This is a genomic window from Streptomyces sp. WG5 (assembly GCF_049974565.1).
Lineage (GTDB): Bacteria > Actinomycetota > Actinomycetes > Streptomycetales > Streptomycetaceae > Streptomyces.
In genome coordinates this window covers 1-83,455 of the sequence record NZ_JBNGGC010000035.1, presented here as the reverse complement: position 1 = coordinate 83,455, position 83,455 = coordinate 1, and the positions used below count along the sequence as shown (strand labels likewise).

General features: G+C 70.4%; 72 protein-coding genes, 11 pseudogenes and 6 CRISPR repeat arrays. Of the genes and pseudogenes, 32 read left to right on the top strand and 51 right to left on the bottom strand.

Going from position 1 to position 83,455, the window contains the following annotated elements; all coding sequences use genetic code 11:
• Positions 1-88: 88 nt before the first annotated feature.
• Positions 89-934 carry a hypothetical protein gene (locus tag ACP4IX_RS29660; protein WP_426557600.1) on the bottom strand — a complete coding sequence of 282 codons (846 nt, stop codon included), beginning with the start codon at positions 932-934 and terminating at the stop codon, positions 89-91.
• 414 nt (positions 935-1,348) lie between these two features.
• Entirely contained in the window at positions 1,349-1,597 is a 249-nt protein-coding gene (locus ACP4IX_RS29655) for a hypothetical protein (RefSeq protein ID WP_426557598.1), read from the bottom strand.
• A 59-nt stretch (positions 1,598-1,656) separates the two neighbouring features.
• On the opposite strand from ACP4IX_RS29655, the gene ACP4IX_RS29650 reads away from it, so the two are divergent.
• The gene (locus tag ACP4IX_RS29650) at positions 1,657-1,818 is read left to right on the top strand and encodes a hypothetical protein (protein WP_426557596.1); all 162 of its coding nucleotides are present in this window, start codon (positions 1,657-1,659) and stop codon (positions 1,816-1,818) included.
• 160 nt (positions 1,819-1,978) lie between these two features.
• Entirely contained in the window at positions 1,979-2,287 is a 309-nt protein-coding gene (locus ACP4IX_RS29645) for a hypothetical protein (protein WP_426557594.1), read from the top strand.
• 191 nt (positions 2,288-2,478) lie between these two features.
• Here the strand turns inward: ACP4IX_RS29645 and ACP4IX_RS29640 are convergent, their stop codons facing one another.
• The 5 genes from ACP4IX_RS29640 to ACP4IX_RS29620 form a co-directional block, all read right to left on the bottom strand.
• Entirely contained in the window at positions 2,479-2,970 is a 492-nt protein-coding gene (locus ACP4IX_RS29640) for a hypothetical protein (RefSeq protein ID WP_426557592.1), read from the bottom strand.
• 213 nt (positions 2,971-3,183) lie between these two features.
• The gene (locus ACP4IX_RS29635; RefSeq protein ID WP_426557605.1) at positions 3,184-3,762 is read right to left on the bottom strand and encodes a hypothetical protein; all 579 of its coding nucleotides are present in this window, start codon (positions 3,760-3,762) and stop codon (positions 3,184-3,186) included.
• 85 nt (positions 3,763-3,847) lie between these two features.
• Positions 3,848-4,654, bottom strand: a complete 807-nt coding sequence (locus ACP4IX_RS29630) for a hypothetical protein (RefSeq protein WP_426557590.1) — start codon at positions 4,652-4,654, stop codon at positions 3,848-3,850.
• A gap of 780 nt (positions 4,655-5,434) precedes the next feature.
• Positions 5,435-6,145 (bottom strand): class I SAM-dependent methyltransferase, encoded by a 711-nt coding sequence (locus ACP4IX_RS29625; protein ID WP_426557588.1) that lies wholly within the window; start codon positions 6,143-6,145, stop codon positions 5,435-5,437.
• Positions 6,146-6,249: 104 nt separating this feature from the next.
• Complete coding sequence (locus ACP4IX_RS29620; RefSeq protein WP_426557603.1) at positions 6,250-6,714, bottom strand: hypothetical protein; 465 nt, start codon at positions 6,712-6,714, stop codon at positions 6,250-6,252.
• 186 nt (positions 6,715-6,900) lie between these two features.
• On the opposite strand from ACP4IX_RS29620, the gene ACP4IX_RS29615 reads away from it, so the two are divergent.
• From ACP4IX_RS29615 to ACP4IX_RS29590, 6 genes and pseudogenes are all read left to right on the top strand, one after another.
• A complete protein-coding gene (locus tag ACP4IX_RS29615) occupies positions 6,901-8,196 on the top strand; it encodes a helix-turn-helix domain-containing protein (RefSeq protein WP_426557586.1) in 1,296 nt (431 codons plus the stop codon).
• An 829-nt stretch (positions 8,197-9,025) separates the two neighbouring features.
• The gene (locus ACP4IX_RS29610; protein WP_398135660.1) at positions 9,026-9,505 is read left to right on the top strand and encodes a MarR family transcriptional regulator; all 480 of its coding nucleotides are present in this window, start codon (positions 9,026-9,028) and stop codon (positions 9,503-9,505) included.
• Positions 9,505-9,828 carry a replication initiation protein, RepL2 gene (locus ACP4IX_RS29605; protein WP_426557584.1) on the top strand — a complete coding sequence of 108 codons (324 nt, stop codon included), beginning with the start codon at positions 9,505-9,507 and terminating at the stop codon, positions 9,826-9,828. The genes ACP4IX_RS29610 and ACP4IX_RS29605 overlap by 1 nt, the downstream gene beginning before the upstream one ends.
• A 474-nt stretch (positions 9,829-10,302) precedes the next feature.
• Positions 10,303-10,467, top strand: a pseudogene (locus ACP4IX_RS29600) (helix-turn-helix domain-containing protein); the annotation flags it as partial.
• Positions 10,468-10,777: 310 nt separating this feature from the next.
• Entirely contained in the window at positions 10,778-11,032 is a 255-nt protein-coding gene (locus ACP4IX_RS29595; RefSeq protein ID WP_383424263.1) for a hypothetical protein, read from the top strand.
• Positions 11,029-11,403 (top strand): PIN domain-containing protein, encoded by a 375-nt coding sequence (locus ACP4IX_RS29590; protein ID WP_426557582.1) that lies wholly within the window; start codon positions 11,029-11,031, stop codon positions 11,401-11,403. The genes ACP4IX_RS29595 and ACP4IX_RS29590 overlap by 4 nt, the downstream gene beginning before the upstream one ends.
• A gap of 56 nt (positions 11,404-11,459) precedes the next feature.
• Here ACP4IX_RS29590 and ACP4IX_RS29585 read toward each other — a convergent pair whose 3' ends face one another.
• The 4 genes and pseudogenes from ACP4IX_RS29585 to ACP4IX_RS29570 all read right to left on the bottom strand — a co-directional run bounded on the left by ACP4IX_RS29585 (position 11,460) and on the right by ACP4IX_RS29570 (position 14,012).
• Complete coding sequence (locus ACP4IX_RS29585) at positions 11,460-11,582, bottom strand: hypothetical protein (protein WP_426557580.1); 123 nt, start codon at positions 11,580-11,582, stop codon at positions 11,460-11,462.
• A 468-nt stretch (positions 11,583-12,050) separates the two neighbouring features.
• Positions 12,051-12,685: pseudogene (locus tag ACP4IX_RS29580) on the bottom strand (transposase family protein); the annotation flags it as partial.
• Between the two features lie 7 nt (positions 12,686-12,692).
• Positions 12,693-13,157, bottom strand: a complete 465-nt coding sequence (locus ACP4IX_RS29575; RefSeq protein WP_426557578.1) for a hypothetical protein — start codon at positions 13,155-13,157, stop codon at positions 12,693-12,695.
• A gap of 114 nt (positions 13,158-13,271) precedes the next feature.
• Positions 13,272-14,012, bottom strand: coding sequence for a nitroreductase family protein (locus ACP4IX_RS29570; RefSeq protein ID WP_426557576.1), 741 nt, complete (start codon positions 14,010-14,012; stop codon positions 13,272-13,274).
• Between the two features lie 102 nt (positions 14,013-14,114).
• Here ACP4IX_RS29570 and ACP4IX_RS29565 point away from each other — a divergent pair, with 102 nt between their 5' ends.
• Positions 14,115-14,708, top strand: a complete 594-nt coding sequence (locus ACP4IX_RS29565) for a TetR/AcrR family transcriptional regulator (protein WP_426557574.1) — start codon at positions 14,115-14,117, stop codon at positions 14,706-14,708.
• Positions 14,709-14,786: 78 nt separating this feature from the next.
• Positions 14,787-15,912 (top strand): annotated as a pseudogene (locus ACP4IX_RS29560) (IS630 family transposase).
• Positions 15,913-15,993: 81 nt separating this feature from the next.
• Here the strand turns inward: ACP4IX_RS29560 and ACP4IX_RS29555 are convergent.
• Positions 15,994-16,227, bottom strand: a pseudogene (locus ACP4IX_RS29555) (phosphotransferase-like protein); the annotation flags it as partial.
• Positions 16,228-17,064: 837 nt separating this feature from the next.
• On the opposite strand from ACP4IX_RS29555, the gene ACP4IX_RS29550 reads away from it, so the two are divergent.
• Both ACP4IX_RS29550 and ACP4IX_RS29545 read left to right on the top strand, forming a co-directional pair.
• Positions 17,065-17,550: a MarR family transcriptional regulator gene (locus tag ACP4IX_RS29550; protein WP_426557572.1), complete on the top strand. Its 486-nt coding sequence runs from the start codon at positions 17,065-17,067 to the stop codon at positions 17,548-17,550.
• 2 nt (positions 17,551-17,552) lie between these two features.
• Positions 17,553-17,870 carry a hypothetical protein gene (locus tag ACP4IX_RS29545; protein ID WP_398135665.1) on the top strand — a complete coding sequence of 106 codons (318 nt, stop codon included), beginning with the start codon at positions 17,553-17,555 and terminating at the stop codon, positions 17,868-17,870.
• A gap of 413 nt (positions 17,871-18,283) precedes the next feature.
• Here ACP4IX_RS29545 and ACP4IX_RS29540 read toward each other — a convergent pair whose 3' ends face one another.
• Positions 18,284-18,739, bottom strand: a complete 456-nt coding sequence (locus ACP4IX_RS29540; protein ID WP_426557570.1) for a DUF6228 family protein — start codon at positions 18,737-18,739, stop codon at positions 18,284-18,286.
• A 677-nt stretch (positions 18,740-19,416) separates the two neighbouring features.
• Here ACP4IX_RS29540 and ACP4IX_RS29535 point away from each other — a divergent pair.
• The 3 genes from ACP4IX_RS29535 (at position 19,417) to ACP4IX_RS29525 (ending at position 22,570) form a co-directional block, all read left to right on the top strand.
• Positions 19,417-20,580 carry a ParA family protein gene (locus ACP4IX_RS29535; RefSeq protein WP_426557568.1) on the top strand — a complete coding sequence of 388 codons (1,164 nt, stop codon included), beginning with the start codon at positions 19,417-19,419 and terminating at the stop codon, positions 20,578-20,580.
• Entirely contained in the window at positions 20,577-21,716 is a 1,140-nt protein-coding gene (locus ACP4IX_RS29530; protein ID WP_426557566.1) for a ParB/RepB/Spo0J family partition protein, read from the top strand. The genes ACP4IX_RS29535 and ACP4IX_RS29530 overlap by 4 nt, the downstream gene beginning before the upstream one ends.
• Before the next feature lie 224 nt (positions 21,717-21,940).
• Positions 21,941-22,570, top strand: a complete 630-nt coding sequence (locus ACP4IX_RS29525) for a class I SAM-dependent methyltransferase (protein ID WP_383806947.1) — start codon at positions 21,941-21,943, stop codon at positions 22,568-22,570.
• 58 nt (positions 22,571-22,628) lie between these two features.
• Here ACP4IX_RS29525 and ACP4IX_RS29520 read toward each other — a convergent pair whose 3' ends face one another.
• The 3 genes from ACP4IX_RS29520 to ACP4IX_RS29510 all read right to left on the bottom strand — a co-directional run bounded on the left by ACP4IX_RS29520 (position 22,629) and on the right by ACP4IX_RS29510 (position 25,122).
• Positions 22,629-22,886 (bottom strand): hypothetical protein, encoded by a 258-nt coding sequence (locus ACP4IX_RS29520; protein ID WP_165953674.1) that lies wholly within the window; start codon positions 22,884-22,886, stop codon positions 22,629-22,631.
• 136 nt (positions 22,887-23,022) lie between these two features.
• Positions 23,023-24,273 carry a HEAT repeat domain-containing protein gene (locus ACP4IX_RS29515; RefSeq protein WP_426557562.1) on the bottom strand — a complete coding sequence of 417 codons (1,251 nt, stop codon included), beginning with the start codon at positions 24,271-24,273 and terminating at the stop codon, positions 23,023-23,025.
• A 363-nt stretch (positions 24,274-24,636) separates the two neighbouring features.
• Positions 24,637-25,122 carry a WapI family immunity protein gene (locus ACP4IX_RS29510; RefSeq protein WP_426557560.1) on the bottom strand — a complete coding sequence of 162 codons (486 nt, stop codon included), beginning with the start codon at positions 25,120-25,122 and terminating at the stop codon, positions 24,637-24,639.
• A 319-nt stretch (positions 25,123-25,441) separates the two neighbouring features.
• On the opposite strand from ACP4IX_RS29510, the gene ACP4IX_RS29505 reads away from it, so the two are divergent.
• Positions 25,442-26,065, top strand: a complete 624-nt coding sequence (locus ACP4IX_RS29505) for a hypothetical protein (protein ID WP_426557559.1) — start codon at positions 25,442-25,444, stop codon at positions 26,063-26,065.
• 222 nt (positions 26,066-26,287) lie between these two features.
• Here the strand turns inward: ACP4IX_RS29505 and ACP4IX_RS29500 are convergent.
• Positions 26,288-26,875, bottom strand: a pseudogene (locus tag ACP4IX_RS29500) (cation transporter); the annotation flags it as partial.
• A 550-nt stretch (positions 26,876-27,425) separates the two neighbouring features.
• On the opposite strand from ACP4IX_RS29500, the gene ACP4IX_RS29495 reads away from it, so the two are divergent.
• Positions 27,426-28,781: a hypothetical protein gene (locus ACP4IX_RS29495; RefSeq protein ID WP_426557557.1), complete on the top strand. Its 1,356-nt coding sequence runs from the start codon at positions 27,426-27,428 to the stop codon at positions 28,779-28,781.
• Positions 28,782-29,012: 231 nt separating this feature from the next.
• Positions 29,013-30,383: a CRISPR direct-repeat array (repeat unit 29 nt; unit sequence GGGACCATCCCCGCGGGTGCGGGGAGCAG).
• Between the two features lie 92 nt (positions 30,384-30,475).
• On the opposite strand, the gene cas2e is transcribed toward ACP4IX_RS29495, so the two are convergent.
• From cas2e to ACP4IX_RS29425, 14 genes and pseudogenes are all read right to left on the bottom strand, one after another.
• Positions 30,476-30,838: a type I-E CRISPR-associated endoribonuclease Cas2e gene (gene cas2e / locus ACP4IX_RS29490; protein ID WP_426557555.1), complete on the bottom strand. Its 363-nt coding sequence runs from the start codon at positions 30,836-30,838 to the stop codon at positions 30,476-30,478.
• Positions 30,835-31,810, bottom strand: a pseudogene (cas1e, locus tag ACP4IX_RS29485) (type I-E CRISPR-associated endonuclease Cas1e). The gene cas2e and the pseudogene cas1e overlap by 4 nt, the downstream one beginning before the upstream one ends.
• Positions 31,807-32,595, bottom strand: coding sequence for a type I-E CRISPR-associated protein Cas6/Cse3/CasE (cas6e, locus tag ACP4IX_RS29480; protein ID WP_426557553.1), 789 nt, complete (start codon positions 32,593-32,595; stop codon positions 31,807-31,809). Before cas6e ends, cas1e begins: the two are co-directional and overlap by 4 nt.
• Entirely contained in the window at positions 32,595-33,341 is a 747-nt protein-coding gene (gene cas5e / locus ACP4IX_RS29475) for a type I-E CRISPR-associated protein Cas5/CasD (protein ID WP_426557551.1), read from the bottom strand. Before cas5e ends, cas6e begins: the two co-directional genes overlap by 1 nt.
• Positions 33,338-34,534, bottom strand: a complete 1,197-nt coding sequence (cas7e, locus tag ACP4IX_RS29470) for a type I-E CRISPR-associated protein Cas7/Cse4/CasC (RefSeq protein WP_426557549.1) — start codon at positions 34,532-34,534, stop codon at positions 33,338-33,340. The genes cas5e and cas7e overlap by 4 nt, the downstream gene beginning before the upstream one ends.
• A complete protein-coding gene (casB, locus tag ACP4IX_RS29465) occupies positions 34,531-35,250 on the bottom strand; it encodes a type I-E CRISPR-associated protein Cse2/CasB (protein WP_426557547.1) in 720 nt (239 codons plus the stop codon). The genes cas7e and casB overlap by 4 nt, the downstream gene beginning before the upstream one ends.
• Entirely contained in the window at positions 35,247-37,028 is a 1,782-nt protein-coding gene (casA, locus tag ACP4IX_RS29460) for a type I-E CRISPR-associated protein Cse1/CasA (protein ID WP_426557545.1), read from the bottom strand. Before casA ends, casB begins: the two co-directional genes overlap by 4 nt.
• The gene (gene cas3, locus ACP4IX_RS29455) at positions 37,012-39,825 is read right to left on the bottom strand and encodes a CRISPR-associated helicase Cas3' (protein WP_426557543.1); all 2,814 of its coding nucleotides are present in this window, start codon (positions 39,823-39,825) and stop codon (positions 37,012-37,014) included. Before cas3 ends, casA begins: the two co-directional genes overlap by 17 nt.
• Before the next feature lie 330 nt (positions 39,826-40,155).
• Positions 40,156-41,527: a CRISPR direct-repeat array (repeat unit 29 nt; unit sequence CTGCTCCCCGCACCCGCGGGGATGGTCCC).
• Between the two features lie 69 nt (positions 41,528-41,596).
• On the bottom strand, positions 41,597-42,382 hold the full coding sequence (gene istB / locus ACP4IX_RS29450) for an IS21-like element helper ATPase IstB (RefSeq protein ID WP_426557541.1): 786 nt from the start codon (positions 42,380-42,382) through the stop codon (positions 41,597-41,599).
• A gap of 5 nt (positions 42,383-42,387) precedes the next feature.
• Positions 42,388-43,623: an IS21 family transposase gene (gene istA, locus ACP4IX_RS29445; RefSeq protein WP_426557602.1), complete on the bottom strand. Its 1,236-nt coding sequence runs from the start codon at positions 43,621-43,623 to the stop codon at positions 42,388-42,390.
• Between the two features lie 446 nt (positions 43,624-44,069).
• Positions 44,070-44,450, bottom strand: a complete 381-nt coding sequence (locus ACP4IX_RS29440) for a hypothetical protein (protein WP_426557539.1) — start codon at positions 44,448-44,450, stop codon at positions 44,070-44,072.
• A complete protein-coding gene (locus tag ACP4IX_RS29435) occupies positions 44,450-45,838 on the bottom strand; it encodes a hypothetical protein (protein WP_426557538.1) in 1,389 nt (462 codons plus the stop codon). The genes ACP4IX_RS29440 and ACP4IX_RS29435 overlap by 1 nt, the downstream gene beginning before the upstream one ends.
• Positions 45,835-46,284 (bottom strand): hypothetical protein, encoded by a 450-nt coding sequence (locus ACP4IX_RS29430; RefSeq protein WP_426557536.1) that lies wholly within the window; start codon positions 46,282-46,284, stop codon positions 45,835-45,837. The genes ACP4IX_RS29435 and ACP4IX_RS29430 overlap by 4 nt, the downstream gene beginning before the upstream one ends.
• 211 nt (positions 46,285-46,495) lie before the next feature.
• Positions 46,496-47,146, bottom strand: a pseudogene (locus tag ACP4IX_RS29425) (transposase family protein); the annotation flags it as partial.
• 102 nt (positions 47,147-47,248) lie between these two features.
• On the opposite strand from ACP4IX_RS29425, the gene ACP4IX_RS29420 reads away from it, so the two are divergent.
• Positions 47,249-47,671, top strand: coding sequence for a hypothetical protein (locus tag ACP4IX_RS29420; protein ID WP_426557534.1), 423 nt, complete (start codon positions 47,249-47,251; stop codon positions 47,669-47,671).
• Between the two features lie 140 nt (positions 47,672-47,811).
• Here the strand turns inward: ACP4IX_RS29420 and ACP4IX_RS29415 are convergent, their stop codons facing one another.
• Entirely contained in the window at positions 47,812-48,183 is a 372-nt protein-coding gene (locus ACP4IX_RS29415) for a hypothetical protein (RefSeq protein WP_426557532.1), read from the bottom strand.
• Between the two features lie 406 nt (positions 48,184-48,589).
• Between ACP4IX_RS29415 and ACP4IX_RS29410 the strand changes: the two genes are divergently transcribed.
• From ACP4IX_RS29410 to ACP4IX_RS29400, 3 genes are all read left to right on the top strand, one after another.
• On the top strand, positions 48,590-49,243 hold the full coding sequence (locus ACP4IX_RS29410) for a hypothetical protein (RefSeq protein WP_426557530.1): 654 nt from the start codon (positions 48,590-48,592) through the stop codon (positions 49,241-49,243).
• Positions 49,240-51,075, top strand: a complete 1,836-nt coding sequence (locus ACP4IX_RS29405; protein ID WP_426557528.1) for a hypothetical protein — start codon at positions 49,240-49,242, stop codon at positions 51,073-51,075. Before ACP4IX_RS29410 ends, ACP4IX_RS29405 begins: the two co-directional genes overlap by 4 nt.
• 275 nt (positions 51,076-51,350) lie before the next feature.
• Positions 51,351-51,745: a CRISPR direct-repeat array (repeat unit 29 nt; unit sequence CTGCTCCCCGCACCCGCGGGGATGGTCCC).
• 78 nt (positions 51,746-51,823) lie between these two features.
• Positions 51,824-52,219: direct repeats of the CRISPR family, unit length 29 nt; unit sequence CTGCTCCCCGCACCCGCGGGGATGGTCCC.
• A 111-nt stretch (positions 52,220-52,330) separates the two neighbouring features.
• Positions 52,331-52,846, top strand: a complete 516-nt coding sequence (locus tag ACP4IX_RS29400) for a YfbM family protein (protein WP_426557526.1) — start codon at positions 52,331-52,333, stop codon at positions 52,844-52,846.
• Positions 52,847-52,875: 29 nt separating this feature from the next.
• On the opposite strand, the pseudogene ACP4IX_RS29395 reads toward ACP4IX_RS29400, so the two are convergent.
• From ACP4IX_RS29395 to ACP4IX_RS29355, 9 genes and pseudogenes are all read right to left on the bottom strand, one after another.
• A pseudogene (locus ACP4IX_RS29395) lies at positions 52,876-53,681 on the bottom strand (IS5 family transposase); the annotation flags it as partial.
• Positions 53,682-53,866: 185 nt separating this feature from the next.
• Positions 53,867-55,036 carry a GNAT family N-acetyltransferase gene (locus ACP4IX_RS29390; RefSeq protein WP_426557524.1) on the bottom strand — a complete coding sequence of 390 codons (1,170 nt, stop codon included), beginning with the start codon at positions 55,034-55,036 and terminating at the stop codon, positions 53,867-53,869.
• A gap of 9 nt (positions 55,037-55,045) precedes the next feature.
• The gene (locus ACP4IX_RS29385) at positions 55,046-55,576 is read right to left on the bottom strand and encodes a MaoC family dehydratase (protein ID WP_426557522.1); all 531 of its coding nucleotides are present in this window, start codon (positions 55,574-55,576) and stop codon (positions 55,046-55,048) included.
• Positions 55,573-56,418, bottom strand: a complete 846-nt coding sequence (locus tag ACP4IX_RS29380) for an HpcH/HpaI aldolase/citrate lyase family protein (RefSeq protein WP_426557520.1) — start codon at positions 56,416-56,418, stop codon at positions 55,573-55,575. Before ACP4IX_RS29380 ends, ACP4IX_RS29385 begins: the two co-directional genes overlap by 4 nt.
• 7 nt (positions 56,419-56,425) lie before the next feature.
• Positions 56,426-56,656, bottom strand: a complete 231-nt coding sequence (locus ACP4IX_RS29375) for an acyl carrier protein (RefSeq protein WP_398126419.1) — start codon at positions 56,654-56,656, stop codon at positions 56,426-56,428.
• Positions 56,653-57,669 (bottom strand): beta-ketoacyl-ACP synthase III, encoded by a 1,017-nt coding sequence (locus ACP4IX_RS29370; protein ID WP_426557518.1) that lies wholly within the window; start codon positions 57,667-57,669, stop codon positions 56,653-56,655. Before ACP4IX_RS29370 ends, ACP4IX_RS29375 begins: the two co-directional genes overlap by 4 nt.
• Entirely contained in the window at positions 57,666-58,691 is a 1,026-nt protein-coding gene (gene dmpG, locus ACP4IX_RS29365; protein WP_426557516.1) for a 4-hydroxy-2-oxovalerate aldolase, read from the bottom strand. The genes ACP4IX_RS29370 and dmpG overlap by 4 nt, the downstream gene beginning before the upstream one ends.
• 13 nt (positions 58,692-58,704) lie before the next feature.
• A complete protein-coding gene (locus ACP4IX_RS29360; RefSeq protein ID WP_426557514.1) occupies positions 58,705-59,574 on the bottom strand; it encodes an acetaldehyde dehydrogenase (acetylating) in 870 nt (289 codons plus the stop codon).
• Positions 59,575-59,683: 109 nt separating this feature from the next.
• On the bottom strand, positions 59,684-60,481 hold the full coding sequence (locus ACP4IX_RS29355) for a 2-keto-4-pentenoate hydratase (protein ID WP_426557512.1): 798 nt from the start codon (positions 60,479-60,481) through the stop codon (positions 59,684-59,686).
• A 188-nt stretch (positions 60,482-60,669) separates the two neighbouring features.
• On the opposite strand from ACP4IX_RS29355, the gene ACP4IX_RS29350 reads away from it, so the two are divergent.
• Positions 60,670-62,043, top strand: coding sequence for a hypothetical protein (locus ACP4IX_RS29350; protein WP_426557510.1), 1,374 nt, complete (start codon positions 60,670-60,672; stop codon positions 62,041-62,043).
• Positions 62,044-62,045: 2 nt separating this feature from the next.
• Here the strand turns inward: ACP4IX_RS29350 and ACP4IX_RS29345 are convergent, their stop codons facing one another.
• On the bottom strand, positions 62,046-62,786 hold the full coding sequence (locus ACP4IX_RS29345) for an NUDIX hydrolase (protein ID WP_426557508.1): 741 nt from the start codon (positions 62,784-62,786) through the stop codon (positions 62,046-62,048).
• A 306-nt stretch (positions 62,787-63,092) separates the two neighbouring features.
• Positions 63,093-64,524: direct repeats of the CRISPR family, unit length 29 nt; unit sequence CTGCTCCCCGCACCCGCGGGGATGGTCCC.
• Positions 64,525-64,672: 148 nt separating this feature from the next.
• Between ACP4IX_RS29345 and ACP4IX_RS29340 the strand changes: the two genes are divergently transcribed.
• Positions 64,673-65,320, top strand: coding sequence for a GOLPH3/VPS74 family protein (locus tag ACP4IX_RS29340; RefSeq protein ID WP_426557506.1), 648 nt, complete (start codon positions 64,673-64,675; stop codon positions 65,318-65,320).
• Between the two features lie 225 nt (positions 65,321-65,545).
• Positions 65,546-65,695: pseudogene (locus tag ACP4IX_RS29335) on the top strand (IS5/IS1182 family transposase); the annotation flags it as partial.
• A 705-nt stretch (positions 65,696-66,400) separates the two neighbouring features.
• Here the strand turns inward: ACP4IX_RS29335 and ACP4IX_RS29330 are convergent.
• A complete protein-coding gene (locus ACP4IX_RS29330; RefSeq protein ID WP_426526573.1) occupies positions 66,401-67,279 on the bottom strand; it encodes a cyclase family protein in 879 nt (292 codons plus the stop codon).
• Positions 67,280-67,514: 235 nt separating this feature from the next.
• The gene (locus tag ACP4IX_RS29325; RefSeq protein WP_426526572.1) at positions 67,515-68,447 is read right to left on the bottom strand and encodes an aldo/keto reductase; all 933 of its coding nucleotides are present in this window, start codon (positions 68,445-68,447) and stop codon (positions 67,515-67,517) included.
• Positions 68,448-68,532: 85 nt separating this feature from the next.
• On the opposite strand from ACP4IX_RS29325, the gene ACP4IX_RS29320 reads away from it, so the two are divergent.
• Both ACP4IX_RS29320 and rsgA read left to right on the top strand, forming a co-directional pair.
• On the top strand, positions 68,533-69,174 hold the full coding sequence (locus ACP4IX_RS29320) for a TetR/AcrR family transcriptional regulator (protein WP_426526571.1): 642 nt from the start codon (positions 68,533-68,535) through the stop codon (positions 69,172-69,174).
• Positions 69,175-69,640: 466 nt separating this feature from the next.
• Positions 69,641-70,081: pseudogene (gene rsgA, locus ACP4IX_RS29315) on the top strand (GTPase RsgA); the annotation flags it as partial.
• A 112-nt stretch (positions 70,082-70,193) separates the two neighbouring features.
• Here the strand turns inward: rsgA and ACP4IX_RS29310 are convergent.
• Both ACP4IX_RS29310 and ACP4IX_RS29305 read right to left on the bottom strand, forming a co-directional pair.
• A complete protein-coding gene (locus ACP4IX_RS29310) occupies positions 70,194-70,733 on the bottom strand; it encodes an N-acetyltransferase family protein (protein ID WP_426557504.1) in 540 nt (179 codons plus the stop codon).
• Positions 70,730-71,634: pseudogene (locus tag ACP4IX_RS29305) on the bottom strand (hypothetical protein). Before ACP4IX_RS29305 ends, ACP4IX_RS29310 begins: the two are co-directional and overlap by 4 nt.
• Positions 71,635-72,258: 624 nt before the next feature.
• Here ACP4IX_RS29305 and ACP4IX_RS29300 point away from each other — a divergent pair.
• From ACP4IX_RS29300 to ACP4IX_RS29290, 3 genes are all read left to right on the top strand, one after another.
• The gene (locus ACP4IX_RS29300) at positions 72,259-72,828 is read left to right on the top strand and encodes a hypothetical protein (protein ID WP_426525535.1); all 570 of its coding nucleotides are present in this window, start codon (positions 72,259-72,261) and stop codon (positions 72,826-72,828) included.
• Complete coding sequence (locus ACP4IX_RS29295; protein WP_426525533.1) at positions 72,825-73,238, top strand: ATP-binding protein; 414 nt, start codon at positions 72,825-72,827, stop codon at positions 73,236-73,238. Before ACP4IX_RS29300 ends, ACP4IX_RS29295 begins: the two co-directional genes overlap by 4 nt.
• A 957-nt stretch (positions 73,239-74,195) precedes the next feature.
• Positions 74,196-75,329, top strand: a complete 1,134-nt coding sequence (locus ACP4IX_RS29290; RefSeq protein WP_426557502.1) for a hypothetical protein — start codon at positions 74,196-74,198, stop codon at positions 75,327-75,329.
• A 247-nt stretch (positions 75,330-75,576) separates the two neighbouring features.
• Positions 75,577-76,093: direct repeats of the CRISPR family, unit length 29 nt; unit sequence CTGCTCCCCGCGCCCGCGGGGATGGTCCC.
• A 340-nt stretch (positions 76,094-76,433) separates the two neighbouring features.
• Here the strand turns inward: ACP4IX_RS29290 and ACP4IX_RS29285 are convergent.
• Positions 76,434-76,790, bottom strand: a complete 357-nt coding sequence (locus tag ACP4IX_RS29285) for a toxin Doc (protein ID WP_426557500.1) — start codon at positions 76,788-76,790, stop codon at positions 76,434-76,436.
• Positions 76,791-76,822: 32 nt separating this feature from the next.
• Positions 76,823-76,969, bottom strand: coding sequence for a hypothetical protein (locus ACP4IX_RS29280; RefSeq protein WP_426557498.1), 147 nt, complete (start codon positions 76,967-76,969; stop codon positions 76,823-76,825).
• Positions 76,970-77,736: 767 nt separating this feature from the next.
• On the opposite strand from ACP4IX_RS29280, the gene ACP4IX_RS29275 reads away from it, so the two are divergent.
• Complete coding sequence (locus ACP4IX_RS29275) at positions 77,737-78,555, top strand: hypothetical protein (protein WP_426557496.1); 819 nt, start codon at positions 77,737-77,739, stop codon at positions 78,553-78,555.
• A gap of 98 nt (positions 78,556-78,653) precedes the next feature.
• On the opposite strand, the gene ACP4IX_RS29270 is transcribed toward ACP4IX_RS29275, so the two are convergent.
• Positions 78,654-79,238, bottom strand: a complete 585-nt coding sequence (locus ACP4IX_RS29270) for a Tat pathway signal protein (protein WP_426557494.1) — start codon at positions 79,236-79,238, stop codon at positions 78,654-78,656.
• 1,181 nt (positions 79,239-80,419) lie between these two features.
• On the opposite strand from ACP4IX_RS29270, the gene ACP4IX_RS29265 reads away from it, so the two are divergent.
• Positions 80,420-80,731, top strand: a complete 312-nt coding sequence (locus ACP4IX_RS29265) for a hypothetical protein (RefSeq protein ID WP_426557492.1) — start codon at positions 80,420-80,422, stop codon at positions 80,729-80,731.
• Between the two features lie 92 nt (positions 80,732-80,823).
• Here ACP4IX_RS29265 and ACP4IX_RS29260 read toward each other — a convergent pair whose 3' ends face one another.
• Both ACP4IX_RS29260 and ACP4IX_RS29255 read right to left on the bottom strand, forming a co-directional pair.
• Positions 80,824-81,009: a hypothetical protein gene (locus ACP4IX_RS29260; protein WP_426557491.1), complete on the bottom strand. Its 186-nt coding sequence runs from the start codon at positions 81,007-81,009 to the stop codon at positions 80,824-80,826.
• 328 nt (positions 81,010-81,337) lie between these two features.
• On the bottom strand, positions 81,338-81,889 hold the full coding sequence (locus ACP4IX_RS29255) for a hypothetical protein (protein WP_426557489.1): 552 nt from the start codon (positions 81,887-81,889) through the stop codon (positions 81,338-81,340).
• Positions 81,890-82,083: 194 nt separating this feature from the next.
• Here ACP4IX_RS29255 and ACP4IX_RS29250 point away from each other — a divergent pair, with 194 nt between their 5' ends.
• On the top strand, positions 82,084-83,175 hold the full coding sequence (locus ACP4IX_RS29250) for an integrase (RefSeq protein ID WP_426557487.1): 1,092 nt from the start codon (positions 82,084-82,086) through the stop codon (positions 83,173-83,175).
• Positions 83,176-83,455: the final 280 nt, after the last annotated feature.

The window sequence follows — 83,455 nt, the reverse complement described above, 5'->3', positions numbered from 1 at the left end:
CGCACGGTGACCACGAGCCCTTACTGGCCAAGGAATACGCCACTCTCGATTACACGAGGTTGCCAGTGTCACACCCCCTGATAGAGCGTCAGGGACGGGGGAGGAGTGCGTACGGGCGCAGGGGGACTCCGATCACCTGCAGGACGAGGTTGCGGTGTGCGGCGTGCAGCGTGCGCACGGCGGCCCGGGTCAGGCCGGGCTTCGGAGGCTGGTCGCCGGTGCGTTCGCGGCCGGGCTTCGTCGGGATCCACAGGTAGCCGGGGTCGCTGCCTTCCAGGGCCTTGGTGATGCCGGCGCGGACGTCGAGCCAGCGGCGCAGGATCTCCGCGGTGTGCTTGTCGAGGGGGTGGTCGATGTCGGCGACGGTCACGACGGGGACGGGGCGGCGCTCCAGGTCGACGTCGGTGACGTTGAGCTGGTGGAGCTGGGGCACCGTGCGGCCGGTGGCGGCGACGAGGGCGGCTACCGCGGCGGTGCGGATGGCGGTGGCGGTGTTGGCGCCGGTGGGGCGCCGTACGGCGAGGGTGCGCAGCAGCTTGTAGGCCTGCTCGGGCTCGAGGCGGTCGCCGTGGCCGGACTGCGGGTAGGCGCGTTGCAGACCGGACAGGCCGAGGTGGTCGACGAAGGTGTTGTACGTCTGGATGCGGGCGCGTTGGGAGTCGTGAGCTGCGGCGGTGTCCGGGCCGGTGAGGGTGTTGCGGCGGCGGGTCTCGCCGGCCTCTGCTGCGTCGAGCCAGGACTCCGCTCGCTCGGGCTGGACGAGTTCTTCGGCGGTGAGGGAGGTGGTCTTCTCCTCGTCGAGGACGTGTTCCAGGTACTCGGTGAGGAGGGTGCCGCGCAGGCGTACGGTCCGGTCGGCGTATCCGGCGTCTTGCTGGACCTTCACGAAGGCGCCGATCGCGGCGAGAGCGTCAACGGTGCGCGAGTTCGGCATACCGACAGGATACGGAATCGAGCCTTGCCATTTGAGATAACAGCAAGAAGCGTAGACGCTTCTTCCCCGGCCGACTGCAGGTCTCGTTTCGGTCCGTGTCGGACCAGAACGGTTCGAGAAGGCCCGGTACGGTCCTTGTGCGACCCCCGGGCAACCCGGAGGCGGGGCTCCTGACCCCGTGGAGATCGCCCCTGCTTCTTGCTGTTATCTTGGAGTGTTACGGGCAGGACAGGCGGAATATGGGTGCGCAGGTGCTGGCGGAGTGTGGTCCCGAGGGTGCGCCACCGGGCACGTACGACGTCTTCGCCGTCGATCCAGCGGGCCGCGGTAAGGCTGCGCCAGGCTGCTGCCGCGCGGCCCTGCCCGGGGCAGCAGCTCTGGACCCGCTCCACTCATGACATCCCGCTCGGCGTCCTACCGGAAGTCATCGAGGCCCGGCGTCGACTCGACCAGCTCGCCCGCCGTCACCGGCGAACCGGACGAGCCCTCGACATGGCGCGGAAGATCGTCGAGGACTGGTCCGCCACCGGGATGCCGATCGACCTCGGGAAGGAGTAGACCGATCGTCTCGACCGAGTCGAAGCCCTCGGCGTCAGCAAGAAGATCGCGACTGAGGACCGCAGCCACCTCGCGGCGTTCCCTGAGATCGTGGTGCTGACGCACCTGATCCTCGACCCGTCCAACGAGATCACCACGAGATCACCAAGACCAAGGAAGACACCTTGACCGTCCACTACCATGCGTGGACCGACATCGACAACGAGTCGTTCGTTCCGGGGCACCAGGAATGGCAGAAGGCGTTCAATAAGGCGCCGCAGTACATGGGCGGCTATTTCGCCGGCTTCCGAGTCGACATCAAGTGGCAAGAAACGATCTACCAGTAGGCCGGCCGTGAAGATCCTACGAAGGTGCGCGATCGGCGCGTCAGCCCCTCTGCTCTGCCTTGTCGGTCTCTTCGCTCTCGTGGGCTGCGGAGCCGGCGAGGTAGGCGAGCTCACCCATGCCCAGGTCACCGGTGTCTGGCAGGGTGCCGGTGGGGGCAGGGTGGAGTTCACAGCCGACGGGCGGTTCGAGATGTCGGGCATTCCCCGCAGCGCAGTCGAGTTCAGCTTCACCGACCCCCCAGCGGGTGACGGAGCCCTCTCCGGCGAGGGCGAGTGGGAACTCGACGGCGATGACGGCAAGAGCGGCGCCATCGAACTGGGCTTCGATGCCGGGGGGTCCTTCTCGGACGACAGCGAATCCGCGCTCCTCCAGGTCAAGGAGGCGGGAGACAGCCCGGTGCTGTACTTCGACACCAATCCCGACAAGGCGTACGGCTACGAGGTACGGCGCGTCACGTCAACCCGGTAGTACACCGCCGACGGCTGATCGGCGGTCGGCCGTGGCCCGCTGCGGTGCCTGGAGCGGCCCGGCCCCCTCACGACGAGGGGGCCGGGATCCGTCGTGGGGCGGAGACGGCGGTATGTGAAGCGATTCCCTGATGCGCCTCTACCACCAGCGGTGGGAACACGAATCGGCGTACTACGCACTCCGGCACACGATCATGGCCGGACGCGTCCTGCGCGCAGGATCTGCCTGAGCACCTCGACGCCGAAGGCCCCTCTGTCGCGGCGGCCGACGCGGAGGATGAGCGGCGCGAGGTCGAGGGCCGAGTCCACGTTCAGGGCCTCGCACAGCAGCCGCCTCGCGTGCTCGCGCACCGGGCCGACCCAGTCGGCGCAACGGATCACGACCAACGGCAGCAGACCGGGGTACCGGACCGACTGACGCACCGCCTCCTGGCGGATCCACCCGTCGCGGTGGCAGAGGGCGAGGGCAAGTTGGGACTCGCCGAGCTGAGTCAGGTCGGCGGGCAGTGGGGCGGAGTGCTCCCACCCCGGCAGGAACTGCGGGCGGTGCCAGGCCACCTCACGTACGCCTGCGTCCAGCGCCAGCCAGTCAGCGGGGTCGGCGACATCGAGCGTGCTTTGAAGTGGCGCGCCACCCGCGAGCCGCGTTGCTGCCGCTGTCCCGTCCTCGATGTTCTCAAGCATTCCCGCCCCTCCAGCAGTCGTACCAGGTGATCGTAGGAGGCGGGGTTCGCGCAGGGCGCGGGAAATATGGCCCGTGATCGTCGAGGGCCGCCGCTCGGCACCCTGCTCACCAGAAGCCGCACGGGAAGCGTCACGGGCACGACGAGCAGGCCGCCGCCGCGGTGAGCCCGATCACCTGGTCGTCACCGGCGGAGACCACACCGCAGGGGTTGCTCACGCACCCCGCAGTTCGGCGCGGGCCCGCTGCAGTTGCTCGACGGACACGGCGCCGGAGTCCGGCAGGCCCGCCTCCGCCCACGCGGCCTGTGCGCGGGGGACGGCGCCGGCGGCGTCGTCGAGGAGGATCTTCTTCGCCAGGTTCACGGCGATGGCGCCGTCGCCGAGATCCATGAGGTGGGCGAGCATGCGTACGCTCTTGGTCGCGGAGGCCTTCTCGTTGTACCGGAAGACCAGCACCCACCGGCCTCGCAGGCTGCGGGCCCGCTCGATGAGGTCGCGGCCGCGGTCGGTCTCCTGCTGCTCGGTGCGGATGTGCTCCGTGTCCCCGGCCGGGGAGCGCAGGGTGAGCAGTCCCCGGCGGCTGGACTCCTCGATCTCGACGTTCTCCAGGAACGCCACGAACCGCGAGGCGCTCTCCAGGCGGTCGATGTCCTGCGCCGCCTGCTGGGCGATCAGATGCAGATCGACGGTCAGGGCGTGTACGCGACGGCCCCAGGACGGTTCCTCACCGACCGGGCAGGGGCCGGCGGCCTGGGCGGCCGCGATGACAAGGCTGTAGTCCACGTCCCCCATCATGACGGCCGCCACCGACCGCGCGATCCCGGCCCGACGTCCTTCCGGTTGTGACGGCGGCGCCCCTGCACTCTCGCCCGGGCGCCTACGGGTTGTCGGCAGGGGCCTCTGCCTCACCGAGGTAGGTTTCCAGAGGCTGGAGTGCGGCCCAGAGCTGGTCGAAGTACGCCGCGAAGCAGGTCATGAACGTGGGATTCTCGATGCTGAGGCCGTTCAGCTTCTGACGCGGTCCTCCGGAGAACGCCAGGAAGACCACGCTGTCGTCGATCAGCGCCATGTTGAGGCCGTCAGCTGCTGCGGTCCACCGCAACACGTTGGCCTCATGGGTGAGGATGTGCTTGCTGTCCTCGTGGTGCTGGCGGGCCCAGGCGAGCATGTCGCTGTCCGGTGGCCCGTCGCGTTCAGGGACACCGATGATGCGCCGTACGCTGCGTTCGTCGTCGCTGTCTTCGCGAGCCCACTCCAAGACGGCCCTGAAATAGTCGGCGGAGGCCCGCGTCGTGTACTGGGTGGGCGGGTAGCGGCGCGTGTACGTGACCCGGATCTCTGAGCGGGCCTGCTGGATGCGCGCACAGGCCGCCTCGTAGAACTCCCGGTTGTTCCGGTACCAGTGCGCGGCCAGCATGGCCTCACCCATGACCTGCGGACCGCTGATGAGCGGGAGCTGTGCGCGGGAGGACAAGAAGCCCTTGGAGGCTTCCTCGATCTGCCTGCTCGCCTCCACCCACTGGTTCCGCAACCTGGACGGAGCCACGTCCAGCGCATGTGCGAAAGCCGCCGTGTGCTCCCAGGTCGGGAACCGGCGGCCGTTCGGCATCGCCGAGACGGTGCTGGGTCCACAGCAGCCCATTCTCCGCGAGATCGCTTCCACGGTCGGCTTCTTGACGGCCATGCGCCGAAGCTCGCGCAGCTCAGCCGCGCTCGACGGTCCACAGCCGAGGCGACAAGGGTGGACCCGGTGCACCGGGAGCTGTCCGCCGGCGCCGGGCCGGGGCGCCCTGCAACTGCCGGGTTCCGCCGTCGAAAGCGGCAGCCGCCTCAGAGACGACCGCGGCTGCCGTCGACCCCGCCGCTCACCGGCCCGTCCCGTCTGCTCCGGTCTCCCTGCTCAGCAGTACGGCAGGACGGACGGCGGTTTCCTCCCCGGCTCTCTGCCTGATGAGGCCCTCCTTGGCAATCGCACGAAGCCAGACCTCACAGCTGTCCTCATCGGCCTTCAGCACCCGCGCAGTCACCACTACGGGATTCACACCACCAGCACCGCCCTTTGCGACAACGCGGATCACCTCCTCCTCGCCAGAGCCGACCGGCCCGGCTTCGAGCGAAGCGCAACGGCCGGCGCCCCGTCCACTGCGCGGACGGCCGGTGCGATCACCGTCGCGTTTCAGAACGAAGTCCCGGCTCCGACCGCCACCGGCCGGCGGCGGTCAGCGACATGGCCGTCCACACGAATCGCTCGGCGGGGCGAGCGCTCAGGCGTGGCGCTCGCGTGCCCGCACCGGTGAGGTGCGGGAACCCGCGGCTGCGTGCCGCGGACGAGTGCGACCTCGAGGGCATCACCATCCTCGACTGCGTACGTGGGCCTGCGAACGCGCCGCCCGCCTCCCCGAGCCCGTAGTCGAACGCATTCAGAGGACGCGGTGAGCACCGGACCGGGCGGGCGACCGGGCCGTTACGCGGCGGGCCGGTCCGTGCGGAACGCGGTCACCAGCAGTGTGTCGGCGGCGCGCGGCCCAGTTCCGCCGGGCAGCCTTTCGGTGCTGATCCGGGTGAACCCCGCCTCGTCGAGGAGCTTGGTCCATACCTGCTCCTGGAGCACCCAGCGGCGCATGGTGGCCGCCTCCCCGTCCGGGGTCTTGGCGCCGATCCGGGTGTACTGCACGTCGGGATGAGCGGGCCGGCCGCCGAGGTGATGGGCGAGGGTGGAGAACGCCAGCCGGCCACCTGGGCGCAGCGCGGAGGCCGCCGCCGGCAGCAGCTCGCGCGGCTCGGTGAAGTCGACGGCGCCGAAGACGCTGTAGAGGACGTCGTAGTTGTCGGTCACGGCGTGCAGATGCCGGACCACATCGGAGTGAACCAGCCGCAGCCTCGACGCGAGATGGCCGTACAGGTCGCCGGCCATCGCGTGCTGCGAGGGCGAGGCGTCGACGGCGACGACGCGGGCGGGGCAGTGGTGGACGGCCAGATGCGCGGCGTGCCGGGCGGCGCCTGCGCCGAGGTCGCCGATACGGCGCCCGGTGATGTCGCCGAGGGCCTCGGCTCCGGGTCCGCCGTCCTGGCTCCAGCTCCAGAAGAAGCGGTCGGGCACGGTGCGGTCGGTGGCGTGACGGGTGCGGCCGTAGTGATGCCAGAGGTCTGCGGGGGTGATGGTCACCCGGCCCATCCTGGCGGGCGCCGACAGCCTGCGGGGCGCGTCGACGGAATCTCACCCAAGGCGTGCCCACAGGCCCCGGCCGCCCGGCCGGGGCCTGTGGGCGCCCCGCGAGGTCAGTGCGAGTCGTTGCCCGGGTGACAGGGGCCGCACTGGGCGGCGTCCGCCCACAGCGGCAGGTCGACCTCCCAGCCGTCGGCGGCGATCAGGTCCGCCGTCCGCAGCACCGAGCCGTCGTCCTTGAAGTCGATCTCGGGGACGTGGTGGAGGAAGTGACCGTCGTTGAAGCGCTCGCACAGCTCGACGTAGCCGACGGTGTCGAGGATGACGGTGTGGACGCCGATGTCGACGAGCGTGCTCGGTGCCAGCCCGAGTCCTTCGTTCCGGTGCCGCATCGCGGTCAGCAGGTAGGCGTAGCCCTGGCCGAGGACCCGGGCCGCCATGACGGAGTCGTAGGGGTAGTCCCGCATGAGGAGTCCGACCTGCTTGTCCCACAGGGCGGCCGGCACGACCTCGCGGGCGGAACGGGCCGTGCCGGTCGTCGGGCCGGTGGCCAGAGGGAGTGCGGCGAAGGTTGCCATCATGCCTCCGATGGACGGTGCCCCGCGGGTCGGGGCGACGCGACCAGCACACCGCGGCGGCCGGGTCGCCCTGTGGTCATCTGCCGTGCGGTGCAAGGCCTTTGCACGGTGTGCAAGCGGTCTCGACGCCGGTCCGCGACACCCGTACCGTGAGACGCCCCCGGTGGTGCGGCGTGGGAGGGTCCAGTGCCCGTAGACCCGCTCTGGAACAGCACGACGGCACGCCAGTTGTCCGAACAGCGACGTCCCGGTGCCCTGATCCGGCTCGGGCGCGAGCACCGAGCGTGGACGCTGGCCGACCTCGGGGAGCGGATCGGCTGCTCCGCGGCAACGGTGTCCAGGCTCGAACGGCGTTCACGCGTAGTCGACTTGACGCTCGTACACCTGGCGGCGGCCGAGGTCGGCGTACCCCGACACACCCTGATGTCTTCTTTGGCGCCACCGTCCACGGCAGCACCGGCCGGCACTAGAGTGACGGCCAGTCCGCGTGACGCCGAGGAGGACCCCATGCGCCGCCGCACGCTGCTCACCGCCACGGCGGCCGCCGGACCGGCTGCCCTGCTGATGGGGCTGGACGAAGCGCTTGCCGCCACGCCGGCACCGACGAGGGGCCTGGGGCCGCTGGACGGCCGCCTCGCCGCCGCCCGGGAGCTGTACGACAAGGGCGCCCACAGCCGGCTCCTGGCCGTGCTGCCCGGTCTCATCGCGGACGGGCACCGTGCCGCCGCCTCCCGTCGGGATCTCGACCAGGCGCGGTTGTCGTCGGTCTACTCCCTGGCATCCTCGGTCCTCAGCAAGGTCGGCGCCTACGAGCGGGCGCGGCTCACCGCGGACCGTGCCCGCACCTGGTCCGAGGTGTCCGGCTCCCCACTCGCGGCGGCCGCCGCCGCTCGGGAGCTGGCGATCGTCCTGCGCCACCAGGACCGCCACGGCGAGGCACAGCGTCTGATGTCCTCGGCGGCCACCGTGGTGGAGGCGACGGGGCTGCGCACGGACGCTGCGGCGGCCGCGTACGCACAGATGCTGTGCACGCTGGCCTACACGGCCGCGCGGGGCGGACAGCGATCCGCGGCGCTGGCGATGGTCGAAGAGGCCCGTCGCTCCGCACGCCGACTGCCCGGGTCGCCTCCGCCGGGCCGCCTGTTCCCCATCAGCCCGGCCGCCGTCGATCTGTACGCGGTCGGTGTGCACTGGGCGCTCGGCGACGCCGGCGCTGCCCTGGAGGCGGGAAAGGACCTGCGGCCCGACCAGTTCCCGACCGCCGAGCGCAAGGCGAGGCTGGGCACGGACATGGCACGGGCCTGGTGGGCGTGGAACCGGCCCGAGCAGACGGCCCGCGCGCTCTTGGACGCACACCGGACCAGCCCGGGTGAGGTCCGCGACCGGCCCGCGATCCGCAGCATCGTCAACGCGCTGACTGAACGGCACCCGCGCACCACGGGCGTACGCGAGCTCCACGCCGCCGTGGTGTCGGCCGGCTGACCACCACCCCGACCACGGCGGCCCCTCCGCGGCAGCGGTTTCGTCTTCCCGGGCAGGCAGCAGCGGGGAAGCGTACGAGGTTGGGGGGATCGGTCGGCAGCCAGCCGGTCAACTGCTGCCACATGACGGCAACATGCTCGGCCTCGTCGTTCCCGTTCAAGACCCGTCCACGGTAGGGGGGAATGAGGACGGTAGTGGCCAGTGTCCGTTGATCACCCGCTGATCACGTACCAGCGTGAACCGTCGCACTCACCTGACCCAGAACCACGTGTACGTCCTCAGCCACGAACCAGTCAGCCACGACGGCGAGTGAGCCGACCGTACAGGCGCGCGTGTGCCACCTCAGCCACAGACCCGACCAGCCACGCCTTCCTGCTGCTACGTCACCTGAGCCCCGGTCAAACCGCGGGTCAACAGCGGGCCGATGCACGACACGCCCGAGGACCGTCGCTTGCGACGGCCCGGAGGGCCTCCCCGAGGATGCGGAACCTTGGGCACTTTGATGTATGAAGAGAGCGTAACCCCGAAAGCGCCTCTGACCTGCGAAAACGTGTGAGGTGATCCGACTCCAGGATCGGCATACCCGATCCTGGAGTCGGGTTACCCGATCCTGGAGTCGGATCAACCCGACTCCAGGATCGGATTGACCCGACTCTGGAGTCGGATCACTTAGCTATGTGCACACTCCGTCCCTCTTCGCTCATCGCACGCCGATCCGACTGTGCAGCGGGTTCGCTTAGCAATGTGGTAATGCTCTTCCTGGTAAGTGATCCGTTCCCGAGTCTGATCGCTTACCGGCCCCATACCGACTTGCAGGGACGGCCCCCACATGACAGAGCAGGCGCGAAAGATCCTCGCCCTGGTCGATCAGGACACAGGAGAGGTCGAGGAGGTACACCGCGCCAACTACGCGTTCGACGGAGCTCACATCAACGTGGGCATCCGCAAGGGCCGGGAGCTCGCCTCGGCGGCCTCGGGCCTGACCGACCGGGAGTTTCGCGTCCTCGTCTGGTACTGGTTCGCCACGGAGACGAGCGAGGAGGCCATCATGCGTACGGGCTCTGCCATCGCTGAAGAACTGGGCATGAGCGCGGATGCCTTGTCCAGGGCAGTGAAAGTTCTCAAGCAGGCTCGGCTGCTTGTCGAGGCGGGCGGGCTGGGGCGGACCACCTTCTACAGGTGCACGCCTTACCTTGCATTTATCGGTACCGGCTTCGCGCACCGCGAAGCCGTGAAGGACTGGAACCCTCCGGAGACCAAGGTGCGTGAGCCCCGTGTTCGTCGGCGTGGGAAGAAGGGCGAGGCCTGATGAGGATTCATGACGCGGCAGACGTGCAGTACCTGCTGAAGAAGACCGGGCGCGTCCTCAGCCCGAACCAGCGCATCGTCGTCATGCTCTACGCGTCCTCGGAGCAACGTCCCGACGGAACAGTGATGATCAAGGCCAGCACACTGGCTGCCACAGCGGGGATGACACCGCCGGTGCTCTCGCGCACCCGCAAGGAGCTGCTCGAGGCGGGTTGGCTGGAGGTGACCGGCAGCGTGGGAAGCGTCAAGCACTACCGCCTTGCCCCAGCACTCTTCGAGGACCGAGGTCAGGCCGGACGTCACCTGCGAGCCGTCGGCAGCTGAAGGGGCGGTGCCGTGAAGCGATCCGACTCTGGAGTCGGATCGTTTCTCCACGCGGGAAGCAGCGGAAGCGCCAGGGATCTGCTGAGGCAGGCAATTATCACGGCGTGATAATTCGGTGCACCGGCTCTGCTCGACCGAGGTGGGGCACGGTCACCGGAGACGCCGGGGAAGGGTGTGCTTCGGTGCTTCCAGCCGGTACTCAGAAGAGGGCCGGTGCGTACGTACGCCGGGAGATTCTCGAGGATCTCCCGCAGCCACGGGTCGCGGGCGGTCGGCAGCCGCCAGGGTGACGCCACCGCTTTCCCGGACGACTACGCGTCCCCGACCGAGCGGCACTCGCGGGCGTGATGTACGTGCTCCGGACCGGCGTCGCCTGGCACGACGTCCCCGCGCAGGCTGCGGGACTGGTCCCGCCGATCCGGGGCCTGCGAGGGCGCCCCCGACGCAAGCCACGGCGTCTGTATGCCGACTTGGCACGGCCGCGCCAAAGCAATCCGATTCACCGCTCTCACTCGCATCTGCGAAGTGCTCCAGTGCCAGCCCGGTGACCTGCTCAGCCATCGGTCGGGTGGAGTCATGGACAAGGCGCCCTTATCGAGTCATACGGCACCTCAAGGAATGCCACGCAAGAAGGCTTGACCCGCCCCCTAAACCAACTCAGGAGAACCATGTTCAGTGTCATTGACCCCGTCGCGATCACTCTGCTTGCCCTGGTGGTTGTTCTGGTGGCCGCTGGGGTGTGGTGGCTCATACGCCGCTGACGCCCCCGAACCACATCGGACGCCTCCGCCGAAAGCCCCACCCGGCGGGGCGTCAGACATCGCGGCGCGGATCTTGCGGTCAGCGATACTGGTGGCCTGGGCCAGGGTGTCGCGTTCGGCCTCGTCGACGGCGAGCTGACGACCCGAGCTCTCTGTCCCGCGGCTCTACCGGCGGTAGAATCGGTGGTATGAGTAAGCCGACGAGTATCAAGACCAGCGAGGAAGTACGTGATCGGCTGCGTGTCCTCGCAGAGGAGCGCGGCACCACCATCACGGAGCTGCTGGAGGAGCTCGCCACGCGTGAGCTGACGGAGGCCGAGCGGGAGCAGCGTGCTGTCGAGGCGGCCCGTGAGCTCGGCATTGAGTACACCGAGCAGGTCCAGCAGGTCGGCCAGGACGCCTGGGCGAGGATCCGCGCCCATCAGGGCGGCGCCGCCGCATGAACCTGACGGCCGTCCTGGACCACACGGCTCTGGCCGCCCTGTACCGCGCGGACTCCTTCTTCACGGGCCTCTACATCGAGGCCTCGCGCGGCACCGGCCGCGTCATCATCCCCTCCCTGTCGGTACTCGCTGCCGAACGGCAGGTCGCGGGCGCCGGCCGGCACGCGGCATCCCTGCGGTTCGCGGAGAACGTTCCGTTCACCGCGGCACACGCAGTGGACGCGATGGACTGGACAGACGTGGACTGGCCGGTGGCCCACGCTGCCGCGATCGCCTGGCACGCGGTGAAGGCAGGGGAGCCGCTGACGGTCCTGTCGCTGGAACCCGAGCTGTACGCCGGTACCGGCATCACCCCGCTGAACCCCACATAACCCGCGCCGCCTCGGGTGAAGGGCTGTTTTCCGCGGGAAACAACCCTCTTCGGTAGTCAGCTTCCGGCGTGCCAGTGCGTCCGACGGGCGACGACCAGGCCACGCCAGCGGCTGCGGGTGTCCTGTTCGCTGTCGAGCCACCGGACTCCGGAATCCTGGTCGGCAGGCAGGTCGGCCATGAACTGGGCAATGTCGACGAAGTAGGCGTGATCGTCGGCGGACGTGTGTTCCCGTAGCCGGGCGATGGTGGCGTCCAGTGCGGTGCGGTCGTCGAGGACGGCCTGGTGAAAGGCGCAAGCCAGCTCGATCGCGGGTGTCAGAGAGGTGAGGCCCGCGATGGCGGGCTCGGTGCGCAGCGTGGCGATCTGGTCGTCGACCCCGGCGTTGCCGGCGTCGCGGATGAGTTCGGCCCGACGGACGTTGATAGTGGTGGCGCGCAGGTTGAGGCCGGTCAGGAGCTGGCGGGCGAGGTCGATTTCCGCGGGGGCCTGGTCGGGGGCGTAGAGCGCGATGGCGAAGGCGCGCAGGGCCTGGGTGTGGGCGGCTTAGCCGGCCTTGCCCTGCTGTTCGGCTTCGGTGCGTCCGGCGAGGTAGGCCGCGGCGGCGCGCTCGGGTTGTCCTCGAAGCCAGTACAGGTCACCCAGCACGCGTTGGTGACGGCCTTCCCAGCCGAGGTTCATCGAGGCCGGGAGTTCGGTCTGGCCGGGGTCGCGGCGGTGTGGGATGACCAGGCCAGTGCCGCGGTAGCCGCCGTCGGCGATCACTGTCGCGTTGCCGACGGCTGCCTTCGCGCCGGACAGCTCCCATGCTTTGCAGTCGTTGCGGTTGCCCGGCAGAGGCCGGCCGGCCACCACGACGAGCCGGGTGTCAGCGTCAACGACGACCTGGTGATTGGTGGAGTACCGGTAGTTCTTCGACTGCTCGGCCACTGTGTGACCACGCGTGGGGACGAGGGTTCCGTCCACGATGAGGACGGTGTCCTTGCGAAACCGTCGGCGCGGCCGGAGCGCGAGGAGGGGCCCGAGGTGGTCGATGATGCCGTCGGCTGCGGACTTCGAGACCCCGAACAGCGGGCCGAGCTGGCGCAACGGCAAGTTGGTCCGCCAGTACGCTGCGACCAGCAGAATCCGGTCCTCCAGCGACAGGCTCCACGGCCGGCCCCGCCGGACCGCGTCCGCTCCCTCGCGGCGCAGCGCGGTCACGAGCTTACGGAAACAGCGCGGGCTCAGCCCGGTGAACGGCCTATCCATGACGGCTGCGACGCCGTGATCACACCAGTCACATCGTGATCATTCCAGCCGGTCGGCCAGGCCGGAACAGTGCCAGGGCTCTGGGATGAAGGCGGGGTCGATGCTCATCCCGGCAATGCCCTCGCGCACGACACCGTCGAACCGCTTGATCTCTGCTACGAGAACATCCCAAGCGACGGGTGGGGTCCAGAAGGCTGGCGTGAAGATGGAACCGACCCGCCAGCCCTCATCGGAGTGGACGATGCGGATCACCCCCTCCTCGGCCTGCATCGAATTAAGCTCGAAGTCCTCGTGACCGGCAGCCGGGCTCTGGAGCCAGAGCGCCAGGTGGTACGCCAGCTCAGCCACCGGGAACGCCTCCTCGGACCACACCTCCCGCCCCTGCTCCCGTATGGACAGTTCTGCCTCGATGTCGAGGAGCAGCACCTCCAGGGGCGCCTCCTGCGGAGTGAGGCCGCGCCGGTGCAGGTCCGACAGTCCAAAGTTCCGGCAGACGAACTGCACCGCCCGGCCTCCATGAGATCTGAGGCCAGCTGAATGCCCAGGCCACCCAAATACGGACAACCGTACCAACTGGTGCCGGGCGTCCCACCGGGTCTCTGTTTTACGAGACGCCCTTTAGTTATGGAATGTGGTGGTTGCCTCCAGGGCCGCCCGGCCGGTCGTGACCCGGTTCACCGGCGCATTCTCGTCGGCGTAGCCGAAGGAGATGCCCACGAGCAGCTTCCCCTCGTCCACTCCGAGTTGATCGCGGACGGTGTCGGCGTAGAAGCTGAGCAGGCCTTGCGGGCAACTGGCCACGCCGTAGCCGGTCATGGCCAGCAGCAGCGTCTGCAGGTAGGCGCCGGCGTCGGCGGCCAGTCGCGGCCCGCCGTCGCCGGTGACAAACAGGAACGCGGCATGGGGCGCCCCGTAGAAGCCCAGACTTTCCGCGTCGTAGGCCGCGCGAGCCGGGTGGTCGTCGGCGCCGATGCCCAGCGCTCCGTACAGACCGGCGCCGAAGGCGGCCCGCCGTTCCTGGTGGACGGGGGCGTACATGTCCTCGGAGTACGGGTAGTCGGCCGTGACGCGTCGCTCGGCGTGGGCCGTTCGCAGGGCGTCGGCCAGTCGGTCTCGCCGTGCGCCACCGACCACCTCGACCCGCCACGGCTGCGCGTTGGAATTGGACGGCGCGGCGCCGGCCAGGGAGAAGACCTCGCGCAGAGTGTCCTCGGGTACCGGGTCGGGACGGAACGCGCGGGTCGCGCGGCGCCCCCGGATCAGCTGCTCGGCGTACTCCGACGTTCGCGTCCCGCCCGGCTGTGTCCCGCCGGTGAGCGCCTCGCTCGTGCGTGTCCGGGTGAAGACCGGTCCGCTCATGGAACTCTCCTCAGGATCGCTGAGGTAAACGTAGTCGTTTACCTGAAGCGGCACTATAGCCAGCCATCCCCTCCGAAGTAAACGAGAACGTATACTTACGTCATGACCACGATGACGACGGCGTCTCGGCGGCCGGGGCGTGGAGGGCGGGAGCGCATCCTGGCCGCCGCAGCCGGGCTGTTCGCGGCCCAGGGGATCAACTCGACCGGCATGGAGCAGATCGCGGAACGGGCGCCGGTGTCCAAGCGCACCCTCTACGCGCACTTCAGGACCAAGGACGAGCTGGTCCTCGCCCATCTCAAGGACCTTTCCTCGACGGGACGCACCCTGGAGGGCGTGCTGGCACGCGAGGACATCCCCGCCAAGGAACGAATCCTCGCGCTGTTCGACCCGCCCCCGACCGGCACGGATCCCGTGCGCGGATGCCCGTTCATCGACGCCGCCGCGGAGTTCCCTGACCCTCAGAACGCGGTCCACTCCTACGCCCGCGAACAGAAACTGCTGATGGTACGGCTGGTGACCGACCTGGTAGCGGAACTGGGCTGCCGCGAGCCCGCCGTCCTCGCCGAGCAACTCGTGACCCTCGCGGACGGCGCCGCCAGCCGCGCCATGGTGCTGGGCGAGTCGAACTACGGCCGGCACGCGCGGACAGCGGCGCAGACCCTCCTGGACAACGCGCTGCCGACCACGATCTGACAGGTCCCACCGGGTTGCTCGGTATGCCTAGTGCGCGCGGTTGGATGTGCCGACATCCGATCTGTGTGTGGAGGCGCGATGGCAGAGCCGGTCAAGGTCCGCAGACTGACCGACCAGGAGGGACAGCGGCTGCAGCAGATCGTGCGCCGGGGCAGCACCAGCGCGGTGCGCTACCGGCGGGCGATGATGATCCTGGCCTCGGCCGGAGGCAACCGGGTGCCGGCGATCGCCCAGTTGGTCCAGGCCGGCGAGGACACCGTCCGCGATGTGATCCATCGGTTCAACGAGATCGGCCTGGCCTGCCTGGCCCCTCAGTGGGCGGGAGGCCGTCCCCGCCTGCTCAGCACTGACGACGAGGACTTCGTCATCCAGACGGCCACCACCCGTCCCACCAAGCTCGGGCAGCCCTTCACCCGCTGGTCCATCCGCAAACTCGCCGCCAACCTGCGCAAAGTCCACGGCAGGGTGATCCGCATCGGCCGTGAGGCCCTGCGGATGCTGCTGGACCGCCGCGGGGTCACCTTCCAGCGCCCCAAGACGTGGAAGGAGTCCACCGACCCCGACCGCGACGCCAAGCTCGACCGGATCGAGCACGTCCTGGAGCACTTCGCGGACCGCACGTTCGCCTTCGACGAGTTCGGCCCGCTGGGCATCCGGCCCATCGCCGGATCCTGCTGGGCCGAGCAGGGCCGCCCCGATCGGCTGCCGGCGACCTACCACCGCACCCACGGCGTCACCTACTTCCACGGCTGCTACTCCGTCGGTGACGACACCCTGTGGGGCGTCAACCGCCGTCGCAAAGGCACGGCCAACACCCTCGCGGCCCTGAAGTCGATCCGGGCCGCCCGCCCCGACGGCGCCCCGATCTACATCATCTTCGACAATCTGTCCGCCCACACGGGCACCGACGTCCGCCGCTGGGCGAAGAAGAACAAGGTCGAGCTGTGCTTCACCCCGCCCAACGCCTCCTGGGCCAATCCGATCGATCGAGGCGCACTTCGGGCCGCCGCGGCAGTCCACCCTCGCCAACTCCCACCACCCCAACCACACCGTCCAGACCCGTGAGCTGCACCGTTACCTGCGCCGGCGCAACGCCAACGCCCGCCACCGCGACGTGCTGGCCGCCGAGCGCCGCGAACGGGTCCGGATTCGCAGCGAGAAGGGCATCCGCTGGGGCGGACGGCCCCTGGCAGCAGCGGCCTGATCATGGGGCGGACGGCCCCTGGCAGCAGCGGCCTGATCATCACGGTGCCGCGGTCACAGCGTCAGACAGCCGGGCCGTCGATCACCTGACCTGCACGGCGATGGCCCGTGCGCACTCCATCGCCTCGGTATGCGTGGTGTCCACCTCCAGGTCATAGACCACGCCCCGGTGGACCACGTCCGCCTGGGAGGCGGCCATCCCGATGGTCCGATCGCCCCGTGCGACCTCCCGGCCTGCGGCCACCGCAGCGTCGCACCGGACGCCGACCCACAGCACCCGCAGGTCACCCAAGGCCTTCTGCCACCGCTGCTGCGAGACCGGACTTTCAGGCCGGGGCCGGCGGGTGCGGTGGTCGATGGCGGAACCGACAACTATCACGGCGTGATAATCCAGGCCGGACCTCCATGGAGGGTGAGGTCCTGTCCCCCGATATCCGCAGACGTTGGTCGCTCCCAGGGGAGTGCATCCCCTGCTCACCCCTCAGGAACTGGCTATGCAGCGGGCCCAACTCGTCCCAGCACAAACGAGGACGATGCTGCTACGCACCACAACCAGAGTTCGATCCTCAGCCAGCGAAAGCCCGCCAAGGCCGTACCTGCAGGCTTCCTGGCTGGCGCGCGTGTGCCTCCTCATCCACATCAGACCTCCGCCACGTTGTGTAACTGCTGAGATCAGTAAGTAACACAAGGTGAGATGAGCCGACGGCCTGAGGGGCACCCCGAGGAACGGAGCGCTTGCGCGAGTACCGCAGGGCCTCCCGTACGGCGGGTTCCTTGGGAGACCTTCCCTTGCATGGAGAGTGCGTAGCCTCCGCGCTGCTTTGACCTGCGGAAACGCTTGCTTGATCGGCACTCTGAGATGCCTATATCGGCATCTCAGAGTGCCGATATAGGCATCCTAGGATGCCGATACATGTCGTCAGTGGTCATGTCGTCAGTGGTCATCGAGGGAACCGAACAGTTCCTTCGATGACCTATGGCGTCATGCCGCAGTCGGTCATCGAAGGAACCTCAGGATTCCTTCGATGACCCTCAGCGACCTGTCGGTATGGGTACGTGAAGGAAACGCCACGTTCCTTCGGTTACCCCACACGACATGTCGCCAGTGGTAATGTCCCGGTTGTCAGAGACAAGCCCAGGTCAGGGGTCGCAAGTGCCAAATCAGGGGCGCAGTGGACGCAGCCGAGCGCTGGTCAACACCGCGACTGGTGAGGTCCACGAGCTGCTGGAACCAGAAGACGAGGGCGCCCCACGCCGGTCCTACGCCTTCGGCGGACGGCACGGGCAGTTCAGCTTCGAACGAGTCCTCGCCATGCTCGCGGCTGATTCAGGAATCACCGGTAACGAGTTTCGGCTGTTCTTCTACTGCGGGATCATGACGTACAACGGGAAGGGTGGCGCCACGGCAGTGGAGGCCGCCGACTTCCTCGGACTGACCCCGCAAGCGACGAGGAGGATGGCGAAGAAACTCGCCGAGCACAAGATGCTCCTGGTGGCCGATGTGATCGGCCGGACCATCAAGTACCGGGTGACTCCGCACATCGTCTCCAGTCTCTCCGGACGGGAACAGTCCGAAGAGGCAGCCTCCTACCACCTGCCGACCCTGCCGGGCCGTCCGGCGCAGCGACGAAGGGCCTGACCATGGCACGCAACAGTCCATACCCAGAGCTCGAAGCCCTGCAGGCGCGTATAAGCGATCTCTCTCACCTCAAGCAGAACATGCTGATGACCTACGCGATCCTGGGCGGCTTGGACACCAGCGTCGAGCGCACCGCGGCCGAGCTGGCTGAGCTGATCGGCGTACCCGCACCGCACTTCTCCCGGGCGCGACGTGAGCTTGAAGCAGCCGGCTACCTGGAGTGCACGCACACCATGGGTCAGGTGAAGTTCTTCCGTCTGGGCGAAGCAGCAACCGCGCGCCAAGTCGTGGTCCCCCTGCTGAGCCGGCCGACCGGCTGAGCAAGCACACCAGTCGGGAGAGGCGCAGAGACTCAACGGTCTCTGCGCCTCTCCCGACATTGGAACTGTTCATCGCCTGCCCGAGTACAGCAGCCAGGCCAGGACTGAAGCGATCCGACTCCAGAGTCGGATCGCTTCTCCGCGAGCGAACCAGCGGGAGCATCAGGCACCTGCTGAGGCAGGCAAGTATCACGGCGTGATAATCCAGGCCGGACTCCCGTTGGGTGATGACCTGTCTCAGTGAGCGCGGGCCTCTGCCTCGCCCGTGACGCTCCGGGCCACCGCCGTCAGGAACTCTTCGGGCGCGTTGCTGAGGTAGGAAGCGGTCAGCTCCGCTTTCGCCTGGCGGCCCTCAACTGCGCAGTCGGCCCACGCATGTGCCCCCAGCGTCCAGGTGATGCGTATGCCAGTTGTCAATGTGGCTCACCGGCGAGGAAGTGCCGGACATCGGCCGCCAGGGAAGCCATCTGCTCACCGGCCTCCAGCCAGGTGGTTACCGAGGCGCTCCAGCCGCCGGCGGCCTGCGGCCATGGACGCACGGTCCAGGTCAGTCCGACGTGGCCGCCGGACCGGAAGACGGCTGACACCGCGAGGTCACGGTCGTTGGTCTGCCAGCTCCGTTCGCCGTCCCATCCCCGGTAGCCAGCGGCGAGCTCTTCCAGGAAAGGGGCCAGGTCGCTGTCCCAGATCCAGGCGACGACCTCATCGACTCGGGCGGCCAGGCCTGGTGCCTGCAGTTCGACGGCGTAGTGCACAGAGTCTTCGTCGAAGCTGAACCGATCGGCGAACCTCACACCGACCGACAAGTTGTCCTGGCAGCTGATCGTCACGCCAGCCTTATCGGCCGTGCCGACGTCTGGGGTGGTCATGGGCGGAACGCTAGGTCAGCAGCAGGTGCGACGTCACTTGGATTCGCTGTCGGTGGGGTGGAGAACGGCTCGGTGATTCCCGGACGCGATGCATGGTGTTGCCGGCCCGCTGTTCGGTTGCGAGAGGGGGGTCGGTGGGCTCCAGCTACGCCGGAACGGCTGTGACGCGACGGCCACCACGTTCAGCCCGTAGTCCAGCCGCATCAGATATCCGCGCTCCCTCCACGACTCGAAGCTCATCAACTCGCCACTGGTAGCAGCCAGTACCAGCTGGGCAAGTCGTGCTGCCCCCGGTACGACGGGAACGTCCGCCCCTGCCTGGCAGCCTCGAAACGCGTCGACCACATCGCCCAAGCGGCCCGCTGTGCAGCACGGTTCACCACGACCGTCGCCGACAGACGTTGCTCCAGCGAGAAGTCCTCAGTCTCCACCAGCCGCCCGCACCCGGCGCTGACCGCGTACGACGACCATAGGAAGCCTGGCACGACACTGGCTCAGATGGAGCGAGACGGATCGGAAGACGGGGCCAGATCGATCGGGACGCAAGGCCAGATGGCACAGATCGACTGAGACTGGTCCACCTTCAGTGAGTCTGGTCGGACGCCCATTGGGTGAAACCGCGTCAGAACTTGCAAAGCGGGTGTCATCGCGCCCGTAGGAGTCAGTATGCTGACGTCATGGCTTCCCCCTACCCCGACGGAGACCGGGAAAAGGTAGCGTCCAAGCTGCCCTCCGCGCTCCAGCAAGCACTCAAGGTCCGCGCTGCCGAACTCAGCCTGGACATCCAGGACGCCGTCGAGGCCGCCATCAACGACTGGCGCGGCAGTACGAGCGGTGGCACCGAAGTGGACACCGCCGGCGCGAGGTCGTTCTCCACGTGGCTTCCGCCAGGGCTGTACGAGCGGTTCAAAGAGACCTGTGCCGATCGCGGTGTCTCCTACACCCAGGGTCTTGCCCAGTCGATCCGTGGTTGGCTCGACGCGAACCCCTCCCCCCAGCACGGTGCCCGCGGGACCGAACCCGAACGGAAGATCGTCGGCAACCAGAAGGGCGGGGTCGGTAAGACCGCCATCTCCGCCGGCATCGGCGAGGCCTACGCCGAGGCGGGCAAACGCGTCCTGGTCGTCGACTTCGACCCGCAGGGACACCTCAGCGAACAGCTCGGAGTCCCCCAGATCGAGCCCGATCACGACAGCCTGGTCTCGCACATGTGCGGTGACGGCGGAGGAGATCTGCGCGATCTCGTCGTGGTGATAGAGGATCCACGGTTCGAGAAGCGCCTGCACGTACTGCCCGCCTGCTTCGACGGCTTCCTTCTCGACGCGAAGATCGCCGTCGTGGCGATGCAGAAGCGCGGCTTTCAGAAAGAGGCCGCGCTCGAACTGGCCCTGCGCCCCCTGGAATCCGACTACGACGTCATCATCGTCGACTGCCCGCCCAGCCTCGGTATCGCCATGGACGCCGCCCTCTACTACGGGCGCCGACGCCGTGGCGAAGCCGCCGGCGGTTCCGGGGTCGTCATCCCCGTACTCGCCGAGGACTCCTCCGCCACCGCCTACGGCATGCTCGCCCAGCAGATCGAAGACCTCTGCGAGGACCTCTCCCTCGAGATCGACTACCTCGGCCTGGTCGTCAACCTCTACGACTCCCGCCGCGGTTACGTCGCCACCTCCTCCCTGGACAACTGGAAGTCGCTCGGCGACCCGAAGGTCCTCGCCGTCATCGGCGACCTGAAGGAGCAGCGGGAAGCGGTCCGCAAGCGGATGCCACTGCTGAGTTACGCGCCACACAGCGATCAGGCGGAAGCCATGCGGCAGGTAGCGAGGGGAGCCACCCGGTGAGCAAGGCCGACACCCTGGGATCGGCACCCGCGTTCGGCGCGGCCCGCGGCGCCCGGTCCTCCCGACGCAACCTCATCGACCAGACCATCGCGGGCGAGGAGTCGACCACGGCGGCCATCACCGAGCTGCCGGTCACCCGCATCAGCGACAACCCCGACAACCCGCGCAACCACCTGCGCAACCTCGACGAGACGGTACAGAGCGTCCGCGAGGTCGGCATCATCATCCCCATCGCCGTTGCCACGGTCGATGCCTACCTGCGCAACCGGCCGGACCGCGCCGACGACCTCGACGACGGAGCGAAGTACATCGTCGTCGACGGCCACCGCCGCCTCGAGGCCGCTCGCCGCGTCGGCATGGCCACCATCCCGGTCCGCGTCGACAACGGCCGGGTCGCCACCGACGAAACCCTCCTCGAGGCCGCGTTCGTCGCGAACTACCACCGCGACGACATGACGGACCTGGAGGAGGCCCACGCCCTCAAGACCCTGGTCGACTACTACGGCTCCCAGACCAGAGCGGCCAAACGGCTGGGCATCCCGCAGAACACCATCTCCAGCAAGCTGTCCCTTCTGAAGCTCACTCCCGAGCTCCAGAAGGATCTGGTGACCGGAACGCGGAAGGTGGAGCACGTCCGCAACCTCGGCAAACTGTCCCCCGAGGAACAGAGGGCCAAAGCGGACGAACGGGCGGAAGCGGCCCGCATCAAGGCGGAGACTCAGCCGCAAGAGGCCGTCGAGCGTGCGTCGGGCCCCGCGGATTATCACGGCGTGATAATCCCGGAGGCGGCCACCGCCCCACCCACTTCGCCAGCTGCTTCCCCGGCCACCTCGCCTGCCTCGCCGCTTCGCTCCGGTGCCATCACGCCGCCCGCGGAGCGCGATCAGGCTCCCGAGTCCATCGTCCCGGAACCGCGCACCAGCCCGGTCGAACCCGGCACGGCGAACGCGGAAGCGGCGCAGCCGAAGCAGCCGAAGCGGCTCCCCTACGACGACGCCTTCTACTGCGTGCACCACCTTCACCAGAAGATGAGTCCCGAGACGTTCGCTCAAGGGGCCCGGGTGTGGATGGACGTCATGCGGGAGCAGCACCCGGATGCGTACAAGACCCTTCTGGCCGAGCTGGGAGCCCGGTAGCAGCCTCACCTACGGCCTCGCTCGCCCTCCTCTGTGACGGCGAGCGGGGCCGCGTCGTCTACTACGGGGAGGGCGGGCGGCCGGACCGGCACCGGCAGCAACGGCCGGACCGCATTCTTCTCTGAACTACCGAGGGTGCCCCGTGCTCAGGTGAGGGGACGATCAGTCCTGAGAGGAGGGACCGGAGAGCGGCTGCGAACTGCCAGGGTGTTAGTTTCCTTCCCGTGTTAAGACACCAGGACGAGACCAGGGCGGCCTATGACGGGGTCGTCGACCTGTACGCGTCGATGTTCGCTAATCGGCTGGAGACGCAGCCATTCGCGCGGAACATGATCGGCACCTTCGCCGAGCTCGTGCGTGCCTCGGGGAACCTGCGGGCAGCCGACGTCGGGTGCGGCCCCGGTCATCTGACGGCCATGCTGCACGACTTGGGGCTGGACGCCTTCGGACTCGACCTCTCCCCGGCGATGGTCGCCCACGCCCGGCGAGCCCATCCGGCGCTGCGATTCGACGAAGCGCGAATGGAAGCCCTGCCTGCCGAGGACGGCGCACTCGGCGGAGTGCTGGCCCACTACTCGATGATCCATACCCCACCTGGAGAATTGCCCGCGCTACTCGCCGAGCAGGTGCGTGTCCTGGCACCAGGGGGCCTGCTCCTGGTGTCCTTCTTCGGGACCGAGGGACCGGAGCCGGTCCGCTTCGACCACAAGGTGACGCCCGCCTATAGCTGGCCGGCGGACCGGTTCGCCGAGCTGCTCGCCGAGGCCGGACTCGTCACGTTCGCCCGGCTGCTCCACGACCCAGCGTCCGAGCGGGGCTTCCTCGACACCCATTTGCTGGCCCGCCGCCCGTAGGGCGTGGCTCGTGGCCTGGATCGGGGTGGTGTAGATCATCCGCGTGGATGAGGCTCGACTAACTTGAAGGTCCTCTTGCCGTACTGATTCGTGTCGCGATCTGACTGAAGCGCGGCATGCCGAGATCGATCACTTGGCGTTGACGGACTTGCTCTGCATCGAGCTGGGTGAGCTTCTCCTCTGCGCTGGCGAGGCTGACTTGGAGTCCTTCGATCTCACCGAGCCATCCCTCCTGTTCGGCTTCGGTGATTCGGGCGATCAGGTTGTCGCGAATCTCGACGAGGCGGTGTCTCTGAGCCGGATCCGGTCGGAGCATGGAGCATCGAATACAAGCGTGTTCGTGGATGCATGGAGTGCCGAATGCGCGAGCGCAGATCCCGATGGACAGTTTGCGTCGCTCGAAATGCCCGTTCCCGAGTACCACTCCGCTCGCGGCGCAGTGCTGCGAGGCTTCAGGCTGTGCGGTGCACGCCGACGAACGACTTCAGGGCTTCCTGCGAGCACGGAAGGCCGAGTTCACGCAACCGGTCGGCGGACGTGCGGATGACCCAGGCGTGCTGATGGCCGGCTAGATCGTCCAGCAGTTGCTGCTGCGCCGCTGTCAGGTCGGCGTAGCGGGGTGCGGGGCCCGGCTGCGGAGCGGGGAAGAGTTGCTCGATGGCTGCGCGGGTGCGGGATCCGGAGCGGTCCCGGGCGATGCGGGGCAGGCACGCGTCGAGCGCCTCGCGCGCGGCGGCCGGCTCTGAGGTGGGCGGAAGCGCGTGGAGGGTGCGCTCGATGTGGCCGTGAAGGTCGCCTTCGAAGTAGTCGGTCACGTGATCAAACGTGCTGTGGGCTGCGGCGGTGAGTTCCGCGACGGCCCGGCCGAGCAGGTCGGGGCCGACGGGCGCGTCGTCGAGGCCGGCGAGGCGGACGAGGGCGGTGGCCGCGGCCCACCGCATCAGCGAGTCTGCGGCATCCAGGTACGGGGTGATGTCCTCGGCCGTGGAAGGGGGGCCGACGAGGCCGGCGGCGAGCAGAGTGGTGGCTGCGGTGACTGGGTCCTTCTCGTGTGCGGCAAGGGCGAGGAGGCGGGGCAGGGAGGTGGCGGAGAATTCGGGGAACCAGGCCAGGAGGTAGGCGGCCCGGGTCCGCAGACGGGCGTCATCGTCGTCGAGCAGGACAAGAAGGCCGGGGAGTTCGGCGAGGACCGCGTCGTACGACTGGAGCGCCGACCACCGGGAGTCGAACGAGTTGCCGGCCGCCACGTAGTCCCGTATCTCCTGCAGCTCTGCGCGCTTCTCGGGATCAGTCTCGGCAGCCAACTGCTCCTCGTACCACGGCAGAAGCTCCTCCGGCCCGCACTCCGCTGCGGCCGCGCGCCATCCGGCCACGTTGATACCGGTGGTCACGTCGTACTCGTCGTGCCAGTCCACAGCCAGGCGGGTGAGTAGCAGGAGTGTGTCCTCGCGGGCGGCCGACGGCCCCGCAACGGCGATCCTCGCGAGAAACGGCACGGCGACCGGCGAGGCCGAATACCGCGAGCCCTGATGAAAAATGCTGCTGAACAGGCTGGTGAACGCCTGCTCCCGCGCCTCATCGTCACTCCCGCACAGGGTGCGTATATGCCCTGGAACGTCATGCGCCGACCTGTAGGCATGTGACAGGCCGGCCCAGTCCACATCGTCGAGCCCCGCCAGCAGCTTCTCGTACTCGTTGATCACCGAAGAAGGATGGCAGGAGGCACTGACACAGCCTTCGTGGCCCAGCAGCAGCTGGCCCCGCCCCAACGACACTGGTCCGCAGTCTGCTGCAGGTGGGGAATCACGGTGAGCAGGTGTGAGGAACCTCCAAGCAGCCGGTGGGGAAGTTCATGGTTTTGTCCGCACTTCCGTGAAAGACGTTCGGATGAGTCGACTGGCGGATCGTTCATCCAGGGCAGCTCTTGGTGGTGGGGGTTACTGCTCGCCCGGCCCCCGCAAAAGCAACGGCATTGTCATCCCATCGACAGGGGGCAACAGCCATGCCGGGCCCGGAGGCCAGCGGCCCTCTTGCAGGACCGCGAAAAAGATAACGGGGGGGCTGGATCAGCGGGGCGGGAGGGAAGCCAGGAAGAGGTCCCACTCGTCAGCCGCGTACAGCAGCGCTGCGGCGTCCAAGCTGACCTCCACGACGTACTGGTAGATGTCAGGCCCATCATCGCCCTGTTGCCATGGAGGCGCCGCCTCCAGAGACAGATGCACGCGGATCACCGCGGTCCCGCCCTCGATTCGATGGGCGAGGCTGAAAGCCACGACCGGTTCGATGAACCACGTGTCCGGCGACAGCTCACCTTCGGCATCAGGTTCGGTGACGTCCACCGTCCCTGCGGCCACCGCGCGCAGCCACGCGGACACCTGACGGGCCTCGTCGGTGAGCAAACACGGATCGGCGAACGACCACTTTCCCTCAGGAGTCGCCACCGTGCCCTCAATGACCAGCCAGTTGTCGTCGAACGAGTCACCCCGAACGGTGGCGAACTGATAGCGCACTGGGCGGAGGTCGACACTGCTGGCGGGATCGTTCAGGAGCACGGGGCCAGGATGTCATGCGCTGGCCAGCAGCGGACTGCGCCCGGCCCAGGTGTACGGGCCAGAGCGCCGCCCCTGACTCCGTTTCGGAGACAATCCCGATCCCTGCCAGACGATCTTCTCGATGGGCTCCCGCCCGACCAGCACGAGCACCCCGAGGACCGACCACACCAGCCCTTTGACCTGCGAATTCAGGTTGGCGGCAGCTCAGTGCTGCGCAGGGTTGTGTCAGTGACCCCATTTCGGCCCGCTCGGGCGCCACGGGACGACAGCATGGAGCCGGGGCCGTCGACACCGGCCTCGGGCCACATGAGAGGGAAGAATGAGCATCACCTACAGCTCCATCGCAGACGACCGCCCGATCTTTTCCGCCGAGGCGTACGCCGCCGTCGAGGCCGCAGCCGATAGGCTCCCCGCCCTGTACGTGCCGAGCGTCCTGGAGCACGCTGCCGAGCTGCTCACCAGCCTGTGGGTCATCGGTGGTGAGCACTCCGTGCCTCCCGCCCAGTGGAGCTGGACAGAGAACATGGCTGAAGGCTTGCTCGACATTGCCGCCTGCCCGTACGAGCGCGACCTGGAGATCGAGCGCACCGACGCGGAGGTCACTTCCCTGACGGGCTTCCTGTTCGAGGCTCTGGTCTCCGAGGAGGTCGGCCTCAGGGCCCAGCTCGGCGCACGCCGCGACTATGTCGTCGTAGACCGCGGCCCCGCCACCCCGCGAGGTGGACAGAGCGGCGACTCGGACATCCTCGTCGCCATCTCGAACGACGGAGGCTGGTTCTTCGCCTTCAGTGAGATGCACGTCCGCCGCGTGCCGATCATGGCTCCGGCGTCTCCCGCCGGCGCCCACCAGGTTGCTGAGGCCATCCGGGCCTTCGTGTATGGAGAGGTCGGCGACGTCTTCGCCCGCCCGGCCACTGCCGGGCGCGCCTGGCTCTCCCGCTGAACGTCCGCCGCTCCGCCGTGCGGCAGTGCCGCACGGCGGCAGAGGCCCTCCACCGTGCCTCGGTCGGCCATTGCCTACTGACACGGTGACACGGTGACACGGACTTTGCGTTCCCAATGATGTCGGACGACACGAGAGTGTCAGTGGTCGGCGACATGGTGTGCGTCAGTGCGGAACGCCCCGGCGCAGGACGCCGAGGCGTTGGTGACGAAGGCGAGCTGGTCAGTTGCAGCAGTCGCAGCCGGGGCGGCAGCCGCAGGTGTCCGTCTCCTGCCGCTGGGCGGGGACCGTGGCGGCCGGGGTCGCGCAGCAGCCCTTGCCCTGCCAGGCGTCGCGCCCCTCCTTCACGGCGATGGCCGCGACGACGAGGGCGGCGATGGGGTCGGCCCAGGACCAGCCGAGGGTGGCGTTGAGGACCAGGCCGGCCAGGAGCACGGCGGACAGGTACGTGCACAGGAGCGTCTGCTTGTTGTCGGCGACTGCCGAGGCGGAGCCGAGTTCGCGGCCGGTCTTGCGCTGGGCGGCGGACAAGAACGGCATGATCGCCAGCGCCAGGGCGGCGATGACGATACCGGGGATCGACCGTTCCGCTTCCCCGGTGCCGGTGAGTGCGCGGACGACGTCGACGGTGACGTACGCGGCGAGCGCGAAGAACGACACCGCGATGATCCGCTGCTGCTCGCGTGCCTCGCGTGCCTCGCGTGCCTCGCGTGCCTCGCGTGCCTCGCGGACGGCGTGGTCGGCCGCGGAGAACTGCCGGGCGACCGCGGCGGCGGAGGAGACCTCGACGATTGAGTCGAGGCCGCAACCCCCTCACCGCCACCGGCAGCAGCCCCACCACCCTGCTCGCCGACCGTACCTCCGCACCCGAAGCCTGACGCCAGGCGCCGCCTGGCTGTCCACCGGCCAGATACGCCACCTCGTCATCGACCGCGCCCACCGGCTCCCCGACGGCGCCCTCGACCTGCTCGCCGAACTCGGCACCCGCGCGGACGCCACCGTGTGGCTCATCTGGCCCGACACCGACGACGACGCGTACCTCAAGCCGCCCGTGCACGCCTTCCCCAACGACGGCTACCGCTGCCAGGCCATCGACCTGACCGCCTTCGTCCGCGAAACTGCCGCCCTCGCCCCGCTCCCTTACCAACCCCCGGACTCTGCGCTCCCACTGCCGTAACCCTGCGCATCCCACTGACACCTACTCTGCGCACGACCACCGGAGTGCCGTGTGTGAACAGCTCCAATCTCAGTACCGTGATCAAATCAAGAGGAAGGACAAAGGGGGTTCCCCTCACAGGGAGCCCCGGCACACCTGGGAAGCACGAACCCACATGGTGCGCGGTACGGGGAGGGGGCGGCCGTGGCCTGGCTGACGAGGATCGTGGCGGACGAGCAGGTGGAGTACCGGCTCAAGGAGCAGGCCGGGTGCGCCGTCGTGGAGGCCGGCGAGGGCGAGACGGTCGTCCTGGGTGACACCGGGAGTCCGGCCGTCGACTACCGACTGCGACTGGAGGGCGGGGCCGCCCTGGTCTGGATGGGCAGTGAACTTGAGGTTCTGGGCCTGGACGAGGGCATCGCCCTGGACGAGGAGGGCAAGGCCGCCGCCCGGCGCATCATGGCGGGATGTCACCCGGCAACCGGGGCACGGCTGGTCACTTCGCGCACGTCGGTCCGCGCCCACGAGAAGGCTCAGCTCACCACCGCCCGGCTGGTCGAGGCGATCGAGCAGGCCGCCGAGGAGCAGGGCGTAACGGCCGCCGGGCTGTTCGACGGCAAGCCCAAGCAGCTCCGCGTCTTCCAGGCGCAGCAGCGCAACGTCAACCGGTTCGGCGAGGCCCACCGGATGCAGGTCGTCACCCTGCACAAGCTCGCGCGAGCCGCCGGCCTCCACCTCGCAGACGCGTACGACGAAACCGCCGACGCCGAGGCCGAAGCCGCCAAGGCCGAGGCCACGGCCCGCGAACTCGCCGCCCGCCTCGACCAGCAGGCGGCCACGGGCCGGCCAACCCGGGGGCAGCAGTTCGCCGCCGAGGCCGGACAAATCCTCGACCAGGCGGAGACCCACCTCGCCACCGCGCGCGAGCACGAGAGGACCTCAGCCGCCGCGGCCGGCCACGCCGAGGAACGCGCCAGCCAGCTCTCCAAGCTCGCCGAGAGCGAGGGCAAGAGCCGCCTCGCGCTGCGCCTGGCGGGCACGTCGCTGAAGGAGCAGCGCGAGCTGACCCAGCGCCTGACCGCAGAACGCGCCGCGTACTGGAACCTGGTAGCCGACTCCTGGCGCGACGCTCGGCAGGCGCTGGACAAGGCGTGGGAGACCGTCCGGGACAGCCGGATCGCCCAACCCCTCGGTGCAGCAGATCAGCCGGTGCCCGACCGCGCGGACAAGGCCGCCGAGCGGTTCCTGGAGATGCGCTCCACCGCCTCCCGGCACGGCCACAGCATGGACAAACGCGACCGTGACGACGTCAGCCGCGCAGCCCGCAGGGCCGGGAAGTTCCGGACGCTCGCCGCGAGCCATCGAGCCCAGGCCGCACACGCCCGCGCCGAGAAGGTCCTGCGCGCGACGATCGCCGAGAGGTTCCCCGAGTTGCACGACCGGGAGATGACAGGACGCCGCACGGTCCAGCAGGAACAGGCGAAGCGGGCCGTGCAGCACCAGCAGGCCGCCGTCGCGCAGCCGCAGCCAGCGCAATCCAGGGGGCAGAGCAGGAAGTAGTCGGCGCGGGGATTCCGGACCGCCCGGCCGACAGTCGCACGCCTAAGGGTGGGACCATCCCCGCGGGTGCGGGGAGCAGGGTGTCCTCCGGCCCCCGTTGAAGGCGGAGTAGGGACCATCCCTGCGGGTGCGGGGAGCAGGCGACCTTGCCGAGAGTGGGGAGCAGGCCCTCGGGACCATCCCCGCGGGTGCAGGAGCAGACCTTTTCCATGGTCAGGCGGGGGCCGTCGCCGGGACCATCCCCGCGGGTGCGGGGAGCAGGCGGCCCCGGTGTTCCACGAGGTGAACCTCTTGGGACCATCCCCGCGGGTGCGGGGAGCAGGAGGGAACAGTGCCTTGGGACAGCGTGCCGTGGGGACCATCCCCGCGGGTGCGGGGAGCGGGAGGGCCCACCGTGCGGGACCTTCCCGTGCTTGGGACCATCCCCGCGGGTGCGGGGAGCAGGCGGGCACGCGTTTCCTCGCGCGCCTGGCGGAGGGACCATCCCCGCGGGTGCGGGGAGCAGTCGCTGTGCGAGTCCACGGCCCTGGAGGTCGTGGGACCATCCCCGCGGGTGCGGGGAGCAGTCGTTCTCCTGGATTCTCCAGGTCCCGATCCAGGGACCATCCCCGCGGGTGCGGGGAGCAGCACCGAATTCGACCGGCGGGCGACAGCCGACCGGGACCATCCCCGCGGGTGCGGGGAGCAGGCGCCGTCTACGTCGAGGCGGACCCGGATGGGGGGGCCATCCCCGCGGGTGCGGGGAGCAGACCACTGCCCGTACGGGCGGTTGAACAGTGGCGGGACCATCCCCGCGGGTGCGGGGAGCAGCGCACGCGGTCCGTGCGGCGGGACAGGGTCATGGGACCATCCCCGCGGGTGCGGGGAGCAGCCGGGCACCGGGAGCTTCGGGATGGCCGGCGCGGGACCATCCCCGCGGGTGCGGGGAGCAGGTGCGGGCACATCGCCGACCGCCCGGCACTCGGGGACCATCCCCGCGGGTGCGGGGAGCAGACCTTGAGCTGAAGGTGGCGGAGGCGTTCCGGGGACCATCCCCGCGGGTGCGGGGAGCAGCGGATCTCCCACGGGCCGGTGTTGGCCATCAGGGGACCATCCCCGCGGGTGCGGGGAGCAGCGCGAGATCCACCTGTACGGGGCCGCTACGCGGGGACCATCCCCGCGGGTGCGGGGAGCAGCTTAAGCAGATCTGATGGACAAACGCCGGATCGGGACCATCCCCGCGGGTGCGGGGAGCAGTCGATCGCCGTCTCTCCGACGATCGGGTTCGGGGGACCATCCCCGCGGGTGCGGGGAGCAGGTCAGATCCACGGCACTCCCCGCTTCGGCCCCGGGACCATCCCCGCGGGTGCGGGGAGCAGAGGGTGCCGGCCGGGACGAGCTCGGCGACGACGGGACCATCCCCGCGGGTGCGGGGAGCAGTTCGTCCTCGCCCTCGTCCCGGCCGCCATCGCGGGACCATCCCCGCGGGTGCGGGGAGCAGGTCATGGAGGCGGCGACCGTGCCGGAGATGCCGGGACCATCCCCGCGGGTGCGGGGAGCAGTGCTGTCCGGGCGAGGAGCTGACGCCGGCCCAGGGACCATCCCCGCGGGTGCGGGGAGCAGACCGGATGACCTGCTGTTTTGTTGGGGCTGCAGGTGGTTTTCGAGTACTTTCACTAGGTCCGGCAAATAGGGCATAAGTGATGCGATGTCTGTCAGCCTCTTCCGAAGCGTCGGCGTTTGGCAGCCCTGCTCCAACCGGGTGGTGGTCCGTTCTGTGGAGCTGGGTCAGGAGCGGATGCGTTCAGGTCGGGGCGGTGGATCAGGGTGACGCCCTCGTGGTCGGTCGGGTGCCAGGCGTGGTCGTGGGTGCGGAAGGTGAAGCCCTGTTCGTTGTTCGTTGTGTGGGCCAGGAGGGCACGGCCTTGACCCGCGTACTGCTGGACCTCTTCCCAGAGCGCGTCGCGGATTCGGGCCGAGGGGTTGCCCACGAACACGCCGGCGGAGATTTCCAAGAGCCAGCGCGTGAGGAAGCCGCGTAGTCCGGCGGGACAGTTGGTGAGGACGATGACGGTCACCAGGACTCGTCTCCGTAGCCTTCGGGGCCGTCGTAGTTGATGCCGGAGGCGACCTGGTGGCCGCGGTCGCTGTGGAGCGTGACCACGTCCCGGTCGCCGTCGCCGCCGGGGTCGGTGGAGCCGGCGGTTTCCGTGAGCAGGAGGCGTTTGATGTCGTCGACGCACCGGTTCAGCAGGGACGTCTCGTTGATGCGGTCCCGTAGTGCTCGGCGGGTGCGGGGGCCGACGTCGTCCTCGTCCTGGGCAGCCACGTCGAAGGCGAGTGGGATGCCGATCTCGGTCTTGTAGAGGTCGGCGATGTCCAGGACGAAGGACAGTTCGTGGCCGGAGTGGATGAAACCGAGGGCTGGGCTGCATCCCAGGGAGGTGACGACGGCGTGGGCGATGCCGTACATGCACTGGGCGGCTGCGGTGATGGCCTGGTTGACGGCGTCGCCGCTGGTGAAGTCGCCGGGAGTGTAGCGGCGGCCCCGCCAGGGGACGCCGGTGCGGGCGGCCTCGGCCCGGTAGCACTCCTTGACCCCGTTTTCCCTCGCGGCCGAGGAGCTCGTGCCGGGTGAGGCCGGCGGGGTCCTCGTCGGGGAAGCGTAGCCGGTACATCGTGCGTGCCACGGCGAGGCGGTTGCGGGGGTTGGCCCATTGCCGGGCCTGGGCTTCCATGAGGGCGGCGGAGCGGCTGAGGGCGCGGCCGGACGCGTAGTAGCGCACGCCGTGTTCGCCGACCCAGCAGACCGCCGCACCGGTCTCACCGAGCACGCTCATGGCCTGGTGGGTGACGCGTGTTCCGGGGCCGAGGAGGAGGGTGCCGATGGTCGCCGAGGGGATGTGGGTGGTGCCTTCCGCGTCCTGGGCCGTGATGGCGTTGGCGTCGCGGTGGACCGTGCAGCGTTCCAGGTAGACGAAGGAGAGGCGTTCGCCGGTGCGGGTGAGCTGCCGGGGAGTGAGTGCCGGGCGCCGGGAGACCGTGCTCATGGTGCCTGCCGCGTCGGCTGGGCGACGGGGGCCAGGGTGAGGAGGCCGCAGCCGTAGGCGCGGGCCCGGCCGATGCCCTGGGTGAGGGTGCGGCGCAGTGTGGTGGGGTCGGTGACTTCCAGCCGTCCTTCGAAGGTGACGGTGACGACGGTGACCGGTTTGTCCCGGCGGCCGGTGGAGCCGCGGGACTTGTCGAAGGAGAGGGACCGGGTGTCCCGTATGGCCAGCTCGTAGCGGTCGCCGGGGTGGGGCCGCTTGTGGTGGGTGGTGCCCTCGGGCAGGAGGCGTCGGTCGGCCGGTTTCTCGCAGATGCGGAAGCCGAGGCGCTTTTGGCGTTCCTCGTCGAGCAGCCAGCCCATCTGGTGGACGGGTGTGAGGTGGGCGGTGAGCTTGCGGGGTTCGCCCTCCTTGCGGCGGACTGTGTGCACGGGGTTCGCGGTCAGCCGGAACGCCCAGCGGTCGCCGGCGGCCAGTCGCTCGAGCAGTGGGGTGTAGGGGCGGGTCTGCCAGCCGGGGTTCTCGGGGACGGCGACGGCGGGCCAGCCGGCCTGCTCGACCAGGTGCGTCAGGTCGGGGCGGTCGGGGCTGACGACGTACAGCAGCACCTCGGCGCGGGCTCGCTGGTCCAGACGCCACAGCACGCGCGGTGCGTCGGGCTCCGGGCTGTCGGACGGCAGGAGGTGGGGGAAGGACGACATGACGGCCGCGTGCATGGCCTGGGGCGAGGACAGCAGGCGGCGAGCGCCGGGCCGCGCGGTGTTGACGCGGAAGCGGGAGAGGAACATCAGGCGCTCTCATTCTCCAGGACGTCGAGGGCGGCGAACGGGTCGTGTGAGTCCTGCGGGCTGCCGCCGCCCGCGGGGATCGGAGTCGGTACGGCGGTGGTGACGACGGTGCGCAGCGCGTGCCGCCGGTGGGCGGCGTCGAAGCTGACCGGCTGGTCACGCAGGATGTCGGCCGGCTCGGCGGGCTCGTCGTCGGTGTTGGTCTCGCGCAGTACGGTCAGGGTCGGCGGGGTCCGGTGGCGCCTGCGGTACCAGGCGGAGGCCTGCCACGGCACACTCGCCAGTACGTCCTCGAGGCGCGTGTCCTCGTACCGTCCGAGATCGACCGGCTCGGCGGGCGGACACGAACGCCGGCCGAGGTACGGCAGGTAGACCGGGGCGCGCAGGGCGTCGTACAGGCCGCTGAGCAGGGCGTCATCGCCCTCGACGGCGGCGACGAAGACGGCGTCGGCGAGGTAGAAACGCTCGGAGAGCGGCATGGACGCCCCGGTGACGCCGTGGTGGGCGGTGTGGAAGTCGCGGATGTGGGTGCCGGGCTGGTCGATGCGGACGGCGAACCGCAGCGCGGCCAAGGGGGCCAGGCCCGTGTCGTCGCCGCGTTCGATGCCGGCCGCCGAGGCGAGCAGGCCGACGACGCCGCTCTTGGTCGGGGCCGATTCGGTGGTGCGGCGGGTGAAACGGGAGGAGGCCCCCCAGGACTGCAGAGGGCCTGCCAGGCGAAGGGCGAGCACGCTGGTGCGGCTCATGCGGGCTTCTCCAGGCGTTCGGTGACGGCCTGTCCGACGGCGGCGGCGAGTTCGCGCAGCGTTGCTGCCTCAGTGCCGAGACCGGTGAGCTTCTGCGTGGCGGGGCCGACACGCAGGACCCAGGTGAGGGTGGTGTCGGGGTCGCCGTAGGCGCGCTCGACATCGGCGGCGTAGGCGGCGAGCCGGTCGGCGGCCTCGCGCAGGTGTCCGCCGCCGTCGCTGCGTACGGGGTCCTCGAAGGCGGCGACGTAGCTGATGGGCCGGGTGGTGCGGAGCTTGACGACCACGGCGTCGGGCTCGGTGTGGTGACCGAAGGTGTTGATCTTCCCGGTGGGGAGGGAGTCGACGAAGGCCTGTACGAACGCCTCGACGGCGCGTCGGACCGGCTCTGTGCGCGGTTCGTCGTCGCGCAGGCCCTGGCCGAGGTTGGCGGCGAGCTGGTGCACGCCGAGGGCGGCATAGCGGTAGAGAGTCGCGGAGTTGAAGTCGACGGTGCCGATCATTCCGGCGCCGGTCTCCTCGTCGGTGTTCTCGTCGTCGACGGCCGTGTAGTAGTCGGACTCGTTGTCGACCCGGTGGACGCTGAGGGCGTGGGCGACCTGCACGGCGGCGTCGACGTTGATGTCGGCGACATCGGCGACCATCCGGCCGAACAGGGCGATGTCCACGGAGTGCCGGGTGTCCGCGAGATCCTTGGCGCGGGCCTTGTTCTCCTTGGTCTTCAGGAACGCCGTGATGTCGGCGGCGCCTTCCATCGCGAGGCGGGCCAGGCCGTCGAGCTGCCGGGAGCTGAGGAAGACCAGGTACTTGCTCTCCGGGGCAGGGGCGGGGCCCTTGTCCTTCTTCGCCTGGTCGGCCTTCCGCTTGGGGACCTCGGTCTTGAAGCCCGCGGCCCTGACCGTCTCGTCGGCGAGCTCCAGTGCCGTCTCCCGCTCGACGGAAGGGTCGAGCCCGGTGATCCGGTCGGCCAGCAGCTCCACGACCTTCTTGGTCCGCACGCCCAGCTCGGCGGGATCGAGCAGGTGCTCGTCCTTGAAAAAGGTGCGGATGGCCCGCTTCCACGCCTGGCTGGAGACACGGGCGCGGGGGACTCCGCCGTAGACGGCCGTCTTGGGCGCGCCCGTGTCGTCCCGGTTGAGGTTGCTGGGCGGGACGGTCTGCAGCGCGTGCACGTCCAGGAAAATGCGGTTCACGAGGCGTCCTTGTCGGTGTCCGGGGTGGTGTTCTCGTCGGAGGCCAGGGCAGTACCGCCGTTGGCGGGCCCGTCGGAGGCCGGCCGGGGCCGCCGCTGTTCGTGGAAGGAGCGGCCCCACCGGCGGCGTACCGCGGCGGGCCCGTCGGGCCACTGCCAGAGGTAGAGCTGGTCGGCGAGGAGTGCGTAGTCGAGCGGGACGTCGTCGCGGCGCAGCAGGGCGACGAGGTCGCGCAGCCGCTGCGTGAGCGTGACCAGGTCGGGGGCGGTGCCCGCGCGGACCAGGCGCTTGCGGACGGGTTCGTCGACGCCGTCGGCCGGCATCAAGCGCCGGACCGCCGCGCCCAGGCCGGCCGGCCGCTCACGAGTGTGCCGGCGGTGCATGGGGACGCCGCGGGACTGCTGGTGGAACGCCCACAGGGTGAGTGCCGCGTGCAGCGCGTTCTCGGCACGCACCAGCTCCTGTTCGCCCAGCGGCCGTGCTCCCGCGGCCGCAGTGTGAAGTGGATCGGTGTCGATCAGACTCCACAGGTCGGGTGTCTCGCCTGCTTCACGGCCCGCGCCGCGGCGCAGTCGGGCGAGAGCGCCTACAGCGTGGGGCCTGTCCTCGAGGTATCCCTTCTGCCAGGAGCCGATGTGCGCGGCGGCGAGATCCGCGACCTGCTGCTGAACCGGGACTGCGGAGGGCGGGGCTGATGTGGATGCGGCGATGGTCATACGTGCACCTCCGGGTCGGTCGCGGCGTGTTCGGTTCCCGTCGGGCCGGTGGGCGCCGGCCCGGGCGCAGCGTCGTCGTCGACCGAGACGGTGCCACTCTCGTCGGAGTTCGGGGAGCTCGGGGAGCTCGAGGCATCGGGATTTCCCAGTGCTCTGGCCAGTCGTCCCCGGAACCAGACGTCGGCCAGGCCCGCGTTCAGCCAGTGGCTGCCGCCCTTGGTGTCGGCGGCGATCCGACCCTCCCAGGCCGCGTCGCCCGCGGCGGTGATGAGACGGTCACCGAGACGGCCCACCGTCTGCCGTACCTGGCGCTGCCACGTGTGCCGGTGCTCGAAGGGGTCGGAAGTCTGCGCCATGTCGGACAGCCATCCGCGGTAGGGCTGGTCGAGCGCGTCGAATCCCTCGGCACGGGCCGCGGACTTCGGCCCCTCCTGCTCGGCTCCGGTGGCCCGGGCCAGATCGGCCGCGAGGTCACCCAGCGCCCGCACCGCCCGGTCGGCGTCCTCGGCCGCGGCAATCGCCTGCCCGGCGTAGGCGGGGTCCTGCCCGTGCAGCAGGACGACCGGCATCGCCAAGCGGTCGTCGACCACCTCGTCGACCACGGACTGCTGGGTCCCGTACCTGACGCCCGCGACCCGGGCACGGACGAGGAAACGACGGGAGAGGTAGCCCTCGGTCACCAGCCGCGCGATCCACTCGAGGATCCGCGGCCGCAGCCGCGAGGGCCCCTCGCTACCGCCGGTGTCCTCGAGCCGGTCGGCGAGGAGCGCGGTGATGCCCCGCCAGGCCGAACGGGCCGGATCGTGTTCCAGCGGCAGAAAGACGGGGGACCGCCCCAGCTTCTTCTCCTGTGCGGGACTGCGCCGCCACGCGGTCATCGGCTCGCTGCGGTGCGCATTCCGGGAAGCGAGGGGATCGCCGTAGCCGAGGACGACACCGTGGACACCGTCCGCGTCGTGGTGCAGACGCACCCGGCGCGACTGCCAGGTGTACAGGTCACGCAGGCCGGTCGCGGCTCGCCCGTCGGAGCCCGGCCCGCAGGGCTCACGGCGCCAGGCCGGCCGGTCGTCGGCGGTGAAGTCGAGCCCTTCGGTGTCCGCCGACACCAGATTGAGCAGCAGGGTCTCGCGCAGTGTGCCGCCCTCCACGAAGACGCCGCCCAGCCCGCCCGCCCAGCCGGTGCCGAGCGGGTACACCTTGCCGCGCTTGACCCGGTCGTCACCGACCATGCCGGTCTTGATGCCGGAGGTGTCGTAGGCGTGGACGTGGACGACCCAGCGGGCGGCCTCGGCGAAGGACAGCCGTTCCACGCCCGGCATCCGCGCGCTGAAGAACGGATCCCCGGCAGGCACGTCGGCCACGAGCCGGTTGAGGGAGAACACCTCGTCCTTCGCCGTGCGGAGCCCGGCAGTTTGCAGGAACGGCGCGACCGCGTGCACAAGGTCGAACCGCTCGCGCTGCCCCTCGAGATACGCCTCGACCGGAGCGAAGCAGTCCGGGTCCTCCCACAGCTCCGCCCACTCCTCGATGTCGCCGGGGCCGTCCAACGCGTCGTGCGCAACGGCCAGGAGGAGACGGCCCAGGGAGAACTCCTGGGTGGCCAGTTCCCCCACGACGCAGCGCAGATCATCGGCCTGAGCGAAGACCTGGCGGAGCGACAGCTCGTCCTGGGAGCCGTCGCACCGCAGCACACCGATCCACGGCCGGCTGGTCAGGTCGAAGGACAACACCTCACCCCCACCCACACCGGCATCGGAGCGTTCAGTCGTCTGCGTCACGGGTCACCTCAAGACCGTCACTCGGGCTGTAGCGGAGTGCGAACTCTGCCAGGTGGGTCTGACAATCCTCGTCGAGAGCGAGAATCAGCTGGTCGGAGAGCCAAGGGCTGTCCCTGCCCTGCCAGTTGGGCAGGTACAGCTGCTCCAGCTCCTGGATGGCCCGGTCCATGGTCTCGCCGGAGAACTGCAGGGGAAGCCGCAGTCCGCAGCTCGCGGCCGTACGTGCAGCGAACCGTGTCGGCGTCGCGTCCTGCGGCAGATCGAGGCCCGCACGCCGACGACCCTTGCCGTCCGGATCGAGCCACGGCAGGGTGGCGAGGCTCCCGTCACCGCGCCGCTGCACGACGACGACCTCCAGGCTGTCCCGGCTGTCGCGGACCTGCGCACGTCCGGCAGGGGTGTCGTCGGTGTCTCCCACGCCGGCGGCGACCCAGCCGAACAGCGGCCGTCCCGGTTTGCCGACGTCTCCCAGGCGGAACACCGCGGCGCGCTCGGCCTGGTCGTCGCGGTGCCGCTCGAACCGCTCGCGGGCCGCCTTCATGGCGTCCTGCCAGTGGTCCGGCCCGACCGGGCCTTCTCCGTACGCGTTCTGCACGAGGGGGCTGATGTCGGCCGGCAGCCGCACCGGTCGCCGGGGCCCGCCGTCGAGGTGGGGGAGGAGTACCGCGGCCGACCGCAGCAGGGCGTACTGCCCGTACACGGCGACCGATCCCCGTACCGGGGCCGGCACGTCCGCCGTCCAGTCGGCTCCCGTCACCAGACAGCGCGCGGTCCGCAGGTGCTCGGGCCGGTCTCGTTGGTCCTGTCCACGCCGATGGCGGTGCAGGCGGCCCATGCGCTGCAGGAGCAGGTCGACCGGGCACAGGTCGCTGACCAGCAGATCGAAGTCGACGTCCAGGGACTGCTCGGCGACCTGGCTGGCCACCACGATGTGCCGGCCCGTGGGCCTGTCGCTCGTCTTCTCCGGAGGCCCGAAAAGGCGGAGGAGTGTGCTGTCCTTGCCCGCCCGGTCGAGGTCGACGAAGCACGAGTGGGCGACGGTCACGTTCTCGGTGCCGAACCTGTCGCGCAGTGCGCGAGCCGTCTCCAGTACCCGTCTGACCGTGTTCCGGATCACCAGGACGCACCCGCCGTCGATCAGCTCGCTCTCCAGCCGGTCGGCGAGGACGTCCAGGCCGTCGGCGAGCCGTTCCACCCGCACCTTTGTCGACCGGGCCGATGCCTGCGGGCGGCGGGTCAGCGCAACGCCGCCCGGAGCGACGGCGGTAAGCAGCGGGTACGCGTCCGGCGCAGCCGCTTCCGTCTCCTTCAGGGCCACCGCTTCGGCCCGGCCGGAGTAGGCCGTAACAAGTTCACGCCTGCGTGAGGCAGGCAGGGTCGCGGACAGCACCACCACCGGAACCCGGTACGCACCCAGCCAGGACAGCACCCGGTCCAGGTACACGCTCATGTACGTGTCGTAGGCGTGCGCCTCGTCGATGACGACGACCTTCCCGGCCACAGCGAGGTGACGCAGCGCCAGGTGCCTGCTCTTCAGCCCGGCGAACAGCAACTGGTCGATGGTGCCCGCGACGAACGAGGCCAGCATGGCCTTCTTACGGCCACGCAGCCAGGCATGCGCCACGAGCTCGGCCCCCGCGCGGTGCTGTCCGCCCCGCTTCTGCCCGGACGCGGGCGCCGCTTCGTCCACGTCGACGGCCACGACCCGTCCCGTACGGGCCATCAGGCCGGCGAAGTCCTCGTTGAGAGCCGCTTTGGAATGCGCCAGGTGCACCGAGCGACGAGAGCCTGCCACCCCCGGCACCCGGCCCAGCCAGTCGAGCAGGCGGGGGAACATGGCATTGCCGGTGGCCATGGTGGGCAGTGCGAAGAACACCCCGCCCGCACCCGAGCGCGCCGCGAAGATTTCGGCCACGGCGAGTGCCGCCTCCGTCTTACCCTCACCCATCGGCGCCTCGACGATCATCAGACCGGGCGCCTCCATCTCCCGGGCCAGCCCCACGGCCGCTTCCTGCACAGGGCGTATCTCCGCTCCCACCGGCAGTTCGAACCGGGAGGTGAACAGCTCCTGAGCACTACGGTCCGGTTCCTCGGCCTGCCACGGAGCCGGCAGGTCCAGGCCTCGCCAGGCCGCGGCAAGACGCTCCTGGTCGCTACGGGAGGCGCCATCGGGAAAGTAGGGGAAGAGGTCCGGATTGCTGGCGATCCAGTCGGAGACGATGACCAGCGCGGTGAGCAGCACCTGCACCGGCTGCGGCAGCCTGACTGCCCGCCACCCCCCCAGCCGTTCGGCCACACCGAAACGCTCGGCACAGGCATCGAGCAGCTCGGTCTGCACCTGCCGCCAGACACGGCCGCTTGCACCCGGAGTTCGCAGCAACTCCTCATGCTCGTACAGGGCTTTGATCTGACCATGCTCGGGCGGCACCCCATGATGCCCGCCCACAGCAACCGTGAACTGCCCGGTCCGAGCAGACACCCACCCGTGCTGTTCCTCCAGCCATTCCCCCAGCAGCACCTGCCCCGCCAGACCATGCGGCGCAATCCGACGATCCGGCCCGAACGCCTTGGCCGAACGCATCTCCAGTCCCTGATCGCGCATCGCGTCGGCGAGCTGGTCGACCTGACACGCGAACGCCGGGGTGGCCTTGCCGATGTCGTGCACACCAGCGAGCCATACGGCAAGAGCACGTGCCTCCGGCTCCCCCTGCGGCAGCGCCTCGGCGATCACCTTCCGCACCCCTACGGGCAGCCATCGGTCCCACAACAGGCCGGCTACCGCAGCACTGTCCTCCATGTGCCGCCACAAAGGCAGCCACCCGTCGGTGTCACGATCATGCTTGGCCCACACCGACCGCGCCGGCTCCCCAAGCCGACGCAACAGGCCGGAACGGGCGTTCCCCCCATCACTCATGCCGTGATTGATACAGGCAGGTCCCGGCTCCGCACATCAAAACGAGCAAACAGAAGCGTCCGCAGGGAAGGCAACATCACCAAGACGTACGATGATCGGCTAACCATGGAAGTGCTTACGAATCTAGATTCCTCCCCCATGCCCAATTTGCCGGAATTTATTAAAGTCACTGAAAACACGGCACTGCGACAATAAACTCGCAGGTCAAACAGTCTGCTCCCCGCACCCGCGGGGATGGTCCCGAGGAGATCGACGGGATCATGTCCGGCCTGGTCTGCTCCCCGCACCCGCGGGGATGGTCCCCCCGCGGGAGAAGCAGAAGAAGAAGTCCCGGGCTGCTCCCCGCACCCGCGGGGATGGTCCCACGGCGAGCGCGATTGAGGTGCTTGTCATGCCCTGCTCCCCGCACCCGCGGGGATGGTCCCGCATTCAGCCTGCAACCATCGGGGAAGTTCGGCTGCTCCCCGCACCCGCGGGGATGGTCCCGGTCCGGGGGCATGGCCACCGCTACAAGGGAGCTGCTCCCCGCACCCGCGGGGATGGTCCCGGTGTGGGCGCGGCCCTCACCGTCAACGCGACCTGCTCCCCGCACCCGCGGGGATGGTCCCACGGCGGGCGGGGATATCGGCATCACCTACGACCTGCTCCCCGCACCCGCGGGGATGGTCCCTACTCGGGGAGCGGCGGCAGCGGGCAGGGCGTCTGCTCCCCGCACCCGCGGGGATGGTCCCTCGGTCTCGTGCCAGCGGACGTGCTCCACGTCCTGCTCCCCGCACCCGCGGGGATGGTCCCCCGACCGGAAAGAACCTCGGCCCGGACTGGACCTGCTCCCCGCACCCGCGGGGATGGTCCCGCGACGGTGTCGCCTTCGGTGAGGGGACGCCCCTGCTCCCCGCACCCGCGGGGATGGTCCCCGGGGCGGCCCGCCCGATGACCACGGAGGTAGCTGCTCCCCGCACCCGCGGGGATGGTCCCGGCAAGCTCACCGCCATCGACACCTCGTCGGCCTGCTCCCCGCACCCGCGGGGATGGTCCCATGCCGGGAATGGCATTCGATGCGGGAACAGGCTGCTCCCCGCACCCGCGGGGATGGTCCCCCGAACCGCAGCTCCTCGGCCCACGCGCCGAGCTGCTCCCCGCACCCGCGGGGATGGTCCCAAGCCTTGCCGGACCGTACAGGGCCGCTACTCCTGCTCCCCGCACCCGCGGGGATGGTCCCTCGTTCCGAAGGGCATCGAGCTTCCTTCGGTTCTGCTCCCCGCACCCGCGGGGATGGTCCCACCCGAAAACCACAGGTGCCCCCGGACCGAGGCTGCTCCCCGCACCCGCGGGGATGGTCCCTGCGCGCCATCGGGCCCGAGGCGGGGCGCGGCCTGCTCCCCGCACCCGCGGGGATGGTCCCAACACGGACGACGTCCGCAACTACTGCAACCACTGCTCCCCGCACCCGCGGGGATGGTCCCGGTTCCGCGCCCTCGTCCTGGCGCTCGTCCCCCTGCTCCCCGCACCCGCGGGGATGGTCCCGACACCACCGCGGGGTCGATCCGGAAGATCAACTGCTCCCCGCACCCGCGGGGATGGTCCCTACTGTCGGCGGTCTCTGAACCTGGACCCCTTTGGGGTCGGTGACTTTTGACCCCGTGTGTGCAGTTGTTCACCCGGTTGTCGCGCTTGGCGGGCGTCCGATGTCGCGGTCCTTGAGCCGGTAGGACTCTCCCTTCAAGGAGAGCACATCGGCGTGGTGGACGAGACGGTCGATCATGGCGGCGGCGACGGTGTCGTCACCGAAGACCTCGCCCCAGCGTCCGAAGGGCTTGTTGCTGGTCACGATCACGGACGCGCGTTTGTAGCGGCCCGAGATCAGCTGGAAGAACAGGTTCTCCGCTTCCGGTTCGAACGGGATGTAGCCGACTTCGTCGATCACCAGAACGGGGACGCGCGCCAGACGCAGCAGCTCGTCCTGGAGCCTGCCGGTGGTGTGGGCGGCGGCCAGGCGGTCGACCCACTGTGAGGCGGTGGCGAACGCGACGCGGTGCCCGGCCTGGCAGGCACGGATGCCCAAGGCGATGGCCAGGTGGGTCTTGCCGGTGCCGGGCGGGCCGAGGAAGACCACGTTCTCCTTGCCGGTGATGAAGTCCAGGGTGCCCAGGTGGGCCACCGCCTCCCGTTTCAGCCCGCGCAGGTGGGTGAAGTCGAACTCCTCCAGGGTCTTGCGGGCGGGGAAACGGGCCGCGCGGATGCGGCCCTCCCCGCCGTGGGCCTCGCGGGCGGCGACCTCGCGCTGCAGGCAGGCGGCCAGATACTCCTGATGCGTCCAGGACTCGGCGCTGGCGCGTTCAGCGAGCCGGTCGGCAGCATCCAGCAACGCCGGCGCCTTCAACGCACGGCTGAGGAAGGCCAGTTCGGCAGTGACGTCCCGGGACGTGGTGGGGGTGGCCATGAGTTTCACTCCTCTCCGCCGCCGCCCTCGATCAGCTGGAAGACACGGTCGTAGGCCGGCAGATCCGGCTGGGCGACCTCCACCGCAGCGGCATCGGTCCCGGCCCGGCGGTACTGGCCGCGCATCACCGCGGCGGCATCGGCGTGGTCCGGGTCGGTCAGCGTCTGATGGCGGGCCCAGCAGCGCGCATGCTCGGCGACCAGGCGGCCGTCCAGATGAGCCCGCACCGTTTCGGTGTCCGCCTCGATCCGCACGATCCGTCCGATCGCGGCGGGGTGCACGGAGTAGTCGCAGGTGTCCAGGCGGATGTAGTGGTCCCGGCCGATCCGCACCGAGGTCTGCCACCAGCGCGGCGGCGCGGTCGGCGGCAGCGGCAGCATCGCGGCCCGGTCAGCCTCCCACCGCTCGGCCGGACGGGCATCCAGCGTGCGGTGCACCCGCCGGTTGGCGACCTCGAGCCACCCGGCCAGCTGCGTGTTGAAGTCGGCCGGGGAGGAGAACACCCGGCCGGGCAGGAACGATGTCTCCAGGTAGCCGTTGGCCCGCTCGACCAGGCCCTTGGCCTCCGGATCGCGGGGCCGGCACAACATCACCCTGCAGGCCAGCAGCCCGGCCAGCGCGGCGAACTCCTGCCCCAGCACGGCCCGTCCCTCACGGCGGCGGCCGATGGCGGGCTCGTTGTCCCACACCAGTGCCTTCGGCACCGCGTTCCAGCCGGACAGCAGGTCCCAGTGCCCGCTCACGAGATCGGCGGCCTGCCTCGACGGCAGCATCCGCGCAGTGATCACCCGCGAGTACCCGGCCACCATCACCAGCACCGGCGGGCGCCCAGTCTGCCCGAAGCCCAGCGGGATGTCCGCCGGCGGGAACCACAGATCACACTGGGCCAGCTCGCCGGGCCGATACGCCGTCCGCGAGACCGGATCCGCCGGAAGATAGACCGGCCGCAACTCCCGCACCCGCCGCTTCAGCACCGACAACGACCGTTCCCAGCCGATCCGCTCGGCGATCACCGTCGCGGGCATCCGCGGATACTGGGCCAGCAGCTCACGGATCGCCGGCTCCACCGCGTCCACGATCGAGCCCTTCGGCGCCCGCCGGTACCTGGGCGGATCATCACTGGCCACGGCCCGCCGCACGGTGTTCCGGGCGATCCCCAGATGCCGCGCGATCCCCTTGATCGACATGCCCTCCGCACGGTGGAGCCGCCGGATCTCAGCCCAGTCCTCCACACCGATCACCTCTTCCACCTGACTCCCATGGAGCCAGACTGATCACTTGATCACGGAAGGGGTCACTTTTCATCGACCGATAGGGGGTCACGGTTCGCGGAACGACGACACGCGGACAGCAGCGGCGCCGAACGCACGGTCGCGGCTGTAGGCCTACAGGTTCAACAGAGCCCGCGCGCCTCTCCGCAGGGGTTGTTTCGTTGCCGGGGTGGATGAACACCGGGCGGTGGGGCGAGCGGTGGTCGGCGTCTCGCTGCCGGTCTTCCGGCAAGGCGGCCGTGCTCCAGACCCTCCACTCACCGACTCGTACGGTGATGTAGCCGTGACGACCGGTCCACGGGGCTGGATATGCTCGGTCGGCGAGCATTGCGTTGCGGTGAACGCGGCCACTGACTTCTGGTCGCCGAGAGCGAGCCGGCCGGTGTCATGGCGTGAGCGTCTGAACCGACCGGGACTCACGCCCCGCTGGACACCCACCGCACCACCGCGACCACCCCCAGCACCACAGCCGGTACCGCCCACGGCCACCGCATCACCCGCCGTACCGAGGGCGCCAGCCACAGCGCTCCCACCGCGCCCGCCAGGACGACTGACAGGCCACAGGCCAGCTCGATTCCGCCGTACGCCGCCTGGTCCCAGTCGCCGTCCGGACGGGTGCTGACGGCCAGCCAGAGGAAGAAGGCAGCCGCCAGGGTCAGCAGCACCACCGGGACGGCGAGGATCACGCGGAGCAGGCGGCGGTCGTCATCGGGGTGGTGCGGGCGGTCGTCCACCGGGTGACGGGAGTGACCGGTCTCCTGCCTGCCGCCGGTGCGCGAGGGGTTCGAGGACTGCATCAGCGGATCGCGTTCCTTGCCTGGTCCAGATGATGGGCGAAGTCGCGGCCATAACGTTGCGCCTGGTCGTTCTCCCAGTACGGTCCCCCGTTGTACCGCGCGGCAAGCTCCTGTTGCTCTTCCACCGTCATCTCCTCCGGGGGTACGTCGGCGAAGTCGCTCTCCGCCTTGAGCTGGGCCAGGTACTCGGCGGCGATGAAGATGTTCTGTCCCGGGTCCTGGAGGGATTCCTCCACCGTGGCTCGCTGTTGGTCGGTGAGGTTCTCCGGGTCGTAGCCGAGCACCTCGGCACCACGCCGTACCTGGATGGCGATCGGCCCGAAGGACGTCTCGTCGGGGTCGCCGCCCAGTCGCGACGGCAGGTTCTCCGGCGCGATGGGGCTCAACGGGGAGTCCGCCTGTTCCCGGATGGTGTCGGTGATGTCGTCGAGTGGGCCGGGCTGGCCGGCGATCTCCTTCCAGGCGATGCCCGCCACCATCGACGGCGGCAGTCCGGAGTTCTGCGCGGCGGCCTTGATGACGTCCTTGTTGGCCCGGATCCACTCGGTCTTCTCCTGGTCACCGGCAGGCGGAATCCAGTAGCTGTCCGTCGCGCCCGGCAGTGAGGCGAGCTGCATCCGGATGTCCTGGAGCGTCGGGGAGACCGGCTTGTCCCCGGCCGTCGGGTAGTAGTCCTGCTTGGGGCCGCTGCCCGGCAACCGGGTCACCGGATTACTGCTGGCTTCGGCCGCCTCGCGCCGGAGGTCGGGCATGGCGGCGGCGACGTCCACCCGCTCGGTGAGGAACACCTGGAAGTCCGGCACCAGGTCGTACGCCTGCTTGAGCTCGTGGACGCAGAGGGCACGGGCCTCCTTCTCGGTGGTCCACGCCAGGTGGAAGTCACCGCCCGCCGCGTCGTGCAGCCGGTTGGCCTCGTCCCGGATGTCGTCGACGTCCATGGTCAGCTCCGCGAAGAAGTCCAGGACACCGGTGGTGTCGCGCATGTCCTCCCACTGCCGCATCGGCTCGGCCTCCTGAGCCGTGCGGGTGATCGCGGTGCCCTTGGTGCGAATCAGGTCCGCGAGCGCCTGCTCGCTGACCAGGCCACTGGAGTAGTACGCCTTCGCCAGCGTCAGCGCCTCCGCGTAGCGACGCAGCGCACCCGCCGCGTGCCCGTAGGCTTCGTCGAGCTCGTCGACCAGACGGCGGCCCTCGGTGAGCCGGGCCGTGTAGTGCGCGCTGCCCTCGCTGCGCCACTCGGTGTGCTTCTCCGCCCGCTCCGCCGCAGGAGCGACAGCCTTCAGGAGCGCCTGAATACGGTGGAATTCGTCCGCGTTGCGCTCCACCAGCGGCGGGTTGCAGTTCTCCAGGAACTCGACGTCCTTACGGTAGCCAAGTCCGTCGCTCATCGCGTTCCCGGCGAGACGTAACGGCCGTCGAGCACGGCCTCCAGGAACCGGCGGGCGGTCTCGTCCTCGATCTCCGCGAAGTCCCCGCCGACCGTCCGCAGACGGGTCGACAGCGCCGCGAACAGGGCCGTGGTGTCCAGGAACTGGTCACCCGCGAACTCGGCGAAGCGCTCCACCTGACGCGCCACGTCCCCGTGCGCCCTGGGCTCCCGTGCCATGGTGGTCAGCTCGGCGTCCGGCCGGCCTTCGTGAAGCAGCCCGGCGATCTCCACCAGCAGGTTGGAGTTCCCGTTGATGGAGTCCGCCTTCGCCACCAGATCCTTGCCCGAGGCGGCCGGCGCGCCTCCGCCGGAGTCCGCCGGCAGCTGGTTGAGCCGCATGCCGCCCTCGGCCTGCCGCGCCCGCGCATCGGCTTTCAGCTGCGCCCATTCCTGCTCGAAGGACACCCGGCCCCCTTCTGTTCCGACCGCATCTTGTCATGTCTATTCACGCTCTGTAGGCCGGAACGGTTCTGGGGGGAGCAGTGGAGAACCTGCGCCGGTCAGCTCGCCAGGATGCGGTCGGCCGAGCTCGGGCTCACGGAGGCCACCGTGCGCGAGCTTCTCGCCGGGTTCGAGATCGAAGTCCTGGGGATAGGCACATTCCCTCGCCCGTCCTACCGGCGAGAGCCAGGTTGCGCAGTCGGGCCATGCCGAGGACGGTCTGGTGAACACCGTCTCCGCGTAAGCGGCAGTCGCGGAGGATCTTGTAGGTCTTCATCCGGGAAAAGGCATGCTCGACGCGGGCCCCGGCTCGGCGGTGGACGGCATTTTCGGTCAGTTGTTCAGATGTGAGGAGTCTGTCTTCGCGCGGCCAGTGCGGGATGAGGGCAGATGTGCCGCGATAGGCGCCGTTGCCAAGGACAGGCGCGTTCATCACCGCGCGGTCGACGCTGGAGTCCCGGTAGGCACGGGCGTCGTCCGGGGCGCCACCACCCACCTGTGGAGCCTGCTCCGCGAACGGGCTGGCGTAGCGAGATCCACATCTGATGATGCTCGTCGGCCTGCTTGATCGGACGGTCGCAGACGCTGCAGCTGTGAGCGGCCGTGGCGCCCCAGCGCCGGAAATCCAGGTCCCGTGGCGAGATCCGTGGCGGAGGCTGAGGTAGGCCGCAACCGCGGAACCCTGGTCTCGACGACCTCGGGCGGTATCCGGACCAGATTGCGGCCGTAGAGCACAAGGTGTTTCACCGCGGTCAGCCCGGCCATACCCGAGCCGCGCTCCCGTCCGAGCGCTCCCGTCCGTGTGGTTCTGCGATCCGTCGGTCATCCACAGGCCGCAGCCGTCGTTGATCCGAAGTGGGACCCTCGCGGAAAGCCGCAGCAGCCGCGCCGACGGTGCGCGGCGAGGCCGACAGGAGGAATCACAGCGATGACGCAACCGGCCATCACCGACCTCGCCACCGCCCTGGACGCCGACCAGGCCGACGCCGTGCTCTGCGCCGCCTGGGACGCGTTCGACGTCGTAGGCCGACTGGCGGACGCCCTCGCCCTCGACGAGGGCAGCGACGAGATGCAGGCCATGCTCGCCGGCATCAAGTGTGCGGACGGCCGCCGCCTGTTGCCGCCGCCCGAGAACGGCCGGCCTCTGGAGACTCCGGTCGCGTCCCCCGGCAGAACCGGGCTCGAGCCGTACGGGGCGCTGCTGCGCCACGTCGACGTGGCCCTGCGCCGGCTGGCTTCCGTACCGGAATGCGCGGACGACGCGGAGCAGCTCAACCTCACGGCCGGCCACGCGGCAGCCGCCGCTCATCTCCTCATGACCGTCCGGCAGGACGGTGGCGGGACCTCATGACCGTCACGCTCGGAGAGCTCTACGACGTCCTTCACCACCGCCTTGAACGAGTCACGTCCGTCACTCTGCCCGGAGACGACGTCTTCGCACACGCCCTCGCGATCAGACAGCTCGACACCCTGGTCGGGCACGTACACCTTTTACTCGGCCAGCCGGGGGACCCTGTCGACGCCGCTGCCGGCGACACCTTCCACCACCTCCGCCACGCCCGGCGCGCGCTCGCCGGTGCAGCCCGCTGGCTGCCGCCGGTCACCCCGGACAGCGCGGCGAACGACGGCATGCTCGGTACCGCGGTGCAGGCCGGCGGAGCCGTCATCGACCTGATCCGCGGACACCGCGACGGCACCGGTGCTCCGGTCACCCCGTACGCGCTCGCCTTCACCACACGCTCCGCACAGGCGTACCACCTGCGCCACGTCTCCAGGATCCTCCATTCCACGAGCCGGATCCTGCACACCGTCAACCAGAGACTCGACCACCGCAACGCCTCGGTCAGGCTCCAGACCGCTCACGCCTCCCTGCAGTACGCGTCGGTCCAGGCCCGGCACCACAGCGCCGACGCGGATCCGGCGCTGGCCGCCTTCCCTCAGGCTCTCCCGGTCATTCCGGTCCCCGCCCTCCCCACCGACCCGCTCACCCAGGCCGCCGACCGGATCCGGGACGACTGCGAGCGGCTCTCCCGCGCTGCCTACGAGACTCTCCACAGCCGTTCCGGTCAGCCCCTCAGCGGATCCGACCTGCAGTCGATCATCCGGTGGCGGTCCCTGGGCACCATGCTCGCCGGGCGGCTCCTGGTGCAGGCCGCCGCCGAGGCACCGAAGGAGGGGGGGCACGTCGCTCAGCAGATGCGCGGACGTCTTCCGCAGCGCCGGCCGAGCGTGGAGAGAGGTCTAAGAGCGCTGGGACCGCGTCGTCGACGTGGACGACCCCCGGATCCGTCCCCGGCTGCCCCGGCCGAGCTACGAGATGATGCGCCGAGGCCAGATCTCCCGCATGCCGCGGGGAACGGCCCCCCACCCGGCCGTGGAGATCACACACGCATCAGTCCTCCGCGCGGGACGGCTCCTGTTCGGCGCCGACTGGGACCCCGACTCCGCGAGCGGCCCGCCCCGGACACGGCCGGCCCCCGAGATCGTGGCCGACGCGGGAGGCGTCGCCGAACTGGCTCAGACCGTGTACCGCCTCACCGTCGCCGACTGGCGGATCGCGGTGGCCGCACCCCAGGCCGTGACGGCCATCGAACACCGCCTGCTCACCGACGCCCCCGAACACCATCCCGTCGGCCACCCGTACCGCTTCTACCAGCTCCACGACCATCAACTGGATCGCCTCCGCGCCCCGTTCCAGCAAGTCTGCGCCGCTCAACAGGCCGCAGCGCAGAGCCTGCTGTCCACCGCTCCGGCCATCGGCATGGACACCAGCCGCGCCGTCCTCGACGCGGCGGCTCACCGCCACATCACCGCCCGGGCCTGGGCCCCGGTCCCCGCCGCGGCCCCCACGGCGCGGGGCGTGATCGAGCGAGGGCCCGCCATGCCTGCGCCGGCCACGCTCGGGAGAGGGGCCCGCCTGTGAGCCGACGTCCGCGCCACTTCGCTGCGGAGGCCAACGGTTCTCCCGCCTCCCGGCTCGGCTCCGCCGTCCTGCTCCGTGACGAACGGCAGCAGCCGCCGTATCCGCCGCCCGAACCGCCCGTACCGGCCGACGAGTCCGCGCACGTACGGCAGCGGATCGCGGCCACCCTCGAGCAGGGGAGCGCCGAGCGCGCCCCGGCACCCACGAAAGAGGAAGCCCGGCCACTCGCCACGCCCGACGCCGAGGCGGCGCCGGAGCCGTCCGGCGAAGAGGCGGTTCCCGACCCCGTCACCACCGGTGGCGAACACCTGCGGGCCATCGCCGAGGCCGCCTTGCTCCGGGCACGGCCGGAGAATCGGCCCGGCGCCCGGGCGAAGTCGCCGACACCGGCGGAACGGAGGAACTCGCTGCGGGACCGCGCACTGGTCCGGGCCGCAGCCGCGCCCTCCCGGGAAGAGCGGGACCTGCCGCTGTGGACCGGCACCGACCTGCCGACCGGTAGCTGGAGCAAGAAGGGCGGAATCCTCCACGACGCCTACGGTGTCCCCCAGTGGCGGCTCAAGACGGCCCCGGACCCGGCCTCCGGGACACAGACGCCCGCGAAAGCTCCCTCCGAGAGCGGTCCGGCCGTCCCGGGAGCCGACACCTACGAACCCGTCGATCTCCGGCAGGCCTTCACCTCCACCGTTGCGAACGCCTGGGCCGACACCGTCCCGCCCGAACACGGCACGGTAGAGGACCTGCTCGAAGCCGTCGACGTGCCGCTGCGCGAGCTGGAGGAACAATGGCGGCGGGCCGTGCCCGCTCCCCGAGCCGACGGCGAACGGCAGACGGCACCCGCCCCGGCCGGCCTCGACGGCCCCATGTACTCCCGGCGCGATCCGGGGCCGGTCGACGCGGCCCTGCGACAGGCCGGCACCCACGCCGCCGCGCTGCGGGACTTCCCGGAATGGCAGCGACTGCAGAACGTCCGGGGCGCCACCACCCACCTGTGGAACGTGCTTCGCGAACAGGCGGGCGAGTACTTCGGCCAACTGCGCACCGACCTCCGCGTGCAGGGCTTCTGGCGCACGGTCTCCCTCCGCACCGCCACAGCGATCGGCAACTGCGCGCTGGCTCTCGCCGACCGGGTACACCGCGGCCCCCGCGGCGGCGACCTGCCCACCGCCGAAGCCCTGCTCAAACTCGGCGACGCAGCCCTCGCCTACAGCAACCCCGGCATCCCGCGCCCCGACCACCCGGCTTCCGACGCCGCCGCCGACGGCATCGCCTCCGAAGTGCGGCAGTTGCACACCACCCTGCGGACCGGTGCACCGGTCCCGTACTCGACGCAGGGGGAGGCAGCGCACGCCTCCCGGGAGATTGCCGAGGCCTTCCAAGCGTGGCGGGAAACGCCCATGGGCCGGGAACTGACCGCGTCCTCGAAGCACCCCAGGGTGGCTGCCTTCCGGCAGGCATGGCAGCGGCTGCCCGCCGCAGACCTGCCCGACGGCCCCGGCACTGCGGCCGGCCCCTACGGCGACGTCGGCCGCAGCGCACAGATCCTGGTGGAGCGGGCCGAGGCCGCGAACGCCCAGCGTGCCATGGCCGGGCAGCCCGCCCGCTTCGCCACAGCAGATGTGGACGCCCTGCGGGCCGTCGCCACGCTGGCCGAGCACCACGGCGGACGGCTCGCGGTCACCCTGCCGCCCGGACTCACCGGCCACGCACTCCATCGGATGCGCGGCCCGCAGACGGCCGCGCCGTCCCCCGAAGCCATCGCTCCGACGGCGTCGGCAATGTGGTCTGCGACAGCAGCACGTCCGGCGCCCGCGCTTCGATGCCCGCAATGACCACGGACAGGGCAGCGGCCCATCACCGTGAGACCGGTTGCAGGCCGCGCGAGCTGGTCCTGCTGCGGGACGGCGGCCATGGGCCGTTGAACAGCAACGAGCGGAGTTCGGTGATGGCCACGCTCCGCCGCCGCTGCGGTACTCCGTTGTCCTCCTGTCACCACATCTCCTTGTTCAGGCCTACGGGTTCACATCGCCTTATGCTCTATTTGTCGGAATCTGTAAAAGTAACTGAAAACACGCCTCTGCGGCTATAAACTCGCAGGTCAAACAGTCTGCTCCCCGCACCCGCGGGGATGGTCCCTCTGGGCACGAGGAAGGTTACCGAGGGCTCGACTGCTCCCCGCACCCGCGGGGATGGTCCCTTCTCGAACTCGCGGCCGCCGATACGGATGCGCTGCTCCCCGCACCCGCGGGGATGGTCCCGAGGGCGACGTCACCGCGGACGACTTCGAGGACTGCTCCCCGCACCCGCGGGGATGGTCCCCGTGCTGCGAGCAACTCGTATTCGATGTCCGTCTGCTCCCCGCACCCGCGGGGATGGTCCCCAGTTCCCCGCGTGCTCGCCCTGCTCGTTGTGCTGCTCCCCGCACCCGCGGGGATGGTCCCCATCCCGGTCAGGGCGTCGTACTCCGAAACCACTGCTCCCCGCACCCGCGGGGATGGTCCCCTCCCGGTAGGAGAGGGATCGGCCCTTCTGCGCTGCTCCCCGCACCCGCCGGAATTCGGCCAACCGGCGCGACAGGCGTCTGCTCCCCGCACCCGCGGGGATGGTCCCACCGGGGAGAGGCGCGCGCCGACCTGCCAGACCTGCTCCCCGCACCCGCGGGGATGGTCCCTCCTCGGCGTACGTGCGGACGGTGCGCGCCGGCTGCTCCCCGCACCCGCGGGGATGGTCCCAGGCCCTTGCGCCCGCCGTTCACGGTGCCCTTCTGCTCCCCGCACCCGCGGGGATGGTCCCCGCGCCGAGATCACAAAGTTGCAGGCGCAGATCTGCTCCCCGCACCCGCGGGGATGGTCCCTTCGGCCTTCGCCCCGGTCGTGGCGGAGTCCACTGCTCTCCGCACCCGCGGGGATGGTCCCGTCGTGTAGTCCTCCGCGACCACCCTGCGGTGCTGCTCCCCGCACCCGCGGGGATGGTCCCCGCGCGGCTGTACCTGGAGGTCCCTTAAGACGTCGTTTCTTATGGCTGACTGCAGGCAGTTGGCGGACATGACCGGAGCGATGTCAGAGTCTGCGACTAGGGTTCGCGCCCATGGGCATCCACTGCGAGTACGTCCGTCTCTCCCCTGCTGAGCTGCAGCGGTCGTTGAGTGATCCGTCCTGGGCGCAGGAACACATCGACGAGCTGGGTGATGCCTGGGCGGAAGAGGACCCGCTTCAACCCGAGAAGGCACCGTATTTCAGCATCGAGAAGTCGTGGCACAAGCTGCACTACCTCATTGCCGCCCACGGTGGCATGCCGGTCGATGTCATCCACGGAGGGGCTGAGCTTCCGTTGGAGGACGACATGGACTACGGACCCGCCAGGTATTTGACCCCCAAGGACGTGGCCCGGGCCAGCGGCTGCCTTGCCACCACACCGTTTGACGAGTTGGCACGGCACTACGACCTGGCGGCCATGCGCAGCGCCGAGATCTACCTCCTGCCGGAGTCCGAAACCGGAGTCCCCTCGGACCTGGACACTCTGCGGCACCGCTACGAGGAACTGGCCCGGTTCTTCTCCGCTGTCGCCACCGCAGGCGATGGCGTAGTCCTCATGCTGGCCTGACACGGCTCCCAGCCTGTCTGATCGGAGCATCTGTCCAGACGGCGGTGGCAGATGAGGGCTGCGGCTATTCCGACGAAGGCGAGGAAGTGCTCGGCCTTGCGTTCGTAGCGACGGTGCAGGCGGCGGCAGCCGGCCAGCCAGGAAACCGTCCTTTCGACCACCCAGCGGTGGCGGCCCAGCCGCTGGGAGGACTCGATTCCCTTGCGTGCGATGCGGTGACGGATGCCTCGCTTGCGGAGCCATCGGCGCAGGTGGTCGTAGTCGTATCCCTTGTCGCCATGGAGTTTGGCCGGTCGTCGGCGGCGCGGTCCGCGCCGGGAGCGGATGGGCGGTATCCCACGCACAAGCGGTTCCAGGCCGAGGCCGTCGTGCATGTTGGCGCCGGAGATGCCCAGTGACAGGGGCAGACCGTTCCGGTCGGTGATCAGGTGGATCTTCGATCCGTTCTTGCCGCGGTCGGTCGGATTCGGTCCGGTCAGTGGCCCCCTTTTGCTGCCCGGACACTGACGGAGTCGATCGCACATCGCGACCAGTCCAGGTCGCCGCGGGCGCCGAGTTCATCGAGGACGACCCGGTGGAGACGAGCCCACACCCTGGCCCGGCTCCACTGGGCGAAGCGCCGGTAGACCGTCGGCCAGGCCGGACCGAACACCGGCGGCAGTTGACGCCAGGTGCAGCCCGAGGTGGCTACAAAGATGATCGCCGCAAGAGTCTCGCGGTCACCTGCCCGCCGTCGCCCCCCGCCCTGTGGACGCTGCACCTCAGTCGGTGGCACTACTCGCCGGAACAGGACCCACAACTCATCCGGCACCAACCGCTGAACCAGATCCGTCATGCACGGTTCAACGAGTGATCACGCCATAAGAAACGATGCCTAAGTGCATGCTCCCCGCACCCGCGGGGATGGGGCCTCGTGCGCTGGGTGGCGGACTCTTCGGCGGAGAATTCCAGCAGTGTCCAGTGCCGCGGCTGGTCATCTCCGGTCGTCATCTCGGTCCGCGATTTGCAGGGGGATCCCGGTTAGAAGTGGTCGGGTAGCCAGGGCTCGAGCTGTGTCGTGCTGCGGAGGAGGGTCGCGAGTGCCTTCTCCGATACGGCGTGGACTCCGGCCATTCGGGCCGAGGTGGTGGACCGGTAGCCGCCGGCGTACCAGACCGCGAGCTGGCGCCGTGTGAAGGTCACCTGTCCCTCGACGTGGGTGGGGACGATCTCTGCCGCTCCGGTTCTGATTCTGAGCATCCACCGGTCCCAGTCACCTGTCTCGTTCTCGATCTCGACCGGTACGGCGGTGGTGAGGTCGCCCGGCCAGCCGCGGAGCCGGATGGCCTCAGGGACGTCGAGGATGCGGAGCATCCAGGGGTGCCAGGCTTCGGCGGTTGTTCGGTGGTGGCGGAGTCCGTGGAGGAGGGTGGGGTAGGGCGGGAGGGCGCCGCGCCGGAAGTGGGTGGTGCGGGTGCGGGTGTTGTGGCGGCCCAGGAAGGCGAGAATGGCGGCGGCGGTGGGCCGGTCGGCGGCCCAGAAGTCGTGGACGGTCAGGTTCATGCCGTGGCGTTCGTGGCGTTCGGTGGTGAGGCTGAGCAGGCCGGTGGTGGGGTGGCCGGGCCGGGTGAAACGGTAGGTGGTGAGGTTGCTTTTGGCCTGCTTCCACCGGGTCCACCAGGTGGGCCGGCGGACGGGGCCGTTCCACTGGCGGGCGAGGTCGCGTTGGAGGGCTTCGGCTTCGTCGGCCGGTCCGTGCTCGACCTGGAAGTCGCCACTGGTGAAGCTTCGTTTGAGGTCGTCGGTGGCCACCGTCCAGGCGAGGACGCCGGTGGGGGCTTCCCAGCCGAGGCGGCGGGCGTAGCCGGTGGAGGAGGTCACGATCGCGGAGATCACCGCTCCGCGCGCGATCAGGGGGCGCAGTCGTTCGGTGGCCATGTCGGTGGCCAGGTGGTCGCCGCGTTCCTCGGGGGCGACACATCCGTCGCCGAGGCATGCGCTGGGGACGGGGGCGCCGCCGAAGAACTGGTCGACGAGGAGGCCGAGGCCGCCGGCGACGACCCGGCCCCCGCGTACGGCGACCTGGAGGTCGGCGTGTTCGCGCAGGTGGGTGATGTCGCCGATGGGGTGGCCGTAGGCGCGGGTGGCGAGCCGGTCGTACTGCTCCCACAGGCCGTCGTCGGCCGGGGCGAAGGTCAGCTGCTGGTTCATGGTCCGCCTTCAGTAGTGGGTGGCGTCGCGGGCGGCGTCGGCGTCCAGGGGGACGAGGAAGGTGCGGTGGAAGGCCAGGACGCTGGTGTCGACCTGGTTGTGGGCGGTGGTGCGGCAGGTGATGACCCCGGTGTCGGGGCGGCTTTCGGATGCCCGGCGGGCGAGGATCTGTGTCTCGGCGTACAGGGTGTCGCCGATGTGGACCGGTGCGGTGAAGTGCACCTGGTCCACGGCGAGGTTGGCGATGGTCAGGCCGCTGACGCTGCGGACGGTCATGCCGGCCACGAGGTTGAGGGTGACGCCGGAGCAGACCAGGAGGCGGCCCCACCGGGTCTGGCTGCTGTAGTGGGCATCGGTGTGGATGGGAGCGACATTGCCGCTCAGGGCGGCGCCGAGGAGGCTGTCGAGTTCGGTGACGGTCCGGCCGGGCCGGTGCTCGATGACCAGGCCGGGGACGAGCTCGGGATAGGAGAGGCCGACGTTTTCGCGGATCCGGTCGGTGCCGGTCCGGCGGTAGCCGTGGGGCGGGGCGGAGGTCATGTCGTACGGTCCGCTTCGGCGACGAGCGCGCGGGCGGCGTTGAAGAAGGGGGTGCCGCGCATCTGTCCGTTCACGGTGGTCACCGTTCCGCCGCCGGCGTCGGCGGCCGCGAGGACGGCGCGGGCTTGGGCGAGCTCCTCGGCAGAGGGGGTGAAGACGTCGTTGATCACCTCGACGTGGCGGGGGTGGACGCAGCCCTTGCCGTGGAAGCCGAGTTCCTTGGCCCGCTCGGCGTCACGGCGTAGAGCATCGGGGTTGTCGAGTTCCCAGGTGGGGGCGTCGATGGCGGGGATGTTCGCGGCGGTGGCCGCGTTGATGAGGGCCGAGCGGGCGTAGTGGAGGGCGTCCCAGCCCAGACCGCAGTGGACGGAGGCGGCGTAGTCGGCGGAGCCGAAGACGACACCGCCGAGCCGGGGCGCGCGCGTGATCGCGGAAAGGGTGTCGAAGGCCCGGGGGCTCTCGATCAGCGCCCAGATGTCGGGGGTGTAGCCGTCGGTGTCGAGTGCGGCGGCGACGATGTCGATGTCGCGGGGGGATTCCACCTTGGGGACCACGACGAGGCCGGGCCGGTCGGTGTAGGCGGCGAGGGCGACGAGGTCCTTGATGCCGTCGAGCGTCGTGAGGCTGTTCATCCGGATGCCGAGGGTGCACGGCGGGTCGGGGAGTGTGAAGAACGCTTCGCAGGCGGTGCGGGCGGTCTGCTTGTCGGCCGGGGCGACGGAGTCCTCGATGTCGACGACGGCGACCGCGGCGCCGGACTCCTGCGCGCCGGCGAAACGGTCGTCGCGCAGTCCGGGGGTGATGATCCAGGCTCGTCCGGGCGGACGGCTGGTGCTGGTCATGGGGTGGTCACCTTCCGCTGCGCCTGCTGGTGATGAGGAGGTCGAGCCGGCCGAGGGTCGCGGCGTCCCTGATGTCGCTGTCGCTGACGTCGATTCCGAAGCGGTCGGCGAGGAGGACGGACAGCTCGACGACGGCGAGGGAGTCGAATCCCGCGTGGTCGAGGCCGGCGTCGTCGGTGAGCCGGTCGGCGGGCAGCCTGAGGTCGTGGATCAGGAGACTGATGAGATCACCGGTCATGTTCGGCTCCCTCCGGAGGACGTGTATCCCGGAGGACGTGTTGGGGAGAGGTCGGGCCAGGTGAGGGCGACGGCGCCCCAGGCCAGTCCGGCGCCGAACGCGGTGAGCAGGGTGCGGTGGCCAGGCTTGAGGCGGCCGTCGGCGGTGGAGTGGGTGAGGAGCAGGGGGATGGACGCGGCGCCGGTGTTGCCGACCTCGCCCACGTTGTCGAGCCGGTGGTCGTCGGGGACGCCGAGTCGGCGGGCGACGAACGAGGTGATGCGGCTGTTGGCCTGGTGCGGGGCCAGGCGGTCGACGTCGCCGAGTTCCCAGCCGGCGGCGGTGGCGGCCTCGCGGGAGGCGGTGGACATGCGGTCGACCGCGTGCCGGAAGACATCGGCTCCCTCCATGCGCAGGGCGCCAGGGCGGGAAGCCCGGATCAGCTCTGCTCCGGTGCCGTCGCTGCCCAGCACCACAGGCCCGAGCGCCCCGTACTCGTCCGGGCTTCCGCGGCGCAGCAGCACGGCTCCGGCGCCGTCGCCGAACAGCGGGACGGTCGTGCGGTCCTCGGGGGCGGGAAGGGCGGCGAGGCGGTCGGCGCCGACGACCAGGGCGGTCCGGGCGGTGCCGGCGGCGATGAACCCAGCCGCCGTGGCGAGGGCGTAGAGGAAGCCGGTGCAGCCTGCCGCGAGGTCGTGGGCGGGGATGCCGGTGAGCCCGAGCCGGGCGGCGACGACGGGGGCGGTGGCCGGACAGCAGCGGTCCGGGGTGGTCGTGGCCACCACCAGGGCGTCCACCGGATCAGGTTCGCCGTCGGCGAGAGCCTGGGCGGCGGCCCGGACGGCGAGGTCGGTCGTGGACAGGTCCGCCCCGGCGACGTGCCGCCGGATGATGCCGGTCCGCGAGCGGATCCACGCGTCCGTGGTGTCCAGACGCGCGGTCAGGTCGGCGTTGGAGACGACGTGCGGGGGCAGCGCTGCGCCGACTCCGCAGATGACGGCCGCGCACCCCGCACCTCCGGGGACGGCGGTCATCGGGTGGCCGCCTTGAGCTGCCGGGCGACGTCGCCGATCAGGTCTTCCTGCCCGGCGACGACCTGCCGCTCGCCGAGGGCGATGAACAGGTCGACGGGGTCGACTCCTTCGGCACGGGCGGTCTGGAGGACGGGCCGCCTGAAGCCGGAGAACACCCCGGCCAGCCCGCCGGCCACGGCGATAGAGTCGATGGACGGCGGGTCCTTCATGAGGCGGTCGGCGGCGATGTCGGCGGCGGCCAGGACTTCGCGCAGGCCGACGCCGGTCTCGACGCCACGGCGCTCGAGGACGGCCACGAGGACTTCGAGCTGAGTGTTCCCGGCCCCGGCGCCGAACCCGCGGGCGGTCGCGTCGATGACTGACGCCCCGGCGTCCACGGCGGCAAGGCTGTTCGCCACGGCCAGGCCCAGGTTGTTGTGTCCGTGGAAGATCACCGGCACGTCGACGGCGTCGGCGATGGCGTGCACGCGCTCGGTGACGTCGGCCGGGAGGTAGTGGCCGGCGGAGTCCATGACGCCGACGGCCTGGGCGCCGAACCTCACCATCAAAGCGCACTGTTCGGCGAGCTCGCCGGGACCGGTCATGTGGCTCATGAGCAGGACGCCCTGGGCTTCGGCTCCGAGGTCGCGGACGACACCGAGGTGGCGTTCGGTGACGTCGGCCTCGGTGCAGTGCACGGCGATCCGTACGACGTCGGCGCCGTGGTGGACGGCCGCCGCCAGATCGTCGGAGGTGCCCCAGCCGGGGGCCATGAAGACGCCCATCCGCGACGAGGTGAGAGCCTCACGGACGGTGGTGAGCATCGTGGCGTCGTCGAGGGCGGCGCGGCCGATCTGGAGGCTGGAGGCGCCCAGGCCGTTGCCGTGGCCGACCTCCACCACCGGCACTCCGGCGGCGTTCGCGGCGGCGGCGTAGACGCGCAGCTGGTCGGCGTCGAGCCGGTGGCCGACCGCGTGGTGGCCGTCGCGCAGGGTCGGGTCGTGCAGGAGGATCCGGGGCCGCTGGCGCGAGCTGGTGTCCATGGGCGGGTTCCCTTCATCGGGAGGCGGCGGCCGACTGCTCGGCGAGCAGGACGGCGGCGGCGTTGATGATGTCGACGCTTCCGGCGTGGCGGGGCAGGCGGCCGCCGGAGGCGGTCACCTCCACGGCGACCGAGATCCGGCCCGGGTCCACGGCGAGCGAGGTCACCTTGAACCCGGGCGTGTAGGTACGCACGGCCCGGGCCGCGGCCGCGATCCTCGTGCGGACCGGTGCGGGACGGATGCCGTCCGCGAGGACGGTCATGGCCACCCGGAAAGGCGGGGCGGGCCGGGCGGGGCTGAGATTGACCATCACCTTCGCGTCCCGGGTGCCGGTGAAGGTCCGGATCGCGGCAGCGGTGGTGGAGATGTACTGGTCGAGGTTCAGGCGGGTGGCCCGGCCGGCGCTCGCGCTCGCCGCGGTGGAGACCACTTCGATGTACGTGGGGGTGCAGTCCCGGGAGACTGCGTGCAGGACCGGGATGGCAGCCTGTCCGCCGCAGCTGACGAGGTTCAGGTGCCGGTGGACCGCCGGCGGGCCGCTGTCGACGCCCGGCACGAAGGCCGCGCCGAGACCCGTCGGGGTCAGGTCGATCAGGGTCGCTCCGGTGGGGTGCAGCGCCACCCAGTGCTCGGCGTGGCTCTCGGCGTTGGTGGCGTCGAAGACCACGTCGAAGGGCCCCGCCTCCACCACGGTGCGGATCCCGCCGGCCGTGGTCGGATGGCCCTTCTCGGCCGCCCGGCGCAGGCCCAGGCTGTCCCGGTCGCGGCCCGCCACCAGGGCCAGTTCCAGCTTCCTCGACCGACGGATCCTGTCGACGAGGTCGATCCCGATCAGGCCCGCGCCGAGCACGGCGACACGCAGACGCTGTTCATCAGCAGCCATCGGCCGCTCCTTCGTTCGGGTGGAGAGGTGATGCACGTGGAGAGGTGAGGCAGTGGAGAGGTGATGCACGTGGAGAGGTGATGCATGAGGGGTGCGCCGACGGCGACGGCTAGCGCACGTGCAACTCGACCGGCGGCAGCCGCAGCCGCAGCGAGTGGGCGCGTACCGTGCTCCGGGCTTCCAGAGGGAGGCTGGCGTGCACGGCCCCGGCCAGGACCAGCTGCCCGGCACGCAGGCTGTCGCCGGAGCGGTGGAGCCGTCCGGCGAGCCACGTCAGGGCGCGGAGCGGGTCGCCGAGGACGGCGCAGCCGGCCCCGGTCGCGATGGCGGTGCCGTCGACGCTGACGACCAGCTGCTCGGCGGCCAGGTCCATGTCCGCGCTGAGCGGCACCATGGGCCCGGTGACGACGCGCGCGCATGACGCGTTGTCGGCGATGCTGTCCGCGACCGTGAGGCACCACGTGGTGAACCGGGTGTCGATCACCTCCAGGGCGAGGAACACCTCCTTCACCGCCGCCCGTGCCTCGTCGACGCCCACGTCCGGGCCCGCCAGGTCGCAGCCGAGCCGGAAGGCGATCTCGGCCTCCACTCGTGGCTGCATCAGCACACACCGGGCCAGGGTGCTGCCGGTGGGCAGCACCCTGTCGTCCAGCAGAACGCCCGAGTCCGGCTCGTCGACGCCCATCTGCTCCTGCATGGCCCGAGAGGTCACCCCGGCCTTGTGGCCGACGACGCGGGCGCCGTCCGCGATCCGCCGGGCCGCCGCCGCCTTCTGTACCCGGTAGGCAGTTTCCAACGGCAGCCCCGGCCGTCGGACGCTCAGCGCGTCGATCGGCACCTGCTCGTACTCCGCCGTCAGCAGAGCCGAGGCCGTAGCGGAAACCCAGCGGTCATCCTGCTCGTCCATGACGATCCCTCCTCGGAGCCTGGGGCATCACATGCGGTTCGCGGACGTGGGCACCGGAGCAGATCCGCGGCAGTACGGGTGCCGGCCGCCGGGCTCGGGCCTGATGAAGAGTCAACCGGCTGACTGGTGGCAGCGGTACGGTGATGGGCGGACCAAGCGGTATATCGCGTATATCGGGGCAGGTGCTCATGACCGCGCGCACACCGAACATCCAGCTCAGCGCAGTCGTCGCCGAATCCGGCCTCACCTACGAGGCGCTGGCCAAGGCAGTCTGCGCGGTCGCCGCCGAATGCGGCGACCGCTTACGCACGAACAAGTCCAACGTCGAACACTGGCTCAGCGGATCCGTGCCCCGAGGCGATACACCCCGCTATCTCGCGGTCGCACTCTCCCGGCGCCTCGGCCGCCTCCTGACCCCCGTCGACCTCGGCCTGCCCTTCCCGGCAGAAACCGAGAATGACACCATCGGACTGTCCCTCGGGAGTGACCCGCTGGACGCCCTGCTGCCGATGTGGAGGTACGAGTTGGACCGCCGCCGCTTCCTGACGGCCTCCGCCTACTCCGCAGCAGCCGCAGCCCTGCCCCTCCACCACCTCCAGGACATCGCCTCCCGCACCACCGCCGCCCGCACCGGCCACACCGTCGGCATGGCAGAAGTCGCCGCCGTCCGCGACATGATCGACGCGTTCTCCGAGATGGACGAGCGCCACGGCGGACAACACGGCCGCAGCGCCCTGGTCACCTACCTCCGCGACGACGTCGCCCCGCTGTGCCGGGCCCGCTTCCGTACCGACGAAGTCCGCCGGCAGATGCTCTCCGCCGCCGGCCGAGGCGTACACCTCCTGGGCTGGAAGAGCTACGACGCAGGCCAACAGGGCCTCGCCCAGCGCTACTACCTCCAGTCCTACGCCCTGGCCGCCGAATCCGGCCTGCGCGGGCACGACGGATTCGTGATGCGCACGATGGCCATGCAGGGCCTCAAGCTCCACCGCCCCGAGCACTGCCTGGCCCTGGCCGAGACCGGTTTGAACCGGGCCAAGGGACGGGTGGACGCCCAGACCGAAGCACTCTTCCGCGTCGTTCACGCCCACACCCTGGCCAAGAGCGGCAAACACCGCGCTGCCCTTGCCGAGGCCGAACGAGCCCGCACCCTGCTGACCGGTGCCCCCGGCGACGAGGTGCCGTTCTGGGCACTGGCCTGGGGCCCACCGGCCGCGTCGGTGTACTCCCGCACCGCCAAGGTCCACGAGACCCTGGGAGACCACCGGACCGCCGCCGAGCAGTACGCGCTGGCCGCCACGGCCCGCCCGGCCGATACCTACGCGCGTATCGTCGCCCTGGACCTGGTCGCGGGCGCGGAGATGCACCTCAAGCGCGGCAGCATCGAGCAGGCGTGCTCCACCTGGCACCGGGCCATCGACCACATGGGCGGTGTCCGCTCCGTCCGCACCCGAAAGGCCGTCTCCCGCATGCGCGGCGACCTCGCACGCTTCCGGGCCCGCGGCCTGCGGTGCGTGGCCGAGCTCGACGAACGGGGACGCGACCTCCTCGCCGGCGCCTGACCTCAGCGGGAACCGGAGAAGCGGCGGACGACCGGCTCCAGGTAGTCAGCGTGCGGACCGGCCAGACCGGCCAGTTCGTCCGGTGAGCGCACCAGGGCGATGCCGTCGAGTTCGGGTTCGCGGCCCTGGGCGCGCTCGGCCGCCGCAACAGCGGCGAAGTCCGCGCGCAGCGATGCCTCGGGAAGGGCCGGGGCGAGGTAGGTCAGGCCGATACTGCCGTTCTCGCCGCGGGTGACGACCCACAGCCGCAGATCCTCGGCGGCCGTGTCGACCCCCACCTCCTCGCCGAGCTCTCGAGCAGCCTGACCTGCCAGTGCCGACTCGTCCAGCACCGCCCCGCCCTGGGGAGGCTCCACAGACCCCCCGGGCAGCTGCCAGCGGCCCGGGGCGGCCGTCCAGGGCGACATCCTCGCCACCAGCACACGGCCGTCGTCCGTCGGCTGGACGACGTTCACGAACAACGAGGGCAGCGCGGTGGCACCGGGAACGCGGCGCAGGGCGTAATGCCGGTAGGTCACACGCACCCAGGACAGACGCAGACTGCGCGGGCCCACGCGCTCCAGCCCCCCACACGCCACCACAGGCCCGTCGAAGAGGGTGGGGTTCGCCCGGACCGCCGTGTCCCACACCCGGTCCCGGGCTTCAGCGTCCTTTGGCGCGAGCGGCGGCTCCGCGGCTTCGGCCAGCAGGAGCCGTTCCACCTCGAAGAGGTCAGTGCCCACGGGGGGCAGTGTCTCGGTCACCGGCTCATCGTAGAACTCACTCCAGACTTGACCGCCGACTTCACGTACACGCGGTTGCGCGTGCACCTTGCCCGGGGGCCACGTTCTGTCCGTGACGAGATGTCTCACGCCCCGAGCCTGGCACTCTGCTGCCTGCCCGGGACGCGGGCGCCAGGGCGGGCTACGTCGTTGGCAGACGCAGCGGGCGTAGCCGTTCGGCGACGGCTAACGAGCCGAGCTATGCGTCACCTTGTGCCCTGTTTGCCGGAATCTGTAAAAGTCACTGAAAACACGTCTCTGCGGCCATAGACTCGCAGGTCAAACAGTCTGCTCCCCGCACCCGCGGGGATGGTCCCAGGCCGACACACCCGATCGAGTTGACGACTTTCTGCTCCCCGCACCCGCGGGGATGGTCCCGCACATACCGCACTGCTCCGGGCCGCGAAGGTCTGCTCCCCGCACCCGCGGGGATGGTCCCTCCAGCTTCCAGATGCCGACGTAGGCGAAGCCCTGCTCCCCGCACCCGCGGGGATGGTCCCATCCACGACTTCGCCGCCGACCACGGCGTGCACTGCTCCCCGCACCCGCGGGGATGGTCCCTCAGCAGACGCCAGGCGGTGCCCACCAGGAGCCTGCTCCCCGCACCCGCGGGGATGGTCCCTAGCGTCGGAGAGGGAGGGCTGATCATGATGGCTGCTCCCCGCACCCGCGGGGATGGTCCCAACGACAAAACGACCACGACACGCATGGTGTGCTGCTCCCCGCACCCGCGGGGATGGTCCCGCCTCGGTCTCGCGGGAGTCCTCCAGCGGCACCTGCTCCCCGCACCCGCGGGGATGGTCCCGAAAAGAGCCCCGGCCGCTCCACGACGAGCGTCTGCTCCCCGCACCCGCGGGGATGGTCCGAAAGCAGAGGTCACCGTGACCACCGAGACTACCTGCTCCCCGCACCCGCGGGGATGGTCCCAAGTCCACGTGCCAGTCCGTGCCTGTGGCCGGCTGCTCCCCGCACCCGCGGGGATGGTCCCGTGCTGTTGCCCGAGACGACCGGCCTGGTCAACTGCTCCCCGCACCCGCGGGGATGGTCCCTTCCAGCCGGAACACGTGGAGGTCCTGGGGCCCTGCTCCCCGCACCCGCGGGGATGGTCCCGCGGCTACGGCGCTTTTCGGCGATCCCGGAACCTGCTCCCCGCACCCGCGGGGATGGTCCCTCCGGCTCCTCCGTGGCGACCGTCTCCAGCTCCTGCTCCCCGCACCCGCGGGGATGGTCCCCGTGGCGTCTGGCAATGCCGGGGCTTGGCTCCCTGCTCCCTGCACCCGCGGGGATGGTCCCCGTGGCCCGGGGGTACTCGCGCTCAGCTTGGCCTGCTCCCCGCACCCGCGGGGATGGTCCCGTTGTCATGCGGGATGTGTGCGTTCGTCAGATCTGCTCCCCGCACCCGCGGGGATGGTCCCGACAACCGCATATGCAGTGACGGACTGCCATCCTGCTCCCCGCACCCGCGGGGATGGTCCCCAACCGAGAGATCGAGGTCCCTTCAGTGGCGACTGCTCCCCGCACCCGCGGGGATGGTCCCGCGGACCAGGAGCCGTCGGCCCGCTCGCCGAGCTGCTCCCCGCACCCGCGGGGATGGTCCCCGCTCTGGGAGCACTGAATGGGATACGTGGCACTGCTCCCCGCACCCGCGGGGATGGTCCCCACGGCCGGTTCCGGCTCATTCAGGAGCTCCCCTGCTCCCCGCACCCGCGGGGATGGTGCGTTACAAACGCCAGCTTATCGGCGAATCGGGCAGGGATTACTTTCCCCGCCCGATTGCCCCGGACCTCGACCCAATCGTCCGAGCTTTGCTGGCGCGCAACGGGAACCACAGGTTCCCCTGCAGCGTTCCCTCTCGAGAGGGGGATTTCATGACTGAGGATCTGACGATTGGCGAGCGGATCGTGCTGCTCGCGCTGGACGAAAAGACCGGCACCCTGCGCGAAGCGCCGCTGCGGGTGTCGCTGGCGGTTTCGGCGGCCGCCCTGCTCGAGTTGAGCTTCTCCGGGGACCTGACGGAGCGCGACGGCACGCTCGTCGCCACCGGAGCGTCGACATCAGCGGATCCGGCAGCCGCGGCCATGGCGGAGCATGTGCGGCGTCACCCCGAGGAGACTCCCCGGGAGTGGCTGCTGGCCGTACGCGAGCAGGCACTGGAGACGGCGTACCGGGGACTGTCGGAGAAGGGACTGGTGCGGGAACAGGGACGACGGGTCCTCGGCGCCTTCGGATCGGTGAAACACCCGGTCACTGGAGTGTTCGAACTCGCGGCGCTACGAGGGCGAATGGCAGCGGTTCTCACCCGGGGCCAGGATCCCGACGAGCACATGGCGGCACTGATCACCGTGCTGTATCACGCGGGCCTCCAGTCCGTCATGACCCACGACCCCGGCGGTGGGGCACCCGAGGGCCGGCTGGCCGCGATCGCCGAGGGGCAGGGCTCGGCCGCGGCACTCGGAGACACGATCTGCACGACGGTCGCCGCCCTCACCGCGGTCATCGCCGCGTCCGCCCTGTAGACGGGCGTCACCCGAGTTGTGGGCGGACCGCGGACCCGTCGGCCGAGTCCGCCCACCCGACAGGGCAACCCGTTCACTCCTTCGCTGCAGTAATTGAGCCTTCTCCAACCTGCTGGTGCGGTCCGGCAGTTGGTGTGACAGACGAGTGCAGCCTCTGGTAGACGGGTTCACGACCAAGATCACCCGTTCCGCCAGAGGCTTCACGCGCTTGTCTACCCGTCCGGGCTGGACCTGTCCAGCTCGCACCTCCGGTTCCTCACCGCCCGCATCCGCGAAAGCCGCCGTGCGATCGGCAGCCGGTGGCGTCGGCTGAGCGCGGGCCGACAGGCCCTGCTCACCCTCGCCCATCTGCGCAACGGGCACCCCTACGCGCAGCAGTCCCGTCGATGAGGCCGAAGCGTTCGGGACACGGCGCACGCCGGAGCGCGTCTGCGGGCACGTGCGCGGGGCCACACGCTGCTCATAACTGGCGTTCCGGTGACACCCGGCGCGGACGGGTGTGCGCGTGGTCCGGCCGCGGGACGTCTGTGGCGGGCCGCCGGTGCCGATGCGGAGTACGGACAGGCCGACGAGGCAGAGCCGCTGCGGCCCAGCGCTGTGATGGGACCGGATGTTCCTCTCCGGTCGCTTTCGATCTTCATCGGGGAGATGGCGTGATCGACGGCAGGAATGCCGGATTGCAGGCCCTCGCGGCGCGACTGAGCCGTCGTGCCGCGATGCTCTACAGCAGGGACACCGGGCCCACTCGGACTCCCTGGCCGCCTCCGGGCACAGCCCCGCCCCTCGAGCGCACCGCAGCCGCGCCCACCGGGGACTGCCGACCGGCTGTGCCGCAGGTTCGCCGGGCACCCGTTGACCGGGCCGGCCTGCCGTTCTTCACCCCGAAGACGGCGACGACCGACCACGTCTATTCCACTTCGTCACACCCCCTCGCCGCCTACGGACGGGCCCGCGCCTCGGCCGTGCCGACTCGAAGTCGCTACCGCGTCATGAGGTTCGTGCTGCCTGACGCTGCAACATCAGCGTGAGGCAGCCCCGTCGCTCCCCCGCCTCGGGCGCGGGGAGGGCGCCGACGCTCGGTCAGAACATCGCGATGGGGTTGACCGGTACGCCGGTCAGGCCGTGGATGCGGGGCGGGGCGACGGTGAGCAGGAAGCTGTAGCGATGCAGCCGCCGGCACATTCGCGCGAGGTCATCGAGCCGGGGCACGTCGATCAGCGGCATCGCCATCCGGCCGAGCGCCACCTCGTGCAGCGGGGAGGGTTCGTCCGGATTCAGGGGAGGATGCGCGTCGCCCCTGTCCGGGGCGACGACGGCGACCCCTCGGCGGTGCATCCACCGGACCGCGTCCATGCTGATCCCCGGGCTCGGTACGTCATGGGGCCCGCCTCCCGTCCAGCCGAGTCGGACCACCAGCGCGTCACCGGAGCCCACCACGACTCCCTGCCGCTTCTCGGCCTGTTCGAAGTCGTGCGACGTCACCGCGTAGGCAGGGGGGAGGGGTCCCTCGGCCGCGAGGTCGAGCAGGACCCCACGGGTCACCAACCCGGCGGCGAAAGCAGTCGTCGACGCGTGCGTGATGCCGAAGGGGGTGACGACCTCCTCCCTCGGGCGGCCCGGATAGACCTGGCCGTCGGTCGACCAGTGCGCGAGCGCGTCGAGGTGCGTCGAGCTCCAGTGGTGGTTGTAGATCACCGACAGATCGGCCGCCACTGGTCCGCCGGTGTGGGACACCATCTGCTGCACCGGCGACGCGTTGGCCGTCTCGGGCGCGAACGGGCTGAAGAACATCGCGCTCGGCTCGATCGGCTGTGCCAGTGACACCCACTGGCCGGTCCGCGCCTCCGCGGCGGCCCTGGCGCGCACCTCGTCGGTGATCAGGTTGAGGGTGCCGAGTTCGTCGTCCGCTCCCCAGCGGCCCCAGTTGTCCGGCAGGTCCGTCTCATGCGTATCGGCCATGTCGATGGCCCCTTTCGTTCTTCCTGATGTGCTCGGACTGCGATGGTCCGCGCGAAGGCACGTACGCGCGGTGGACGCGCGGCCCCGTCAAGGGCCGCGACGTCGTGGAGCGGTGCTTCGACCGGTCGAAGCGGTGGCGGGGCAGCGTCACCCGCTGTGACAGGACCGCCCGTTCCGGCGCGGTAGCCGTCAAGCTCGCGCCACGTCTGACGGGGCGCGAGCGGACGGGGACCGGTCAGGGGCGCGGAGGGGTGGCCGGCCGGGCGGCGATCGCGTCGAGCGCGGTGATGGCCTCCTCGTCGAGGGTGATCGCGCCGGCTTCCAGGTTGTCTTCGAGGTGGCTGATGGTGGCGGTGCCGGGGATGAGGAGGATCTGGGGGTCGCGGTGCAGCAGCCAGGCCAGGCCGACCTGGGCCGGGGTGCATCCCAGGCGCTGGGCGGCGGCGATCACGGCGGGCTCGTCGGTCACCTTGGCCATGCCGGGGAAGGCGCCGCCGAGGGGGAAGTAGGGCACCCAGGCGAGCTGTTCCTCGGCGCAGAGCCGGAGCAGTTCCTCGTCGTCGCGGGCGACGAGACTGTAGGTGTTCTGCACGCACACGATGCCCGCGGGCAGGGCGCGGCGCGTCACGTCCACGGAGACGCTGCTCAGGCCGATGGCGCCGATCTTGCCGGCGTCGCGCAGGGCGGTCAGCTCCGCGAGCTGGTCGTCGAGGTCGACCTTCTGGTCGTCGGGGAAGGGGATGGTTATCCCGGCGTCCGTGCGGCGGAGGTTGACCACCGGGACCTGCTCCATGCCGAGCGTGGCGAGTTCCGCCTCGACGCCGGCCCGCAGTTCCTCGGGGCGCTGCGCGATCCGGAACGGGAACGGGCCGCCGGGGTCGGGGGTGGCGCCGACCTTGGTGACGACCAGCACGTCGTCCTGGGGGCGCAGCGCCTCGCGGACGAGACCGTTGACGAAGCCGTCGCCGTAGAAGTGGGCGGTGTCCACGTGGTCGACGCCGAGGTCGAACGCGCGGCGCAGCAGGGCGATGGCCGCGGGGCGGTCCTTGTGCAGGCGCTCCAGCTGCATGGCGCCGTAGCCGATGCGGGAGACCGTGCGTCCGGCCAGTCGGCCGGCGCCGCCGGGGCGCGGGGCGGAGACGATGGTGCGGGTGGTTTCAGCGGGCATGGCTTCCTGCTCTCATGAGAGACTGGGGCGCATACGGAGGAGCCTCCGTTACTTTCACCGTAGCACTATCGGAGGGGCCTCCGCTTTGTCATCGTCATCACGCCCCCACACCCCGGGCCCTGCCGACCCCGACGGCCGGCCGGTCCGCCGCGACGCGCGGCGCAACCGCGACAAGCTCATCGCCGTCGCCAAGGCGGCCTTCGCCCACACGGAAGGACCGGTCTCCCTGGAGGGCATCGCCCGCCAGGCCGGCGTCGGCATCGGCACCCTCTACCGGCACTTCCCCACCCGCGAAGACCTGGTCGAGGCCGTCTACGCCAGCGAACTCGACGCCGTCACCGCCAGCGCCCCTGCCCTGCTCGACCGGCACCCCGCCGATGTCGCCCTGCGCGCCTGGATCGGTCGCTACGCCGCCTTCATCGCCACCAAACGCGGCATGATGGACACGCTGCTCACCGCCTTCGCCTCCGGGCGTATCGCCGCCCCCTCGCGCGAACGCGTCACCACCACCATCGCCGCGATCCTCGAACGGGGCGCCGCCGCCGGCACTCTCCGGGCGGACGTCAACCCCGACGACGTCGCCACCCTGCTCATCGGCGTGTTCCCCGCCATCATCGAGGGCGCCTCCCAGGAACGGACCGACCGCCTGCTCGACCTCATCGTGGACGTCGTGCGCCGCCCGCAGAGCCCCCAGAGTCCACCGAGGGGAAGCGCGGAAGGGGAGTGAAGGCAGCCCCTGGCAGGACTCCGTGAGGCTGCCGGGCCTGTCTGCGAAGGTGGCAGCGCCGTCACCGGCCGTCACCGGGGAACGGGCCCTCGGTGACCGTGCGGCTCTCCGGTGGGCCCGTCGTCGGGGAGGGGCGCCAGGCGTACCACGATGGCGGCGCCCCCCTGAGGTGCCCGGCTGCCCGGCTGCCCGGCCGCCTGCCGTCCGTCCGGTGCGGGCCGGTGGAAAACCTGTGGCGCACGCGCCGTCGGCGCGGGCGGCTATGGACCATTCGTTCCTGCGGCTCCTTTCACGCCGCAGATGTCCGCTGCGTGGTCCGGGAGGTGTCGACCGATGGCTGTCGTTGCGACGGGCGTTGCCCGCAATCGGAAGTCCGTCAAGTCCACCTCCGTGGCCGCCGGCTGATCCCACTCCTTTCCCGCGCTCGTGGCGCGGTGCCGGGGCCACCCTTGTGAAGGATCACCCCGTGTCTTCCTCCTCTTCTCCCGGTTCGTCCTCGCATCCACTCGCTCCCTACGGCTGGGACGCGGACTGGGAGGCCGAGTTCGCCCCGTACGCCGAGCTGGGTCTCGTACCCGGCCGCGTCCTCCGGGTCGACCGCGGCCTGTGCGACGTCGTCACGCCGGCCGGCCCGGTCCGTGCCGACACCGAGTTCGTCGTCCCCCGTGACCCGATGAAGGTCGTGTGCACGGGCGACTGGGCCGCCGTCGACCCCGACGGCAGCGACCCGCTGTACGTGCGGACCCTGCTGCCCCGCCGTACCGCCTTCGTCCGCTCCACCTCCTCCAAGCGGTCCGAGGGCCAGATCCTCGCGGCCAACGTCGACCACGCCGTCGTCGCCGTGTCGCTCGCCGCCGAACTGGACCTCGCCCGCGTCGAACGGTTCCTGGCGCTGGCCTGGGAGAGTGCCGACTAAAGTGCGGCCACTGCGACGTCGACGCCGTAGTGAGGTGGGGCATGTTGCTGCGGTCGGTGCGGTCGGCCCCGGTTCTGTAGCGTGGCCGTGGCTGCCGGGCCGGTCAGCGGTTGGGGCGGATCATCACCGTGAGCAGAGGGGACGCCGGTGACGGCTGGCTGTGCCCGATGTCCTCGTAGCCCCACGTCCTGTAGAGGGCGTGGACCCTTCCGTCCCCGGCCGCCGGGTTGACCATCAGCGTGACGTACCGCTCGCTGCGCGCGAGGAGCAGTGCGCCATGGATGCGCCGGGCGGTCCCCGTCCCGCGCCAGGAGGGACGTACCCCGATCTCCTTCAGGGCGACGGCCGGCTGCGCGGTGTACACCTCGGCCGGCGGCGGGGTGGTCCGCTGCCAGTACCGGTCTCCGTGCTCGATCGTGTTCGCGTAGGCGTAACCGACCGGCTGGTCGTCGGCGTACGCGAGGACGGCGAGGAACCCGGGCTCGCAACCGTGCCGGTCCAGGCGCTCCCCGAACGCGGTCACCGCGTAGTTGGGCAGGTGGAGCAGCGGGGCGCGTACCTCGGCGTAGACGTCGAGGAGGTCGCCGCGGGCGGCGTCGAGGTCGGTGAACTGGCGAAGCTCGATGGTGGGGGCCGTGGTCATGCGCGGGTCCTCCAGGCGGCGGTGTGCTCGTTCCAGGTCTGCACGGCCGGGCTGCCGGGCGCGGTGGCGCGCAGGGCGGCTCCGAACTCCTGCAGCATGCGGGATACCCGGGCGTGCTGGGTAGCGGCACTGGCCGGAACCGTCATCGCCGCGGCGGTGGCGGCGTCGGCGTCGCCCTGGGCGAGCTGGGCGTGCGCGAGGCGGGTCGTGGTGATCGCCCGGGAGCGGGCCATGTGGGGGCGCAGGCCGGCCAGGCAGCGGTGGGCGTGGAACTCGGCTGTCGGGTAGTCACCGAGCGCGAGGTGTGCGGACAGTGCGAGGGCATCCAGCTCGGCCTGGTCGTAGAAGGCGAGCATCCACACGGGCCGGTAGTCGGCCGGGTCCGCGCGTTCCATGGCGTCCTGTGCCTGCTCGAACGTCCGGCGGGTGCCGTTGCGGTCCTGGGCGGCACCGTGGATGGCCGCCTGCCGGGCGAGCCCGAGGGACGCGAACATGGGGTCCCGGCGGGTGATGTGGAGATTGCGGGCGACATCGTTGGCGGCGAGGGCGTCCGCCGGGCGCCCCATGTGCCGGTACATGCTGCCGGCGTGACTCCAGATACGGAACTTGATCGCGGAGTCACCGGACATCTCGGCGAGGGCCTGCGCCTCGCGCATGTGCTTCTGGGCGTCGGCTAGCGGCGACCGTCGATGGCCGCCCACATCGCGGAGGAGCGGAAGGAGGCAGCGCAGGCATACAGGCTGTTGCGTACGCGCTGGGTGGCGCTGCCGGAGTTCTGGAGGTTCAGCGCCTCGTCGGCGAGGGCGGCGGCGCGTTGCTCGATGCCGAGTTGCCCGCCGTGGCGGTGGTCGCTGGCGATGATCTCGGAGAACCGCTGCTGCAGGCGGTCGACGTCACCCATGCCGATACGGCGAGGAGACCGGCCCGCAGCGGCGGCCGCGGCTGGAGTGCTGGGGGCGGCTGCGACGGCTGCGGCAGCGGCGATGCCGCCGACGAGGGTACGGCGCTTCATGTCGGGGTCCTCCTGCTGTGGAGCGGGCGCGGCCGGGGCCCGGCCCCGTGGCACGAACCCTAGAGCGATGGCGGCAAGACCGGTGACGTCTTCAAGCGCCTTGCGGGTCGCGGCGTTGGGCCATCGGACACGCCCGGATTTCCAGCCGCGCACGGACGATCCGTCATGACCGCCGGGGCGTCCGGTCAGGCGCTCCACGGCCGTGTTCACCGCTTCGGCCAGGCTGTTGGAGCTATGGCCGTGCTCCGCCATCCACGCCGCCAGGGCCACGTTCCGCGGGGTGTTCATGTACGCACCGTAGCGCCGCGGAATCAGACCGTCAGGTAAACGAGTGGTCAAATCCCCCTAGGGGGCTGCATGTGACGAGTGCAGGATCGCCCTAAGCGGTCAGCCGGGAGAGGGGGTTGTCTGGTCATCGGTGGCCCGTTCGAGGGTCCTGGTGCGAGCCCGGCTCGGCCCTGCGTGAGGGCCGGCGCGCGGGCGCCCCAACTCTCCAAGAGGCAAGGCGTAACGATGTCCAGAGCAACCACGCAGAAGACCGATCAGAGCAAGACGACCCTGGCCGCCTCCGGCCCTCCGGCCGGACAGGCCGTCATGTGCGCCGAGCGGCACCTGGCAGCGGAGGCGCGGCTCCTGGCCGCGGCCCCCCGCACGAACCAGGTCAGGCGGGAGTGGAACGAGGGCGGGGCGGCCTTCCCGCACTGCAGGGGTCTGTCCACCGCACTTCGCGTCCCGGCCGTCGCGCTCTTCGCCGCTGCCAGTTCCGGCGACCCGCACGCCATGAGTCGCTTCCTGACCGAGGAGGTCGAGGAAGAGCCGGCCGTCGCCCACCACGGAGCCACGCCGTTCTCCTTCCTCATGCCCGCGGGCACCGGCCGCCGGCCCGCTCCCGCGCCGGGGCCCGACCACCTGACCGCGCGGTCCCCGCTCGGGGCGCCGCCCCTCCGGGCCACCTGCCCTCGGGGTGCGAAGTCCTGCCGTCCCGTACCGATGACCGGCATCGCGGAGCTGTGCAACGGGGGCCTGGTCGCGCGTCTCGTGCAGCGCGGCCACCAAAGCCTGGGCGGAGGCGAGGACCGGTGACTTCCAGAATCCTGCGTGCCGCTGACGGCAGGGAAGTACGCGCCGAGACACTGCCCCGCAGGGCGGAGTCGGCGGCGACCGGCCGGCGCATCGTGCGTGCGACGCTCCAGGACTGGGCACTCGGCGACCTGGTGGACGCGGCGGAACTGGTGGTCACCGAGCTGATCGCCAACGCCGCCCAGCACGCGCGGTGTGACAGCGTGCGCCTGACCGTCCGGCGCACCGAGGACGACGGCGTGCACGTCGCCGTGACGGACCGGAGCCACCAGGTGCCGGTACTGCGTCTGCCGGGCCCGGCCGCACAGGCGGGCCGGGGACTCGCCATCGTGGACAGCCTGGCCGAGCGGTGGGGACACGATCCGCTGCCGTGGGGGAAACGCGTGTGGGCAGAGCTGAAAGGCCCGTCTTGATCACGCCTCGTACCCAGGCGGTGGCCTGCACGGTGACGTGCGCTGCGCTCGTGACCGTGCTGCTGCTCGCCACCCGCCACTGACTCCCGCCCCGGCCGGCGTGCGTCCGGACCGGAGGCCGGTACCCGGCTCCTGCCGTTCCCGTGGCGGAGCCGACCCGGCTGGGGCGGGGTGCGGCGTCGACCGGCCGGCTCTTGGGGGAGCTCGGCCGTTCGACGCCGTGACCAGCCCTTGCCCCTCGGCCAGTGCCGGTGACCAAGGGGCGACACCCACCCCGCTGCCCCGGAGCGGCCGACGAGCATGCCCAAGAGGAGGCGTTCGCTGAGACCATGGGCGACTTGTGCCGTTACCACCCTGGCCCGGCCCACCCCGGCCGAGGTGTTCGGCACGCCGCGGCGCTCATACACCGGACCGCCGGCGAGATCTGGCCGGACGAGCGGGCCGTTCTGGAGGGGGTTCGGGATCGGCTCCAGCCTGGACAGCGCCCGCTACCGGCTCGCCCTCGGCCGGCTGCTGGACGTTCCGGACGCCGCGGTGCCCGGGCACCTCATCGGTGAGCACGGGGACACCTCTGTCGTCTGCGCCTCCTCGACCCTCGTCAACGACCACCCCGTGCCCGTCCCCCTCCAGCAGGTGCGCGACGAACCGGCCCGGCGTCCCGGCCCGGTCAACGCCGGTACCGGCCGCGCCCGGTGCGGGCGGCCCGCCGGCGCGGAGGTGTCCGCGCTGCGTCTGGCCCTCGGCGCCGAGACGGCACCACCGAGCTGTGCGCCCGGCATGCGGGTGACTGGTGCGGAATTCCATGCGCTTCACCGGGAGCGAGCCCGTACCGTTCCTGCCTGCGCTGGACTGCTTCGAGGAACGGCAGTCGGAGACGTCCCGTTCCAAGCTGCGCGCCGCCTACCAGGCCGTGCGCGGTGTTCCGTTGCAACCGTCTCCGTCCGGGAGGAACTGACCATGAGTACTCACGCCGTACGCCTGGAGAGCGCCGGCGCGGCCGTGACCGTCATCTCCGCCGAGCAGGCCGTCACAGACTGGTCCGCCCGCTACTTCGGCACCTGGTGGAAGGCCACCGAGGCCGACCCCGCGAGCGTCTGCACCGGGGCCCTGGTCACCGCCGGCGTGGACAACCGCGAATACGACGCCATCGCTTTGGCCGTGACGCAGTCTCCACACACGAGCACCACGTACGCGCGGGCCCGACTGCTCCTCGCGACGGACGCGTCCGGGGGAGTGATCCGGGCCGTGTCGCCGGAGGGCGCGCTCGCCTACCGCGCGGAGCCGGGGATGCCGCGGCTGGACGTCGTCGGCTGCCGCACCGAGGACGTCGCCACGGCGACCGCCCGCCTGGCCCGGGAGATGGTGCGGGGCCTGCTGCTGCGCGACGGCTGGGCCGTGCTGCACGCCTCGGCCGTCGTCCAGGACGGGCGCACGGTCCTGACCTTCGGCGGCAAGGGCGCGGGCAAGACGACGACCGCTCTCGCCCTGGCTTCCCGCCACGGTCTCAGCCTGCTCGCCAACGACCGCGTGTTCGTCCGGCCCGGCGAGCGGGGAGGCGTGGACGTCCTGCCCTGGCCGTCGGCGGCGGCCGTCGGCCTCGGCCTGCTGGAGGCGCTGGGCTGGTTCGAGACCGCCCGGGAGCGCATGGAGGCAGGCGAGGCGCTGCACCCGACACAGGACGAGCGGGTCACGGAGGCTCTGCTGGCCGGAGACCGCACACCGTTGTGGGAGCGCGGCAAGGAGCTGAAAGCGCAGGTGTTCCCGGACCAGTTCACCAGTTGGTTCGGCGTCCCCCTGGCGACCGAGGGTGAGGCCGCGGCGCTGGTGTTCCCCAGGATCGAGGGCGGCGCGGCCCCGGCCGTCGAGGAGACCGGCCGCGTGCTGGGCGCGGCGGACTTCATGAGCGGCGCGACGGAGGACCGCTACCCGGATGTGTTCGCGCTCCTCGGGGTCGACGGCGGCGGCACCGTGGCCGCCCGCGAGAACGTCGCCCAGCGCCTGGCGGAGCTGCCGCACCACTCGGTCCTCCTCGGCCACGACATGGCCGCGAACGCCGACTTCTTGGGCAAGGTCACCGGGCTTGCGGCGTAGCCGGCTTTCGCCTCGTCAGGACCCGGCCGCCGGGTCCTGACGAGGCGAAAGCCGGCTGGACAGTCCGTACCGCCTGCGACACCGTCCATGACCGGGACCGCGAAGCCGCGATCGATGCATTGGCGGAACGAGCTGCCCAACCGCGGGAATACCATCGGATTGACACGACCCTATGCGTAATTTGCCGGAATCTGCGAAAGTAACTGAAAACACGCCTCTTCGGCCATAAACTCGCAGGTCAAATAGTCTGCTCCCCGCGCCCGCGGGGATGGTCCCAGCATCGGCGCGACCGGCGCCTACCAGGTGATCTGCTCCCCGCGCCCGCGGGGATGGTCCCGCGGCAGCGATTCCGCCGACCGCCGCCAGGACCTGCTCCCCGCGCCCGCGGGGATGGTCCCAGGTCCAGCACGTCGGCGTACTCACGGCGCTTCTGCTCCCCGCGCCCGCGGGGATGGTCCCCGACCACCCGCTGGGGCGCCTGCCGAACGGCCCTGCTCCCCGCGCCCGCGGGGATGGTCCCGCGTACGAGTGGGACGCCTTCTGTCTCGGGAACTGCTCCCCGCGCCCGCGGGGATGGTCCCGCGCCCGCCCCACGCGTAGGGTCGACACCGTGCTGCTCCCCGCGCCCGCGGGGATGGTCCCCACATGAACGCCATTGCTCGCACGCAAGGCGTCTGCCTCCCGCGCCCGCAGGGATGGTCCCGCCCCGTTGGCGTCGACCTCTACCCGCGGCGTCTGCTCCCCGCGCCCGCGGGGATGGTCCCGACGGTGGCTCCGAGCCCTTCAAGTGGATGGGCTGCTCCCTGCACTCGCGGGGGTGGTGGCCCGCGACGGGCTGCTTCAGCACTGAGCGGAGCAGTGGCGGCCTGACACCGTGTTGGTTTCAAGGCGTTGCCTCGTGCAAGTCGATCCAGGGCCCGGCAGGGCGCCATGCTGAGGACGTGTCATCACTCGGTCGTGGTCAATATGGTCCGCAGAGGCCAGGCGGCAGAGCTTGTGGAGGACATGCTTCACGCGCCCCCCGCCCGAAGCATCACGGCCGAGGGGGGCTGACGTTGCTCGGCTTCGTCAACCAGCGGGATGGGTAAGCAGACGACAGCGAGGTCAGGCCGTCGGCTGGCGCAGCGAGCGCAACCGCTCGGCGATGGCGAACGAGTCGAGACGCAGGGCGGCGATGTCGGCGATCAGGTCCCGCCAGGCCTCGAACTTGGTGTTCACCCGCTCTCTGTGGATCCCGAGGTACGCCACCGCGACACCGAAGCCGTACAGCTCATTGCGGGCGGGCAGCGGTCGGAGCACGACGCACTCCTCCAGCATCACGGCCGTGCGCCAGAAGGCGTCGGGGCGGTGCTGGTCGTGGCGGGGCGGGTCGGCCTTGTGCCGGGCGGCCAGGCCGACGAACACGGAGTAGTCGTTGACCGCGAGATCGTCCAGCAGTTCGGCCTGGCGCTCAGGAGCCACCGGTGGTCGACGTAGTACTCGGCAGGCACAGGTCAGGCCGCCCGCGGGGCGGGCTGGGCCGAAGCGGGGCCACCATATTCGATGCCGAAGGCGGCGACCGTCTCCGGGTCGCTGGTGACGTGCCGGAAGATCTCCGCGCCTTCAGCCAGCGCGCGCTCGCGCCGCTTCTCCTCGGCCACCTGGGCCAGGTAGGTGTCCAGCGGCAGCCCCGCGGCGTCGGCCAGGCCCGCAGTGCGTCCGCGGTGGTGTCGTCTATCTCGATGCCAGCCATGCGCCGAGCTTGCCGCGCGCGTAGCACCACGCCCATGCCAGTCACCTGGGAATATGTCCCTGACTTGTGGCTTCCTGATCGCTTCCATCAGTTCGGTCAGCGGGGTGCCTCTTGTCGCTCGTGTCGGCCCCGGAGGGGACGGCTTCGAGCGGGTCGTCCTTACTGGTGTCGAGGGCGCCGTCGGGCCGTTTGGTTGTAGACGTCGCCGGCGAGGGTGGAGTTCGATGTCCCGTCGTCGGTGGTGTTGCGCTCGGAGAGCGCGACCAGGGCGGTGGCCATGTCGGTGTTCGGGCCTCGCGCGCAGGTGTGGGATGTGACCTTGAGTCCGTTTACTCGGCCACCTGAGCGAGGTAGGCCTCCAGCGGCAGCCCGGCGTCGTCCGCCAGTGCCTGGAGGGCGGCCCTGGTGCGGTCGTCGATCTCGATGTCGGCCATGGCACGAGTATGCCGCGCCGGCCTCCGCCCGGACCACTCCCTGCGAAAAGCGGCCGGGCCGGCGGGAAGCCGAAACGGTGCCCAGCGGCCCTTTCACCGCATCGAATCCGCCCAGGACAAGGTGAACGCCCAGTCCAGGCCAACATCCAGGCCAACACCTCAGTCGTCACGTGACGATGGAGGAAGAAGCCGGTACCGTGTCCCGCACAAGCGTCACGTGACGATTGAGCGAGGAGAACTCATGGCGCCGTGCCTGGTGTGCGGGGGAGCGCTTCCCGCGCAGCGCGGCCCTCGTGCCCGCCGTTACTGCTCGCGCGCCTGCCAGGCCAAGGCGTACCGCGCCCGTCAGCGGCTGGAGCACCGGAACCGGATCGTCCCCGAGGGGGAGCGAGAGCTGCTGGAGACGTACGCGGAAGTGCCCGCGACGGAGCTGGCCGACAGTCTGTCCGCCGCTGCCCGGCGCCTGGCCGACGCCCTGGACGCCGGGCAGCCCGCCGATGACTCCGACCTCGGCGCCGTGGCGCGGATCCCGGTCGTCCTGGCGGCCCGCGCACGCCAGGCCGTCCATGCCCCGCACGGCATCCTGGACCACCCCTCCAAGACTCTGGCCGCCGCCGTGGACCAAACGACCGACACGGCGCCGCGGCGTTCCGATGCGCGGGCTCCGGCTCGTCAAGCGTCACGTGATGATTCAGCGCTGCCCTCTCCGAAGCCCGCCGCCCCACTGAAGGAAACCTCACCGGCTCGGCGCGGACGGCTGTCGCAGAAGGCGGCCCGCGCCGTCGTGGACGGCGCCCGCCTGGTCAAGGCCGCGGACCACCGTGATACCTACCAGTGGAACCTGGTCGCTGAGGACGGCACCGTGCTGGGCCACGTGGAGCCGTCGTACGGCGGCAGCACCGGCCGGACCGGGCGCAACGGCTGGAAGTACCGCCTCGCCGGATCGCTCACGGCCGGCGGCGGCCCGGCCAGGACGCGTGAGGAGGCCGCCGCACAGTGCGCACTGGCCTGGATCCGCGTCGTCACCGCCCCTGTACGCCGCAGTCTCACCGCCGACTGAGTCCCGGGCCCGGCGGCTACAGAGTGAGGTGGACCCGTGCCAGGGCCTCGGTGATTTCGGCGGTGTCCTCGTCGTCCGAGCCGTAGACCACGCACATATCAGTACGTGCGTGCCTTCTCCCAGCCCCGGGAGTTGTTCAGGGACGTGGTGAAGTAGTAGTTGGGCGCCTTGGACTTGCCGTCGGGCAGGTAGGCACTGGTCAGGGCGGGGCTGTAGCTACGGAAGATCGCGAGCGATTTGGTGAGGCAGTTGTTGGTCAGTACGGCGTAGCCGTTGGTCTTCATCCGCCCGTACGTCTGCTGGGCAGCCTTGAGGTTGCCGCCGGCGGTGTTGATGCACCGGTAGTTGTCGTAGCGGCCGGTGCTGATGCTGCCGCGCAGCTGAGTCCAGGTGCCGCCCTTGATCCAGCTGCCGTTCGAGGACCCGGCCGGGACGTACGTGCCGTTACTGGGGCCCTCCGTCGAGCCCCAGATCCAGTGGCTGGCCTTCTTGGGGTCGCGGATGGCCCAGGCCACATGGCCGGCACCACCGGCGCGCTCCTTGTCCTGGAACAGGCACACACGGCCCAGCGGCGCCGCGTCCGCCTCTGCAGCAGGCAGCAACGCAGGTGTCGCGCCCCCCAGCAGCGCCGCAGCCAGAAGAGCCGATCCGACGCCCCGCTTGCGGACCTTCGTTCGAGTCATGCTCTGTTCCTCTCGCGTATCGGAGATGTATGGGAGTCCGGCGGCGCAGTGGACGCGCCGTCGGGATCGAGAATGCCCATGGGCTTCGAGCGGGACCAGAGGGATCAGGAAGGTGCATGTTGCGGTGCAACTTTCACCGTGGTGACCTGCGAAAACTGTTGGCGACGTGCAAGTAGGAAGGGTCTACTGGGGTGGAAGGCACGGACGAAGAACTGTTCAACGGGTTCGGAGAGGCGCTCGACGAGTGGGCCAAGGAGGTCAAGCACGCCTGCCGTGCGTCAGCCGTGCAGCAGAAGCAGCTCGCAAAAAGGCTCACCGAGCAGTCCAAGGGGAGGGCGGTCGACCAGAGCCGAGTCTCCAAGTGGCTGAGTGGCCGCAAGATCGTCACAACGGGCGGTGCGGCGCTTCCTGGAAGAGGCCTGTCTCAGGAGATTGTTCGGGCCCTGGGGCTTCAGGGGCCCCAAGCCTGGCGAATCGTGCAACTCGGCGAAAGGATCGACCTCGTACAGGCTCAGCTGGAACGCAGGTACCCCAGCGGCTGGAGAGTGGCTACGCAGGCCCACTTCCTCAATTCTTCCGCAGTCACGCCTCAGGCGAGCCCTCCGGCCGGGACGGTCGGGAAGACCGGGGCTGAACCTTCCTCGGATACGACCGTTCTCCGTTCTCCGTCTGCAGTCGGTGACCACCGTCAGGGCATCCCCGATGTTCCGGTAGCTCCACTCGACCGCTCGGCGGCCGCCGCATCGCCAACTCCATCTGGGGGGCAGCGTTCAGCTGCAGGTGAGGAGAAGGCCACAGCCGCCCCCCAGCCGGGCACGGAGAGGAAAGCTCCTGATGCCCCTGGCCATGGCCGTCTTCGCCGGCCATGGCGTGACCGGTCCCGGTGGGGCAGGACTGCTGTAGGCGGCGCTACCGTTCTGGCCGCAGCGGTCATCGTCACCGCGGCGGTGGTGGGAGCTGATGGCGATGGTGAGGCGGATGGCCGCCCAGAGGGCGGCGCCCCTCAGGCGTCGGCGTCGACGAGCGAGAGAGCTTCTGCTCGGACGGGGCCGGAGACGGTCCCGTCCGAGTCACCGGGCCTGGAGAAGGGAACCCTGGGCGAGGACAGTCGCTGCAGTGTCCCGTTCCCGGGACCGGCCGCGGTGTCGTGGAGAGTATGCGCGCGCGTCGAGACGGACCGCGTGTCCTTCGCTCTCAAGCTCACCAACCACGGGAACGAGGCGACAACGGTCAAGATCCGCCTCGAGTATGCGCAAGCCCACGTGTTCCATCCGTGCCCGAAGGCCCCGAGCGCTCGTCCCCTCGCCATCGCGGCGGGGAAGACCGTGATCACGGATCCGGGGCAGTGCGCGGTACCGCGGGAGGAAACCTACGCCTCGTACCAGGGTGTGGGCTGGGTGATGTCCGAGGACGACAACGGGGGCTCGTACAAGTTGTCCCCCACCCCGCACATTCGCCCTGGCCACGTCATCTGGCAGCCCGACCTGGTGTAGGCAGCCGCCGAGATGGCCGGGCGGCGAACCAGGTGGGACGCCCGTGCGGGTGAGCCGCACGGGCGGCAGGAAGTCCTGCATGGGGGCTCCTGCTACAGGTGGTCGAGAGGCTCGGCGGCGAAAGTGCCGTCATCCAGCGGGACGTCGGTCAGCTCGAAGTACCGCGGATGACCGTCCACCTGTCGCGTGATGACGGTGCCGGCGGGCCGGGTCGTCTCGTACTGGCCCGGGGCACCGTCCGGGCCGCCGGTACGCAGCAGGGTGTAGCGACGGAGCATGCGGCGGCCGTCCAGCGTCGTAACCGGCGTGCCTCTGCGGGCTCTTCGCGGCCGACGGGACGACAGACGGCGCCATGTGGCCGAAGAGAGTGCGATCACGCAGGTGGCACCGAGGGCGCCGAGCAGATCGGGCAGTGCGTCGATGAGGTACGGCATCGGGTGCCTCACTCCGGGGTGCGAACGGAGCGCACGGCGCTGCGGGCGGGGAACACGGAAGGCCTCCAACAAGCCGGTGAAGCCCGCCGGTCGGACGGGCCGCGCCGACTGTGCGGGAGCGCGGGGCAAGCCCCGCAACCCCCGGCGGCCCCGCCCGTCCCCGGCCGTCACGTCACCGGTTCTCTCCTTCGTCGAGGATGTCCAGCGCGCGCGGCACGTCGTCCATCGCCGCCCAGCCCGTCCCGTCGGCGGCCGGAGCCGGCGCCAGCGCCGACGGGGCATCTCCGTCCCATGGGCAGGGGGACAGCCGGGTGAAGGCGGCCCGGAAGACGGGCACGTTCTCGCCGCTCACCTCATAGCCGATGGCCTTCTGCCACGAGGGGTTGTCCGGGTCGTACACCACGGTGACGGGCGCCCGGGTGCCCTCCGGCCACCAGCCCGCCTTCACGCCGCGTGGGATGGCGCGCGACAGGGCGACGGTGGGGCCGTTGAGCTTGCCGAGGATGCTGCGGAGGGTGTCGGCGTCGGCGTAACCGTCACCGTCGACCACGACCATTTCGGCGAAGCGGCGGGCGCCGGCGGGGAGGGAACGGAGGTAGCGTTCGGCCCGCTCGACCGTCCACTCGGTGTCCGCGGTGACGGCCAGTTCATGACGGTGCTCGGCGAGCAGGTCGAGCAGTTTGCGCTCGAACTCCTCCGAGGCGCCTTCAATGGTGATCCTCATGAGGCCTTCCGACAGATTCTTACCCGGTTCTCCGGGGTGTGCACGGGGAGTATGGCCCATCGGGGCTCCTCCCGTACAGGTCCCGGAGAATCCTCCCGCATTCTGCACTCGCTTGGCCGGTCTGGCGGTACGGGTCGTCTCGCATCGGATAACCTCTCCTTATCCGATGTCAGGAGTAATGGGGGGAGCGCCCGTTGAGCACCGCCACCGAGCACCCGTCCGGAGGGGCCGACGCGGCGGCTCCCGTTCCGGCGGAGCGGTCCCCCCTGGTCGCCCAGTGGGCGCAGCGCCACGGCGTGGAGGTCGCCCAACGACTCGCGAACGCGGAAGACTTCGCGGACGAGGTGCGGCGGCGGCTGCGTCCGGCCAACACGACGGACACGTACGCGAAAGCGTGGAAGGTCTGGACGCGGTTCTGCGGAGCGCAGGAGTTCCCCGAACTGGAGGCCACGCGTGGCGCGTTGGTGGCGTTCGTCGTGTGGCTGCTGGACCGGGGCCAGGTGAACGGCAAGGGCTACGCGGCGTCGTCGGCGAGCACGATCCTCGCCGGGACCGTCGTGGAACTGCGCCGCCGTGGCGCAGAGGTGAACCGTGACGCTCAGGCGCAGGCGCGGGCGACACTGGAGGCGGCCGCCGTGGAGTTGCTGAAGGCAGGGGAGCGGCGCGGGCGGGGTCAGGCCGCCGCGGCCGAGGTCCCCGACCTGTACCGGGTGGCGAGGGCCTGCCCCGACACCCTCGCCGGGGCCCGGGACAAGGCTCTCGTCCTGACCGGCTTCCACTACGCCTCGCGTGCCCAGGACCCTGCTGGCCTCCTCGCCGGGGACGTCGCCCTCACCCCGCGCGGCCTGGTCGTGTCGGTGCTCACCGGCAAGACCAAGCACAGCGTCCGTGACGCGAAGATCAACTACCAACAGGACCCGGAGGTCTGCCCGGTGGAGGCGTGGAAGGCATACCGTGCCCGCCTCGCCGCCGACGCCCAGCCGCGCTGGTCGCGGCCCGACGCGCCCGCGTTCGTCGGCGTCGACCGGCACGGCAACGTCACCGGCGGCATGGTCCCCGACTCCGTCACCCGGGCCGTGAAGCGGATCAGCACCCGCGCCGGAATCCCGCTCGCCTGGACCGGCCACTCCCTCCGCATCGGCCTGGCCACGAGCGCCCGCAAGCGCGGCAAGGACGCCGTGGCCATCGCCGACCAGGGCGGATGGGCCCGGCACTCCCGCTCCATGAACGGCTACTTCCAGCGGGTCGACGGCTGGGAGGACAACGCCACCGCCGGCCTCACCTGACCACGCGACGGTGACTCACGAGCTCAGTCGCTCACTGGTTGAGCCACGGACGCATGGCTTCCCGAAACCGCCCTCGGTCTCGATCCCGGTCAGGCCTGACACCACCGACTGGCGCGCCCTGACCCGAGCGATGTTCCGCCAGGACAGGGCCGCCATCGTTTGAGCCTCGAGGTCCAGCAAGCGTCAAGGTGGCTGGGGACGGACTACTGAGGTTTTCACGGCGGGGTCGGTGGGGTGAGAGCCAGACCTGTGGCGGTCAGGCAGCCGTCGACCAGGTGGG

Excerpts from the sequence above, each read along its gene's own strand:
- ACP4IX_RS29660 (WP_426557600.1), bottom strand. The coding sequence starts at position 934 with ATGCCGAACTCGCGCACCGTTGACGCTCTCGCCGCGATCGGCGCCTTC.
- ACP4IX_RS29640 (WP_426557592.1), bottom strand. The coding sequence starts at position 2,970 with ATGCTTGAGAACATCGAGGACGGGACAGCGGCAGCAACGCGGCTCGCG.
- ACP4IX_RS29635 (WP_426557605.1), bottom strand. The coding sequence starts at position 3,762 with ATGGGGGACGTGGACTACAGCCTTGTCATCGCGGCCGCCCAGGCCGCC.
- ACP4IX_RS29630 (WP_426557590.1), bottom strand. The coding sequence starts at position 4,654 with ATGGCCGTCAAGAAGCCGACCGTGGAAGCGATCTCGCGGAGAATGGGC.
- ACP4IX_RS29625 (WP_426557588.1), bottom strand. The coding sequence starts at position 6,145 with ATGGGCCGGGTGACCATCACCCCCGCAGACCTCTGGCATCACTACGGC.
- ACP4IX_RS29620 (WP_426557603.1), bottom strand. The coding sequence starts at position 6,714 with ATGGCAACCTTCGCCGCACTCCCTCTGGCCACCGGCCCGACGACCGGC.
- ACP4IX_RS29610 (WP_398135660.1), top strand. The coding sequence starts at position 9,026 with ATGACAGAGCAGGCGCGAAAGATCCTCGCCCTGGTCGATCAGGACACA.
- ACP4IX_RS29605 (WP_426557584.1), top strand. The coding sequence starts at position 9,505 with ATGAGGATTCATGACGCGGCAGACGTGCAGTACCTGCTGAAGAAGACC.
- ACP4IX_RS29595 (WP_383424263.1), top strand. The coding sequence starts at position 10,778 with ATGAGTAAGCCGACGAGTATCAAGACCAGCGAGGAAGTACGTGATCGG.
- ACP4IX_RS29590 (WP_426557582.1), top strand. The coding sequence starts at position 11,029 with ATGAACCTGACGGCCGTCCTGGACCACACGGCTCTGGCCGCCCTGTAC.
- ACP4IX_RS29585 (WP_426557580.1), bottom strand. The coding sequence starts at position 11,582 with ATGGCCGACCTGCCTGCCGACCAGGATTCCGGAGTCCGGTGGCTCGAC.
- ACP4IX_RS29570 (WP_426557576.1), bottom strand. The coding sequence starts at position 14,012 with ATGAGCGGACCGGTCTTCACCCGGACACGCACGAGCGAGGCGCTCACC.
- ACP4IX_RS29565 (WP_426557574.1), top strand. The coding sequence starts at position 14,115 with ATGACCACGATGACGACGGCGTCTCGGCGGCCGGGGCGTGGAGGGCGG.
- ACP4IX_RS29545 (WP_398135665.1), top strand. The coding sequence starts at position 17,553 with ATGGCACGCAACAGTCCATACCCAGAGCTCGAAGCCCTGCAGGCGCGT.
- ACP4IX_RS29540 (WP_426557570.1), bottom strand. The coding sequence starts at position 18,739 with ATGACCACCCCAGACGTCGGCACGGCCGATAAGGCTGGCGTGACGATC.
- ACP4IX_RS29535 (WP_426557568.1), top strand. The coding sequence starts at position 19,417 with ATGGCTTCCCCCTACCCCGACGGAGACCGGGAAAAGGTAGCGTCCAAG.
- ACP4IX_RS29520 (WP_165953674.1), bottom strand. The coding sequence starts at position 22,886 with ATGCTCCGACCGGATCCGGCTCAGAGACACCGCCTCGTCGAGATTCGC.
- ACP4IX_RS29505 (WP_426557559.1), top strand. The coding sequence starts at position 25,442 with ATGAGCATCACCTACAGCTCCATCGCAGACGACCGCCCGATCTTTTCC.
- cas6e (WP_426557553.1), bottom strand. The coding sequence starts at position 32,595 with ATGTTCCTCTCCCGCTTCCGCGTCAACACCGCGCGGCCCGGCGCTCGC.
- cas5e (WP_426557551.1), bottom strand. The coding sequence starts at position 33,341 with ATGAGCCGCACCAGCGTGCTCGCCCTTCGCCTGGCAGGCCCTCTGCAG.
- casB (WP_426557547.1), bottom strand. The coding sequence starts at position 35,250 with ATGACCATCGCCGCATCCACATCAGCCCCGCCCTCCGCAGTCCCGGTT.
- cas3 (WP_426557543.1), bottom strand. The coding sequence starts at position 39,825 with ATGGAGGACAGTGCTGCGGTAGCCGGCCTGTTGTGGGACCGATGGCTG.
- istB (WP_426557541.1), bottom strand. The coding sequence starts at position 42,382 with ATGGCCACCCCCACCACGTCCCGGGACGTCACTGCCGAACTGGCCTTC.
- ACP4IX_RS29440 (WP_426557539.1), bottom strand. The coding sequence starts at position 44,450 with ATGCAGTCCTCGAACCCCTCGCGCACCGGCGGCAGGCAGGAGACCGGT.
- ACP4IX_RS29435 (WP_426557538.1), bottom strand. The coding sequence starts at position 45,838 with ATGAGCGACGGACTTGGCTACCGTAAGGACGTCGAGTTCCTGGAGAAC.
- ACP4IX_RS29420 (WP_426557534.1), top strand. The coding sequence starts at position 47,249 with ATGACGCAACCGGCCATCACCGACCTCGCCACCGCCCTGGACGCCGAC.
- ACP4IX_RS29400 (WP_426557526.1), top strand. The coding sequence starts at position 52,331 with ATGGGCATCCACTGCGAGTACGTCCGTCTCTCCCCTGCTGAGCTGCAG.
- ACP4IX_RS29390 (WP_426557524.1), bottom strand. The coding sequence starts at position 55,036 with ATGAACCAGCAGCTGACCTTCGCCCCGGCCGACGACGGCCTGTGGGAG.
- ACP4IX_RS29385 (WP_426557522.1), bottom strand. The coding sequence starts at position 55,576 with ATGACCTCCGCCCCGCCCCACGGCTACCGCCGGACCGGCACCGACCGG.
- ACP4IX_RS29380 (WP_426557520.1), bottom strand. The coding sequence starts at position 56,418 with ATGACCAGCACCAGCCGTCCGCCCGGACGAGCCTGGATCATCACCCCC.
- ACP4IX_RS29375 (WP_398126419.1), bottom strand. The coding sequence starts at position 56,656 with ATGACCGGTGATCTCATCAGTCTCCTGATCCACGACCTCAGGCTGCCC.
- ACP4IX_RS29370 (WP_426557518.1), bottom strand. The coding sequence starts at position 57,669 with ATGACCGCCGTCCCCGGAGGTGCGGGGTGCGCGGCCGTCATCTGCGGA.
- dmpG (WP_426557516.1), bottom strand. The coding sequence starts at position 58,691 with ATGGACACCAGCTCGCGCCAGCGGCCCCGGATCCTCCTGCACGACCCG.
- ACP4IX_RS29360 (WP_426557514.1), bottom strand. The coding sequence starts at position 59,574 with ATGGCTGCTGATGAACAGCGTCTGCGTGTCGCCGTGCTCGGCGCGGGC.
- ACP4IX_RS29355 (WP_426557512.1), bottom strand. The coding sequence starts at position 60,481 with ATGGACGAGCAGGATGACCGCTGGGTTTCCGCTACGGCCTCGGCTCTG.
- ACP4IX_RS29350 (WP_426557510.1), top strand. The coding sequence starts at position 60,670 with ATGACCGCGCGCACACCGAACATCCAGCTCAGCGCAGTCGTCGCCGAA.
- ACP4IX_RS29340 (WP_426557506.1), top strand. The coding sequence starts at position 64,673 with ATGACTGAGGATCTGACGATTGGCGAGCGGATCGTGCTGCTCGCGCTG.
- ACP4IX_RS29330 (WP_426526573.1), bottom strand. The coding sequence starts at position 67,279 with ATGGCCGATACGCATGAGACGGACCTGCCGGACAACTGGGGCCGCTGG.
- ACP4IX_RS29325 (WP_426526572.1), bottom strand. The coding sequence starts at position 68,447 with ATGCCCGCTGAAACCACCCGCACCATCGTCTCCGCCCCGCGCCCCGGC.
- ACP4IX_RS29310 (WP_426557504.1), bottom strand. The coding sequence starts at position 70,733 with ATGACCACGGCCCCCACCATCGAGCTTCGCCAGTTCACCGACCTCGAC.
- ACP4IX_RS29300 (WP_426525535.1), top strand. The coding sequence starts at position 72,259 with ATGTCCAGAGCAACCACGCAGAAGACCGATCAGAGCAAGACGACCCTG.
- ACP4IX_RS29290 (WP_426557502.1), top strand. The coding sequence starts at position 74,196 with ATGAGTACTCACGCCGTACGCCTGGAGAGCGCCGGCGCGGCCGTGACC.
- ACP4IX_RS29275 (WP_426557496.1), top strand. The coding sequence starts at position 77,737 with ATGGCGCCGTGCCTGGTGTGCGGGGGAGCGCTTCCCGCGCAGCGCGGC.
- ACP4IX_RS29270 (WP_426557494.1), bottom strand. The coding sequence starts at position 79,238 with ATGACTCGAACGAAGGTCCGCAAGCGGGGCGTCGGATCGGCTCTTCTG.
- ACP4IX_RS29260 (WP_426557491.1), bottom strand. The coding sequence starts at position 81,009 with ATGCTCCGTCGCTACACCCTGCTGCGTACCGGCGGCCCGGACGGTGCC.
- ACP4IX_RS29255 (WP_426557489.1), bottom strand. The coding sequence starts at position 81,889 with ATGAGGATCACCATTGAAGGCGCCTCGGAGGAGTTCGAGCGCAAACTG.